The organism is Glycomyces endophyticus, from assembly GCF_039531525.1.
Classification (GTDB): domain Bacteria; phylum Actinomycetota; class Actinomycetes; order Mycobacteriales; family Micromonosporaceae; genus Glycomyces; species Glycomyces endophyticus.
On record NZ_BAAAQF010000008.1, the window covers coordinates 1 to 112,795 of the forward strand.

The 112,795-nt window shown below is 72.2% G+C and carries 91 protein-coding genes; 57 read left to right on the top strand and 34 right to left on the bottom strand.

The features are described 5' to 3' along the window. From ABD419_RS12320 to ABD419_RS12330, 3 genes are all read left to right on the top strand, one after another. On the top strand, nt 1-281 hold a 281-nt coding region (locus ABD419_RS12320; RefSeq protein WP_344486647.1), incomplete at its 5' end, for a hypothetical protein. 85 nt (nt 282-366) lie between these two features. After that, nucleotides 367-819, top strand: a complete 453-nt coding sequence (locus ABD419_RS12325) for a carboxymuconolactone decarboxylase family protein (RefSeq protein WP_344486649.1) — start codon at nt 367-369, stop codon at nt 817-819. 125 nt (nt 820-944) lie between these two features. Next, the gene (locus tag ABD419_RS12330; RefSeq protein ID WP_344486652.1) at nt 945-2,390 is read left to right on the top strand and encodes a sugar porter family MFS transporter; all 1,446 of its coding nucleotides are present in this window, start codon (nt 945-947) and stop codon (nt 2,388-2,390) included. A gap of 69 nt (nt 2,391-2,459) precedes the next feature. On the opposite strand, the gene ABD419_RS12335 is transcribed toward ABD419_RS12330, so the two are convergent. From ABD419_RS12335 to ABD419_RS12365, 7 genes are all read right to left on the bottom strand, one after another. Continuing rightward, entirely contained in the window at nt 2,460-5,006 is a 2,547-nt protein-coding gene (locus ABD419_RS12335; protein WP_344486655.1) for an ABC transporter permease, read from the bottom strand. Nucleotides 5,007-5,009: 3 nt separating this feature from the next. After that, entirely contained in the window at nt 5,010-5,801 is a 792-nt protein-coding gene (locus ABD419_RS12340) for an ABC transporter ATP-binding protein (protein ID WP_344486658.1), read from the bottom strand. A 224-nt stretch (nt 5,802-6,025) separates the two neighbouring features. Next, nucleotides 6,026-8,554 (bottom strand): ABC transporter permease, encoded by a 2,529-nt coding sequence (locus ABD419_RS12345; RefSeq protein ID WP_344486661.1) that lies wholly within the window; start codon nt 8,552-8,554, stop codon nt 6,026-6,028. Between the two features lie 2 nt (nt 8,555-8,556). Then, nucleotides 8,557-9,333: an ABC transporter ATP-binding protein gene (locus tag ABD419_RS12350; protein ID WP_344486664.1), complete on the bottom strand. Its 777-nt coding sequence runs from the start codon at nt 9,331-9,333 to the stop codon at nt 8,557-8,559. Nucleotides 9,334-9,611: 278 nt separating this feature from the next. Further along, nucleotides 9,612-10,289: a response regulator gene (locus tag ABD419_RS12355; protein WP_344486667.1), complete on the bottom strand. Its 678-nt coding sequence runs from the start codon at nt 10,287-10,289 to the stop codon at nt 9,612-9,614. Further along, nucleotides 10,286-11,524, bottom strand: coding sequence for a sensor histidine kinase (locus ABD419_RS12360; protein WP_344486670.1), 1,239 nt, complete (start codon nt 11,522-11,524; stop codon nt 10,286-10,288). The genes ABD419_RS12355 and ABD419_RS12360 overlap by 4 nt, the downstream gene beginning before the upstream one ends. Nucleotides 11,525-11,589: 65 nt before the next feature. Beyond that, on the bottom strand, nt 11,590-12,420 hold the full coding sequence (locus ABD419_RS12365; RefSeq protein WP_344486673.1) for a RecB family exonuclease: 831 nt from the start codon (nt 12,418-12,420) through the stop codon (nt 11,590-11,592). Between the two features lie 77 nt (nt 12,421-12,497). On the opposite strand from ABD419_RS12365, the gene ABD419_RS12370 reads away from it, so the two are divergent. From ABD419_RS12370 to ABD419_RS12380, 3 genes are read left to right on the top strand one after another with little or no spacing between them, the layout of a single operon-like run. Next, complete coding sequence (locus tag ABD419_RS12370; protein WP_344486676.1) at nt 12,498-13,265, top strand: class I SAM-dependent methyltransferase; 768 nt, start codon at nt 12,498-12,500, stop codon at nt 13,263-13,265. 51 nt (nt 13,266-13,316) lie between these two features. Continuing rightward, the gene (locus ABD419_RS12375; RefSeq protein ID WP_344486679.1) at nt 13,317-14,420 is read left to right on the top strand and encodes a M50 family metallopeptidase; all 1,104 of its coding nucleotides are present in this window, start codon (nt 13,317-13,319) and stop codon (nt 14,418-14,420) included. Between the two features lie 37 nt (nt 14,421-14,457). After that, nucleotides 14,458-15,363, top strand: coding sequence for a tRNA (adenine-N1)-methyltransferase (locus ABD419_RS12380; protein WP_344486682.1), 906 nt, complete (start codon nt 14,458-14,460; stop codon nt 15,361-15,363). 99 nt (nt 15,364-15,462) lie between these two features. On the opposite strand, the gene ABD419_RS12385 is transcribed toward ABD419_RS12380, so the two are convergent. Beyond that, nucleotides 15,463-15,750: a ferredoxin gene (locus tag ABD419_RS12385; protein WP_344486685.1), complete on the bottom strand. Its 288-nt coding sequence runs from the start codon at nt 15,748-15,750 to the stop codon at nt 15,463-15,465. Nucleotides 15,751-15,867: 117 nt separating this feature from the next. Between ABD419_RS12385 and arc the strand changes: the two genes are divergently transcribed. The 7 genes from arc to ABD419_RS12420 all read left to right on the top strand — a co-directional run bounded on the left by arc (nt 15,868) and on the right by ABD419_RS12420 (nt 23,248). Further along, nucleotides 15,868-17,649 (top strand): proteasome ATPase, encoded by a 1,782-nt coding sequence (gene arc, locus ABD419_RS12390; RefSeq protein ID WP_091044992.1) that lies wholly within the window; start codon nt 15,868-15,870, stop codon nt 17,647-17,649. Nucleotides 17,650-17,835: 186 nt separating this feature from the next. Further along, nucleotides 17,836-19,341 (top strand): depupylase/deamidase Dop, encoded by a 1,506-nt coding sequence (gene dop / locus ABD419_RS12395; protein WP_344486692.1) that lies wholly within the window; start codon nt 17,836-17,838, stop codon nt 19,339-19,341. A 111-nt stretch (nt 19,342-19,452) separates the two neighbouring features. Further along, nucleotides 19,453-19,668: a ubiquitin-like protein Pup gene (locus tag ABD419_RS12400; RefSeq protein WP_091028433.1), complete on the top strand. Its 216-nt coding sequence runs from the start codon at nt 19,453-19,455 to the stop codon at nt 19,666-19,668. A 196-nt stretch (nt 19,669-19,864) separates the two neighbouring features. After that, complete coding sequence (gene prcB, locus ABD419_RS12405; RefSeq protein ID WP_344486700.1) at nt 19,865-20,659, top strand: proteasome subunit beta; 795 nt, start codon at nt 19,865-19,867, stop codon at nt 20,657-20,659. 15 nt (nt 20,660-20,674) lie between these two features. Further along, nucleotides 20,675-21,472 carry a proteasome subunit alpha gene (gene prcA / locus ABD419_RS12410; RefSeq protein ID WP_344486703.1) on the top strand — a complete coding sequence of 266 codons (798 nt, stop codon included), beginning with the start codon at nt 20,675-20,677 and terminating at the stop codon, nt 21,470-21,472. 171 nt (nt 21,473-21,643) lie between these two features. Further along, nucleotides 21,644-23,002: a Pup--protein ligase gene (gene pafA, locus ABD419_RS12415; protein ID WP_091045005.1), complete on the top strand. Its 1,359-nt coding sequence runs from the start codon at nt 21,644-21,646 to the stop codon at nt 23,000-23,002. 9 nt (nt 23,003-23,011) lie between these two features. Beyond that, the gene (locus tag ABD419_RS12420; protein WP_344486914.1) at nt 23,012-23,248 is read left to right on the top strand and encodes a hypothetical protein; all 237 of its coding nucleotides are present in this window, start codon (nt 23,012-23,014) and stop codon (nt 23,246-23,248) included. Nucleotides 23,249-23,334: 86 nt separating this feature from the next. Here ABD419_RS12420 and ABD419_RS12425 read toward each other — a convergent pair whose 3' ends face one another. Then, on the bottom strand, nt 23,335-24,426 hold the full coding sequence (locus ABD419_RS12425) for a DUF3866 family protein (protein WP_344486708.1): 1,092 nt from the start codon (nt 24,424-24,426) through the stop codon (nt 23,335-23,337). Nucleotides 24,427-24,577: 151 nt separating this feature from the next. Between ABD419_RS12425 and ABD419_RS12430 the strand changes: the two genes are divergently transcribed. The 5 genes from ABD419_RS12430 (at nt 24,578) to tatC (ending at nt 28,238) form a co-directional block, all read left to right on the top strand. Next, a complete protein-coding gene (locus tag ABD419_RS12430; RefSeq protein ID WP_344486711.1) occupies nt 24,578-25,555 on the top strand; it encodes a helix-turn-helix transcriptional regulator in 978 nt (325 codons plus the stop codon). Nucleotide 25,556: 1 nt separating this feature from the next. Next, nucleotides 25,557-26,492, top strand: coding sequence for a helix-turn-helix transcriptional regulator (locus ABD419_RS12435; protein WP_344486714.1), 936 nt, complete (start codon nt 25,557-25,559; stop codon nt 26,490-26,492). A 30-nt stretch (nt 26,493-26,522) separates the two neighbouring features. Continuing rightward, complete coding sequence (locus ABD419_RS12440) at nt 26,523-26,732, top strand: hypothetical protein (RefSeq protein WP_344486717.1); 210 nt, start codon at nt 26,523-26,525, stop codon at nt 26,730-26,732. Between the two features lie 228 nt (nt 26,733-26,960). Beyond that, nucleotides 26,961-27,239: a Sec-independent protein translocase subunit TatA gene (tatA, locus tag ABD419_RS12445; RefSeq protein WP_344486720.1), complete on the top strand. Its 279-nt coding sequence runs from the start codon at nt 26,961-26,963 to the stop codon at nt 27,237-27,239. 21 nt (nt 27,240-27,260) lie between these two features. After that, entirely contained in the window at nt 27,261-28,238 is a 978-nt protein-coding gene (gene tatC / locus ABD419_RS12450; RefSeq protein ID WP_344486723.1) for a twin-arginine translocase subunit TatC, read from the top strand. Between the two features lie 77 nt (nt 28,239-28,315). Here tatC and ABD419_RS12455 read toward each other — a convergent pair whose 3' ends face one another. Beyond that, complete coding sequence (locus tag ABD419_RS12455; RefSeq protein WP_344486725.1) at nt 28,316-29,050, bottom strand: HAD family hydrolase; 735 nt, start codon at nt 29,048-29,050, stop codon at nt 28,316-28,318. Between the two features lie 132 nt (nt 29,051-29,182). Here ABD419_RS12455 and ABD419_RS12460 point away from each other — a divergent pair, with 132 nt between their 5' ends. Together ABD419_RS12460 and ABD419_RS12465 are read left to right on the top strand one after the other, a co-directional pair. After that, nucleotides 29,183-31,909 (top strand): DEAD/DEAH box helicase, encoded by a 2,727-nt coding sequence (locus ABD419_RS12460; protein ID WP_344486727.1) that lies wholly within the window; start codon nt 29,183-29,185, stop codon nt 31,907-31,909. A gap of 60 nt (nt 31,910-31,969) precedes the next feature. Continuing rightward, nucleotides 31,970-32,344: a VOC family protein gene (locus ABD419_RS12465; protein WP_344486730.1), complete on the top strand. Its 375-nt coding sequence runs from the start codon at nt 31,970-31,972 to the stop codon at nt 32,342-32,344. A 9-nt stretch (nt 32,345-32,353) separates the two neighbouring features. Here the strand turns inward: ABD419_RS12465 and ABD419_RS12470 are convergent, their stop codons facing one another. Continuing rightward, nucleotides 32,354-33,259, bottom strand: coding sequence for a 5'-3' exonuclease (locus ABD419_RS12470; protein WP_344486733.1), 906 nt, complete (start codon nt 33,257-33,259; stop codon nt 32,354-32,356). Between the two features lie 154 nt (nt 33,260-33,413). Between ABD419_RS12470 and ABD419_RS12475 the strand changes: the two genes are divergently transcribed. The 7 genes from ABD419_RS12475 (at nt 33,414) to ABD419_RS12505 (ending at nt 40,858) form a co-directional block, all read left to right on the top strand. Next, complete coding sequence (locus ABD419_RS12475; RefSeq protein ID WP_344486736.1) at nt 33,414-34,199, top strand: transporter substrate-binding domain-containing protein; 786 nt, start codon at nt 33,414-33,416, stop codon at nt 34,197-34,199. A 38-nt stretch (nt 34,200-34,237) separates the two neighbouring features. Then, on the top strand, nt 34,238-35,020 hold the full coding sequence (locus tag ABD419_RS12480; RefSeq protein WP_344486905.1) for an amino acid ABC transporter permease: 783 nt from the start codon (nt 34,238-34,240) through the stop codon (nt 35,018-35,020). Next, nucleotides 35,017-35,763, top strand: coding sequence for an amino acid ABC transporter ATP-binding protein (locus ABD419_RS12485; protein WP_344486739.1), 747 nt, complete (start codon nt 35,017-35,019; stop codon nt 35,761-35,763). Before ABD419_RS12480 ends, ABD419_RS12485 begins: the two co-directional genes overlap by 4 nt. 13 nt (nt 35,764-35,776) lie before the next feature. Beyond that, nucleotides 35,777-37,342, top strand: a complete 1,566-nt coding sequence (locus ABD419_RS12490; RefSeq protein WP_344486742.1) for an amidohydrolase — start codon at nt 35,777-35,779, stop codon at nt 37,340-37,342. A 541-nt stretch (nt 37,343-37,883) separates the two neighbouring features. Then, nucleotides 37,884-39,536, top strand: a complete 1,653-nt coding sequence (lnt, locus tag ABD419_RS12495; RefSeq protein ID WP_344486908.1) for an apolipoprotein N-acyltransferase — start codon at nt 37,884-37,886, stop codon at nt 39,534-39,536. A 12-nt stretch (nt 39,537-39,548) separates the two neighbouring features. After that, the gene (locus ABD419_RS12500; protein ID WP_344486745.1) at nt 39,549-40,340 is read left to right on the top strand and encodes a polyprenol monophosphomannose synthase; all 792 of its coding nucleotides are present in this window, start codon (nt 39,549-39,551) and stop codon (nt 40,338-40,340) included. After that, a complete protein-coding gene (locus tag ABD419_RS12505) occupies nt 40,337-40,858 on the top strand; it encodes an FxsA family protein (protein ID WP_344486748.1) in 522 nt (173 codons plus the stop codon). The genes ABD419_RS12500 and ABD419_RS12505 overlap by 4 nt, the downstream gene beginning before the upstream one ends. A 24-nt stretch (nt 40,859-40,882) precedes the next feature. On the opposite strand, the gene ABD419_RS12510 is transcribed toward ABD419_RS12505, so the two are convergent. Beyond that, nucleotides 40,883-41,224, bottom strand: coding sequence for an RNA polymerase-binding protein RbpA (locus ABD419_RS12510; RefSeq protein ID WP_091028371.1), 342 nt, complete (start codon nt 41,222-41,224; stop codon nt 40,883-40,885). Nucleotides 41,225-41,622: 398 nt separating this feature from the next. On the opposite strand from ABD419_RS12510, the gene ABD419_RS12515 reads away from it, so the two are divergent. Beyond that, nucleotides 41,623-42,975: an Hsp70 family protein gene (locus ABD419_RS12515; RefSeq protein WP_344486758.1), complete on the top strand. Its 1,353-nt coding sequence runs from the start codon at nt 41,623-41,625 to the stop codon at nt 42,973-42,975. Here the strand turns inward: ABD419_RS12515 and ABD419_RS12520 are convergent. From ABD419_RS12520 to ABD419_RS12530, 3 genes are read right to left on the bottom strand one after another with little or no spacing between them, the layout of a single operon-like run. Further along, on the bottom strand, nt 42,972-44,114 hold the full coding sequence (locus tag ABD419_RS12520) for an aminotransferase class I/II-fold pyridoxal phosphate-dependent enzyme (RefSeq protein WP_344486761.1): 1,143 nt from the start codon (nt 44,112-44,114) through the stop codon (nt 42,972-42,974). The genes ABD419_RS12515 and ABD419_RS12520 overlap by 4 nt on opposite strands. 43 nt (nt 44,115-44,157) lie before the next feature. Then, nucleotides 44,158-44,724, bottom strand: a complete 567-nt coding sequence (locus tag ABD419_RS12525) for a YdeI/OmpD-associated family protein (protein ID WP_344486764.1) — start codon at nt 44,722-44,724, stop codon at nt 44,158-44,160. After that, nucleotides 44,721-45,119 carry a VOC family protein gene (locus tag ABD419_RS12530; protein ID WP_344486767.1) on the bottom strand — a complete coding sequence of 133 codons (399 nt, stop codon included), beginning with the start codon at nt 45,117-45,119 and terminating at the stop codon, nt 44,721-44,723. Before ABD419_RS12530 ends, ABD419_RS12525 begins: the two co-directional genes overlap by 4 nt. A gap of 84 nt (nt 45,120-45,203) precedes the next feature. On the opposite strand from ABD419_RS12530, the gene ABD419_RS12535 reads away from it, so the two are divergent. Further along, nucleotides 45,204-46,148 carry a helix-turn-helix transcriptional regulator gene (locus ABD419_RS12535; protein WP_344486769.1) on the top strand — a complete coding sequence of 315 codons (945 nt, stop codon included), beginning with the start codon at nt 45,204-45,206 and terminating at the stop codon, nt 46,146-46,148. Nucleotides 46,149-46,226: 78 nt separating this feature from the next. Here the strand turns inward: ABD419_RS12535 and ABD419_RS12540 are convergent, their stop codons facing one another. Further along, entirely contained in the window at nt 46,227-46,757 is a 531-nt protein-coding gene (locus ABD419_RS12540) for a MarR family winged helix-turn-helix transcriptional regulator (RefSeq protein WP_344486772.1), read from the bottom strand. A 40-nt stretch (nt 46,758-46,797) separates the two neighbouring features. On the opposite strand from ABD419_RS12540, the gene ABD419_RS12545 reads away from it, so the two are divergent. The 3 genes from ABD419_RS12545 to ABD419_RS12555 are packed head-to-tail and all read left to right on the top strand — an operon-like array spanning nt 46,798 to nt 51,130. Beyond that, complete coding sequence (locus ABD419_RS12545; RefSeq protein ID WP_344486775.1) at nt 46,798-47,412, top strand: mycothiol-dependent nitroreductase Rv2466c family protein; 615 nt, start codon at nt 46,798-46,800, stop codon at nt 47,410-47,412. Then, a complete protein-coding gene (locus ABD419_RS12550) occupies nt 47,393-48,643 on the top strand; it encodes an MFS transporter (RefSeq protein ID WP_344486778.1) in 1,251 nt (416 codons plus the stop codon). The genes ABD419_RS12545 and ABD419_RS12550 overlap by 20 nt, the downstream gene beginning before the upstream one ends. A 51-nt stretch (nt 48,644-48,694) precedes the next feature. After that, entirely contained in the window at nt 48,695-51,130 is a 2,436-nt protein-coding gene (locus ABD419_RS12555) for a S8 family serine peptidase (RefSeq protein ID WP_344486781.1), read from the top strand. On the opposite strand, the gene ABD419_RS12560 is transcribed toward ABD419_RS12555, so the two are convergent. Beyond that, nucleotides 51,117-51,446 carry a hypothetical protein gene (locus tag ABD419_RS12560; RefSeq protein ID WP_344486784.1) on the bottom strand — a complete coding sequence of 110 codons (330 nt, stop codon included), beginning with the start codon at nt 51,444-51,446 and terminating at the stop codon, nt 51,117-51,119. The two genes, ABD419_RS12555 and ABD419_RS12560, sit on opposite strands and share 14 nt — an antisense overlap. A 179-nt stretch (nt 51,447-51,625) precedes the next feature. Here ABD419_RS12560 and ABD419_RS12565 point away from each other — a divergent pair, with 179 nt between their 5' ends. Then, nucleotides 51,626-52,489, top strand: coding sequence for a serine hydrolase (locus ABD419_RS12565; protein ID WP_344486787.1), 864 nt, complete (start codon nt 51,626-51,628; stop codon nt 52,487-52,489). Nucleotides 52,490-52,511: 22 nt separating this feature from the next. Here ABD419_RS12565 and ABD419_RS12570 read toward each other — a convergent pair whose 3' ends face one another. After that, entirely contained in the window at nt 52,512-52,811 is a 300-nt protein-coding gene (locus tag ABD419_RS12570; RefSeq protein WP_344486911.1) for a LysR family transcriptional regulator, read from the bottom strand. 91 nt (nt 52,812-52,902) lie between these two features. On the opposite strand from ABD419_RS12570, the gene ABD419_RS12575 reads away from it, so the two are divergent. Both ABD419_RS12575 and ABD419_RS12580 read left to right on the top strand, forming a co-directional pair. Further along, nucleotides 52,903-53,847, top strand: a complete 945-nt coding sequence (locus ABD419_RS12575; protein ID WP_344486790.1) for an MBL fold metallo-hydrolase — start codon at nt 52,903-52,905, stop codon at nt 53,845-53,847. Further along, nucleotides 53,837-54,670: an MBL fold metallo-hydrolase gene (locus ABD419_RS12580; RefSeq protein ID WP_344486793.1), complete on the top strand. Its 834-nt coding sequence runs from the start codon at nt 53,837-53,839 to the stop codon at nt 54,668-54,670. Before ABD419_RS12575 ends, ABD419_RS12580 begins: the two co-directional genes overlap by 11 nt. 9 nt (nt 54,671-54,679) lie before the next feature. Here ABD419_RS12580 and ABD419_RS12585 read toward each other — a convergent pair whose 3' ends face one another. Next, nucleotides 54,680-55,879 (bottom strand): sensor histidine kinase, encoded by a 1,200-nt coding sequence (locus tag ABD419_RS12585; protein ID WP_344486796.1) that lies wholly within the window; start codon nt 55,877-55,879, stop codon nt 54,680-54,682. Nucleotides 55,880-56,415: 536 nt separating this feature from the next. Between ABD419_RS12585 and ABD419_RS12590 the strand changes: the two genes are divergently transcribed. From ABD419_RS12590 to ABD419_RS12600, 3 genes are all read left to right on the top strand, one after another. Beyond that, complete coding sequence (locus tag ABD419_RS12590; protein ID WP_344486798.1) at nt 56,416-64,062, top strand: SpvB/TcaC N-terminal domain-containing protein; 7,647 nt, start codon at nt 56,416-56,418, stop codon at nt 64,060-64,062. Nucleotides 64,063-64,093: 31 nt separating this feature from the next. Next, complete coding sequence (locus tag ABD419_RS12595) at nt 64,094-73,681, top strand: Tc toxin subunit A-related protein (protein WP_344486801.1); 9,588 nt, start codon at nt 64,094-64,096, stop codon at nt 73,679-73,681. A gap of 374 nt (nt 73,682-74,055) precedes the next feature. Further along, nucleotides 74,056-74,595 carry a DinB family protein gene (locus ABD419_RS12600; protein WP_344486804.1) on the top strand — a complete coding sequence of 180 codons (540 nt, stop codon included), beginning with the start codon at nt 74,056-74,058 and terminating at the stop codon, nt 74,593-74,595. Here the strand turns inward: ABD419_RS12600 and ABD419_RS12605 are convergent, their stop codons facing one another. Beyond that, entirely contained in the window at nt 74,596-75,678 is a 1,083-nt protein-coding gene (locus ABD419_RS12605) for a winged helix DNA-binding domain-containing protein (RefSeq protein ID WP_344486807.1), read from the bottom strand. A 124-nt stretch (nt 75,679-75,802) separates the two neighbouring features. Here ABD419_RS12605 and ABD419_RS12610 point away from each other — a divergent pair, with 124 nt between their 5' ends. Then, nucleotides 75,803-76,237: a DoxX family protein gene (locus tag ABD419_RS12610; protein WP_344486810.1), complete on the top strand. Its 435-nt coding sequence runs from the start codon at nt 75,803-75,805 to the stop codon at nt 76,235-76,237. A gap of 132 nt (nt 76,238-76,369) precedes the next feature. On the opposite strand, the gene ABD419_RS12615 is transcribed toward ABD419_RS12610, so the two are convergent. Together ABD419_RS12615 and ABD419_RS12620 are read right to left on the bottom strand one after the other, a co-directional pair. Next, nucleotides 76,370-77,722, bottom strand: coding sequence for an HtaA domain-containing protein (locus tag ABD419_RS12615; RefSeq protein WP_344486813.1), 1,353 nt, complete (start codon nt 77,720-77,722; stop codon nt 76,370-76,372). Between the two features lie 3 nt (nt 77,723-77,725). Then, a complete protein-coding gene (locus ABD419_RS12620) occupies nt 77,726-79,129 on the bottom strand; it encodes an HtaA domain-containing protein (RefSeq protein WP_344486816.1) in 1,404 nt (467 codons plus the stop codon). Between the two features lie 139 nt (nt 79,130-79,268). Between ABD419_RS12620 and ABD419_RS12625 the strand changes: the two genes are divergently transcribed. The 6 genes from ABD419_RS12625 (at nt 79,269) to leuE (ending at nt 85,205) form a co-directional block, all read left to right on the top strand. Next, nucleotides 79,269-80,270 (top strand): heme/hemin ABC transporter substrate-binding protein, encoded by a 1,002-nt coding sequence (locus ABD419_RS12625; protein ID WP_344486819.1) that lies wholly within the window; start codon nt 79,269-79,271, stop codon nt 80,268-80,270. Nucleotides 80,271-80,619: 349 nt separating this feature from the next. After that, on the top strand, nt 80,620-81,714 hold the full coding sequence (locus tag ABD419_RS12630; protein WP_344486821.1) for a FecCD family ABC transporter permease: 1,095 nt from the start codon (nt 80,620-80,622) through the stop codon (nt 81,712-81,714). Then, entirely contained in the window at nt 81,714-82,541 is an 828-nt protein-coding gene (locus ABD419_RS12635) for a heme ABC transporter ATP-binding protein (protein ID WP_344486824.1), read from the top strand. Before ABD419_RS12630 ends, ABD419_RS12635 begins: the two co-directional genes overlap by 1 nt. Nucleotides 82,542-82,550: 9 nt before the next feature. Next, on the top strand, nt 82,551-83,609 hold the full coding sequence (locus tag ABD419_RS12640; protein WP_344486827.1) for an AI-2E family transporter: 1,059 nt from the start codon (nt 82,551-82,553) through the stop codon (nt 83,607-83,609). A gap of 182 nt (nt 83,610-83,791) precedes the next feature. Then, nucleotides 83,792-84,232 carry a group II truncated hemoglobin gene (locus ABD419_RS12645; protein ID WP_344486830.1) on the top strand — a complete coding sequence of 147 codons (441 nt, stop codon included), beginning with the start codon at nt 83,792-83,794 and terminating at the stop codon, nt 84,230-84,232. 322 nt (nt 84,233-84,554) lie between these two features. Further along, entirely contained in the window at nt 84,555-85,205 is a 651-nt protein-coding gene (gene leuE, locus ABD419_RS12650; RefSeq protein ID WP_344486833.1) for a leucine efflux protein LeuE, read from the top strand. A gap of 162 nt (nt 85,206-85,367) precedes the next feature. On the opposite strand, the gene ABD419_RS12655 is transcribed toward leuE, so the two are convergent. After that, complete coding sequence (locus ABD419_RS12655) at nt 85,368-86,042, bottom strand: TetR/AcrR family transcriptional regulator (RefSeq protein ID WP_344486836.1); 675 nt, start codon at nt 86,040-86,042, stop codon at nt 85,368-85,370. Between the two features lie 121 nt (nt 86,043-86,163). Between ABD419_RS12655 and ABD419_RS12660 the strand changes: the two genes are divergently transcribed. Further along, nucleotides 86,164-86,535, top strand: a complete 372-nt coding sequence (locus tag ABD419_RS12660) for a DoxX family protein (protein ID WP_344486839.1) — start codon at nt 86,164-86,166, stop codon at nt 86,533-86,535. 125 nt (nt 86,536-86,660) lie between these two features. Here the strand turns inward: ABD419_RS12660 and ABD419_RS12665 are convergent, their stop codons facing one another. The 3 genes from ABD419_RS12665 to ABD419_RS12675 all read right to left on the bottom strand — a co-directional run bounded on the left by ABD419_RS12665 (nt 86,661) and on the right by ABD419_RS12675 (nt 91,054). Next, complete coding sequence (locus tag ABD419_RS12665; protein ID WP_344486842.1) at nt 86,661-87,803, bottom strand: glycoside hydrolase family 53 protein; 1,143 nt, start codon at nt 87,801-87,803, stop codon at nt 86,661-86,663. 96 nt (nt 87,804-87,899) lie between these two features. Then, complete coding sequence (locus ABD419_RS12670; protein WP_344486845.1) at nt 87,900-89,009, bottom strand: glycoside hydrolase family 53 protein; 1,110 nt, start codon at nt 89,007-89,009, stop codon at nt 87,900-87,902. A 65-nt stretch (nt 89,010-89,074) separates the two neighbouring features. Continuing rightward, nucleotides 89,075-91,054, bottom strand: coding sequence for a beta-galactosidase (locus ABD419_RS12675; RefSeq protein WP_344486848.1), 1,980 nt, complete (start codon nt 91,052-91,054; stop codon nt 89,075-89,077). Between the two features lie 275 nt (nt 91,055-91,329). Between ABD419_RS12675 and ABD419_RS12680 the strand changes: the two genes are divergently transcribed. The 6 genes from ABD419_RS12680 to ABD419_RS12705 all read left to right on the top strand — a co-directional run bounded on the left by ABD419_RS12680 (nt 91,330) and on the right by ABD419_RS12705 (nt 98,939). After that, complete coding sequence (locus ABD419_RS12680; protein WP_344486851.1) at nt 91,330-92,685, top strand: extracellular solute-binding protein; 1,356 nt, start codon at nt 91,330-91,332, stop codon at nt 92,683-92,685. Between the two features lie 18 nt (nt 92,686-92,703). Then, a complete protein-coding gene (locus ABD419_RS12685) occupies nt 92,704-94,077 on the top strand; it encodes a carbohydrate ABC transporter permease (protein WP_344486854.1) in 1,374 nt (457 codons plus the stop codon). 4 nt (nt 94,078-94,081) lie between these two features. Continuing rightward, nucleotides 94,082-94,975, top strand: a complete 894-nt coding sequence (locus ABD419_RS12690; protein WP_344486857.1) for a sugar ABC transporter permease — start codon at nt 94,082-94,084, stop codon at nt 94,973-94,975. 5 nt (nt 94,976-94,980) lie between these two features. Continuing rightward, nucleotides 94,981-96,132, top strand: coding sequence for a glycoside hydrolase family 53 protein (locus ABD419_RS12695; protein ID WP_344486860.1), 1,152 nt, complete (start codon nt 94,981-94,983; stop codon nt 96,130-96,132). A gap of 30 nt (nt 96,133-96,162) precedes the next feature. Beyond that, nucleotides 96,163-97,815: a glycosyl hydrolase 53 family protein gene (locus ABD419_RS12700; RefSeq protein ID WP_344486863.1), complete on the top strand. Its 1,653-nt coding sequence runs from the start codon at nt 96,163-96,165 to the stop codon at nt 97,813-97,815. An 89-nt stretch (nt 97,816-97,904) separates the two neighbouring features. Next, nucleotides 97,905-98,939, top strand: a complete 1,035-nt coding sequence (locus ABD419_RS12705) for a LacI family DNA-binding transcriptional regulator (protein WP_425556033.1) — start codon at nt 97,905-97,907, stop codon at nt 98,937-98,939. Nucleotides 98,940-98,954: 15 nt separating this feature from the next. On the opposite strand, the gene ABD419_RS12710 is transcribed toward ABD419_RS12705, so the two are convergent. Then, on the bottom strand, nt 98,955-99,461 hold the full coding sequence (locus ABD419_RS12710) for a mycothiol transferase (RefSeq protein ID WP_344486869.1): 507 nt from the start codon (nt 99,459-99,461) through the stop codon (nt 98,955-98,957). Nucleotides 99,462-99,538: 77 nt separating this feature from the next. Further along, nucleotides 99,539-100,486, bottom strand: a complete 948-nt coding sequence (locus ABD419_RS12715) for an SDR family NAD(P)-dependent oxidoreductase (protein ID WP_344486872.1) — start codon at nt 100,484-100,486, stop codon at nt 99,539-99,541. Nucleotides 100,487-100,748: 262 nt separating this feature from the next. Here ABD419_RS12715 and ABD419_RS12720 point away from each other — a divergent pair, with 262 nt between their 5' ends. The 3 genes from ABD419_RS12720 (at nt 100,749) to ABD419_RS12730 (ending at nt 102,757) form a co-directional block, all read left to right on the top strand. Then, the gene (locus ABD419_RS12720) at nt 100,749-101,609 is read left to right on the top strand and encodes an SHOCT domain-containing protein (RefSeq protein ID WP_344486875.1); all 861 of its coding nucleotides are present in this window, start codon (nt 100,749-100,751) and stop codon (nt 101,607-101,609) included. Next, nucleotides 101,606-102,133 (top strand): HAD domain-containing protein, encoded by a 528-nt coding sequence (locus ABD419_RS12725; protein WP_344486878.1) that lies wholly within the window; start codon nt 101,606-101,608, stop codon nt 102,131-102,133. Before ABD419_RS12720 ends, ABD419_RS12725 begins: the two co-directional genes overlap by 4 nt. Before the next feature lie 171 nt (nt 102,134-102,304). Then, nucleotides 102,305-102,757 carry a hypothetical protein gene (locus ABD419_RS12730; protein WP_344486881.1) on the top strand — a complete coding sequence of 151 codons (453 nt, stop codon included), beginning with the start codon at nt 102,305-102,307 and terminating at the stop codon, nt 102,755-102,757. Nucleotides 102,758-102,854: 97 nt separating this feature from the next. Here the strand turns inward: ABD419_RS12730 and ABD419_RS12735 are convergent, their stop codons facing one another. From ABD419_RS12735 to macS, 5 genes are all read right to left on the bottom strand, one after another. Continuing rightward, entirely contained in the window at nt 102,855-103,271 is a 417-nt protein-coding gene (locus ABD419_RS12735) for a hypothetical protein (RefSeq protein WP_344486884.1), read from the bottom strand. A 217-nt stretch (nt 103,272-103,488) separates the two neighbouring features. Further along, a complete protein-coding gene (locus ABD419_RS12740) occupies nt 103,489-104,298 on the bottom strand; it encodes a DUF6999 family protein (protein WP_344486887.1) in 810 nt (269 codons plus the stop codon). Beyond that, entirely contained in the window at nt 104,291-106,126 is a 1,836-nt protein-coding gene (locus tag ABD419_RS12745) for a 3-oxoacyl-[acyl-carrier-protein] synthase III C-terminal domain-containing protein (protein ID WP_344486890.1), read from the bottom strand. Before ABD419_RS12745 ends, ABD419_RS12740 begins: the two co-directional genes overlap by 8 nt. Nucleotides 106,127-106,197: 71 nt before the next feature. Next, a complete protein-coding gene (locus ABD419_RS12750; RefSeq protein WP_425556034.1) occupies nt 106,198-106,851 on the bottom strand; it encodes a response regulator transcription factor in 654 nt (217 codons plus the stop codon). After that, nucleotides 106,811-107,953: a MacS family sensor histidine kinase gene (macS, locus tag ABD419_RS12755; RefSeq protein WP_344486896.1), complete on the bottom strand. Its 1,143-nt coding sequence runs from the start codon at nt 107,951-107,953 to the stop codon at nt 106,811-106,813. The genes ABD419_RS12750 and macS overlap by 41 nt, the downstream gene beginning before the upstream one ends. Before the next feature lie 89 nt (nt 107,954-108,042). Here macS and ABD419_RS12760 point away from each other — a divergent pair, with 89 nt between their 5' ends. Continuing rightward, complete coding sequence (locus ABD419_RS12760) at nt 108,043-110,586, top strand: Hsp70 family protein (protein ID WP_344486899.1); 2,544 nt, start codon at nt 108,043-108,045, stop codon at nt 110,584-110,586. 39 nt (nt 110,587-110,625) lie between these two features. Here ABD419_RS12760 and ABD419_RS12765 read toward each other — a convergent pair whose 3' ends face one another. Next, nucleotides 110,626-112,284 carry a glycoside hydrolase family 13 protein gene (locus ABD419_RS12765; RefSeq protein WP_344486902.1) on the bottom strand — a complete coding sequence of 553 codons (1,659 nt, stop codon included), beginning with the start codon at nt 112,282-112,284 and terminating at the stop codon, nt 110,626-110,628. Between the two features lie 126 nt (nt 112,285-112,410). On the opposite strand from ABD419_RS12765, the gene ABD419_RS12770 reads away from it, so the two are divergent. Next, a partial coding sequence (locus ABD419_RS12770; RefSeq protein ID WP_486327374.1) for a helix-turn-helix domain-containing protein occupies nt 112,411-112,795 on the top strand: 385 nt, incomplete at its 3' end.

Sequence of the window (112,795 nt, forward strand, 5' to 3'; positions counted from 1 at the left end):
CGAAGGCCCCCACCATCAGGTGGGGGCCTTCTTCGCATGTCTTCTACGAGGAAGTCGAGAGCGCGTCTCTCAGCCTGGCCACGCCGACTCCGATCCCGAAGATCGCGCCCGTCACCAGGAACGTCAATAGTGACACTGTCACCAGTGCGATCGCGATGCCGATGGCTCCGACGACGCTGAAAAATGTGCTCACGTGGCCTCCTCCGTTGCAGGCTCTGGGTGTTGCCCTACAGGTATTGTCCCACATCGATGAAATGATCATGGTGGGCGTCACAAGTTAGATAGGTCACAGTAATGGACTCTGGTTCCATCTCGCGTCTTCCTGTAGCTCCTCTACCGCCGTCGGCCTCGCGCCGGCTGGCCGCGGTGGGGCGGGACCCGATCAATCTGCACCGGGCGCTCGGGCACGCGCCGGCGCTGCTGGCGCCGGTCCTCGACCTCATTCACGCACTGCGGTTCGACGCGAAGGTCGCCCGGTCGCTGCGGGAGCTGATGATCTGCCGGATCGCGCAGTTGGAGGACTCCGACTACGAGCTCGCACATCACCTGCCGATGGCCGCCGAGTCGGGACTCGACGAGGACCAGGTCGCCTCGATCGCGGGCTGGCGCGAAGCGGCGTGCTTCGACGAGCGGCAGCGGGCGGTGCTCGGGTACGCCGAGCACCTCGGCGCCGGCGCGGACCGGGACGACGAGGCGCTCGACAAGTGCTTCGACCCGGTCGAGCAGACCGAGCTGACCGTCACCGGTGCGACGTACATCGCCCTGGCCCGGATGCTGCGGGCGCTCGACGTGCGGATCGACGCTTCGCCGCTCGACTGACAGGGTTCAACTCACTCCCGCCGGGGTAAAGCTGGTGATTCCGGCAATTCGTGATGTACAAGGCAATAGCGGCTTAGGATTCGTGCACGTGTGGTATCGGATCAAGTCGCGTACGGGAGTGAGTGATGACGACGGACAATGACGGTCTGCTGCGCGGTGAACCCGCGGCTCCTACCGGGTCGGCGCTGTTCGTATCGATCGCCGCCGCCCTCGGCGGGTTCCTCTTCGGATACGACACGGCCGTGATCAACGGGACCACCGGCGCACTCGAGACGCAGTGGGGGATCGGCTCGGTCGAGACGGGCATCGTCGTCTCCTCCGCCCTGCTCGGCTGCGCGGTCGGCGCCTGGTTCGCGGGCTCGTTGGCGAACAAGATCGGTCGGCCGAAGGTCATGATGATCGCGGCGATCGTCTTCTTCGTGACCTCCCTGGGCAGCGCCCTGGCGACCGGTCCGGTCGACCTCACCATCTGGCGTATCATCGGCGGCTTCGCGATCGGCGCGGCGAGCGTCATCGCCCCCGCTTACATCGCCGAGATCTCGCCCGCGCACCTGCGCGGTCGGCTCGGTTCGCTGCAGCAGTTCGCGATCGTGCTCGGCATCTTCGGCGCCCTGATCGTCAACTACGGCATCCAGGCCTCGGCGGGCGGCGCGAGCGGTGAGGTCCCGTGGGGCGGCACCGCGTGGCGGTGGATGTTCGCGGCCGCCGCGATCCCCGCGTTCGTGTACTTCATGTTCTCGCTGAACATCCCCGAGTCGCCTCGCTACCTCGTGGCGAAGCAGCAGCTCGACAAGGCGCGCGCCATCCTGGTGAAGTACGTCGGCGGCAATGTGGACACCAAGATCATCGAGATCCAGGGGACGCTCGACAGCGACCACCCGCCGCGCATCTCCGACGTCCGCGGCTCGAAGTTCGGCCTGATGCCGATCGTGTGGGTCGGCATCTTCCTGTCGATGTTCCAGCAGTTCGTGGGCATCAACGTCATCTTCTACTACTCGACGTCGCTGTGGCAGTCCGTCGGGTTCAGCGAGAGCGACGCGTTCCTGACCTCGGTCATCAACTCCATCGTGAACATCGCCGGCACGATCCTCGCGATCTACCTCGTGGACCGCATCGGCCGCAAGAAGCTGCTGCTCATGGGTTCGGCGCTCATGTTCGTCGCCCTGGGCACCATGGCCGTCATCTTCGCGTCGTCCCCTGTGGACGCCGAGAACAACCCGGTCCTGAGCGACGCGGCCGGCGTGGTCGCGCTGATCGCCGCGAACGTGTTCGTGTTCGGCTTCGCGTTCACCTGGGGCCCGGTCGTGTGGGTGCTGCTCGGGGAGATGTTCCCCAACCGCATCCGCGCCTCGGCACTCGGTGTCGCGGCGGCCGCGCAGTGGATCTCCAACTGGCTCATCACCGTCACGTTCCCGGAGCTGGCGCAGACCGGCCTGTTCCTGGCGTACGGCCTGTACTCGCTGTTCGCGCTGATCTCCTTCATCTTCGTGTGGAAGATGGTCAAGGAGACGAAGGGCATCGAGCTGGAGGACATGGAGGACCTGGAGCGCCACGGCCTCCCGTCGACCTGACACGCGTGCAAGCGAAGCGGGGCGTCCGAAAGGACGCCCCGCTTTCGTCTCCCCCGCTGCCGACGGAAGCTATTCGTAGGAGATCGCGCCGAGGATGTCGACCTTGGAGGCCCGCACCGCCGGGGCGATCGCCGCGAGGAGTCCGACCAGGACGGCCGCGCCGAGGTAGGCGGCGACGAGCGCGGTCGGGACCGCGAACTCCTCGATGCCGCTCGGGACGAGCGCCTGCTGCACGATCCAGCCGAGGAGCAGGCCCGTGCCGACGCCCAGGAGGGCGCCGAACAGGGCGATGGTGACGCTCTCGACGGTGACCATGCGGGTGGTCTGGCCGCGGGTCATGCCGATGGCGCGGAGCATCCCGAGTTCGCGGGTGCGCTCCAGGACCGACAGGACCAGCGTGTTGACCACCCCGATGACCGCGACGATCATCGCCAGCGCCAGGAGCAGCTGGATCGCGATGATGGCGTAGTCGAAGAACACCGTGACCTGCGCGAGGTACTCCTCGTGGTTCTGCACGCTGACCGCGGGCTCGCCGGCGAGGACGTCCTCGACCGCGGCGGTGACCGCGTCGACGTCGGCGCCGTCAGCCACGTCGACCAGGGCCGTCGTGGGCTTCGGCGTGTAGAACTCCGCGGTGTAGGCCGGGTCGACGTACCAGCCGTCGGTGTCCTCGTTGTCGGCGAGGATGCCCACGACGGTGAACTCGCGGGCCTCGGTGCCGCGGCTGAAGGTCATCGAGACGGTGTCGCCGACGCCGACGCCGAGCTGGTCGGCGGACCACTCGTTGACGACGGTCTGGCCCTCCGTCAGACCCGCGATCGAGCCTTCGAGCACCTCGCCGCCGAACAGGTCAAGGCCGCCCTCCAGGTCGGTGGTGGCGTTGACGTACTGCTCGGTGCCGTCGACCTGCGAGATGTCGTAGTACAGCTCGACCGCGGCCGCGACGCCGTCTGCAGCCCGGATGTCGTCCATCAGGGCCGGGTCGAAGGTCGCGGGCACCGACGAGGTGATGGGCCCGGTGATGAACAGCTCGGCCTTGATCGAGGACTCGAACTGCGAGGCCAGGCTCTCCTTGACGCTGGTGAGCAGCGTGGCGGTGGCGGTCACCAGGGTCACGCCGATCATGAGCGCGGCCGCGGTGACGGCGGTGCGCCGCGGGTTGCGGGAGGCGTTGAGGCGCCCGAGCCGCCCGGCGAACGACCACGACCAGACGGCGCCCAGGAGCGCGACGACCGGCTTCGACAGCCACGCGGTCAGCAGTGCGACGCCGACGAAGACGACGCCCGCGCCGACGGCGGCGGCCAGGAGGTTCGTATTGTCGGCCGCGAAGGTCTCGGTGAGCCCCAAGGCGATCCCGGTGCCGCCGAGGAGTGTGACCAGGAGGCCGGTGACGGTGGCCGCGAGGATCGGCTTGTCGGCCTTGACCGCTTCGCGCATGGCCTCGACGGGCGGGATCTTCGAGGCCCGCACGGCCGGGACGAGCGCGGAGAGGACGGTGACGCCGATGCCGACGGCGACGGCCGCGAGCGGCGCGGACCAGGGAACGGCGACGCTGGTGCTGGCGGTGTCGAGGAATCCGTTCGCCACGACCGAGGTGAGGCCCGCGCCGGCGGCGACGCCGATGCCGGCGCCGACGACGGAGGCGACCGCGCCGAGCAGGCCCGCTTCGGCCAGGACCGAGCGGATGATCTGGCCGCGGCCCGCGCCGATGGCGCGCATCATGGCGATCTCCTTGAGGCGGCCCGCGATCACGATCGAGAACGTGTTGGCGATGAGGAACACCGACACGAACACGGCGATGAGGCCGAACCCGAGCAGGAAGTAGCCGATGAGGTTGGTGACCTCGGCGCTCTCGGCGTTGATGTCGTCCATGTAGGCCTGGCGGGTGATGGCCTCGGCCTCCGCGCCGACGGCCGGTTCGAGGGTCGCGAGCAGCTCGGTCGCGCTCACGCCCTCCGCGGCGGTGACGGCGACGGCGGTGTACACGTTCTCGCCGCCGAAGACGAGTCGCTGCGCCTCCGCGGTGGTGTACGCGAGTTCCGTTGCGCCCGAGAGCGAGTCGCGGCCGCCGGAGTACCCGAAGACGCCCACGATCTCGTACGCGGTCTCGTCGGTGGCGAGGGAGTAGGCGGTGACGGTGTCGCCGAGGCCGAGCCCGGACTCGGTGACGAACTGGGCGGAGACGGCGACCTCGCCGTCGGTCTCGGGGGCCCGGCCGTCGCGCATCTCGCGCTCGACTGACTCGTCGCCCCAGTTCACCGCCATGGTGGGGGCGAAGCCGCCGACGATCTTGCCGTCCTCGCCGAGGGCGTTGACCATCCAGGTGACGGTGGTGCTGACGTCGGCGACGTCGCCGGACGCCTCGATCGCGGCGAGGGTCTCGGCGGTGACGCCCTCGCGGACGAGGCGGTCCCCGCGGTTCTCCGGTTCGACCGGCTGCACGAGCACGTCGGCGTCGCTGTAGGCGTCGCCGCTGAGGTCGTCGACGGTGGCGCGGATGGAGGCGGTGAGGACCAGCGCGGCGGCGATGAACGCCGATCCGAGGACGACGGCGAGGCTGGTGAGGATGAGGCGGGCCTTGCGGGCCGCCATGCCCTTGAGCGTGGCGCGGAGCATCTCTCAGCCGGCCTCTCCGGCGAGGGGGACGCGGTGCTCGAAGCCCCGCATGGTGTCGATGACCGCGTCAGCCGTGGGCCGGTGGAGGTCCTCGACGATCTGGCCGTCGGCCAGGAACACGACGCGGTCGGCGTGGGCCGCCGCGCCGGGGTCGTGGGTGACCATCACGATGGTCTGCCCGAACTCGTCCACGGACCGGCGCAGGAACCGCAGGACCTCGCCGCTGGAGCGGGTGTCGAGGTTGCCGGTGGGCTCGTCGGCGAAGACGACCTCCGGGCGGGTGGCGAGCGCGCGGGCGCAGGCCACGCGCTGCTGCTGGCCGCCGGAGAGCTCGGTCGGCTTGTGCGTGAGGCGGTCGGCGAGGTCGAGGGTCGCGATGACGCGGGCGATCCACTCCGGGTCGGGCTTCCTCCCGGCGATCGAGGCCGGCAGCAGGATGTTCTCCTCGGCCGTCAGCGTCGGGAGCAGGTTGAACTGCTGGAAGATGAAGCCGATCTCGTCGCGGCGGAGCTTCGTGAGCGCCTTGTCGCCCAGGCCCGTGATCTCGGTGTCGCCGATGCGGACCGAGCCGCGGTCGACGGTGTCGAGGCCGGCCAGGCAGTGCATGAGCGTCGACTTGCCCGAGCCCGAAGGGCCCATGATGGCGGTGAACGCGCCGGAGGCGAACTGGACCGACACGTTGCGCAGGGCCACGACCTGGGCCTCGCCGGAGCCGTACGCGCGCCACAGGTTGGTGGCGTCGACGGCCGCGCGGGTCCGGGTGAGCTGCGGGGCGGGGGGATTCGCGAGTGGCACGGGAGCGCCTTTCTGATCGGGTGCGTTTCCTGTGCCTTCAAGGCTATGGACGCGCCCGTCCGTCCGCTTCGGTCCGCGGGCCACACTCGGACTCCTCCGCAGGTTGGAGCGGGCCCCTCGGCCTCCGCAATTCGGCCGAGGGTCCCGGCGCCGAACGGCGGGCAGACGGGAGGGGCGGCGCCGGAAGGCGCCGCCCCTCTCCTGGTTTCCTTTGGGAATGAAGGCTATTCGTAGGCGATCGCGTTGAGCACGTTCAGCTTTGCGGCCCGAGCGGCCGGCGCGATCGCGGCGAGCAGGCCGACGGCAACGGCGGCCACGAGGTAGGTGACGATGAGCCCCCATGGCAGCGCGAAGCTCGTCAGGCCCTCCTCCTCGAGCGCCTGCTGGACGGTCCAGCCGAGGCCGATGCCGACTGCGATGCCGAGCACCGCGCCGAACAGGCAGATGATGACGGACTCGACCGTGATCATGCGCCTGGCCTGGCCGCGGGTCATGCCGATCGCGCGCAGGAGCCCCAGCTCCCTGGTGCGTTCGAGGACCGACAGGACCAGCGTGTTCACCACGCCGATGATGGCGATGATGATCGCCAGCGCGAGCAGGATCTGCACCGAGTTCAGGAGGACGTCGAGCTGCGAGGTCTGCTGCTCCACGAAGTCGGCGTTGTTGGCGACGCTGACCTCCGGCTCGTCGGCGAGGATGTCGTCCACCTCGTCCTGGACCGCGTCGACGTCGGCGCCGTCGCTGACCTGGATGTACGCCTGCATCGGCTTCGGGACGGTGAAGTGCTGGATCTGCGCGGGCGCGACCCACCAGCCGTCGCTGAGGATGGCGTCGTCGAGGATCGCGGTGACCGTCAGCGGCACGGTCTCGCCGTCGGCGAACACGGCCTCGACGGTGTCGCCGAGCGCCACGCCCTGATCCTCGGCCGCGGACTCGTTGACGACCAGGCCGTCGTCGGGGAGGTTCGCGATGGAGCCCTCGGCGACGGTGCCGCTGAAGATGTCCATGCTCGTCTCGATGTCCTCACTGGCGTACAGGACCGTGGGCGAGCCGTCGATCTCGGCGCCGAAGAACTCGCCGTACAGATCGCCGACCGCCTCGACGTCCGGCAGCGCCTTGATCTCCGCGAGCGTCTCGGGCGAGAACGTGGGGATGTTGGCCCCCTGCTGGCCCATGACGATCAGGTCGGAGTCGAGGTTCTGGTCCGTCAGCTCCGCGGTGGTCTCCTTGAAGCTGGAGACGATCGTGGCGATGCCGGTGACGAGCGCGACGGCGATCATGAGCGCCGAGGCGGTGATCGCGGTGCGCCGCGGGTTGCGCCCGGCGTTGAGCTTGCCGAGGCGGCCCGAGAACGACCAGGACATGACCGCGCCCAGGAGCGCCACCAGCGGCCGCGACAGGATCGGCGTCAGCAGGGTGATGCCGACGAACGCGATGCCGACGCCGCTGAGGAACCCGGGCAGGCCCAGGTCGCCGAGGTTGTCGGTGAGGCCGAGGCCGATCAGGACGCCGCCGGCGGCGGCGACCACGAGGCCCGCGATGGTGATGCCGCGCAGAGGCTTCGGCGGGTTGACCGCGTCGCGCATGGCGGCGACCGGCGGGACGCCGGAGGCCTTGACGGCGGGGACGATCGCGGAGAGCACGGTGACGCCGATGCCGACCGCGAGCGCCCACAGAGACGTGAGCGGCACCTGGAGCTGGACCGGCAGGCCGCCCATCGCGGAGGTGCTGACGAGCTGAGACAGGCCCCAGCCGAGCAGCACGCCGAGGCCGAGGCCGGCGATGGAGGCGATGACGCCGATGACGGCGGCTTCGGCGAGGACCGAGCCGACGACCTGGTTGCGGCCGGCGCCGATGGCCCGCAGGAGCGCGAGTTCGCGCTGGCGCTGGGCGACGATGATCGTGAAGGTGTTGATGATGAGGAAGACCGACACGAACACGGCGACGAGGCCGAAGCCGAGGAAGATGTAGCCCATGATGTCGGCGACGACCGCGAAGCCCTGGGCGGCCTCCTCGGACGCCTCCTCGCCGGTCTGGACCCGGTAGTCGGCGCCGACGGCGTCGGCGATGTCGTCGGTGGACGCGTCGCCTTCGATGTAGATCGTCATGAACGCGTTCTCGCCCTGGGCGAGGAGGCGCTGCGCCTCGGCGGTGGTGAAGCCGATCTGGGTCTCGCCGGCGAGCGAGTCGCGGTCGCCGGGGAGGCCGAAGACGCCGACGATCTCGTAGTCGGCGCGGTCGGCGGTGTAGGAGTAGGCGGTGACGGTGTCGCCGACGTCGAGTCCGGCGTCCTTCACGAACTGGGCCGAGACGATGACCTCGTCGTCGGCCTCGGGGCTGCGGCCGTCGCGGATCTCGTTGTAGCCGCCGGTCTCGTCGATCCAGTTGAACCCGATGGTGGGCGCGAAGGCGCCGACGAGCTTCCCGTTGTCGCCGATGGCGTTGACCTGTCCGGAGACGTCGCCGTCGGCGGACTCGACGCCGTCGACGCCGCGGACGGTGTCGAGGACGTCGGCGGGGATCAGGGTCGCGCTGGGGGTGTTCCCCTGGGCGGCGGCGGGGTCCTCCGCGGCGGTGACGACCGCGTCGACCCCGGTGAAGGCGTCGGAGATGACGCCGGTGACGGACTTCTCCATCGTGGCGGTGAGGATCATCGCCGCGGCGACGAACATGGTGCCGAGGACGACGGCGAGGCTGGTGAGGACAAGGCGGGCTTTGCGGCTCGCCATGCCCTTGAGGGTGGCGCGCAGCATGGCTAGGCGTTCTCTCCCTGGGCGGCGGCGACGAGCTCTTCGAAGTGCTTCATCTTGTCGATGACCTTGTCGGCGGTCGGGTCGGCCATGTCCTCGACGATCTGGCCGTCGGCGAGGAAGACCACGCGGTCGGCGTAGGCCGCCGCGCCGGGGTCGTGGGTGACCATGACGATGGTCTGCCCGAAGTCGTCGACGCTGGTGCGCAGGAAGCGCAGGACCTCGGCGCCGGAGCGGGTGTCGAGGTTGCCGGTGGGCTCGTCGGCGAACACCACCTCGGGCCGGGTGGCGAGCGCGCGGGCGCAGGCCACGCGCTGCTGCTGGCCGCCGGAGAGCTCGGTGGGCTTGTGCGACAGGCGGTCGGTGAGGTCGAGGGTGTGGATGATCTTCTTCAGCCAGTCGGGGTCGGCCTTGGCGCCCGCGATGGCGGAGGGGAGCGTGATGTTCTCCTCCGCGGTGAGCGTGGGCAGCAGGTTGAACTGCTGGAAGATGAAGCCGATCTTGTCGCGGCGGAGCTTCGTGAGGGCCTTGTCGCTCAGGCCGGTGACGGCGGTGTCGCCGATGTGCACGGCGCCGCGGTCGGTGGTGTCGAGGCCGGCGAGGCAGTGCATGAGCGTGGACTTGCCGGACCCGGAGGGGCCCATGATGGCGGTGAACGCGCCGGAGGCGAACTGGACGGAGACGTCGCGGAGGGCGACGACCTGGGCTTCGCCCGTGCCGTAGGCCTTCCAGACGCCTTCGGCCGACACGGCGGCTGACTTGACAGGGGATGCGGTGGACACGACGCTCTCGCTTTCGGGTGAAGGAGTCGGGTTCCGAGGGATTCGGTGTGCTGGTTTCCTCGCTCCGCGGGACGCCGCCCGTGAAGCCTTGGTGCTATTCAGGAAGCGAATCGATGACGTCGATGCGCCCGATTGTGACATCATACATGATGTCACTCGGCGTCGCAGTCCGCATGATCCACTTCGACCATATGGTGTTCCGGGCCCCGGCGCATCCGCTTCGAGAACGGTCTTCGACTCCCACCGGAGGCGGAGGGGCCGGTACTCCGGGAGGAGTCTCAGTCGGTCGCGCCGGGCTTGACCAGGCCGGTCTCGTAGGCGAGGACGACGGCCTGGACCCGGTCGCGGACGCCGAGCTTGGTGAGCAGGTGGCCGACGTGGGTCTTGACGGTGGTCTCGCCGACCGTCAGCGAGTCGGCGATCTCCGCGTTCGTCAGGCCCTTCGCCAGGAGCATGAGGACCTCCTTCTCGCGCGCGGTGAGCGCGCCGAGGATCGCGGGGGAGCGGTCGTCGTCGGCGCCGCGGTGCAGCGCGAAGCGGCCCAGCAGCGTCGAGAGGATGTGCGGGGCCACGACCGCGCCGCCGCGGTGGACGGTGCGGATGGCCTCGACCAGGTCGGCGGCGGGGGCGTCCTTGGTGAGGAACCCCGCGGCGCCGGCGCGGAGCGCGCCCACGACGTACTCGTCGAGGTCGAACGTGGTGAGCACCAGGACCCGGGTCGGCAGGTTCGCCTGCACGATGTCGGCGGTCGCGGCGACGCCGTCGCGGCGCGGCATGCGGATGTCCATGAGGACCACGTCGGGGACCAGGCGGCGGGTCAGCTCGAACGCCTCGACGCCGTCGCCGGCCTCTCCGACGATGTCGATGTCGGTCTCGGCGCCGAGGACCATCTTGAAGCCCGCGCGGAGCAGCTGCTGGTCGTCGGCGAGCAGGAGGCGGATCGGCCGGTCGCTCATATGGTCACTCCCTGAAGGTGGGCGTTCTTGGGGAAGCGGGCCTCGACGAGGTACCCGCCGCCGGGCCGGGGCCCGGCCTCGAGCGTGCCCCCGTAGAGGGTCGCCCGCTCGCGCATGCCGATCAGGCCGTGGCCGCCGGAGAACCCGGAGACGACCGGCGCCCCGGTCCCCGAGTCGCCCACGGAGATCCGGAACTCCTGGTCGCCGTAGTCGACGACGACGCCGGCCCTGGCGTGCGGCCCGGCGTGCTTGATCGTGTTCGTCAGCGCCTCCTGCGCGATCCGGAAGACCGCCAGGCTCACGCCCGTCGGCAGCGGGTACTCCTCGCCGCGGATGGTGTACCGCACCGGCAGGCCGGCGTCCTTGGTCTGCGCCACCAGCGCCCGCAACGAGTCCACTGTAGGCTGCGGCTCGAGGTCGGCGGGGTCGCTCTCGTCGTGTCCGTTGCGCAGGACGGTGAGGATGTCGCGCATCTCGCGCAGCGCGGTGCGCGCGGTCTGGTTCACCGTCGTCAGCGCCTCCTCGGCCGCGTCCGGGTCGGTGCGCAGGACCCGCTTGGCGCCCTCCGACATCACGCCGATGACGGAGATGTGGTGCGCGACGACGTCGTGCAGCTCGCGGGCGATGCGCCGCTGCTCGTCGGCCACGGCCTGGGCCGCGAGGGCCTCCTGCCGCTCCTCGGCGAACCGGGCCCGGTCCGAGAGCTCCTCGACCTTCTCGCGGCGGCTGCGCACGACCCATCCGATCCAGAACGCGGTGATGGCGAGGATGAGGTTGACCAGGACCAGCATGCTGCTCGTCAGGTGGTCGACCCCCTCGGTGAGCGGGAACGTGAAGATGACCAGCGAGACCGGCACCCACAGGGTCGCGGCGGCCGCGAGCGCCTGCTGGATCGGCCGGTGGGCCGCGGCGGTGTAGGTGAGCACGAACAGGCCGATCCCGCTGTCGGCGCCCATGCTCTGGATCGGTTCGATGTACACGGCCGCGCACAGGACCGCCAGCGCGAGCGCGATGCCGCCCCACAGCCACACCCGCCGCAGGCAGATGACCGTGAACGGGACGAAGATCATCGCCGCGTCGGCCCACCCGTAGTCGAGGTCGGGCACGAGCTGCGCGCTCGCGGAGTAGAACCCGACGTACCCGACGGCGAGGACGAGCGCCAGCACGCAGTCGGCGATGAAGGGCCGCCGGTGGAGCCAGAGGCGCGCCCGGCGGGACGAGAAGGCGGCTTGCACGCTCTATACCGTATCCGCCGGTCACGCCCGTTTCATCGAACGTGGGAATGATTCACGGCTCCGCCTCAGGTAGGAGGCATCTCAAGTCCTGGAAGGACGGTGGTGAGCGGATACGCCGGCGGTTCGCCGCCGAACTCCGGGCACAGCTTCTGATGGGCGCACCAGCCGCACAGCTTCGACTTCTGCGGGCGGAACTCGCCGGTGGCGATCGCCTCGCGCATCGAGGCCCACAGCGCCTTGAGAGTGCGCTCGAACTGCTCCAGCTCGCCCTTGGTCGGCGTGTAGTCCAGGACCTCGCCGTCGCCGAGGTACATCAGGCGCAGCAGGGTGGGCACCGTGCCGCGGGTGCGCCACCACACCAGGGCGTAGAACTTCATCTGGAACAGCGCCTTGTCCGCGAACCGCTCCGGCGGGCGCTTCCCGGTCTTGTAGTCCACCAGGCGCACCAGCCCGGCCGGGTTGACGTCGGCGCGGTCGATGAAGCCCTTGAGCTGCGTGCCGTCGTCGAGCGTGGTCGTCACCAGGCACTCGGTGCGGTGCGGCTGGAGGCGCTGCGGGTCCTCCATGGAGAAGTAGGTCTCGACCAGCCGGCGCACGCCCCGCAGCCAGCCCGACTCGTCGTCGAGGCCGTCGAACAGCTCCGAGTACTCCTGGGACGAGTTCAGCTTCGTCCACTCCGGCTCGATGAGCGCCAGCGCCTCCTGCGGGGTGCGCCTGCCCGCGTCGAGCTCGTAGAGGCGCTCGAGCACCGCGTGGACGAGTGTGCCCTGGACCTGCGCCCGCGAGGACGGCTCGGGGAGGCGGTCGACCGCCCGGAACCGGTACAGCAGCGGGCACTGCTTGAAATCCCCGGCGCGCGAAGGGGACAACTGGGTCGGTCGGGTGGCGTTCGACATCCTTCGAGCATAAAGCGGGGGACCGACAGGCCCGCACGGCGCTGGACTTTTTAACATAACGCACGTACTGTTTATGCATGAGCACTGACGACACCTTCGGCCCCGACCCGATCGCGCAGGCCCGCTCCTTCGGCCGCGCCGCCGACCTCTACGACGCCTCCAGGCCCACCTACCCCGCCGAGGCGCTCGCCTGGCTCGCCGGCGACACGCCCGCCGACGTCGTCGACCTCGGCGCCGGCACCGGCCTCCTCACCCGCGGCCTCATCGCCCGCGGCCACCGCGTCACCGCCGTCGACCCCGACGAGCAGATGCTCGCCAAGCTCACCGCCGCCACCACCGGCCTCGTCGCCGCCCGCGCCGGCAGCGCCGAAGCGCTCGGCCTCCCCGACGCCAGCGCCGACGTCGTCACCGCCGGCCAGGCCTTCCACTGGTTCGACCGGCCCAAGGCCCTCCCCGAGATCCGCCGCGTCCTGCGCCCCGGCGGCGTCCTCGCCCCCATCTGGAACCTCCGCGACGAGTCCGTCGACTGGGTCGAGCGCCTCACCGAGGTCATCGGCTCCTCCAAGGGCGAGATCACCGCCCTCGGCGCCACCGAGCCCGGCTACTTCGCCCCCGGCTTCGGCGAACCCGAGGTCCGCGTCTTCCGGCACGAGAAGCCCCTCGACCCCGCCGGCCTCGTCCGGCTCGTCCAGTCCCGCTCCTACTACCTCACCGCGACCCCCGAGCGCCAGCGCGCCCTGGTCGCCGGCGTCGAGGACCTCCTCGCCACCCACCCCGACCTCGCCGGACGAGAGACCTTCGCCATGCCCTACGCGACCTACGCCTTCCGCGTCAGGCCCGCGTAGCCGCACCGCCGCGCCCGGACCCCGCGGTCCGGGCGCGTACCATTGCCGCCGATGTCGACCAACGTGCTGGCCTTCCGCCGATCCGGTTTCACGCTCGCCCGCGTCAAGGGCATCCCCGTCACGCTCGGCTACACATGGCTCATCCTCGCCGCGATGGTCGTCGCCGTGTACGCGCCGGTCGTGCAGCGCTCGGTGCCCGGCATCGGCGCGGGCGCCTCGCTCGCGATCGCCGCGCTCTTCGCGCTCACCCTGCTCCTGTCGGTCTTCCTCCACGAGCTCGGCCACGCCCTGGTGAGCCTGCGCGCCGGCATCGGGGTCCGCCAGATCAACCTCGACGCCCTCGGCGGCTTCACCGAGATGGACCGCGAGGCCCCCAAACCCGGGACGGCCGCCGCGATCGCGCTGGCCGGGCCCGCCGTCTCGCTCCTCCTGGGCCTCGCCGGACTCGCCGGCGCCGTCGCGATCGAGACCGGCACGCTCGCCTGGCAGCTGTGCTTCCAGGTCTGCGTCGCGAACCTCCTCGTCGCCGTCTACAACCTGCTCCCGGGCCTGCCGCTGGACGGCGGCAAGGCCCTCCAGGCCGGCATCTGGGCCGCCACCGGCGACCGCTGGAGCGGCTACCTCGTCGCCGGGTGGGCCGGGCGCGTCGTCGCCGTCGGCACCGTCGGCGCCGGCCTGTGGCTGTTCTCCAACCGCTGGTTCTCCTGGATCGGCCTGATCCTGCTGCTCATGGTCGCGTTCGAGCTGTGGCGCGGCGCCACCGGCGCCATCCGCGCCGCCCGCATGGGCCCGCGCGTCAAGGCCCTCGACGCCGCCGCGCTGGCCCGGCCCGTGGTCGCCGTCAGCGTCGCCGCGACCCTCGGCGAGGCCCTCGCTGCGGCCGCGGGCCGCGAGATCGTGGCCGTCGACGGCGCCCCGGTGGGCGTGCTCGACCGCGCCAGCGCCGAGGCCGTCCCGGCCGACCAGGTCGACGCGATGCCGCTGAGCGGGCTGCTGCGTTCGGCCCGGAAGATCCCGGGCCTGCCGTCCGGTCTCCGGGGCCAGGCGCTGGTCGACGCGATCGGCAAGAGCGGCGCGGACCGGTTCTTCGTCGTCGATGAGGGGCGCCTGACAGGGCTCCTCTACACCGCCGACGTGGTCAAAGCCCTCCGTTAAGATGCTTCGGACCTGACCGAAGGAGACACGAGGCAAAGTGGCATCTGACCTGCTGGCGCCGGGCGACCGCGTCCAACTGACCGACGCGAAGAACCGGAAGGCCACGATCACCCTCGCCGAGGGCGGCGCCTTCCACACCCACCGCGGGCGGCTCTTCCACGACGACCTCATCGGCAAGCCCGACGGCGTCACGGTCACCACCGAGGGCGGGACCGCCTACCTGGCGCTGCGCCCGCTCCTGCCCGACTACGGGCTGTCGATGCGCCGCGGGGCCCAGGTCATCTACCCCAAGGACATCGCCCAGATCCTCACGTTCGGCGACATCTATCCGGGCGCGCGCGTAGTCGAGGCGGGCGCCGGCTCCGGCGCGCTCACCAACTGGCTGCTGCGGGCCGTGGGCCCGACCGGGCGGGTCTTCTCGTGGGAGCTGCGCGAGGACTTCGCGAAGATCGCCCAGGAGAACGTCGCCGGCTACTACGGCGAGCTCCCCGAGCAGTGGACCCTGACGGTGGGGGACGTGGCGGAGGCCGAGCTCGACGCGCCGGTCGACCGGGTCGTGCTCGACATGCTCTCGCCGTGGGAGGTGCTGGACACTGTGGAGCGCATCCTGCGCCCCGGCGGTGTCTTCATCGGATACGTCGCGACCACCACGCAGATGTCGGAGCTCGTCGAGGCGCTGCGCGAGCGGAAGACCTTCACCGAGCCCGAGGCGTGGGAGTCGATGATCCGCGGCTGGCACCTGGAGGGCCTGGCGGTCCGCCCGGACCACCGCATGATCGCGCACACCGCGTTCCTCATCACCGCCCGCAAGCTCGCCCCCGGGACGGTCGCCCCGGCGCGGAAGCTCAAGCCGTCGAAAGGCCAGCAGGCCCTCCGGGAGCGCAACGCGCGGATCGCCGCCGAGGCGGAGGCGAAGCCGGACGACGAGGTCACGGAAGCGTAACAATCCGCGGTTTTCGTGAGTCGGATTCACGACTTCCCAAGTGCTGAAACAAGATAGTGCGGCTCCCGTTTCGACGGGAGCCGCGCCGTCTCCGTCGTCCTAGTCGTCCGCGCCGGGGCCGGCGACGGCCTCCTTGGAGGCGCGGTCGCGGACGTAGATGCACTCGCCGGGGCAGTCGTGGGCGGCGTTCACAATGTCCAGACGCAGCCGTTCGGGCACGCTGACTTGGGAACCCGCCGTAGTCAACAGCTCGCCCTGAGTGTCCTTGACGTATGCGAGACCGTCGATATCGAACTCGAACACGTCGGGGGCGTACTGCACGCAGAGCCCGTCCCCGGTGCAGGCGTCCTGGTCGATCGAGACTTCGAGTTCACGTTCCACAGCCATGGCTCCCACATTAAATCGCATCGAGAATGTAGCGCAATGTCGGTGGCGAGCCTTACTATTGGCCTCCCCAGCCAGCTACGGTTGGATGTACGAACACTCTCCTGGGAGGTGTGACCCGTGGCACGAAGCAACGATGACCGTCGACAGAACCTGGGCCAGGGCTCAGAGCGCGACGAACTGTCAGGACAGGTCGAAGAGCTCCAGGAAGAACTGGCCGCGGCACGGCGCCGTCTCACCGAGACCCCCCGACACATGCACATCCTGGAGGAGCGGCTCGCCGCCGCCCAATCCCAGATCGACCGCCTGTCGGAGCAGAACGAGCGGCTCGTGTCGACCTTGAAAGAGGCCCGCGAGCAGATCGTCTCACTGAAGGAGGAGATCGACCGGCTCGCCCAGCCGCCGTCCGGGTACGGCGTGTTCCTGGGCGCGCGCGAAGACGGCACGGTCGACGTCTTCACCTCCGGCCGGAAGTTCCGCGTGTCGCTCGCCCCCTCGATCGACCCGGAGGAGCTGGAGCGCGGCCAGGAGGTCCTGCTCAACGACGCCATGAACGTGGTCGAGGTCCTCGACTACGAGCGCATCGGCGAAGTGGTCACTCTCAAGGAGCTCATCGAGGTCCCCGGAGGCGGCCCGCCCGACCGCGCCCTCGTCACCAGCCACGCCGACGAAGAGCGGGTCGTGCTGCTCTCCGACGCGCTCATCAACGGGCCGCTGCGCGCCGGCGACTCGGTCATGATCGAGCCGCGCGCGGGCTACGCGTACGAGCGCATCCAGAAGAGCGAGGTCGAGGAACTCGTCCTCGAAGAGGTCCCCGACGTCGACTACTACGACATCGGCGGCCTCGACGGGCAGATCGAGATGATCCGCGACGCCGTGGAGCTCCCGTTTCTGCACGCCGACCTCTTCCGCGAGCACGAGCTGCGCCCGCCGAAGGGCATCCTGCTCTACGGCCCGCCCGGCTGCGGCAAGACGCTCATCGCCAAGGCCGTCGCCAACTCGCTGGCCAAGAAGGTCGCCGAGATGCGCGGGGAGGAGGCCTCCGGGCGCTCCTACTTCCTCAACATCAAGGGCCCCGAGCTGCTGAACAAGTACGTCGGCGAGACCGAGCGGCACATCCGCCTGGTCTTCCAGCGGGCCCGTGAGAAGGCCAGCGAGGGCATGCCGGTCATCGTGTTCTTCGACGAGATGGACTCGATCTTCCGCACCCGCGGCTCGGGCGTGTCCTCCGACGTGGAGAACACGATCGTCCCGCAGCTGCTGTCGGAGATCGACGGCGTCGAGGGCCTCGAGAACGTCATCGTCATCGGCGCCTCCAACCGCGAGGACATGATCGACCCGGCGATCCTGCGGCCCGGCCGCCTGGACGTCAAGATCAAGATCGAGCGGCCCGACGCCGAGTCGGCGAAGGACATCTTCTCGAAGTACATCACCACGACCCTGCCGCTGCACGACGACGACCTGCGCGAGCACGACAAGGACCGCGACGCCACGGTGAACTCGATGATCCAGGCGGTCGTCGAGCGCATGTACTCCGAGGTCGACGAGAACCGCTTCCTCGAGGTCACGTACGCCGACGGCGACAAGGAGGTCCTGTACTTCAAGGACTTCAACTCCGGCGCCATGATCGAGAACATCGTGGCCCGCGCGAAGAAGATGGCGATCAAGGACTTCCTGACCAACCAGTCCAGGGGCATCCGGCTCACGCACCTCATCGACTCCACGGTGGACGAGTTCCGCGAGAACGAGGACCTGCCCAACACCACCAACCCGGACGACTGGGCCCGCATCTCCGGCAAGAAGGGCGAGCGGATCGTCTACATCCGCACGCTCGTCTCCGGCAAGGGCGCCGACTCCGGACGCAGCATCGACACCGTGTCCAACACGGGCCAGTACCTGTAAGAGCGAACGACGGCCTCGGCCGGCGGGCCCGCCCCGCCGGCCGATTCGCCGTGTCCGAAACGTGTCGGCGTCCCATTCACCGGGTAACCGATATCCATGAGGCAATTGCACATCGAGCTGGCGGAAATCCAGTCGGACGCCCTCCGAGGGGGCGCAAAGGGGCCCGGACGGACTAGGCTCGAAGGCATGACCGTTCGCCGCATCATGGGCACCGAGATCGAATACGGGATCTCCGTGCCCGGCCAGCCGGGGGCCAACCCGATGGTCACCTCCTCCCAGATCGTCAACGCCTACGCCGCGCGCCCCGAACTCTCCAAGGGCGGCCGCGCCAGGTGGGACTACGAGGAGGAGACCCCCCTGCGCGACGCCCGCGGCTTCACGTACACCGGGGCCCTCTACGACCCCGCCGAGAACCTCGCCGACGAGGACTCCGGCCTCGCCAACGTCATCCTCACCAACGGCGCCCGCCTTTACGTCGACCACGCGCACCCCGAGTACTCCACGCCCGAGGTCACCAACCCGCGCGAGATCGTGCTGTTCGACAAGGCCGGCGAGATGACCATGGCCGAGGCCGCCCTCCGGGCCGCCCACACGCCCGGCATCGGCCCCATCAACCTCTACAAGAACAACACCGACAACAAGGGCGCCTCCTACGGCGCGCACGAGAACTACCTCATGTCGCGCCAGACGCCCTTCGCCGACATCGTCGCCCACTTCACGCCGTTCCTGGTCACCCGCCAGGTCTTCGCCGGCGCCGGGCGCATCGGCATCGGCCAGGACGCCTCCGAGCACCGATTCCAGATCTCCCAGCGCGCCGACTTCTTCGAGGTCGAGGTCGGGCTCGAGACCACGCTCAAGCGCCCGATCATCAACACCCGCGACGAGCCGCACGCCGACGCCGAGCGCTACCGCCGCCTCCACGTCATCATCGGCGACGCCAACCTCGCCGAGTACGCCACCTTCCTCAAGGTCGGCACCGCCTCGATCGTCCTCGCGATGATCGAGTCCGGCGCCTTCGACGGCACCCTCGGCATCGCCGAGCCGGTCGCCGAGCTCCGCGCCGTCTCCCACGACCCGACGCTCGCGCACAAGATCGAACTGCGCAACGGCAAGCGGCTCACCGCGGTCGAACTCCAGATGTCCATCCTGGAGCAGGCCGAGGCCTACTGCGGCGCCGACGCCGACCCCGACACCCGCGAGGTCCTCGACCAGTGGGCGTACGTCCTCGACGCGCTGGCCCGCGACCCCATGGAGCTGGCCGACATGCTCGACTGGCCCGCCAAGCTCTCCCTGCTCGACCGCTACCGCGAGCGCGAAGGCCTCGACTGGGGCGCCGCCAAGCTCCAGGCCATCGACCTCCAGTACCACGACGTGCGCCCCGAGAAGGGCCTCTACCACCGGCTCGTCGCCCGCGGCAAGATGAAGCGGCTGCTCACCGACACCGAGATCATCAACGCGATGACCGAGCCGCCCGCCGACACCCGCGCGTTCTTCCGCGGCCGGTGCCTCTCGCGCTACCCCTCCGAGGTCGTCGCCGCCTCCTGGGACTCCGTCATCTTCGACGTCGGGGCCGACTCGCTCGTGCGAGTGCCCATGATGGAGCCCGAGAAGGGCACCAAAGCCCATGTGGGGGAGCTGTTCGAGCGCTGCGAGGCCGCGAAGGACCTCCTGGACGTCATCACCGCGGATTAGCCGACACCGAACCGCCGCGGGAATATTACAGAGCGGTACAGCGTCGTATCTGGCGTGCTGTCGTACTCTCGCGGTACGGTTTATGCACCGTCGAGGTAGAAGGGAACAGCTATGGCAGCGAAGGACTCCGGCGGGCAGTCGCAGTCGCAGCGGTCACGGCAGGAAGCAGACGCCGAGACCACCGAGGCCGCTGTAGACCCCGAGATCGCCGAACGACACGAAGCGATCACCGAAGAAGTCGACGACCTGCTCGACGAGATCGACGAGGTCCTGGAGACCAACTCTGAGGAGTTCGTGCGCTCGTTCGTGCAGAAGGGCGGCCAGTAGCCGCACCTGCGGTCGACAGGGCACCTGGTGTGACGGCTGAGCCCGCACAAGGCTCGCAGCATCGCCAAGACCGGCGCACCGGGACCCTGGCACCGTCAGTCGCAATCTCGGCCCGAGCGTCGACAAGAATATAGAGAAACAGGGAGGTCATGTCGTGACAGGTCAAGGATTCCCAGGCAAGCTGCCGAACGCGTATATGACGGCCGGAACCTCCTCGTTCTCGGAGTTCCTCATGCAGGCGGCACCGGAACTGCTGCCGGGGCGCAGGCCCCTGCCCCCCGGCGACTTCGCCCAGATGAGCGCCCACGCCACCACGATCGTGGCGCTCAAGACGGCCGAAGGCGTCGTCATGGCGGGCGACCGGCGGGCCACGTCCGGCAACTACATCGCCAGCCGCGACATCGAGAAGGTGTTCCCCGCGGACGCCTACTCGCTCGTGGGCATGGCCGGCACCGCCGGCCTCGGCATCGAGCTCATCAAGCTCTACCAGGTCGAACTCGAACACTACGAGAAGATCGAAGGCGCCCCGCTCACCTTGAACGGCAAGGCCAACCGCCTCGCCACCATGCTGCGCGGCAACCTCGGCATGGCGATGCAGGGCCTCGCCGTCGTCCCCCTGTTCGCAGGGTTCGACAACGACGCCCCCTCCGTCGCCGAAGCCGGCAAGATCTACAGCTTCGACGTCGTCGGCGGCGTCTACGCCGAACGCGACTACGACTCCATCGGCTCCGGCTCGATCTTCGCGAAGGGCTCGCTCAAGAAGCGGTACCGGCGCGGCATCAGCACCGAGGACGCCGTCAAGGCCGCCGTCGAGGCGCTCTACGACGCCGCCGACGACGACTCCGCCACCGGCGGACCCGACCCGATCCGCGACCTCTACCCCGTCGTCATGAGCGCCACCGCGGAAGGCTCCAAGCGCGTCGACGAGGCCACCGTGGCCGAACTCGCCCGCACGGTCATCGCGGCCCGCACCGAGAACCCCTACGGATAACGAGAGGAGCCTGACATGGCCATGCAGTTCTACACCAGTCCCGAGCAGATCATGCGGGACCGGGCCGAGTTCGCCCGCAAGAACATCTCCCGCGGCCGCAACGTCGTGGTGCTCTCGTGCGCAGACGGGGTCCTCCTGGTCGCCGAGAACGTCTCCTCGGCGCTCCACAAGGTCTACGAGCTGTACGACCGCATCGGCTTCGCCGCCGTCGGCAAGTACAACGAGTTCGAGAACCTCCGCACCGCCGGCGTCCGGATGGCCGACCTGCGCGGCTACTCCTACGACCGCCGCGACGTCAACGCCGCCAGCCTCGCCAAGGCCTACGCGCAGACGCTCGGCGCGATCTTCTCCGAGCAGACCAAGCCCTTCGAGGTCGAGATCTGCGTCGCCGGCGTCGGGACGTCCCCCGACGGCGACGAACTCTATCGGCTGACCTTCGACGGCTCTATCAACGACGAGCCCGGCTACCTCGCCATGGGCGGCGCCGCCGAGCAGCTCGTCGAGGTCCTCTCCGAAGGCCACGACTCCGAGGCCCCGCTCGCCGACGCGTTCGCGCTGGCCCTGCGGGCGCTCTCCTCGGACGGCGGCAACGGCGTCCGGCGCGAGCTGACGACCGACGTCCTCGAAGTCGCGGTCCTCGAGCGGGCCCGCCCCGGCCGGGCGTTCCGGCGCATCGAGGGCCTCGCCCTCGACGCGCTCATGCCCCGCGACGAGGCCGAGCCCGACCTCGACCCGGACGAGGTCCTCGGCGACGAGCCCGAGGACGAAGCCGACACGCCGGACAAGGGCGAGCGGCCCCAGCCGAGCGAATAGGCCACGGCCCGAACCGCATTCACGAATACGAAACTCCCGCACGCAAGTGGACGGTCGCGGGGGCCCGCAGCCCCCGCGACCCCGCGAACACCGTCAACACGCCCGTCGCGGAGCGAAACCGTTCGACCGCGAGGGGTGTTCTCCTCATAAGAATCGGGGTAGGGTTTCGACATGGACAGGCGCATTTTCGGACTGGAGACCGAATACGGGGTCACTTGCACCTTCAGGGGACAGCGACGCCTGTCTCCGGACGAAGTGGCCCGGTACCTCTTCAGGCGCGTGGTCTCCTGGGGCCGCTCCTCCAACGTGTTCCTCCGCAACGGCGCCCGCCTCTACCTGGACGTGGGCTCCCACCCCGAGTACGCCACCCCCGAATGCGACTCCGTCGAGGACCTGGTCAAGCACGACCGGGCCGGCGAGCGCATCCTCGAGGGACTGATGATCGACGCGGAGAAGCGCCTCCACGACGAGGGCATCGCCGGGGACATCTACCTCTTCAAGAACAACACCGACTCCGCCGGGAACTCCTACGGCTGCCACGAGAACTACCTCGTCAGCCGCCACGGCGAGTTCGGACGCCTCGCCGAGGTCCTCATCCCGTTCCTCGTCACCCGGCAGCTCATCTGCGGCGCCGGCAAGGTCCTCCAGACCCCCCGCGGCGCCCGCTTCTGCCTGTCGCAGCGCGCCGAGCACATCTGGGAGGGCGTCTCCTCCGCGACGACCCGCTCCCGCCCGATCATCAACACCCGCGACGAGCCGCACGCCGACGCCGAGCGGTACCGCCGCCTCCATGTCATCGTCGGCGACTCCAACATCAACGAGATCACCACACTGCTGAAGATCGGCTCGGCCGACCTGGTGCTGCGGATGATCGAGACCGGCGTGACGATGCGCGACCTCACCCTGGAGAACCCGATCCGGGCCATCCGCGAGATCAGCCACGACACCACCGGGAAGCGCCTGGTGCGCCTGGCGAGCGGCCGCGAGGCGTCCGCTCTGGACATCCAGCGCGAGTACCTCGAGAAGGCCATGGACTTCGTCGACCAGCGCGGCGCCGACGCGACCACCAAGCGCGTCATCGAGCTGTGGGGCCGGGTCCTCCAGGCCGTCGAGGACGGCAACCTCGACACGATCTCCCGCGAGATCGACTGGGTCGCCAAGTACAAGCTCATCGAGCGGTACCGCGAGAAGCGCGGCCTGCCGCTCTCGAGCCCGCGCGTCGCCCAGCTCGACCTCGCGTACCACGACATCCGCCGCGGCCGCGGCCTCCACCACCTGATGGAGAAGCGCGGCGAGGCCGAGCGGATCACGCACGACGTCGAGGTCTTCGAGGCGAAGGAAGTGCCGCCGCAGACCACGCGTGCGCGCCTGCGCGGCGAGTTCATCCGCAAGGCGCAGGAGAAGCGGCGCGACTTCACCGTGGACTGGGTCCACCTGAAGCTCAACGACCAGGCGCAGCGCACGGTCCTGTGCAAGGACCCGTTCCGCTCCCGCGACGAGCGAGTGGACAAGCTCATCGCCAGCATGTGAGCATGAGTCGTGCCCGAAACCCCTGAGACCGAGACGGCCGCCGAGCGGCCGGGACGCGAGCAGGCCGGCAGGTCCGGCCTGCTCGGTTCGTTCGACCCCGTGGCCGCCGCCGAGAAGCGCAAGGCCCGCATCCGCGAGGAGATCGCCCGCAACCGGCGCGGCGAGTACACCGTGCCGACCTGGGTCCTGGCCCTCGCGCTGGCGGGGGTCTTGGGGATCTGGGCACTGGTGCTGTTCGTGCTGTAGCCGGCGCACCCTGTCGACGCGAGTGCGCTCTGGGAAAGGGCCCCCGGTTTCGACGATAGTCCGGAGGAGCTGAAGGGGAGCTGAGGTCAGTCTCGGCGCTTGGCGATCTGGGCCGCGTGGCGGCCTGCGGCGGCTTCGGCGATGAAGTAGACGCGGTCCCTGTCGAGGCCGCGGCCCATCGTGGAGAGCTTCACCGGGAGGGCCTCCATGGCCTCGGCCAGGCCCGAGCAGTCGATCTCGATCTGGCGGTGGCGCTCGGGGAGCTCGGCGAGCTGGGCGCGGATCTTCGGCTCCAGGTCCGCGGGGAGCTCGTCGGGGACCGGGATGTCGGCCGCGGCCAGCGCGACCTTCCCGTACGCGGTCATCGAGTGGTGCGAGATCCCGCGGTGGCGCTCGCGGGCGTCGCCCTCGGAGATCCGCAGCGAGGCGACCGGGCGGCCGCCGAGCACCGAGGCCGCGTTCACCGCCTCGCCCGCGGCGGTCCCGGAGAAGCCCCACACCGTGCCGGTGCCGAGGTTGCCCGGGCCCTGGGCCACGATCGCGATGTCGGCGCCGCCGACCGTGCGCGCCGCGATGAGCGCGTTGTGGATGTTCGTCGCCTCCAGGTCGCCGCCGAAGCACTGGCCCGCGGTGACGACCGTGCAGATCCGGTCCGAGAGCTGGTCGAGCTGGCGCGAGAACCACGCCGGGAGCGAACCGCCGTCGGTCATGACGTAGGCGACCTTCGCGTCGGGAGCGGTCGCGTGCACGCCCGCGAGCACCGGCGCGAGCGCCGAGTGCAGGTCGGCGACGACGACCGGCATCCCGCCGAGGTCCTCGCACCCCTCCACGGCGGCGCGGTACGGCGAGTCGTCCTCGTCGACGGCCAGGCGCATGGCCTGCATCGGCGTGTACCGGGCCTTGACGATGTGCCCCGGGCCCTCGACGTCCGCGGGGAGCCGGTCGGGGACCGCGATGACCAGCGCGTAGCCGCCGGTGCCCAGGCCCTTGGCGATGGCGTTGCAGTTGAGCAGCACCCGGTCGCCGACCTCGGGGACCCCGACGAGCTCGTCGTAGGCGAGGCCCCGGGCGGCGTACGCGTCCTCGCCCTCGCGGGCCTCGACGTCGACCTCCAGCTCGGTGCAGCCGCGCCAGCCGCCGCGCACGCCGGTGACGGTCCCGTATCGCCATCTGATCACGCCCGGACCCTACCAAAGGGGCCCCGTCCGGAGAGCGGGTGCTTGGGGGCCATGGCGAGTCGCCGTCGGGTACCGGAGCGGCCGCGGCCGCGCGGCCCGGCGGACCCGGGCGTGATGGCGGGCCGCTCAGGCGCTGGCATAGGCTGGGCGGGTGTCCAACGATCGCACTGAACGACTGGTGAACCTGGTGCTCTGCCTGCTGTCCTCGCGGCGCTTCCAGACCGCCGGCAGGATCGCCCGGACCGTGCCCGGCTACGAGCACGACACCGAGGACAAGAAGGCGCACGAGGCGTTCCAGCGCAAGTTCGAGCGCGACAAGGCCGAGCTGCGCCGCATCGGCATCCCGCTCCAGTCCGGCGTCGACTTCCTCGCCGAGGGCGAGCCCGGGTACCGGATCGCGCGCTCGGACTTCGAGCTGCCGCAGATCGAGTTCACCGACGCCGAGGCCGCCGCCGTCGCGGCCGCCGCGCGCCTGTGGCAGCAGCCCGAGCTGCAGTCCGGGAGCGCCGAGGCCCTGCTCAAGCTGCGCGCGGCCGGGATCGACGTCGAGTCGCACGCCGCGACCGCTACCGTGAAGTCCCTCCCCGGCGCCGAGGCCGCGCTGTCGCCGTTCTTCGAGGCGATCGCCGCGCGCCGCGCCGTCGTCTTCGACTACCTGGGCTCGCGCGACGAGTCCGCGCAGCAGCGCCGCATCCAGCCCTGGGGCTGCGCGGCCTGGCGCGGGCGCTGGTACGTTGCCGGGCTCGACCTCGACCGGGACGCCCAGCGGTGCTTCCGGCTCTCGCGCATCTCCGGGAAGGTCCGGCTCACCGGGCCCGAGGGCGCGTACGCGATCCCCGAGGACGTCGACGTGCTCGCGTTCGCCTCCGAGTCCGAGGCCCGCCAGCAGCCCGTCCGCGCGACGCTCCTGGTCAGGCCCAAGCGGGCGTGGGGCGTCCGCCGCCGCGCCGACCAGATCGGGCCGCGCACCTCCGAGGGCGACCAGGTCTGCTTCTCCTACACCGAGACGGCCCCCACCGCCGCCTGGCTCGCCTCGTTCGGCGCCGACGTGCTCGTGGTCGACCCGCCCGAACTGGTCAAGGAGACCGTCGCCTGCCTGCAGGCGCTCGCCGACGAGGAGGAGTCCTGACATGACCACCAACCGCCTCGCACGCCTGCTCAACCTCGTCCCGTACCTGGTCGCGCGCCCCGGCGGGGTGCCGATCACCGAGATCGCCGCCGACTTCGGCGTCGACGTCGAGCAGGTCCAGGCCGACCTGACGATGCTGTGGATGTGCGGCCTGCCCGGGTACGGCCCCGGCGACCTCATCGACATCGCCTTCGACGCCGACGCCGTGCGCGTCCTGTTCGCCGCCGGCATGGACCGGCCGGTGCGCCTGGCCGCCCACGAGGCGCTCGCGCTCTCGGTGGCCCTCCGCGTCCTCGCCGACACGCCCGGCGTCGGCGACCGCGGCGCCATCGCCTCCGCGCTCGACAAGCTCGCCGCCGCCGCGGGCGAGGCCCCCGCCGACGTGACCGTCCGCGACACCGTGACCGACCCGCAGGCCGAGAAGTACGCCGCGCTCGTCGCCTCCGGGCACGCCGCGCGCATCACGTACTACTCCGCCCACCGCGACACCACCTCCGAGCGCGTCGTCGACCCGATCGAGATCGTCGTCGCCGAAGGCCACGCCTACCTGCGCGCCTGGTGCCGCACCGCGGGGGAGATCCGCCAGTTCCGCATCGACCGGATCGACGCCTGCACCGAGCTCGACGAGCCCTCCGAGCCGCTGCGCCTGACCAACCCGCCCGCGCCGACCGCGTTCCTCGCCTCCGAGCTGCCGCGCATAGAGCTGCTGCTCGGCGCCGGCGCGAAGGGCGTCGCCGACTCGTACCCGTGCGAGGAGGTCGCCGGCGAGCCCGACGGGCGCCGCCGCGTCGTCATGCGCGTGCGCGACCTCGACTGGGCCCGCCGCTTCGTGCTCGGGCTCGGCGGCGAGGCCGAGGTCGTCGCCCCCGCCGAACTGCGCGACGCCGTCCGCGACACCGCCCGGGCCGCGCTGGCCCGATACGCCCCGGCGGCCTGACCCGGGCCCGCCACCGCTTAGACTGTCCCGATGATCTGGGCGATATCGGTCGTGCTGGCACTCGCCGGACTGGTGCTCCTCGCCGTCGCGGCGTTGCGCCTCCTCGGCGGTCTGAAACAACTGGGATACGGGCTCGAACGCGTCCAAGAACGGGCGGAACAGGCACAGGAGCTGCAAGAACGCTTGAACCTGACGTTGGCGGAAGTGCAGCGGACGACCGCGGCCCTGCCCGAGAAGTGACACCGCACAGTCGCACTCGCCACATTCTGATAAAGATCAGCGATCCCGAAGGCTCCAGTGTTGACGGAAGTGTCAAACGTCGGTCATGCTTGTCCGGCTCGACGATGTCGTAGCCGCGCTTTCCAACGGTGACCACCGGGGTGTTCCCGGTCTCAGGCTCCGTGGCGGCAGCCTCCACCGAGGCATACGATGGTTACGTCACCGACTTATATCCGGAGGGACCGAACAATGGGTGCACTGAAGCCCTGGCACATCATCATTCTCGTCGTTGTCATCCTGCTGGTGTTCGGCTCCCGGAAGCTCCCGGACATGGCCCGCGGACTGGGTCGCTCCATGCGCATCCTCAAGTCCGAGACCGAGGCCATGAAGAAGGACGGGAACAACCCGGACGAGGACGGCGACACCCGCGCCGAGCCGAAGCACACGCGCGAGCCGCTCGAGCCGCCGCAGCCGGTCAACGAGACCGTCATCGACGGCGAGTCGGTCGACCGCAAGCAGACGCGCTAACCGGACACGACCGTTACCGACATGGCGGACGAACCACCGCGGCGCCGAGGCAGACGCCAGACCAAGTTCCAGCGCGCCGCCGACGGCTCCATGACGCTCATGGAGCACCTCATGGACCTGCGGTCGCGACTGATGATCGCGGTCCTGGTCATCCTGATCGGCACCGCGCTGGGCCTCATCTTCTCGAAGCAGGCCATCGAGTTCCTCGCGCAGCCCTACTGCAACACCTCGGGCGCGAACGTCGAGGACAGCGAGCAGGTGCTGTGCAACTTCACGCTGAACTCGCCGGCCTCGCACATCGCCCTGTACCTCAAGGTCTCGCTGTACATGGGCCTGGTGGCGACCTCCCCGATCTGGCTGTACCAGCTGTGGGCGTTCATCGCCCCCGGCCTGCACCGCAACGAGCGCAAGTACGCGTACATGTTCATCGGGATCGCCGCGCCGCTGTTCCTCGGCGGCGCGCTCCTCGCGTACTTCGTGGTCAGCCACGGCATCCAGTTCATCATGGTGCTCCAAGAGGGCACCGGGTTCACGATCGCGCTGAACCTCGAGGAGTACATCAACTTCTACCTCACGGTGATGGTGGTCTTCGGGATCGGCTTCGAGTTCCCGCTGATCATGCTGATGCTCAACGTCATGGGGATCGTGACCGCGAAGCGGATGCGCGGCTGGTGGCGGATCGTGGTCGTGGTGAGCTTCATCTTCACCGCGATCTTCACCCCCACCCCCGACCCGTTCGGCATGACCGCGCTGGCGATCTGCATGCTCATCCTCTACGGGATGGCCCTGGTCGTCGCCCATCTCAACGACAAGCGCAAGGGCATCACCGACGAGGACCAGTGGGACGACGAGGAGGCCAGCGACATCGGCGCCTCCGATGACGTCGCCGCCGCGTCCACCATCGCCGCGAGCGGGCTCGACGACGAGGACTACCCGGCCGAGAACGAGCGGCGCAACCGCCTCGGCCGACGCGTCGACGGCTACGACGACATCACCTGAGTCCGGTCGGGACGAAGGCAGAGCTGAAGGAAGGGCCCCGATGCACCGCATCGGGGCCCTTCCCGCGTCTTCAGGACCTAGCAGCCGCGGACCAGCCGCAGCACCGCGTCCAGCCCCACCGACCGGCCCGCCTCGGCGTGCGGCACCAGGTAGCAGCGCGCCCCGATCCGGGCCGCGCCCGCGTCGGCCATCGTGTCGCCGACCATGAGCACCCGGCCCGGCTCCACGTCGAGCGCATGGCACGCGGAGTAGAAGATCTTCTCGTCCGGCTTGCAGTAGCCGACCTCGTACGACAGCACCCACGCGTCGATGAACCGGTCGATGCCCAAGCGCCGCAGGATCGGGCGCGCGTCGAAGCCGATGTTGGACACCAGCGCGATCGGGAACCCCTGCGCCTTCAGCGACACCAGCGTCGAGAACGTGTCGGCGAACGCCACCCACCCCTCGGGGGAGGCGAGCCGGTCGTACAGCGCCTCCGCGAGGCCCTCGAACACGCCGTGCGCCTGCGCCGCGAGCTCGGTGAACGCCTCGCGGTGGGCGTCCTCGTCGAGGTCGCGGTCGGCCCACGCCTCCGCGAAGTGGGGACGCACCCGGGGCTCCATGCCCGAACCGAGCCACCCCTGCGCGCCGATGGCGTCGGCCAGGGCGGTCACCGAGAGCGGTGAGAGCTGCCTCCCGCAGGCCTCGGCCGCCAGTGCGACCGATCTGGTCAGCGGCTCGAGCTGCGCCAAGGTGCCGTGGAAGTCGAACAGGACCGCGTCGACCCCTCCGCGTCCCGCATCGTCGTCTCCTGGTGAGGAATCACGGTGCACATCCGGGACGATACCCGGCCGTGTAGGCGTCGTCACAGCCGGGTGCGCCAGCGTGTTGCCGGGATGCGCTTGTCGGGCCCGTGGGCATTTATGACTCGCAAGCGTCGTCGCGGCTGGACTAGTGTTGAGGCCATGGTTAACGCCGACGTGCACTACGCCGACGACCGCTCCCCGGCCGAACGCCACGCCGCCGCCCAGGCGCGCCGGCAGTGGCCCGAGCTGGCGGCTTTCGCGGGAGACTACCCGTTCGAACTCGACGACTTCCAGGTCGAGGCCTGCCGCGTCCTCGAATCGGGCCACGGCGTGCTCGTCTGCGCCCCGACCGGCGCCGGCAAGACCGTCGTCGGCGAGTTCGCCGTCCACCTGGCGCTGGCCGAGGGCCGGAAGTGCTTCTACACCACGCCCATCAAGGCGCTGTCGAACCAGAAGTACAACGACCTCGTCGACGCCCACGGCGCCGAGAACGTCGGACTGCTGACCGGCGACACCGTCATCAACGGCGAGGCCCCGATCGTCATCATGACGACCGAGGTCCTGCGCAACATGATCTACGCGGGCTCGCCCACCCTCAACGGACTGCGGTACGTGGTCATGGACGAGGTGCACTACCTCGCCGACCGCTTCCGCGGCGCCGTCTGGGAGGAGATCATCATCGAACTCCCGCAGGAGGTCCGCGTCGTCTCGCTGTCGGCGACGGTCTCCAACGCCGAGGAGTTCGGCGACTGGCTCAAGAGCGTCCGCGGCTCCACCGAGGTCGTCGTCTCCGAGACCCGCCCGGTCCCGCTGTGGCAGCACATGATGATCGGCGGCGCCCTGCTCGACCTGTTCGAGCCCGACGGCGACTTCGTCTCCAAGGAGCTGCTCAAGAAGGACGCCCGCATGCGCGAGCGCGGCGAGCGCTCCGGCGGCGGCCGCCGCCGCGGACGGCCCCATGTGGACCGCGGCCGCGTCGTCTCCCGCCTCGACCAGGCCGCCCTCCTCCCGGCGATCTACTTCATCTTCTCGCGCGCCGGCTGCGACGCCGCCGTCGACGAGTGCGTGCGCGCGGGCCTGCGGCTCACCGACGGGCGCGAGCGCGACGAGATCGTCGACTACGCCACGGCCTCCGTCGCCCACATCGACCCCGCCGACCTCGACGCCGTCGGCTTCGACCGGTGGCTCGCCGGGCTCGCCGCCGGCATCGCCGCCCACCACGCCGGACTCCTCCCGGTGTTCAAGGAGGTCGTCGAGAAGCTCTTCGAGCGCGGCATGCTCAAGGCCGTGTTCGCCACCGAGACGCTCGCGCTCGGCATCAACATGCCCGCGCGGTCGGTGGTCCTGGAGCGGCTCATCAAGTACGACGGCTCCGACCACGTCATGCTCACCCCCGGTCAGTACACGCAGCTGACCGGCCGCGCCGGGCGGCGCGGCATCGACGTCGAGGGCCACGCGGTCACCGTGTGGGCCGAGGACGTGCGGCCCAAGGAGCTCGCGGGCCTGGCGTCCAAGCGCACCTACCCGCTGAACTCCTCGTTCGCGCCCTCGTACAACATGGCCGTCAACCTCATCGGCGCCGCCGGAGTCGCACGCGCCCAAGAGGTCCTGGCCTCCTCCTTCGCACAGTTCCAATCGGACTCCGAGGCCGTCCACATCGCCGAGCAGGCCCGCTCCCTCGGCCGCCGCGCTGCCGACGCCGCCAAGGGCGCCGAGTGCCACAAGGGCGACTTCCTCGCCTACTTCGAACTGACGCACCAGCTCTCGCAGGCCGAGCGCACCAACCAGAAGCGCCGCAGGGGCGCCCTGCGCGACGAGGCCCGGACCAACCTGGAGGAGCTCCGCGGCGGCGACGTCGTCTGGATCTCCCGCGGCAAGCACACCGGCTGGGCCGTGTTCCTGCGGCCCACCGGCGGCTCGCGCCACCACGACCCCCGCTGGGCCGTGCTCACCGCCGACGGCTGGGCCGGCACCGTGGAGACCGCGGTGTTCGACGGCGGCCTCGAAGTCGTCGCCAAGCTCCGCATGCCCAAGCGCTTCGACCGCCGTGACCCCAAGTCCCGCAACGACCTCGCTTCCAGCCTGCGCGAGGCCACCCGGGACCGGTCCCGCCCGACCCGCCGCGGCGGCGCCGCCGAGACTCCCGAGATCGCGCGCCTGCGCGAGGAGGTCAAGCACCACCCGTGCCGCACCTGCCCCGACGCCGGGCAGCACACGGTCCACGCGTCCCGCTGGTCGCGCCTCAAGCGCGAGGAGGAGACGCTGCGGCACCGCTCCGAGCGCCGCGAGCACTCCCTCGCCCGCCAGTTCACGGCCGTGCGCGAGGTCCTCACCGAGTTCGGGTACCTCGAAGGCGAGACCGTCACCGAGTCCGGGCGGCTGCTGCGGAACCTGTTCGTGGAGACCGACCTGCTCGTCGCCCAGTGCCTGCGCGACGGCATCTGGGAGGGCCTGGAGCCGGCCGCGCTCGCCGCCGTCGCCTCCACCGTGATCTACGAGTCCCGCTTCGAGGAGGACGAGTTCTTCGTGGCCGTCCCCGGCCAGATCACCGAGCACGTCGCCAAGACCACGCGCCGCTGGGAGGCCATCCGCCGCTCCGAGAACCAGCGCGGCCTCTCCCTGATCTCGCGCCCGCAGATGGGCCTGGCCTGGCCGATCTACCGCTGGACCAAGGGCGAGGAGCTGTCGAAGGCCCTCGCCGCGGCCGACGGCCCCTGGCCGATGCCCGGCGGCGACTTCGTCCGCTGGGCCCGCCGCACCGCCGACCTGCTGCACCAGATGGGCACGGCCGCCCGCTTCCTCGGCACCGAGTCCTCGAACAAGCTCGCCGACGCCGCCTTCGAAGCGGTCGACGCGATCCGCCGCGGCGTCGTCGCCGACGTCTAGCCCGCCCCCGGCCCGGCCGCCCGTGCGGCCGGGCCGCACTGCGCCGGAAGGGACCCCGCCGTGCACCGCAGCCGCGTCTCCACGATCCTCATCGACACGCCCGACGCCGACGCGGCCGCCGCGTTCTGGTCGGGGGCCCTCGGCGTGCCGGCCGCGCCCGTCCCCGGCGAGCCGCAGTTCACGAGCCTGCCCGGCGGGATCGCCGGCCTGGTGACGGCCGTGCAGCGCATCGACGGCGAGCCGCGGCTCCACCTCGACATGGAGACCGACGACCTCGACGCCGAGACCGCGCGCCTCGTCGCGCTCGGTGCCGTGGAGCTCTCGCGCTGGCTCGACTGCCGGACCCTGCGCGCACCGGGCGGGCACCTCGTGTGCGTCATCCCGGTCCACTCCGACCCCGCGGAGTTCGCGGCCGCCGCGACCGTCTGGGAGTAGCGGCCCGCCTCAGCCCGCGACGGGCGCGATCGCCTCCTGGAAGCGCTTGATCGCCGAGCCGACGTTCCACTCCTCCGCGAGCGCCTCGACGGACGCGGGGTCCTTCCACGCGGTCGGGATCGCGGCGTCGACGACGGGGACGTCGACGTCGGCGGCGACCGTGGAGGTCTTCACGGCGCGGTCGAGGTAGTCCGCGGCATCGGTGATCGAGGCGCGCTGGCGGGCGGGGAGGTCCGAGGCGGGGTCGGCGGCGGCGGCCTTGAGGCCCGCGATGCCGCCGTAGGCGTTCACCAGGGACACGGCGGTCTTCGCGCCGATGCCCTTGACGCCGGGGAGGCCGTCGGAGGGGTCGCCGCGCAGGACCGCGAAGTCGACGTAGTGGCCGGGGCCGACGCCGAACTTCGTCGCCACCGCCTCGCCGTCGAACAGCTCCGCCTTCGAGATGCCCTTCGCGAGGTACACGACCTTGCGGTCGCGCTCGTCGTCGACGAGCTGGAACAGGTCGCGGTCGCCGGTGACGACCAGAGCCGGCTCGGCGGTGCGGGAGGCGAGCGTCGCGATCACGTCGTCGGCCTCGTAGTCGGGGTGCGCCGCCGTCGCCACCCCGAGCGCAGGCAGGAGCGCTTCGATGGCCGCCACCTGGTCGTCGAGGCCCTCGGGCGTGTCCTCGCCGCCGTCGGCGAGCGCCCGGTCGGCCTTGTAACCCGGCATGAGGTCCAGGCGCCACTGCGGGCGCCAGTTCCCCTCCAGGCAGCAGACCACGCCGGTGGGGGAGAAGCGCTTGGAGAGGACCGCGAGGCCGTCGAAGAAGCCGCGCACCGCGCCCGAGCGCCGCCCGTCGGGCGCCTTGATCGAGGAGGGGAGCCCGTAGTAGGCGCGGTACCACAGGGACGCGGCGTCGATGAGCATCAGCATCGGACCACTCTCTCACGCGGAGGCGACACCGCGCGTGATCGGCGATCGACCGGCCCGAACTGCGAAACCTGCCACATTACGGCCCAGGTGGCACAAGTATGGGAGGGTCCGGCCGGAAAGATCAGCGCGAACGCAAACTATGAGGAGCCTTCAGGTGAACATCTACACCCGCCGCGCCGCGGCCGCCCTGGCCCTGATCGGGACCGGGCTCGCCGCTGCCGCCTGCTCGTCCGGAGCCGAGGACGACTCCACGCTGACCGTGTGCACGAACGTGCCGTTCGAGCCCTTCGAGTTCTCCGAGGACGGCGAGTACGCCGGCTTCGACATCGACCTCATGAACCTGCTGGCCGAGCGCCTCGACCAGTCCGTCGAGGTCGTCGAGATCAGCTTCGACTCGATCTCCTCGGGCGAGGCCCTGAACGCCGGCACCTGCGACATCGCCGCCGCCGGGCTCTCCATCACCGAGGAGCGCCAGGCCGCCATGGGCATGTCCCAGGCCTACTACCGCGCCGACCAGGCGCTCGTGGTGCCGGCCGGCTCGGACGTCGCGACCCTGGACGACCTCGACGGCCTCCAGGTCGCCGTCCAGTCCGGCTCCACCGGCGAGGCCTACGCCAACGACAACGCCGAGCAGTACGGCTACGAGGTCGTCGCCTTCGAGTCCATGGGCGACATCGCCTCCGCGCTCACCGCCGGGAGCGTCCAGGCGTCCATCGCCGACCTCGCCACCTGGAACGAGATGATCGAGACCGCGACCGACCTCGCGCTCGTGCAGACCATCGAGACCGCCGAGCACTACGGCTTCGCCGTCCAGAAGGACGACACCGAGCTCCTTGACGAGGTCAACGCCATGCTCGACGAGATCTTCGCCGACGGCACCTACGCCGAGCTGTACGAGCAGTGGATCGGCGAGCCCTACACCGGGAACCTCGACCAGTAGTGGACACCGCCTCCGAAGCCGCGCCCGCCCGCGGCCGCATGACGGCGCGGCGGCGGCGGCGACTGGTGCGCGGCGTCCAGTACGCCGTCATCGCCGTCGTCGTCGCCCTGCTCGCCGCCGTCGCCGACTGGGACCGGATCGCCCAGTCCTTCCTCCAGTTCGACATCGCGGCCGACATGTTCCCGGCCGTGTGGATCCCGTTCTGGAACACGATCGTCTACACGGTCCTCGCGTTCGTCTTCGGCATGGTCGTCGGCGTCCCGATCGCGCTCATGCGCGTCTCGACCTTCGCCCCCTACCGCTGGTTCGCGACCGCGTACGTCGAGGTCTTCCGCGGCCTGCCCGCGCTCCTCGTGCTGTTCCTCGTCGGCTTCGGCGTCCCCCAGGCGTTCCCGGGCATCCAGTACCCCGGCGGCGTCTACGGCCAGGTCGCCATCGGCCTCGGCCTCACCTCCTCGGCGTACATCGCCGAGAGCGTGCGCGCCGGCATCCAGGCCGTCCCCAAGGGCCAGGTCGAGGCCTCCCGCTCCCTCGGCATGAGCCACACCCGCACCATGGTCACCGTGGTCCTCCCGCAGGCGCTGCGGATCGTCGTGCCCCCGCTGACGAACGAGCTCGTCATGCTCACCAAGGACTCCTCGCTCGTCTTCGTCCTCGGCGTCACGGCATCCACGATGGAGCTGTCGAAGTTCGCCCGCAACGAGCTCACCGACACCGCCAACGCCACCCCGCTGCTCGTCGGCGGCCTGCTCTACCTGCTCCTGACGATCCCCCTGGGCCTGCTCGCCCGCCGCCTCGAGAACCGGGAGGACCAGCGATGACCGACCCGATCGTCCGGATCAGCGGACTCCGCAAGCGCTTCGGCGACAACGAGGTCCTGCGCGGCATCGACCTGGAGATCGCCGAAGGCGAGGTCGTGTGCCTCATCGGGCCCTCCGGGTCCGGCAAGTCCACGCTCCTGCGCTGCGTCAACCTCCTGGAGGAGCCCACCGAGGGCGCCATCACCGCCGCCGGCCACGACATGACCGGCCCCGACGCCGACCTCGACCTCGCCCGCCGCGACATCGGCATGGTGTTCCAGCACTTCAACCTGTTCAGCCACATGACGATCCTCGACAACCTCGTCGTCCCGCAGCAGCGCGTGTGCAAGCTCCCCAAGGCCGAGGCGGTCGCCGAGGCCCGGCGCCTCCTCGCCCAGGTCGGCATCGAAGGCAAGGAGCGGGCCAAGCCCGCGCAGCTGTCCGGCGGGCAGCAGCAGCGCGTCGCCATCGCCCGCGCCCTCGCCGTCAAGCCCCGGCTCATGCTCTTCGACGAGCCCACCAGCGCCCTCGACCCCGAGATCGTCGGCGAGGTCCTGGCGGTCATGAAGGGCCTCGCCGCCGAAGGTATGACGATGCTCGTGGTCACCCACGAGATGGCCTTCGCCCGCGAGGTCGCCGACCGGGTCCTGTTCCTCGACGGCGGCGTCATCGTCGAGCAGGGACCGCCCGCCGAAGTCCTCACGGACCCCAAGACCGAGCGGGCGCGCACCTTCCTCCACCGCGTCCTGCACCCGGCCGACTGACATCATTGGAGGCATGAGCCTCCTCGAGAACACCGAGCGGACCGCCCGTCGCGAACGCACACTCTGGCGCGGCGGGCGGGTCGTGAGCCCGACCCATCCGGCCGCGACCGCCCTGCTCACCGACGGCGACAGGATCGCCTGGATCGGCGACGACACCGACGCGCCCGCCGCCGACGCCACCGTCGACCTCGAAGGGGCCCTGGTGACCCCGGCGTTCGTGGACTCCCACGTCCACCTCACCGGCACCGGGGCCTCGCTCACCGGCCTCCACCTCGCCGGGCTGCCCTCCGCGGCCGCCGTGCTCGACCGCGTCGCCGCGTACGCGGCCGCGCTCCCGGCCGACGCGATCGTCCTCGCCCACGGCTGGGACGAGACCGCCTGGGACGACGCCGCGCCCCCGGACGCCGAGTCCCTCGGCAACGCCGCCGGAGGCCGCCTCGCGTACCTCTCGCGCACCTGCGGCCACATCGGTGTCGCCGGCCCCCGCCTCCTCGCCGAGCACCCCGAGCTCGCCGCCCTCGACGGCCACGACCCGTCCGGGCTCCTCACCCGCGCCGCCCACCGGGCCGCGCGCGCCACCGTCAACGCCGCCGTCCCCGTCTCCCAGCGCCTCGACGCCGCCCGGGCCGGCCTCGCCCACGCCGCGGGCCTCGGCATCGCCGCGCTCGCCGAGATGGCGATCCCCAACGACGCCGACCCGCTCACCGAGGCCGAGTTCTCCGGCCTCGTCGCCCTCGGCCGCGAACCCGGCAACCCCGCCGTCTACGGCTGGTGGGGCGAGCTCGGCGCCGCCGAGAAGGCCCGCGACCTCGGCGCCCACGGCGCCGGCGGCGACCTCTCCGCCGACGGCTCCCTCGGCGCCCGCACCGCGTACCTGCGCACCCCCTACGCCGACGAGGACACCCTCGGCGCCGAATACCTGACCGCCGACGACGTCGCCGCGCACCTGCGATCCGCCCACCGCGCCGGCCTGCCCGCCGCCTTCCACGCCATCGGCGACGGGGCCGTCGCCAACGTCCTCGCCGGCCTCGACGCCGTCGAGCGCGAACTCGGCCTCGACGCGATCCGGCACGCCCGGCACCGCATCGAGCACGCCGAACTCCTCGACGCGCCGCTCATCGCCCGCATGGTCCACCACGGCGTGCACGCCTCCGTCCAGCCCGCGTTCGACGCCGCCTGGGGCGGGCCCGCCGGGATGTACGCGGCCCGGCTCGGCCGCGAGCGCGCGCTGGCGGCCAACCCGTTCTCCCGGCTCGCGGGCGTCGGCGTGCCGCTCGCCTTCGGATCGGACTCACCGGTGACCGCACTGGACCCGTGGGGCGGCGTGAGGGCCGCCGTGCGCCACCGGAACCCCGTGTCCCGCCTCCCGATGGCCGCGGCCTTCACGGCGGCCACCAGGGGCGGCTGGAGGGCCCTGGGGATCGACGACGCCGGGTCGCTCGTGCCGAACACCCGCGCCAATTTCACAGTGTGGGACCTCACCGCGGGCCGCCTCCCCGACTTGAGTGATCCCTCAGTCCCCGACCCGACGTGCAATCTCACAGTGGCCGCCGGGACGCGCGTGCACACGCGTGCCTGACCTGGCCCTGCGCGCGCGGCGGCACTGACGCGAGAAAAATTGCTGGGCCAAAATTCCGACCCGGTCGACGCCCTCGGCGCTGTTTGGCTTACGGTGGTCTGGTCCTCGGCGGAAGACCTGAAACGGTGGCCCGCCGAACGTCGGGGGCGACTCGACTTGCTTTGCTCCCACGCAGACTGGACAAGGTGGCAGCGCGGCCGCACTGTCACCGGCGGCCAGGTCCAGATCGCGGGGGTCGGCGGAGGAAGGCGGGCCGGTCGCCGGTGGTGGACCCGCGGCGGATGCAGGTGATCCCTAGACAACAGCTCGTAGACGCTCAGCCAGACGGGTGCGAGTTGGTCCGAAGATCACCAGTGAACGCGGCAGGGGACACCGGCCGTACAGGGACTGGGAGAAACCCGTGCGAGGGGCGCAGCCGGACACAGCTGCGCCCCTTTGCCGTCCCCGCAGTACGCTTAGAGCCCCCACCGGTCCGCGAGGAGTCCTCGCGGCGCGTGGGTCCCGGCCAGCGCACGAGCGAGGAGCGCCCTACTTGAGCACCGTGATCGACGACGACCGCGACGCGCCCCCGGCCGGGGACGACCCCGCGCCGAAGCCGCACCGCCGCCTCGCGCTCCTCGTCGCCTCGCCGCTGGGCCGCCGCCTCAGCCTCCCCGCCGCGCTCGTCCTCGCCGTCGCCTCCGGCCTGCTCGCCGTCCTCGCGTTCCCGCCCTACGGCGCCTGGCCCCTCGCGGCCGTCTCCGTCGCCGGGTTCGGCGCGGCCGTCCACCGCCGCCGCATGCGCGGCGGCCTCGGCATCGGCTTCGTCTACGGCATGGCGTTCTTCCTGCCGCTCCTGGCCTGGTCCTCGACGCAGGTCGGCCAGTGGCCCTGGCTGTTCCTCTCCGCGCTCGAAGCGCTCGGCACCGGCGTCCTCGGCGCCGGCCTCGCCGTCTGCTCGCGCCTGATCGACCTCCACCGCTGGACCTGGGCCCCGCTCACCGGCGTCGCCTGGGTCGCCCAGGAGGCCCTGCGCGACCGCCAGCCCTTCGGCGGCTTCCCCTGGGCCCGCCTCGCCTTCTCGCAGGCCGACGCGCCCACCGCGGCCGCCGCCTGGCTCGGCGGCGCGCCCCTGCTCAGCTTCGTCGTCGCGCTCTCCGGCGGGTTCCTCCTCGCTGCGGGCTACGCGGTCGCCACCCGGCGGCTCGCCGGGCTCCGCAAGGCCGCCGCCTTCACCGCGGCCGCCGCCGTTGCCACGATCGCCCCGCTCGCGCTCCCGACCGGCTCGACCGCGCCCGCCGGCGACACCGTCAACGTCGCCGTCGTCCAGGGCAACGTCCCCCGCCTGGGCCTGGGCTTCAACGAGCAGCGCCGCGCCGTGCTCGACAACCACGTGCAGGCCACGCTCGACCTCGCCGACGCCGTGAACGAGGGCCGCGCCGAGCGCCCCGACCTCGTCGTCTGGCCCGAGAACGCCTCCGACATCGACCCGATCGAGAACCAGGACGCGTACGACGAGATCAGCCTCGCCGCGGCCGCCATCGGCGCGCCGATCGTCCTCGGCGGCATCGTCCACAACGACGACGGCACCGTCTCCAACATGAGCATCGTGTGGGACCCCGAGGACGGCCCGGTGTACATGTACGCCAAGCGCCACCCGGTGCCCTTCGCCGAGTACGTGCCCTACAAGGACTTCTTCTCCACCCTCGCCGGGTGGATCGACCCGCGCATGGCCGAGGGCCTCGACAGCGTCGCCGGCTTCGCCGCCGGCACCGGAGAGGGCGTCATCCCCGTGGGTGACACCGACATCTCCGGGCTCATCTGCTTCGAGATCGCCTTCGACGCCGAGACCCGCGACTCCGTCCTGGCCGGCGCCCAGCTCATGGTCGTCCAGACCAACAACGCCACCTTCGACACGAAGGAGGCGCAGCAGCAGCTCGCGATGGTGCAGATCCGCTCGATCGAGCACGGCCGCGACGGCCTCATGGCCTCCACCGTCGGCGTCTCGGCCTTCACCGACCACACCGGAGCGGTGTCCCAGGCGACCGAGTTCAACACCGCCGCCGTCATCCAATCGGATCTGACGCTCTCCGACGCCTCGACTCCCGCCACCGCAATGGGTATCCTGCCTGAAGCGGTCCTCACCGGAGCGGCACTGGTGGCCCTGGCCTGCGCAATCGCCATCAACATCCGGCACCGCCGCAGCCAGACCTAGAAAGCCGACGACATGAGTCGAACTCCGGACCGGAACGTCCCCGGCAGCGATGTCGGTCCGGCCATTGTGGCCATACCCACCTACAACGAGCGCGACAACATCGAGACCGCCGTCGCCGCGGCCCTGGAGGGCTGCCCCGGCATCGACGTGCTCATCGTGGACGACAACTCGCCCGACGGCACCGGCGACCTCGCCGACGCCCTCGCCGACGCCCACGACCGCGTCAGCGTCCTCCACCGGCCCGAGAAACAGGGCCTCGGCGCGGCCTACCTCGCCGCCTTCGCCTGGGCCGCCGAGCGCGGCTACCGCATCGTCGTCGAGATGGACGCCGACGGCTCCCACGACCCGGCCGACCTGCCCCGCCTCCTCGCCGCCATCGACGAGGGCGCCGACCTGTCGCTCGGGTCGCGCTACATCCCCGGCGGATCGGTCCGCAACTGGGCCTTCCACCGGCTCGCGCTCTCGCGCTGCGCCGGGATCTACACCCGCGCCATGCTCGGCCTGAAGGTCCAGGACGTCACGGCCGGATACCGCGCCTACCGCCTCGACTCGCTCCAGAAGCTCCAGCTCGACACCGTCAACTCCGTCGGCTACTGCTTCCAGATCGACCTCACCTGGCGCGCGGTCAAGGCGGGCTTCACCATCCGCGAGGTCCCGATCGTCTTCACCGAGCGCCGCGCCGGCGCCTCGAAGATGAGCGGCGCCATCACAGTCGAGGCCCTCTGGAACGTGACCCGGTGGGGCTTCGCCCACCGCGCACGGCAACTGCGGCAGCGCTTCTCGCGTGGCAGAATCGAAGAGTGACGCACCAGCAGCCGACACCGGCACCCAAGCGCGCCCCGTTCGCACTCAGGGCCGCGCTGGCGGTGTGGGTCGTCTCGGAGGCCGCCGCCTTCTTCGGGCTCGTGTACCTCATCGGGATCGGCTACACGCTGATGATCTTCATCGGCACGACGTTCCTCGGCATCGCGCTCGTCCAGTACGTAGGCGCGAAGTCGTTCCGGGCCGCCCGCGACTACCTCAACTCCGGCGGCGACCCCTCGCGAGAGCTGCCGAACGGGTACGCGCTCGCGGGCGCGTTCTGCCTGATCATCCCGGGTTTCGTCACCGACCTCGCCGGGCTGCTCCTGCTGTTCCCGCCGACCCGGTTCGTCTTCCGGGGCCTGGGCCGGTGGATCGCCGCCCGGACCCCGGTGATGCGCTTCGGCGGCGACGTCATCGACGGGGAGGTCGTCGACGAGCGCGTCTACGACGCGGACTTCCCCGACGACGAGCCCCGGAAGTACGACAACGGACCCCGGTCGATCGACCAGGGTCCGTGAGTCTCGCGATCTGACGCGGCGGCGTCAGCGCTCGCCGCGGCGGGCGCGCATCTCCTGAAGCCGCTCGTCGAGGATCTCCTCGAGCTCCTCCATCGACCGGCGCTCCAGCAGCATGTCCCAGTGGGTGCGCGGCGGCTTCACCTTCTTCGTCTCCGGCTCCTCGCCGTCGACGAGCTTCGCGGTGGTCCCGTCGAGACGGCACTCCCACGTGAGCGGGATCTCTGCCTCCACGGCGAACGGCACCTCGAAGCGGTGGCCCTGCGGGCACACGTAATCACGGGTCTGGCGGGGAGCCAGCTCCGTGTTGCGGTCCGATTCGTAGCTGACGGCCCCGAGACGGGAGCCCCTCAGCATTCTGTCGCCCATGTTCCCCTGCACTTCCTTTGAGCACTTGCCCTGACCCACGCAGCCAGGCCGGTCAGCCAGCCGTGCTGCGCGTTCCCGCGGATCACGCCGAATCCGGGGTTCATCGCTTCGTACAACGCCGTGACCCGGCCGGATCCTTCCCGGCACCGCAGTCCGCAGACGCAGCCGGTCCGACGCGGACCCCCAAGTGTGGCCCGGTACGGTCGCCGCCGCCACGGACGTCCCCTTGAAGTGTGACACAACACGGGCCCCGATCCGCGCGGGCGAGCACGTGAGATGCCGCTCGCGACTGGTGCGAAGCGGGTGCGAACGGTGCGTGAGCGACGCGTGAACACCGAACGGGTCGCATCGGGGGTGGACGCGCCCAGTAAGGTGTGCACCAGACAAGGAGTTCTCACATGCACGTGCTTGGAATCGACTTCGGAACCTCGAACACCGTCGCCGTGCTGCGTTCGGCCGACGGACGCGTACGCCCCCTGCTGTTCGACGGTGCTCCGATCCTGCCCTCGGCGGTCTACTACAACTCCGACGGCCGCATGCTCGTCGGCCGCGACGCCGAGCGCAACGCCCGCATGGACCCCTCGCGGTTCGAGCCGAACCCGAAGCGCCGCATCGACGACGGCTCGCTGTTCCTCGGCACCTCCGAGATCCCCGTGCCCCAGGTCTTCGCATACGTGCTCCAGCAGGTGGCCCTCGAGGCGCAGCGCCAGGCCGGCCAGATGCCCGGCCAGGTCCGCCTCACCCACCCCGCCCGCTGGGGCGAGCGCCGCCGCTCGATCCTGATCGACTCCGCGCGCCTCGCCGGGCTCCCCACCCCGCAGCTCATCCCCGAGCCGGTCGCCGCGGCCTCCTACTTCACGTCGGTGCTCGGCACCGCCGTCCCGCCCGGGCGCTCCCTCGCGATCTACGACCTCGGCGGCGGCACCTTCGACGCGACGGTCGTGCGCCGCACCCAGACCGGCTTCGAGGTCCTCGCCGAAGAGGGCATCGGCGACATCGGCGGCCTCGACTTCGACCACGGCATCGTCGAGCACCTCGGCAAGACCTACGGCGCGTCCCACCCGGCCGACTGGCAGCGGCTCCTCACGCCCGCCGACGACCGCGACCGCCGCTACCGCCGCATGCTCTACGAGGACGTCCGCGGCGCCAAGGAGACGCTCTCGCGCACCGCGAGCGCCGACATCCACCTGCCCGCGCTCGAGGTCGACGCGCACCTGACGCGCGCCGAGTTCGAGGACATCGCCCGCCCGCCGCTGGAGCGGACCGTGGACTGCCTCCAGCGGGCCATCAGCTCCGCGCGCATGAACCCGGCCGACCTCGTCGGCATCTTCCTCGTCGGCGGCTCCTCGCGCATCCCGATGATCTCCCAGCTCATCCACTCCAAGCTGGGCGTGCCGCCGCAGACGTTCGAGCAGCCCGAGACCGTCGTGGTCGAGGGCGCGGTCCGCGCCGCCTCCGGCCCGGCCCCGACCGACCAGCAGCCGATGACCCGGCCGACCTCCGGCGGGCCCGTCTCGCCCGCCGGGCACATGTCGGCCCCGCGCCCGCCCGTGCAGGCGCCGCCGCCGGTCCAGGCCCCGCAGATGCTGCCGCCGCAGACGAACTACCAGCCCGCGCCGCAGCCGCAGCAGGCCTACCAGCAGCAGGCGGCGAAGCGGCCCCTGACGCAGGAGCCGGCGGTCCTGGTGACCGGCGCGGCCGTCATCATCCTGTTCGTGGTGTTCTTCGTGATCCTCTCGACCCTGATCTAGAGACCCTTGCGCAGCCGCTCCAAGCCCTCCTCCAGGACGGCGAGGGGCTTGCAGAAGGTGAAGCGGACCTCCGGCCTCGGCTCGGGGTCCGCGTAGAACACCTGGGTGGGGACCGCGACGACGCCGCAGCGCTCGGGCAGCTCCAGGCAGAACGCCATCCCGTCCTCGTATCCGAGCGGGGCGGCGCTGGTGGTGATGAAGTACGTGCCCTGCGGCTCGTAGACGGTGAACCCGAGCCCGGCCAGACCCGCCGCCAGCAGCTCGCGCCGCTCGGCGTACCCGGCGAGGTACGACTCGAAGTACTCCCGGCCGGAGGCGAGCGCGGCGGCGATCCCGTACTGGAACGGCGTGCCCGAGGCGAACGTCAGGTACTGCTTGACGCCCTTGACCCGGTCGACCAGCGCCGCCGGGCCGGTAGCCCAGCCGATCTTCCAGCCGGTCACCGAGAACGTCTTCCCGGCCGACCCGATCGACACCGTCCGGTCCCACATCCCCGGGAGCCCGGCGATCGGCTCGTGGCGGCCTTCGAACACCAGGTGCTCGTACACCTCGTCGGTGACCACCAGCAGGTCCCGCTCGATCGCGACGCGCGCGACCGCCTCCAGCTCGGCCCGGTCCAGGACCGTGCCGGTCGGGTTGTGCGGGGTGTTCAGCAGCAGCATCCGGGTGCGGCCGGTGACGAGCGAGGCGAGCCGGTCGAGGTCGGGGCGGAACGCCGGGGCCTCCAGCCGCCACGGCACGATCGTCCCGCCCGCCAGCTCCACGGCCGCCTTGTAGGAGTCGTAGAACGGCTCCATCGCGATCACCTCGTCGCCCGGGCGCACGAACGCGAGCATCGAGGCCGCGATCGCCTCCGTCGCGCCCGCGGTCACCACGACCCCCTCCTCGACGCTCGGGTCGAGCCCGTACCAGTCGCGCTGGTGGGCCGCGATCGCCTGACGCAGTTCGAGGACGCCCGGCATCGGCGGGTACTGGTTGCGGCCCTCGCGCATCGCCGCCACCGCCGCCTCGATGACGTGCTCGGGCCCCGACTCGTCGGGGAACCCCTGCCCGAGGTTCACCGCGCCGTGCCGCTGCGCGAGCGCGGACATGACGGTGAAGATGGTGGTCTGCGGCTTGGCCGGGCCCGATCGGTCCATGGGGTTCCTCCTCTGCGAACCCGGCCATCATCGCGGCTCGCGCTCAGGCCGCGGGACGCGCCCCCTCGCCCGGCCGGAGGGACGCGGCGATCCGGGCCGCGACGCGCTCGCGCGAGGCCGGCGTGCGGGCCTGGAGCAGCGGCAGCATGAGCGTGTACCGCTCGCTCCGGGCGAGGGCCGCGAACACTGCCTCCGCGTCCGTCCCGGCGATCGCCGCGGTGAGCTCCGCCGGGACCGCCGCGGTCGACTGCGGCTCGTACGCCGCGTCCCAGCGCCCGTCGGCCCGCGCCTCCGCGATCCGCGCCGCCCCGGCCGGGCGCATCCGCCCCGCCGCGACGAGCGCCTCCGCCTTGGCGCGGTTCACCTGCGACCACGGGCTCGCGGCCCGGCGCGGCGAGTACCGCTGGAGGAACGAGTCGCCGTCCAGCGCCTTGCGCTGACCGTCGATCCATCCGAAGCACAGCGCCGCGTCGAGGGCGTCCTCGATCCGGATCAGCGCGAGTGCGCTGCGGCGCTTGCCGATCCGCAGCCACGCCTCCGTCTCGGACCCGTGCCGGCGCGCCAGCCAGTCCTCCCAGGCCGCGGCGTCCGCGAACTCCAGCGGGGTCACCGCTGCGCCCCGAGCACGTCGAGGTAGTGCTGGTTGAACATGACGCCGAGGACGTTCCCGAACGGGTCGGCGAACGAGGCGGTGATGAACCCGTCCCCGCGCACGGTCTTCGGCTCGTGCTCCTTCGCGCCCATCGCGGTCAGGCGCGCGATCGCGGCGTCGAGGTCGTCGACGTGCCAGTAGGCGATCGCGCCGCCCGGCGCGGCCGCCATGTCGTGCGGCGCCCATGAGCCCTTGATCAGGCCCAGCTCGTGCCCGTAGTCGCCGACGCGGAACTCCGCGTACCCGCCCGGGACCTCGAAGTACGCCTCGATGCCGAGCAGCTCGGCGTACCAGGCCTTGGCGGCGTCCAGGTCCTCGGCGAAATAGGTGACGGTGGCGAACCCTCGCAGCATGTCGTGCTCCTTCGTTGTCGTTGCAGCCCACGTTACGGACCATTGCGGAAGACTATCTTCCGCAATGTGTGAGAGGATTCGAAGATGCTCGAGACCTCCGCGCGACTGCTGCGCCTCCTCGCCCTCCTTCAGGCCCACCGCGACTGGTCAGGCGCGGCGCTGGCCGAGCGGCTCGACGTGAGCACCCGGACCGTGCGCACCGACGTCGACAAGCTCCGGCGGCTCGGGTACCGGGTCGCCTCGACCACCGGCGCGGCCGGCGGGTACCGCCTCGAGGCGGGGAGCGCGGTGCCGCCGCTGCTCCTGGACGACGAGGAGGCCGTGGCGGTCGCGGTCGGGCTGCGCGCGGCCGCCTCGGGCTCGGTCTCGGGGATCGAGGAGACCTCGCTGCGGGCCCTGGCGAAGCTGGAGCAGACGATGCCTTCGCGGCTGCGCCGCCGCATCGACGTGCTGCGGTCGGCGACCGTGTCCGCGGCGGCGTCGGGGCCGTCGGTGGACGCCGGGGTCCTCACCGCGATCGCCGAGGCCGCGCACCGCTGCGAGCAGCTGCGCTTCGACTACCTCGACCGGGCGGGGGAGGAGTCGCGGCGGCGCGCCGAGCCGCACCGCCTGGTCTACACCGGACGCCGCTGGTACCTGCTGGCCTGGGACGTGGACCGCGGGGACTGGCGCACGTTCCGGGCCGACCGGGTGCGGCCGCGCACTCCGAACGGCCCGCGGTTCACCCCGAAGGACCCGCCGGAGGCGGCCGTCGCGCACGTCCTGCGCGGGCTCGGCCGGACCGCGTGGCGGCACCCGGCCCGCCTCCGCCTGCACGTCCCCGCCGAGACCGCGGCCGACCGGCTGCCGCCCGGCAGCGGCCTCATCGAGCCCGCCGGGCCGCGGGAGTGCCTGTGGGAGACCGGGAGCGATTCGCTGCGCGACCTCGCGCTGTTCGCCGCCTCGCTCGACCTGCCGTTCACCGTGGAGGAACCGGAGGCGCTCCGCGAGGAGCTGCGAACCCTGGCCGAGCGGCTGCTCGCGGCTTGAACGGCGCGGGCGCGATTGGAAGCCGTGCCGTGTGACATGTGATGTACTACCGCATCGTCGGATCGGCGCAGCGCCCCTTCACTCGGTGTCGGCGGCGATCCTGGCGAGGAGCTCGGCGAGCGTGTCCCGCTCCTCGGCGGTGAGGGCCTCCAGGAGCCGCGCCTGGTTCGCGAGGTGCTCGCCCATGAGCCGGTCGGTGAGCGCGACCCCTTCGGGTGTGAGCGTGATCCGGCGCCCGCGCGCGTCCTCGTCGGCGACCTCCCTGGCGACGAGGCCCTTCGCTTCGAGCCGGTCGACGCGCTTGGTGATCGCCCCGGTCGTCACCAGCACGGTGCGGCTCAGCTCGCCCGCCGAGAGCGAGTACGGATCGCCCGCGCGGCGCAGCGCCGCCAGCACGTCGAAGTCGCCGTTGCCGAGACCGGCCGCGGCGAAGGGCGGGCGCAGCCGCCGGTCGAACCCGTCGGCGAGCCGGAACAGCCGGCCCACCACGAGCATCGGGGAGGCGTCCAGGTCCGGGCGCTCGCGCCGCCACTGGCCGACCATGCCGGCGACGTCGTCGTCCACGCCCACGCCCACGTTCTCGTTCTCGTTCTCGTTCTCGTTCCGCATGGCTTGCATTCTAGCTTCCATGGAAGATATTATGTCTTCCATGGAAGATAATTCACCGAGGCCGGTCGTCGACTGCTACTTCGACCCCGCCTGTCCCTTCGCCTGGATCACCTCGCGCTGGCTCCTGGAAGTGGAGAAGGAGACCCCGATCGACCTCCGCTTCAAGCTCATGAGCCTGTCCGTCCTCAACGAGGGCCGCGACCTCGAGCCCTGGTACCGCGAGTTCAACGACCGCGCCTGGGGCCCCGCCCGCGTCTGCGCCGCCGCCGCGCACGAGCACGGCCCCGGCGTCCTCCGCGGCCTCTACACCGCCCTCGGCACCCGCATCCACCCCGGCGGCGACAAGGACTACCCGGCCGTCATCGCCGCCGCCCTCGCCGAGACCGGCCTGCCCGCGGGCCTGGCCGCCGCCGCGTCCACCGACGCCTACGACGACCTCCTCCGCGCCGCCCACGCCGAGAGCCAGGCCGCCGTCGGCGAGGAGGCCGGCACCCCCGTCATCGCGATCGACGGCGCCGCGTTCTTCGGCCCCGTCCTCTCCGCGATCCCCGCGGGCCCCGACGCCGCCCCCCTCTTCGAAGCGCTCCGCACCCTCGCCGGGCAGCGCGCCTTCGCCGAACTCAAGCGGGGCCGCGGTGCGCTCGACCTCTCCTGACGCCGCCCGCCGCCGCTTCATCGCCGCGAGCTTCGCCGACGCGCTCGGCCAGGGCGTCTACGTGCCCCTCACCATGCTCTTCGTGCACGCCCTCACCGGCCAGTCCCTCACCGCGATCGGCGCCGGCCTCACCCTCGCCGGACTCGGCGCGCTCGCCTCCATGCCCGTCGTCGGCTCCCTCATCGACCGCTGGGGCGGCAAGCGCGTCTACGCCGGCGCGCTCGCTCTGCGCGCCGTCGGCTTCGCGCTCTACCCGCTCGCCCACGCCTATCCCGCGTTCCTGGCCGTGGCCCTCCTCGTCGCCGTCGCCATGTGGGCCGCCCCGCCGAGCCAGCAGTCCCTCATCGGCGACATGGCCGAAGGCCCCGAACGCGACCGCCTCCTCGCCTGGGACCGCAGCCTCCGCAACGGCGGCATGGGGTTCGGCAGCGTCGCCGCCGCCGGGATGCTCGCCCTCGGCGGCACCGCCGGAGGCGCCGGGTTCCTCGCGGCCGCGGCCCTCCTCGCCGCCGCCTGCGCCGCCGCGGCCCTCATCGTCGCGACCCTCCCCGTCACGCGCCGAGCCGCGCCCGCCGCCGAGGCCGCGGGAGGCTACCGCGACGTGCTCGCCGACCGGCCCTACCTCGCCCTCACCGCCGCGAACTTCCTCATCGCCTTCGGCTACACCGCGCAGGCCATCGCCCTGCCGGTGTTCCTCACCCGGGACGCCGGCCTCCCCGACGCGCTCGCGGGCGCCGTGTTCGCCGCCAACACCGCCCTCGTGGCCGTCCTCGGCGTGCCCGTGGCCCGCGCCATGGCCCGCGCCCGCCGCGCCCGCGGCGCGGCCCTCGGCACCGTCGTCTTCGCGGTCTCCTTCGCGGCCTTCGCATTCCTGCCCGCGCTCGGCGGGGGCGTCGTCGCCGTCCTCGCCGTCGCCGTCGTCTACACCGCGGGGGAGCTCATCCACTCCGCCCCCGCGCAGAGCCTCTCGGTCCAGGCCGCCCGCGACCACCTCCGCGGCCGCTACCTCTCCGTCTACCAGCTGTCGTGGTCGCTGTGCCGGACCCTCGCGCCGATGCTCCTCGGCCTCCTCCTCGACGCCGGGACCTGGCAGCTGTGGGCCGCGCTCGCCGCCGCCGCCCTCGCGGGCGGGCTGATCCTGCTGTGCACCGAGCGGTTCCTCCCCGCGAGCGCGGCTTTCAGCCGTTCGGCGGATACGTTGCGCACCGAAGCCGTCACGCAACCCGCGTAGCCTGAGAAGACGGCCCACCGGCGCACACCCCCCTCCCGGAAGAAGACACCCATGCCGAAGCTCCTCGTCACCCTGCGCACCCCCGACGACCGCGACGCCGTGCGCGACACCGGCGCCGAAGTGCTCGCCGAGTACCCCGACTCCCTGCTCGTCTCCACCACCGCCCGGCAGGCCCGCGACCTCGCCGACCGCGGCGTCGAGACCGCGCCGCTCCCCGAGCAGCCCGTGCAGACCGCGGGCGCGAGCTTCGAGTTCGCCGCCGCGCTCACCGCGCAGGAGAGCGTCGCCCTCGAACCCGAGCCCGGCCGCACCGCCTACTGGCTCGTCAAGCTCATCGGCCCGCCCACCGCGGACTGGCTCGACGAGCTCTCGGCCGCGGGGGCCGAGATCCACGGCAGCCTCTCCGGATTCACGCTCCTCGTCGGGGCGCTCCCCGAACGCGTGCAGGCGATCCGGGACCTCCCGCGCGTCGAGGAGGTCACCCCCTACCGGCCCGCCATGAAGGTCTCCCCGAAGCTCCACCACCGGCCCCGCCGCCACCTCGACGCCGAGTACCTCGCCGCCGTCGACCCCGGCGTGTTCGCCGACGACGCCCTCCAGATGGTCGAGGTCTCCGTCTTCCCCGGCGAGGACACCGCCGCGCTCGCGGCCCGCATCCGCCGCTCCGGCGGCACCGTCCTCACCGCGCTGCCCGCCTCGGTCGTCGCCTCCCTGCCGCGCAGCGTCATCGCCGACCTCGCCGACCTCCAAGGCGTGCAGGCGATCGTCCCCTACGCGTTCTCCCAGACCAGCAACGACCGCGCCGCCGCCGTCATGGGCGTCCCCGAGGACCGGCGCTTCGCCGGGCTCGCCCTCACCGGCGAGGGCCAGATCGTCGCCGTCTGCGACTCCGGCCTCGACAACGGCGACCCCGAGACCGTCCACCCCGACGTGCGCGGCCGCATCGCCGGGATCACCTCCTGGCCCACCCGGCACGTGCTGGCGCCCTTCACGAACGACCCGCCCGCCCACGACGACGGCCCCGCCGACATCGAGTCCGGGCACGGCACCCACGTCACCGGCTCCGTCCTCGGCAACGGCGAGGCCGCCCGCCTCGCCGGAGCCGGGCCCGTGCCCACCGGCATCGCGCCCGGCGCGCAGGTGTTCTTCCAGGCCATCGCCCAGCGCATCCGCTGGAAGACCCGCGGCGAGCTCGCCGCGGCCGGGCTCCAGCCCTTCACGTTCCCCTGGCCCCCTCCGGAGTCCGGGCTGTACGGCATCCCCGGCGACATCGCCGCGCTCTTCGACGAGGCCTACGAGGCCGGCGCGCGCGTCCACACCAACTCCTGGGGCGCGCCCCTCGCGGGCGAGTACAGCCAGAACGCCCGCTCCGTGGACGACTTCACCTGGAACCACCCCGACATGCTCGTCCTCTTCGCCGCCGGCAACGACGGCGAGGACGCCGACGCCGACGGCCAGATCGACCGCGACTCCATGGGCTCGCCCGGCACCGCCAAGAACTGCCTCACCGTGGGCGCCAGCGAGAACGACCGCCCCGCGGGCTCCGACCCCGCGCCCGGCCTCGACCGGCACTGGAGCGACTGGTCGAGCTACCCCAAGCTCGGCGCCGCCGGGCACGTCTCCGACAACATCGACGGCATGGCCGCCTTCTCCTCCCGCGGGCCCACCGACGACCTCCGCATCAAGCCCGACGTCGTCGCCCCCGGCACCAACGTCCTCTCCATGCTCACCTCCGTCTACGACGGCGACGGCGAACCCCTCTGGGGCCGCCTGCCCGAGGACCACCCGCTGCGCGACCGGTACTGCTGGAGCGGCGGCACCAGCATGGCCACGCCGCTCGTCGCGGGCGCCGCCGCGCTCGTGCGCCAGCGCCTCGCCGCGGCCGGCCACCTGGAGGACGGCCGTCGCCCCTCCGGCGCACTCCTCAAGGCGCTCCTGGTCAACGGCGCCGTCCCGCTCCCCGGCCAGTACGCCGGCGAGGTCCCCGCCGGACCCAACCACGTCGCCGGCTTCGGCCGCGTCGACGTCGCCCGGGCCGTCGGCCCCGAGGAGCGCATCGGCTTCGCCGACGCCCCCGCACACGCCGTCGCCACCGGCGAGATCCGCGCCTTCCGCCTCCGCGCCGCCGACCCCGGCGGCCCGCTCAAGGCCACCCTCGTGTGGACCGACGCGCCCTCCCTCGAAGGCCTCGGCGGGCTCGTCAACGAGCTGTACCTCCAGCTGGAGACGCCCTTCGGGGAGGTCCTCAACTGGGACGGCAACCCCGTCACCCGCGTCACCAACAACGTCCAGCAGATCACCGTCGCCGCGCCCGAGGCCGGCGTCTACACGCTCCGCGTCCGCGGTGTCTCGGTCACCCAGCACGCGCCCGGCGCGGCCCCCACCGGCGGCCTGCGCCAGGACTTCGCGCTCGCGGTCGCCAACGCCGCGCCCGAGAGCGGGGACGCTGAGCCGCTGTGGGCGATCGAGCCCGCTACGGCCGGCTGACGTCCCGGCGGGCCATCGGGGGCCGGAACAGGATCTCGACGTAGACGATCCGCTCGTCCAGCACGTCCAGGACGAGCATCCCCTCGTCGGGGTCGAGCAGCACGTTCCGGTGCCCCGGCCCGTACGGCTGCCCCGCCGGGTGCGGCGCCGTGCGCACGCTCTGGCAGTAGTCGTCGCGGCACCCGCACTCGGCCACGATCCGCAGGTCCCGCACGGTGATAGACAGGTACCGCTCGCCCTCGCCCTCCAGGAGCCGCACCAGCTCCTCGACGAGGTCCGGGTACACCTCCCGCAGCAGCGGGCCCTCGTCCTCCATGAGGCCGATTCTAGAACCGGGCGCCGCCCGGCGCCGGACCCGCGGTCCGCACCCGCTGGCGGCCCGCGCCCGCGGCCGGTACCGTGTCAGCCGACGGAAGGACGCCTGTTGACACGAACCGACACCCCCGACGACCTGACCGCGGTCGAGGTCGCCGACGCCGTCGTGCGCCTCACCGGGTGGGCCGAGCGGTGATCGAGGAGTTCTTCGCGCCGCTCGGGGCCCGGGCCCACGTGCACATCAGGGACCTCGCCGACGGCCGCGGGCTCGGGGCGGGGGAGGAGGAGCCGGTGATCCTCGTGTCCGTCGTGAAGCTCTTCATCGCGTGGGAGTTCCGCCGCCAGGTCGCCGACGGCCTGATCGACCCGGCCGCGACCGTGCGGGTCACCGCCGCCGACCGGCTCGGCGGGACCGGGACCGCAGGGTTCCTGTACGACGCGCAGATCAGCGTCTGGGACCTCGCCGCGCTCATGATGGAGGTCTCCGACAACTCCGCGGCCGACCTCGTCGCCCGGCACATCGGGCTCGGGTCGCTCCGGTCGCTCCCGGACCGGCTGGGGCTCAAGGGCACCCGCCTCATCGGGTCGCCGCGGACCATTCTGGAGGACGTCGCCAAGGACCTCGGGATCGCCGACATCGAGGCGCTCGCGCACGTCCTCGACAGCGGCTCGGTCACCACCGACGAGCTGCGCGCCACCAGCGCCTGGGACCCCCGGCGCACCAACGTGTCCACCCCCGCCGACCTCACCGCGTTCCTGCGTCACGTCTGGAACGGCCCCGCGGCCGTCGCCGACGATCTGCGCACCTGGATGCGCCGCCAGCTCACCGGCGGCCGCCTCTCGCGGCTCGCCCCCAGCGAGGTCGAGGTCCACGGCCGGTCCGGCTCGCTGCCGGGCTGGCTCAACGAGGTCGCCGTCTGGGAGTGGCCGGACGGGCGCCGGCACGCGCTCGCGGTGTTCGCCCAGCCCACGCGCGGCAACCACCGCGAAGTCGAGCTCGCGATGAGCCGCGCCGCGCTCGCGCTGACCGACGCGCTCGGCTAGAGCCCGTCCTCCGGATCAGGCGCTAGTAGATCGAGGTCCAGGGGCGCGGCGGCCGCTCCGGGTCGGCCTCGGCGGCGCGTCTCACCAGGCTGCGCATCCGCTGGTGCCGCCGCAGGAGCTCCGGGGCCTCGCGCATGAGCACGTGGCCCGCGGGGGTGAGCGCGACCTGCCCGCCGCCGCGGTCGAACAGCTCCGCGTCGAGCTCCTTCTCCAGCCGCCGGATGCGCTGGCTCAGCGGCGGCTGCTCCATGCCGAGCCGCTCGGCGGCCCGCCCGAAGTGACGTTCTTCACCGACCGCGAGGAAGCACTCCAGATGCCGCATGATGTCCACCGAGCCACGATATCAATCCGCGTATGACCCCATAAGCGCGTTGATATTGGACGGAACGGACGACGGCGGCTTGAATGTCGCCATGACGAACAACGACCGCACCCCGTCCCTGCGCCGCCGCAACGTCCTCAAGGGCACCGGCGTCGCCGCCGTCGCCGCGGCGGCCGCCGGAGGCGGCGTCGCCGCCGCCCAGACCGCCGGCGCCGGCGTCACCCTGCGCTGGCTGGGCACCAACGCCTGGGAGTTCACCACCGAGACCGCGACCGTGCTCATCGACCCGTGGGTGAGCCGCTTCCCGACCGGCGCGTACTCGCCCGGCGGCGCCGACCCGGAGACCCGCATCGAGGTCCACGAGGACGTCATCGACGAGCACCTGCCGAAGGCCGACACGATCCTCGTCACGCACGGCCACTGGGACCACATCGCCGACGTCCCCTACCTCGCCCGCAAGACCGGGGCGACCGTGCTCGGCACCGAGACGCACCTCAACCTGCTGCGCGCCATGGACGCCCCGGACGCGCAGCTTTCGCAGGTCGAGGGCGGGGAGTTGTTCCAGTTCGAGGGCGGCTACACCGTCGAGGTGTTCCGGTCCACGCACTCCACCACCGGCGAGCACAAGCGGATCCAGTTCGGCGGCACCCGCCCGGCCGAGGTCCCCAAGAAGCCCAAGAAGATCAAGGACCTCATCGAGGGCGGCAGCCTCACCTACCTGATCGACTTCGGCGACGTCTCCTTCTTCAACATGGGCTCGGCGAACTTCCTGGAGCACGAGATCGAGGGCATCCGCCCCACCGTGCTGTTCCTCCAGCCCGGCGGCGGCCACACGCCCCGGTTCGTCGAGCGCGCGCTGGAGGCCACCGGCTTCCCGCCGTACGTGGTCGCCTCCCACTGGGACGACTTCGACCTGCCGCTGACCGAGCCGGGCGAGCGCGGCGGCGACTGGGAGGCCCTGCGCGACCGCGTGGCCGCCGCAAGCCCCGACACCGAGTTCCTGCTCATCGACCACCTGGAGCGCCATGACTTCTGAGGTCACCGTCCGCTGGCTGGGCACCAACGCCTGGGAGATCACCGGCGCCGGGGCCACCGTCCTGGTCGACCCGTACGTCTCCCGCACCTACACCGGCGCCACCGACCCGGGGAGGTTCGACCCCGACACGCCGATCACCGTCGACCAGGACGCCGTCGACGCCCACATCGGGACCGCCGACTCGATCCTGGTCACCCACGCGCACTTCGACCACATCGCCGACGTCCCGGCCGTGGCGGCGAAGACCGGCGCCACGGTGCTCGGCACCGAGACCCACCTGAACCTGCTGCGCGCCATGGGGACTCCCGATGAGCAGCTCGCGCAGGTGAGCGGCGGCGAGGTGTACCGGTTCGAGGGGTACACCGTGGAGGTCTTCCGCTCCTCGCACGGGGTCACCGGCAGGCACAAGACGCTGCTGTTCCCGGGCACCCGCCCGGGCCCGGTCCCGGCGAGGCCGACGGCCATCAAGCACCTGGTGGAAGGGGGCAGCCTCGCCTACCTCGTGACGTTCGGGGAGACCTCGCTGTTCTTCAACGGCCTGCCGTCCTTCCACGAGCACGAGGTCGCGGGGGTGCGGCCGACGGTCCTGTTCATGCAGGGCCCCAACCCGAACTACCCCGACTACGTCGAGCGGATGCTCGCGGCCACCGGGTTCCCGCCGTACATCGTGCCGACGCACTGGGACGACTACGAAGCGCCCCTTGACGAACCGGCCGTCGACCTGTTCGGCGCGGCGGCCCTGGGGGAGCTGGTGGCCGCGGCCAGCCCGGAGTCGGCGTGGGTGCTCCTGGACCACCTGGAGTCCCACACGTTCGGCGGCTGACCCGGCCGGTCAGCGGCGCGAGCGCCCGCCGCGGACCCGCCCGCGCCCCTGGCGCGGGCGGGGGCGCGGGACCGGCTTCGGAAGGGTCCCCCTGATGGTCCAGCGGTCCCCGTCGAGGGCGTGCTCGACGCTGCCGCCGGCCTCGCCGAAGCGGGCCGCGAGCATCGACAGGCCGTTGCCGCCCTCGGCGGGCTCGGCCGCGCCGTCGTTCACCACCGTGACCGTGACCTCCGCGTCGACCTCCACAATGGAGACGTTCGCGGCCGTCGGCTCGGCGTGGCGGATCAGGTTCGTGGTCGCCTCGCGCACGAGCAGGCCCAGGAGCCGCTCGGTGTCGTCGTCGAGGCTCGGCGCCGCGTCGGGGACGCTCGCCTCGACCCCCGCGGACTTGAGGATCCGCGCCGCCGAGTCGATCTCGTCGGCCAGCGCGGTCTTGCGGTAGCCGCCGACGACGGCGCGCATGTCCCGCAGCGCCTCCCGCGCGAGCTCTTCGACCGCGCGGACCTCGCTCGCGGCCAGCTCGGGGTCGGCGTCGGCGAAGCGCCGCGCCACCTGCGCCTTGAGCATGATCGCCTGGAGGTGCCCGCCCTGGACGTCGTGCAGCTCGCCCGCGAACCGCAGCCGCTCCTCCGCGACGGCGAGGTCGGCGGCGAGGCCGCGGGCCTTCTCCAGCTCCTGCGCGACTCGGTAGTGCCACAGCTGGCACACGATGCCCGCCGCGACCGAGGGCACGAGGACCGCGGTCATGAGGACCACCGACGGGTGCATGTACCCCGCCTGCGCGGCGAGGCCCGCGAGGGCGGTGGCGATCGCGGTGCCCGCGAGGAGGGCGAGCGAGCGCCGCCCGGGGCGCGACCACAGCAGCGCGCCCTCGGCGGCGAGCAGCCCGGCCGGTGCCGCCCACGCCGCGCCGATCTCCCCGGTGCTCGCCTCGGCCGCGACGCCCGCGAGGAGCAGCGCGGACGACGCGAACCAGAGGAGGCGGCGGCGCCAGGGCCCCTGCCCGTGCCAGTGCAGCGCCAGGCCCGCGGTGCACAGCACCACCGAGCCGGTCGCCGCGCCCGCGGCGAGCGGCAGGACCTCCGCGTCGCCGCCGACCAGGAACATCGCGGCCATGAACAGGGCCAGCGGTCCAGAGCCGATCACGGTGAAGAACGTGTAGGTGCGCAGGCGGCGCAGATCGCGCGCGGGGGTCGGTTCGGGGGTCACATCGAGATTCAACCACCCGGGCGCGCCTTCGCGCGTGCCGCACCGTGGCGCGCGCTCCGCGCCGGTCCGCGCGGTGCCGCGCGCCCCGTGCCGCAGTGACGCCCGAACACCACTGCCGCGAATGCGGCATTCGCGATTCCCGACCTGTCCCGTGTCAATGCGAATCACGCCGAATTGCGCGGGCCGCGGCCCGCGCGGAACAATTCTTCTCGATCGCGATCGGCCACCGTTTGCCCGGTGCAAAACGGGACCCTGCCGCACACATCGGCACTGTAGAGTCGAATGATCAGCCCGCATCGCTCTGGGCACTCCCTGAACCACTGACGACAATAGTCCACAATAGTCGAGTTGTGCACTCTACTCGGACTCTATCAACACCAATTGAAAAGCCGCGGATTCTACCAGCGGCGCGAGTCGCGCGGGGAACTCGAATTGGTCCGTACGGTCAATTGTGCGGCCGCCCGCATCGCATTACGCTCCGTTATCAGGCACCCGCCGAGTGCCTTTCACCCGCCTTTCGCAAAGGGGCCGCGATCGTGGACGCATACCGCGGTGGAGCCGAGAACCCGATGCAGCGGCCGGGCCCGCCCACCGACCGCGACGCGGCCCCGCCCCCGGACACCGCCGCGCTCCCCACCGTCGGCAACCCGCCCGCCCGCCTCGGCGAGACCTTCCGCACCAACCCCGTCACCGGCTCGGCCTCCCTCACCGTCCCGCTCCCCGCCAGCCCCGGCCGCGGCGCCCCCGCGCTCGCCGCCGCCTACGACTCCGCGGGCGGCCCCGGACTCTTCGGCTACGGCTGGGACCTGCCCCTCGCCCGCATCGCCCGCCGCACCGACCGCGGCCTGCCCCGTTACCGCGACACGCCCGACGGGACCGGCGAGTCCGACGTGTTCCTCGCCGCCGACGCCGACGACCTCGTGCCCGACGCCGCCGGGCCCGTCCTGCGCACCGTCGCCGGCACCGAGTACCGCGTCCAGCGCTACCGCCCCCGCCTCGACGCCGGCACCGGCCGCATCGAACGCTGGAGCAGCACCGCCGACCGCGCCGACGTCAAGTGGCGCACCCTCTCCGGCGACAACACCACGACCTGGTTCGGCGAGGACGCGCAGAGCCGCGTCTGCGACCCCGAGGACCCGGCCCGCATCTTCGCCTGGCTCGTCTGCTTCACCCACGACGACAAGGGCAACGCCACCGCCTACGAGTACGCCGCCGAGGACGGCGCCGGCGTCGACCCCGCCGCCGCCGGCGAGCGCACCCGCACCGACCTCACCCGCGCCGCCGCCCGCCACCTCAAGCGCGTCCGCTACGGCAACACGACCCCGTACCTCCCCGTCCTCGACCCCGACGCGCCGACCACGCCGCGCCCAGGCTCCTGGCTGTTCAGCCTCGTCCTCGACTACGGCGACCACGACCCCGAGGCCCCCGGCGCCGAACCCGACCGGCCCTGGCCCGTCCGCCCCGACCCCTACTCCGACCGCCGCCCCGCCTTCGAGGTCCGCACCTACCGGCGCTGCCACCGCGCGCTCATGTTCCACGACCTCCCCGAACTCGGCGACGGACCCACCCTCGTGCGCTCCCTCGAACTCGACTACACCGCCGACCCCCGCAGCGGCGACTCGCAGCTCCAGTCCGCCCGCACCCGCGGCCATGTGCGCCAGGGCGACACGTACACCAGCGCCGACACCCCGCCCCTCGCGTTCCACTACGCGCCCGCCGAGATCGACCCCACCGTGCGCGACGTGCGCGCCGAGCACCTCCCCGCCGGACTCGACCTCGTCGACTACACCTGGGTCGACCTCGACGGCGACGGCGTCGCCGGAGTCCTCGCCTCCCGCGACGGCGCCTGGTACTACCTGCGCAACACCACCCCCCTCGACGACGACGGCGTCGACCTCGGTCCCGCCCGCCCCGTCCCGGCCCGCCCCTCCGACGGCCCCGCCGCACCCGCCACCGACCTCCTCCTCGACGTCGACGGCACCGGCGTCCCCGACCTCGTGCGCCTCGGCACCGCCGCCCCCGGCCGCGCCCGCCGCGGCGACGACGGCGCCTGGCAGGCCCTCGCCCCCTTCGACGCCCTCCCCGGCGTCGACGTCAACCGCGCCGACGTGCGCCTCGCCGACCTCACCGGCGACGGCATCCCCGACCTCCTCCTCGCCGACGCCGCCGGCACCCGCTGGTGCGAGAGCCTCGGCCCCGACGGATTCGGCGCCCCCCGCCCCCTCGACGGCCCCGGCCCCCACCGCCCCGGCCTCGTCGGCGTCTCCGCCACCACCGCCGTCCAGCTCGCCGACATGACCGGCGACGGCCTCCCCGACCTCGTGCGCATCGCCAACGGGTCCGTCGCCTACCGGCCCAGCCTCGGGCACGGCCGCTTCGGCGCCGAGATCGCCATGGACGACGCCCCCTGGTTCGACTCGCCCGACCGCTTCGACCCCCGCCGCGTCCTCCTCGCCGACCTCGACGGCAACCACCGCACCGACCTCGTCTACCTCGCCGCCGACGGCGTGCGCCTCTACGCCAACCGCGGCGGCGACCGCTGGGGCCCCGCCCGCGACCTCCCCGGCCTGCCCGCCGCCGACAACCGCCGCTTCGCCGCCGTCGTCGACCTGCGCGGCACCGGCACCGCCTGCCTCGTCTGGTCCACCGGCCTGCCCCACGGCACCGCCGCCCCCATGCGCTACATCGACCTCCTCTCCGCCGGGCGCCCCCACCTCCTCACCCGCTACGACAACGGCGTCGGCGCCGAGACCACCGTCGAGTACCGCTCCTCCACCCACTTCGCGCTGGCCGACGAGCGCGCGGGCCGGCCCTGGCCCGGACGGCTCCCCTTCCCGGTGGCCTGCGCGCACCGCGTCACCCGCACCGACCACGTGCGCGAGACCGCGTTCACCTCGGTCACCAGCTACCACGACGGCTATTTCGACGCCGCCGAGCGCGAGTTCCGCGGCTTCGGCCTGGTCGAGTCCCTCGACACCGAGGCGTTCGCGCTCCTGCCCGAGGCCGCGAACACCGCCGACGCCTCGCTGCACCAGCCGCCCGTGCTCACCCGCACCTGGTTCCACACCGGCGCGGCCGCCGCGGCGGGGGAGCGGATGCTGCACGCCCGGCGCGACCAGTACTGGGACAACCCGGTCCAGGCCGAGGCCGCGATGCCCGAACCGGACCTGCCGCCCGGCCTCGACGACGACGAGTACCGCCAGGCGTGCCGCGCCCTCAAGGGGACCGCGCTGCGCACCGAGGTGTACGGCCTCGACGACGCCCCCGAGTCCGTCCACCCGTACACCGTGCACGAGGCCGCCTACGCGGTCGCGGTGCGCCAGCCCAAGGGCCCGCGCCGCCACGCCGTGTTCCAGCTCCTGCCGACCGAGGCCGTCAGCCGCACCTACGACCGCCGCCCCGAGGACCCCCGCGTCGCCCGCACCCTCGTCCTGGAGACCGACGACCTCGGCCTGCCCGTGCGCGCGGCCACCGTCTCGCAGGAGCGGTCGGTCGTCGATCCCGAACTGCCGCAGGAGGTCCGCGACGCCCAGGCCCGCACCGGCGGCGGCTACCTGGAGACCGACTACACGCCCGACATCGACGGGCCCGACGTCCGCCGCGTCCGCCAGGTGTGCGAGACCCGCGCGTACGAGCTCGCCGGCCTGCCCGGCGGGCACCTCGCCGCCGCCGAGATCGACGCCTTCGCGACCGCCGCCGAGCGCGTCCCCTACGAGGCCGTCGCCGACGACGGCACCGTGCCCGCCCCCGACGGGCCGGTCCTGCGCCTCACCGGCCGCGCCCAGGTCCTGTTCCGCGCCGACGACCTCACCGGCCCGCTCCCGCTCGGCGTCCACGACACCCTCGGACTGACCTACCGGACCCGCCGCCTCGTCCTCACCGACGGCCTCGTCGCCGACCACTACGACGGGTCCGTCGACGCCGCCGAACTCGCGGCCGCCGGATACGAGCCCCTCGACGGCGGCTGGTGGGCCCCGTCCGGGACCGCGCTGTTCGCGCCCGACGCCGCCGACCACTTCTACCTCCCCTCCGGTGCCGCCGACCCCCTCGGCGTCGTCACCGAGGTCGAGCGCGACCCCTACGACCTGGCGATCAGCGTCGTCCGCGACGCCCTCGGCCGCGAGGTCCGCACCGAGCACGACTACCGCGTCCTCGCCCCCCGCGCGGCCGTCGACCCCGCCGGGAACCGCGCCGAGGTCGCCTACGACGCGCTCGGCGCGCCCGTCGCCAGCGCCCTCCTCGGCCGCCCCGGCGACACCGGTATGGACACCCTCGACGCGCCCACCGCCACCATGGAATACGACCTGTTCGCCTGGGCCGACCGGGGCGAGCCGGTCAGCGTGCGCCGCCGCCACCGCGAGCGCCACGGCGCGGCCGACTCGCCCTGGCGCGAGACGTACGCGTACTTCGATGGCGCCGGGACGGCCGTGCTCGTCAAGGCCCGCGCGGCCGCCGGGCCCGCCCGCACCTGGGACCCCGAGACCGGGACGGTGACCGAGGCGCACGCCGATCCGCGCTGGGTCGGCAGCGGCCGCGCCGTCTTCAACAACAAGGGCCTGGCCGTCAAGCAGTACGAGCCGTACTTCTCGGCCACCCACGAGTTCGAGTCCGCGACCGCGCTCGTCCAGACCGGCGTCACCGCCGTCACCCGCTACGACCCGGTCGGCCGGGCCGTCCGGGTCGACTACCCCGACGGCACGTTCGCGCGCACCGAGACCGGGCCCTGGGGCACCGTCGCGCACGGCCCGGGCGACACCGTCCTCGACAGCGCCTGGTACGCCGAGCGCGGCAGCCCCGACCCGCTCGGGCCCGAGCCCGCCGACGCCGAGGAGCGGGCCGCGTGGATCGCCGCCCGCAACGCCGGCACGCCCGGGCGCACCTACGCCGACGCGTTCGGCCGCACCGTGCTCACCGTCTCCGACAACGGCGGCGGCGACCTGCGCACCCTGCGCGGCGAGGCCGACGCGACCGGCGGCTTCAGCCGCCAGTTCGACGCGCGCGGCCGCGAGTTCACCTCAGGGGTCGCCGACCTCGCCGGCGGCTCGGTCCGCGGCGAGTCCGCCGAACGGGGCCGGCGCTGGCACCTCTCCGACGTCGCCGGGCGGCTCGTGCGCGCCTGGGACGAGCACGGCCGCTCCAGCCGCGTCGAGTACGACGCCGTGCACCGGCCGGTCGCCTCGTTCGCGACCGAGCCCGGCGAGGGCGAGACCGCCGTCGGCCGCGTCGTCTACGGCGAGGCGCATCCCGAAGCGGCGCAGCGGAACCTGACCGGCAAGATCCACATGGTCTTCGACGCCGCCGGGGCCGTGGTCTTCGACCGCTTCGACCAGAAGGGCGCCCCGACGGCGGTCGTGCGCCGCCTGTGCGCCGACCCCGAGACCGAGCCCGACTGGCAGGACCTGGTGGGCCTCGACGACCCCGCGCTGGTGCTCGCCGCCGCCGCGCCCCTGCTGGAGCCCGCGGGGGAGGCGATCGCCACCGGCGCGGCCTACGACGCGCTCGGGCGCCCGGAGTCGGTCACGATGGCCGACGGCACCGTCCTCCAGCCGACCTACGACCCGTCGGGGCTCATCGCCGAGCTGCGCGCGCAGATCGGCGGGACCGGGCCCTTCCGGACCTACCTCGCCGGGCAGGAGCACGACGCGCTCGGGCGCCGCTCGCTCGCCCGCTACGGCAACGGACTCGCCACCGCGTTCGCCTACGACCCCTTGCACCACAGGGTCACCGGCATCCGCACCGCCCCCGAGGGCGGCGGCCCCGCCGTCCAGGACCTCCGCTACGTGTACGACGCCGCCGGGCACCTCGTCGAGGCCGACGACGCCGCCCAGCAGTCCCTGTTCTTCGACGGCGCGTTCGTGCCCGCGCGCATGCGGTTCCGCCACGACGCCATCGGCCAGCTCGTCGAGGCGACCGGCCGCGAGCACGCCGCGAACGGCCAGACCGGCCCCGCCGACCCCGTCGGCGCGCCCCTGCCGCACCCGAACGACACCGCCGCCGTCCGCACCTACCGCCAGCAGTACGAGTACGACGACCTCGGCAACCTGACCCTTATGCGCCACACCGCGAACGGCGGCGGCGGATGGGCCAGGCACTACCGCTACCTGCACGACGCCGACCCCGCGAACCGGCAGAACCGCCTCGCCGCCACCAGCGCCCCCGGCGACGACCCCGACGGCCCCTACACGCACGCGTACACCCACGACGCCTACGGGAACCTCACCGCCGCACCGCACCTCGCCGCCCTCGACTGGGACCGGCAGGACCGGCTCCGCCGCGCCGACCTCGGCGGCGGCGGCACCGCCTGGTACGCCTACGACGGCAGCGGCGCCCGCCTGCGCAAGGTGGTCCAGCGCCAGGGGGGCCTGCGCACCGAGCGGCGCTACCTCGGCTCCGTCGAGGTCTACCGCGAGTGGATGAACGGCGTGCTCCGCCTGGAGCGTCGCACCGTCCACATCGCCGACGAGGCCGGCTCCTTCGCGCAGGTCGACGTCCTCGTCCACGACCCCGGCGGCATCGGCGGCGCCCCCGTCGGCGAGCCCGTCACCAGGTACCGGTTCGGCAACCACATCGGATCAGCCACAGTGGAGGCCGATGACGACGGGGCCGTCATCTCCTACGAGGAGTTCCACCCCTTCGGCTCCACCGCCTACCGCGCCTCCCGCCCCGGCACCGACCTCGGCCTCAAGCGCTACCGCTTCCACGGCAAGGAACGCGACGACGAGACCGGCCTCGACCACTTCGGCGCCCGCTACTACGCGCCCTGGCTCGGCCGCTGGACCAGCGCCGACCCCGCCGGGACCGTCGCCGGACCCAACCTCTACCGCTACTGCGGCAACGACCCCTCCGGCCGCGTCGACCTCGACGGCGCCCAGGACACGCCCGCCGGGGCCCCCAACCGGCCCCCGGTCTCCTTCCCCAGCGCCGATCCCGAGGTCTTCGCCAACACCGACCCCTCGAACGCCGGGAACGTCCTGCGCGAAGCCCAGAAGGACTACCCGCACCTGCGCGCGACCCCCCGCTTCGAGTACGGCGTCTGGCACTTCCCCGACCTCATCGTCGACGAGAACGGCGACGTGGAGATCCCCGGGACCGGCGCCGGCGACACCCCGTCCGAGGACCCCGCCCCCGCCACCGACGCCGGAGCGGGCGCCGAGACCGGCGCCGGGGACGGCGACGCCGGGGCCGACTCCGGCGGCGACGCGGGAACCGGCGACGGCGGAACGGGCGACGGCGACACCGGGACCGGCGACACCGACGCCGGCTCGGGCACCGACGACGGCAACTCGCCCGGCGACGACGAAGGCGTCCCCGGCACCCTCGGCACCTCCACCAGCCTCGTGCCCTCCGCCGTCGAACGGTTCATCTGGCACTTCGACTTCCCGCGCCAGGGCGTCGCCGGCTCCCGGCGCGGCCAGATCCTCGAATGGCTCGCCGGCGTCCCCTGGCGCGACAACACCGCCGGGCACGACGTCGTCACCGCCACCGAAGTGCGCCAGATCAAGTCCACCGCCCAGCTCGACGACGTCGGCGGCATCGCCCGCGCCGCCACCCGCGACGCCGCCGGCTCCATCGCCGGCGACCCCGCCCTCGCCGGCCGCAACCCGCGCGCCGTCATCATCACCGAGACCGACGTCCCCGCCAGCGTCACCACCGACATCACCTCCGCCACCAACCCCGGCCGGGGCCGCCGCATCCCGACCGGCGCCCAGACCCCCGAGCACATCCGGGGCTTCCCCGGACGCGCCGGCACCGCCGCCCGGGTCCTCACCGGCGTCGGCACCGCGCTCTCCGCGGCCGCCCTCGCCTATGACATCTACCAGGGCGACTACGCCATGGCCGTCGGCGACGCCCTCGGGACCGTCGGCGGCGGGCTCGAACTGTACGCACTGGCCGCGCCGGGGGCCACGGTCGCCGGCGTCAGCGCCATGACCGCCGGGCTCGTCATCGGCGGCCTCGGCATCGCCGTCACCTCCGGCATCAGCGGCTACCGCGCCTACCAGCGCGGCGACACCGCCGGAGTCGTCGCCGGAGCCGTCGGCGTCGGCGCCGGACTCGCCATCGCGGCCGGAGCCATCGGCATCGCCGCCGGCATCGCGGGCGCGCCCGTCCTCCTCGCCGTCGGCGTCGTCGCCGCCATCGGCGTCGGCATCTACCACCTCGGGGACGCATTCGACTGGTGGTAGAGAGCCACCCACACCCAGAAAGGCGCAGGACATGAACCAGCCGAAGCGGCACTTCAGCCCCGAGGCGATCCGCAAGCTCACGCTGCCGGTCGAGACCGCCGCGGCCCCGCCCGGCGCGGATCCCGACCGCACCATGGCGATCCAGCTCCCCGGCTTCGTCGAGGAGCCCACGGGCAGGGACGTCGCCGCCCTCCAGGCGTCCCTCACCCGGCTGCGCCACGCGATCGACGCCGACGAACTCGCCGAGTCCCGCCTCGGCCCGTCCACGAGAGAGGCCGTGCGCCGGCTCCAGGCCTCCGCCGGGCTCATGCGCACCGGCGTCGTCACCCCCGAGACCGCCGGGCAGATCAAACGCGAACTCGAACACCGCTACTTCACCGACGCCCCCCACCGCGCCGCCAAGATCCAGGCCCTCCTCACCTCGCTCGGCCACCGCATCGACCCCGACGAGACCGCCACCCGCAAAGTGGGCACCACGACCGCCGCCGCCATCCAGCAGTTCCGCCAGCGCACCAAGTCCCGCGGCGTCTCCTGGTGGCTGGACGAGGCCCTCGTCGAACGCCTCCGCGCCGAGGCCCTCCAGCACCGCCTCGCCTCCCGCACCCAGTTCGGCAAGGCCCAGCGGACCCTCGTCCGCGCCCTCGCCGTCGCCGGACTCGACCTCGCCGTCAGCGCCGACGAGCTCAACGCCCGCCAGGCCGGCCCCGGCACCCAGGCCGCCCTCCGCGCCTTCCAGGCCAAGTACCGCCTCCCCGCCTCCGGCCGCTTCGACCTCGCCACCATGGACAAGCTCGACGCCGTCGCCGCCTCCCGCCCGGTCCCCGTCAAGACCCTCAAGGTCAAGTCCGCCATCGGACTCGGCGCCCTCAAGCGCCAGGCCCGGCTCAACATGCGCGGCGGCCACGTCGCCACCGCCCAGAAGGCCCTCGCCCACTTCGGCTACCCGATCCCCATGTCCGAGCACGGCGAGGCCCGCTACGGCAAGGCCACCCGCAAGGCCGTCCTCGCCTTCCAGGCCGACAAGCACCTCCCCGCCACCGGCCAGCTCGACGGCCCCACCGTCAAGGCCCTCAACGCCGACCTCCTCGCCGCCCTCCCCGAGAGCGAGCAGCCCACCGCCCGCTACCGCCTCCGCGGCTCCGTGCGCGACGAGCGCTGGCGGCCCGTCAAGGGCGCCAAGGTCCGCCTCGCGTTCCGGTCCCTCGCCGGCGAGGGGGAGACCCTCGCCCAGCGCGTCACCGGCGAGTCCGGCTTCTACGACCTCCCGTACGACCCGCCGCGCGACCCCGACACCAAGGCCGTCCTCAAGCCCCTCCACCTCGCCGTCACCTTCACCGGCCCCGACGGCGCCGCCCTCGGATCGCGCGTCCTGTTCAACCCCACGCCGATCCAGTGGACGAACCAGACCCTCGGCGACCGCCCCTACCGCGGCCCCTCCCTGTACGAGACTCAGCGGGCCGCCCTCGACGCCGTCCTCGGCGGCCTCGGCGTCACCGACCTCGTCGAGGACGGCGACCGCAACGACGTCACCGTCGCCGCCCTCGAATCGGGCCTCACCCAGTACGAGGTCATGCGCCTCGTCCTCGCCGTGCGCGCCGCCAAGCACGTCGGCCACCCCTCGCTCGGCGCCGCCCTCTACTTCGGGTTCATCGCCCAGGGCCTCCCCGGGACGCTCCCCGAGGAGCTCCTCGCCGCCACCGACGAGTGGACCCGCATCGGCGAGCTCACCGCCGAGACCGCCGCGGGCATCCTCCTCCTCGGCCCCGAGCGCCAGGCCGAGGCCTTCGCGCGCGCCGCCGACGACAACCTCGTCCCCATCGGACTCGTCCGCGACGAGGAGTCCCTCCTCACCGCCCTCACCGCGCGCTCGGTCACCGCCGCCCTCGACGCCCCGCCCGTCGGCGGCGACGCCTCCCTCCGCCAGCTCCTCGACTCCTCGACACTCCAAGCGGCCCACTACGACAACGTCGCCTCGATGCTCCTGCACCACGGCGAGCCCAGCGAGGCGTTCTGGACCGACCTCACCGGCGCCGCCGCCGACCTCGGCGGCGGCGGCGTGGTCGCCGACGTGGCCGCCGCCGTCGAGTCCGCCGCCATCGCGAACGGCCACGCCCCCACCGCGGCCCTCCTCAAGGCCAAGATCGACGACCCGGGCCTGGCCGGCATCACCACCACCCGCCACCTCGCCCGCCTCTCCACCGCCGAGTGGGACGCCGTCGTCGCCGACGCCGGCCACCCCGACGGCGCCGACCCCGAGGCCTTCGCCCGCCGACTCGAGTCCACCGCCGCCGCCCACTACCCGACCACCGCCCTCATCGCCGAGCTCGGCCGCACCGACGGCCACGGCCTCACCCGCGTCGACCAGGCCGCCGACTTCATCGACGCCCACCCCGAACTCGAACTCAAGGCCGCCGGCCTCGACGCGTACGTCCGCTCCGCCGACCTCGACATCGACGCCGGCCTCCGCACCGAGATGCGCGTCCAGCAGCGCATCGTCCGCCTCGCCCCCGACCACAAGGCCGGCGCCGCCCTCCTCCTCGAACACCTCCACTCCGCCGCCCAGATCGCCGCCCTCGACCGCACCGAGCTCGCCGCCAAGCTCACGACCCACCCCGGCGTCGACGACGCGGCCGTCGCGGCCATCCACACCAGCGCCCAGATCGCCTACGCCCACGTCCTCTCCCAGGTCGCCTCCTTCCGCTCCGACCACGCCCCCGGCCAGTTCCAGGTCTTCGGCCCCCAGCAGATCACCCTCGCCGACGCCACCGGCGTCCTCGGCGACGTCCCCGACCTCGCCCTCCTCTTCGGCGGCCTCGACTACTGCGACTGCGGGCACTGCGAGTCCGTGTACGGCCCCGCCGCCTACCTCGCCGACCTCCTCCGCTTCCTCTCCACCCGCCCCGCCAAGAGCACCGGCCCCGCCACCGTCCTCTCCGTCCTCCAGGCCCGCCGCCCCGACATCGACGACCTCCTCCTCAACTGCCCCAACACCGACACCGCCCTGCCCTACATCGACCTCGTCAACGAACTCCTCGAACGCGCCGTCCCCGGCGGCGCCCCCGCCGCCCAGCCCCAGACCACCCGCACCGCCGCCGAACTGCGCGCCGTCCCCGAACACCTCCACGCCGCCGCCTACGAGACCGTCAAGACCGCCCACTTCCCCGTCCGCGGCGCGTTCAACGCCTGGCAGGAGGAGGCCCGCGTCCTCCTCGCGCACCTCGGCGTCCCCCGCCACGAACTCATGCGCCTCCTCGGCCCCGACACCGCCGACGCCCACGCCTCCGCCGCCGGCGAGTACTTCGGACTGTCCACCCTCGACACCGAACTCGTCACCGCCCCCGCGGCGAACGCCGCCGCCCAGGACGAGATCTGGGGCCTCGACACCACCGACCCCGAGACCGGCGTCCTCCCCTTCCTCCACCACGCCGGCATCGACTACGGCGAACTCCTCGCTCTCCTCGACACCACCTGGATCCACGGCGCCGGCGCGATCGAACTCCTCCGCCCCGACGGCACCTGCCTCCTCGAGGAGCAGTCCCTCACCGGCCTCGCCCCCGCCCCCTACGACCGCGTCCACCGCTTCATCCGCCTCTGGCGCCACACCGAGTGGACCCCCGCCCAGCTCGACCGCCTCCTCCGCGCCCCCGGCCTCGGCGACGGCACCCTCGACGCCGCCGCCCTCCGCCGCCTCGCCGCCTTCGCCGAACTCACCGCCCGCCTCCGCCTCCCCTTCGAACCCGCTCTCACCCTCTACGCCCCCCTCGGCACCGAACCCGGACCCGACGGCACCCGCTCCCCGTACGCCGACCTCTTCGCCAACCCCAACCTCCTCGACCCCGTCGACCCCGCGTTCACCCTGCCGCTCAGCGGCACCGAACCCATGGCCGACCACCGCGCCGCGCTCGCCGCCGCCTGGCAGGTCGGCGAGGCCGACCTCGACCTCCTCCTCGCCCGCACCGGCACCGACCTCACCGTCGCCGACCTCACCGCGCCCCTCCGCCTCGTCGCCCTCGCCGGCGCCCTCCGCCTCCCCGTCGCCGAACTCCTCGCCCTCGTCGACCTCACCGCCGCCGAGATCCCCGACCCCTTCGCCGAACCCGGCGCCACCGCCGCGCTCGCCGACCGCCACGCCGAGACCAAGGCCGCCGGCCTCGCCGTCGCCGAACTCGACTGGCTCCTCGAACACCGCCCCGACGCCCCCTTCGGCCAGCGCGCCGAAGCCATCGCCGAACAGCTCGACGCCCTCCGCGAGAGCCTCCGCACCACCCCCGCCGACGAGGTCGATGGCCAGATCGCCGCCACCGTCGCCGCCACCTTCTCCCTCCCCGACGGCCAGGCCGTCACCCTCCTCGACCTCCTCCGCCCCGCCCAGGCCCTCTGGGACGTCTTCGACAACCCCGACCTCACCGCCCAGGACGCCGACGGGAACTACACCCACGCCCTCACCGAGACCGAGTTCCCCGACCTCTTCCACACCTGGCGCCTCCTCCACAAGGCCGCATACCTCGTGCGCCGCATGCGCATCGGCGCCGACGACCTCCCCTGGCTCATGGAGCGCGCCGCGACCTTCGGCTGGCTCCACCCCGGCGACCTCCCCGCCGGACCCGCCGACCCCGCCGCCTCCCTCGCCCAGTGGCGCGCGCTGGCCTCCTGGCTCGTGCTCCGCCACCGCTACCCCGAGCCCGAGGCCTCCGGCTGGCCCGAGGTCTTCGACGCGGCCGCCGCCGGCGACCCCGTCGAGGGCCTGCGCGACGCCGTCGCCGCCCTCACCGGCTGGCACGCCGCCGACCTCGCCGAACTCGACGGCGACGACCCCGCCTTCTACGCCGACGTCGACGCCCTCGCGCGCGCCCGCGCCGCCGCCGAGGCCCTGCGCCGCCTCGGCGTCCCCGCCGCCGACGCCCTCGCCTGGGTCGACCGCGACGACGACACCGGCGGCGCCCAGCGCCTCGCCGCCGAGCACCTGCGCCAGACCATGAAGTCCAAGTACGACACCGGCGCCTGGCTCGCCCTCATGCCCGAACTCCAGGACCCCCTCCGCGAGGCCCGCCGCGACGCCCTCACCGCCTACCTCGTCGAGCACTCCCTCCGCACCACCTCGCCCACCGTCACCGCCGAAGGCCGCGAGTGGGCCAACCCGCGCCACTGGAAGGACACCGCCGACCTCCAGCGCTGGTTCCTCCTCGACACCGAGATGACCTCCGTCCAGCTCACCTCCCGCCTCAAGCAGGCCATCAGCGCCGTCCAGCTGTTCGCGCAGCGGTGCCTGCTCAACCTGGAGCTCCCGCTGGTGCGCATCACCGCCGCCCAGACCGCCGACACCACCTCGCTGGACTCCTGGAGCCAGTGGGAGTGGATGAGCGGCTACCGCCTCTGGGAGGCCAACCGGAAGGTCTTCCTCTACCCCGAGAACTGGCTCGAGGCCGAACTCCGCGACGACAAGACCCCGTTCTTCAAGGAGCTCGAGGACCAGCTCGCCCAAGGCGAGCTGACCGACGCCAACGCCGAGGCCGCCTACCGCGAGTACCTCCGCAAACTCGTCGAGGTCGCCCACATGCAGACCCTCGGCATCTACCACCAGCAGACCGCCTCGGGCAACCGCCTCCACGTCGTCGCCCGCGCCGCCTCCCAGCCCAGCCACTGCTACTACCGCTCCCTCGACCTCGCCTACAACGAGTGGACCGGCTGGGAGCGGATCGACGCCGACATCGCCTCCGACCAGGTCGTCCCCGTCGTCTACCGCGACCGCCTCCACCTGTTCTGGCTCCAGTTCGAGGAGAAGACCCAGCAGCCCAAGCGCCAGCCCCCGGCCGAGCCCAGCTCCTCGCCCGGCCAGACCGCCGACCCGGCGCGGACCCTGGAGATCGAGCTGTGCTGGACCGAGCGCACCCGCGACGGCTGGACCGCCCGCCGCACCAGCGGCGAGCGGCTCATCCACCCGTGGCCGCGCCCCCGCTCCTCCTACACCCTCAAGCCCCGCCACCGCAGCGCCCAGCTGTGGCTCGACGTCTACATCTCCTCCTCCGTCGAGTTCAACAACGCCCGCTTCTACGACGAGTTCACCGACTCCCACGAGCGCCTCACCAAGCGCCAGTACTCGGTCCTGCACTGGCCCTGGCACTCCTCCTCGTACGTGTTCACCGGCGAGGTCGTCGACCTGAAGATGAAGCCGATGTACGGCAACTACACCCGCCGCTCCGACGGCACCGTCTTCACCGCCGACTCCCTCTGGCACGTCCAGACCAACTTCGGCGAGAAGGGCCGCGGCATCAAGGCCCTCGAGTCCGCCGAGCGCGCCCCCAAGCTCCGCAAGCCCTCCACGATGCGATTCGCCAACGGCCGCCTCGCCGCCACCGGCGCCGTCGTCGACGTCATGGTCGGCTGGGACGACACCAGGAAGCTCCTCAACGCCGCCCGCACCCCCGCCGAACTCGTCCTCGCCCCCCACCACCGCCAGTACAACGACGACCCCGCCTCTCCCGCGGTCTTCCAGGACCGCCAGCGCGCCTACTGGCTCAAGCGCACCCAGGTCACCACCACGACCGCGTTCCACTACACCGGGAGCGGCGGCCTCCAGTGGATCCACGTGCCGATCACCACCATGGGCCACCGCTGGTACCCGTTCTGGCACCCGCACGCCGCGGACTTCCTCGCCGCCCTCGACACCAAGGGCGTCGAAGGACTGGTGACGCGTTCGCAGCAGAGCATCGCGCCGAACGCCGAGACCCAGTTCTCGTACGGCCCGCAGCCGGGGAACGCCATCGACCCGACCGCGCAGGGCGGCGTCGACTTCACCCGCGGCGGCGCCTACTCGGCGTACAACTGGGAGCTGTTCTTCCACGCGCCCATGCTCATCGCCGCGAAGCTCACCGCCGAGCAGCGGTTCGAGGAGGCGATGCGCTGGTACCACCGCATCTTCGACCCCACCAGCACCGACGGACCCGAAGCGCCCCAGCGGTACTGGGTCACCAAGCCGTTCTTCGACCACACCAGTGAGGACTACCGGCAGCAGCGCATCGAGTCGATCCTCGGCGACATCGGGGACCACCTCGACGAGCTGCGCGCCTGGAAGAACCACCCGTTCTCCCCGCACACCGTCGCCCGCCACCGCCCGGTCGCCTACCAGAAGGCGATCGTCATGCGGTACCTCGACAACCTCATCGGCTGGGCCGACCAGCAGTTCCGCCGCGACACCCTCGAGTCGATCAACCAGGCGGTGCTCCTGTACACGCTCGCGTCCGAGATCCTGGGCCGGCGGCCCGAGCAGGTCCCGCCGCCCGAGCGCGAGGACAAGAGCTACGCGCAGCTGACCGCCGAGAGCGCCCTCGACCCGTTCGGGAACCAGGACGTCGCCGCGGTCCTGGAGGGCTTCGCGCCCCCGCTCGACCTCGGCGCCGAGCCCGAGGGCGGCGGCGAGCCGCTCCCGCAGCTGGAGGTCAAGTACTTCGGCATCCCGGTGAACGACAAGCTCCTCGGGTACTGGGACACCGTCGCCGACCGCCTCTTCAAGGTCCGGCACGGCCTCAACATCGAGGGCGTCTTCCGCCAGCTGCCCCTGTTCGAGCCGCCCCTGGACCCGGGGATGCTCGTCAAGGCCGCCGCCGCGGGCGCCGACCTCTCCAGCGTCCTGGGCCTGTTCGCCGCCACCGACACCCGCTACCGGTTCCGGGTGCTCGCCGCCCGCGCGGCCGAGCTGCTGTCCGAGCTGCGGGCGCTGGGGGACAAGCTGCTGCGCATCCTGGAGACGCGGGACGCCGAGGAGCTGGTGCTCCTGCGGGCGACCCAGGAGGCCGCCCTGAACCGGGCGATCCAGGCGGTGCGCGAGCTCCAGGAGGACGAGGCGGTCGCGAACCGCGCCGCGCTGGAGGCCGGGCGGGCCGCGATCGACACCCGGATCGCGTACCACGGCTCGGTGCCGCGCATGAACGGCGAGGAGATCGCCGCGGTCGTCCTCCAGAGCCTGGGCCTGGTCGGGAACGCCGTCTCCGCCGTCATGTCCGGCATGGCCGGCGCCGCGAACCTGATCCCCGACTTCAGCATCGGCATCGCCGGGTTCGGCGGCTCGCCGACGGTGAGCATGTCGATCGGCGGCTCCAACGTCTCCGGGTTCCTGTCGAACACGGGCGCGATGATCGGCGGCTTCGCCGGGATGCTCATGACGGGCGCGGCGATGGCGGAGACGCAGGGCCGCTACTCGCGCCAGCTCGACGACCACCGGTTCAACCGGGACGTCGCCGTCGACGACCTCGCCCAGCTGGAGGCCCAGCTCGCCGCCGCGGCCGTCCGGGAGCAGATCGCGACCGCCGAGGTCGCCAACCACCTCCAGGCGACCGCCGACTCCGAGGCCGTCGAGGAGTACCTGCGCTCCAAGTACACCGACAAGGAGCTGTACGACTGGATGCTCGCGCGGGTGTCCACGGTGTACTTCCAGGCGTACCAGATCGCCTTCGACACCGCGATGCTCGCCCAGCAGTCCTACCAGTTCGAGCTCGCCGAGCCGGACGCCTCGTTCATCCAGTTCGGCTACTGGGACTCGCTGCGCAAGGGCCTGCTCGCGCCCGAGCGGCTGACGAACGACCTGCGGCGCATGGAGGCGTCGTACCTGGAGAAGCACAAGCGGGACCTGGAGCTCACCAAGCACGTGTCGCTCGCGCAGGTCGACCCGCTGGCGCTGCTGGCGCTCAAGCTCACCGGCCAGGCCGCGGTGCAGCTGCCGGAGTGGCTGTTCGACCTCGACTACCCGGGCCACTACCGCCGCCGCCTCAAGTCCGTGGCGCTGTCGGTGCCGTGCGTGGTCGGCCCGTACACGTCGGTGAACTGCACGCTCGCGGTCACCAACAACGGCGTCCGGCTCACCGACTCGGTGACCGGCGGCTACGGCGACCCGCTGGTCGGCGGCGACCCGCGGTTCTGGAAGAGCCCCGTGCCGACCGAGGCGATCGCGACGAGCCACGCGGTGAACGACCGCGGCATGTTCGAGCTGCGCTTCGAGGACGAGCGGTTCCTGCCGTTCGAGGGCGCCGGCGCGGTCAGCCAGTGGACGCTCTCGCTCCCCAAGGCCCACAACCAGTTCGACCTCGCGTCGATCACGGACGTGGTGCTCCACCTCGACTACACCGCGCGGGCCGGCGGCCCGGGCCTGGCCGACCTCGCCGTCGCCAACCTCGACGACGTGCTGCCGACCTCCGGCGCGGCCCTGTTCGCGCTGGAGGAGCAGTTCGGCACGGCCTGGCACCGGATGCTGTTCCCCGAGGGCGAGGAGGAGCAGGAGCTCGTCTTCACGCTCGCGCCCGAGCACCTCCCGTTCTGGGCCCGGGTGCGCGCCGCGTCCGAGCCGGTCAAGGTCACCGCGGCCGACCTGGTGCTCGACACCGTCCACACCGACGCGTTCACCGTCAACTGGCGCCTCCCCGGCCAGCCCGGAGCCGCGGAGGTCCCGGCGGCGAACGACCCGGCGTTCGGCGGCGCCCCGCACTCGGCGGTCGCGCCGGTGCCGGCCCCGGCGATGCTGGGGGAGTGGCGGCTCCAGGTGAAGCGGGCCGCCTCGGCCGACTACACCGGCCTCCTCCCGGAGGACGTGCGCCGCGCCTACCTGTTGGTGCGATTCGACATCGGCTGAACAGCTGATAATCGCATTCGAGGGCCCGGACGCCTTGACCGGAAAGGCGTCCGGGCCTTACAATATAGAGGTCTCGGTGATACTTAAAGTTAGTGTATGTAGTGGACAAATAGTCTGTGGAAAGAAAAAGCGGTAGCAAAAGAAGGTCCTCGAGTCATTTTTAAGGCTTTCGTCGTTTCGGTTCGTTGCGGTGGGGCCTTTTTTCTTGCCCTGACATCGTCACCGCCGCACCGCGATCGAACTCCGCACCGCCCCGCGCGCACTCCGGTGCCCGCTCCCCGGATCCGGGGGAGCGGGCACCGGCTCGTCTCAGAGGCCGTGCCGGCGGCGGGCACCGCGGGCGGCGCCCCGGTACGGCCCGCTACAGTCCGGGCATGACGATCATCGACGAACAGGGCCGCCCCGAACCCCCGGCCGACGGCGACGAGACGGCGATGCTGCTCGGATTCCTCGAGTTCCACCGCGCCACGCTCGCCTGGAAGGTGCGCGGACTGGACGCCGCGGGCCTGCGGGCGACCGTGGGCGCCTCCACGATGACGCTGGGCGGCATGCTCAAGCACCTCGCCCTGGTGGAGGCGAGCTGGTTCGCCGAAGACCTGTTCGGCCGCCCGATGGGCGAGCCGTGGGACTCGGTGGACTGGAAGGCCGACCGCGACTGGGACTGGCACTCGGCGGCCGACGACAGCCCCGAGATGCTCCTGGCCCTCTGGGAGCGCACGGTCGACCGCTCCCGCGCCCTCGTCGCCGAGGCCCTGGAGGACGGCGGCCTCGACCGCCCCGCGGCGCGCAGCTGGAAGGACGGCCGCACCCCGACCCTCCGCTGGATCCTCGTCCACATGGTCGAGGAGTACGCGCGCCACAACGGCCACGCCGACCTCATCCGCGAGTCCGTCGACGGCGAGACCGGCGAGTAGTCAGTCCTCGGTCTCGACCCCCGCGAGATCGACCCCGCGGAACGCGGCCAGCCGCTCGGCCTGCTCCTCCACCCCCCGCCGCTCCGCGGCGGTGAGCTTCCCCCACGGCTCCAGGCGCACCGCGAACCGCTTCCCGGACTTGCGGGGCCGCCACAGGCCGGCGACGCGCCCGCCCGCGAGGACCGCGCCGGGACGCCCGAGGACCGGCCACAGCGCCTTCGCCTTCGCGGCGTCGTCGACCAGCAGCTTCCGGTCCCGCGACTGGAGCAGCAGGTCGTAGGGGCCGACGAGCCGGACGGGCTCGGCGTCGGCCCCGCGCAGCTCGGCCTCGTCCGCCGCCAGGATCCACCGCCGCTCGCCCGCGACCTCGATCTCGACGGCGTCCTCGGGCCAGTGCGCCTTGACCTCCTTGACGGGGGAGTCGAGGTACTCCGCCACCTCCTTGACCGTCGCCGGCCCGCACAGGTGCAGGTAGGCCCGGACCGGGTCGAGCCGGTCGGGGAACTCCGACGCCGCCTCGAAGCCCGCGACAGGCGCGAGCACCGGCGGCGAGGTGTGCGCCTGCAGCTCCAGGCCGGCGCGGACCGCGGCGAGCCGGAACGGCATCTCGTACAGGTGCACCGCGTCGCAGGAGCGGCAGAACCGCTGGTACGCCTCCGGCAGCGTCTCGTGCAGGCGGGCCGAGACCTCACCCTTCACCATGGGGGCCTTCACCGTCGCCCGCATCTCGGCGGCGACCGAGTCGAGCGCCTCCAGGATCGGTATGCCCGCGGCCTTCAGCGGCTTGGAGGCGTCGAAGATCCGCTTGGCCGCGTCGGCGTCCGACCAGGGGGCCACCGCCGCGGCGACCGCCGCCATGTCGGAGCGCCGGTATGCGTGCGGCGCGCCGCGCAGCGTCCACAGCCACACCAGGTCCGCCTCGTCCGGTTCGAGGCCGCGCACCGCCAGCGCCCACATCGCCCCGTCGGGCCCGGTCTCCTGCACGCCGAGGTCGAGGACCGCGGTGTCGGCGAGCGAGCCGCGCTCGCGGTCGAGCTGCTGGACGCGCGTGCGGTAGCGGAGCACCTGTCGGCTGTCGATCATGCCTCCACCGTAGCCGCGGGGACCGACGGCCCCGGAGGATCCACGGCCCCGCGGCGATGAATCCGCGCCGCGCCACTCGTCTACACCCATGAGAGCCCGATACCCCTGGAAGGAACGAGACACCATGAGCACCAACGACATCGCCACCGAGGAGACCGTCGACACCGAGCGTCCCGGCCGCGGCCTCCACCTCACCCTGTGGGTCCTCCAGGCCCTCCTCGCCGCCTTCATGATCATCGCCTCGGGCGCGCCGAAGCTGTTCGGCGCCGAGTCCGCGGCCGAGGGCTTCGACATCATCGGCTGGGGCGACTGGTTCATGTACGCCATCGGCGCCGCGGAGGTCGCCGGCGGCGTCGGCCTGCTCGTCCCGCGCCTGTCGGGCCTGGCCGCGACCTGCCTGGGCCTGCTCATGATCGGCGCCGCGATCTTCAACGCCACGATCCTCGACTTCCCCGTCTTCACCCCGCTGATCCTGCTGGTGCTGTTCGCGCTCATCGCGTGGGGCCGCCGGTACCAGACCCGCCGCCTCTTCTCCGGCGGCTCCGGGTCGGCCTCCTGAACGCGCCGCTCGACCGCACGGGACGCGACGAGGGCCGGTGGCGATGCCACCGGCCCTCCGCCGTGCTCGTGAAGAGGAGGGGCCGCCCAGGTTGCAGGCTGGGGCGGCCCCTCCGGGTGGAGTGAGGTCGTGTTACGCCTGGAGCGCGCGGCGGCGGGCCAGGACCATGACCGCGACGCCGCCCGCGAGGAGCGCGCCGGCCGCGGCCAGGACGATCACCAGCGGGGAGCCGGTGACGGGCAGCTTCGGCGAGCCGGCGCCGGAGGCGCTCGTGGTGGTCTCCTCGCCGCCGTCACCGCCGCCGCCGGGGTTCCCGGTCGGCTCGCAGGTGGTGTCGGGGGCGCCGTCGATCTCGACGCTGAAGCTCACGGCGTCGACCTCGGTGCCCGCGGTGTAGAAGCCGCCGAAGAAGTCCACGCCGTCGGCCGCGACCACGGCCGCCGCGCCGTCGACGGCGACGACGCCGTCCGCGATGGCGAGCTCCTCGACCGCGACGTCGGCGATCCGGGTGCCGCCGGAGAAGACCGCGAGGCCGCCTTCGACGCTCTTGACGCTGACGTCGGCCAGGTCGAGGTCGAGCTCGCCGTCATGGCCGTAGAAGTTGACCCCGCCCGCGAAGGCGGCGTCGAGGCTGCACGTCTCGGCGGCGAAGGTGCCCGACGCGTCCGGGAAGTGGTAGGTCCCGTCCTCGTTCTCGGTGGCCGGCTCGGCGACGGTGATCTCGCCGTTCGCGATCGGGCCGACGACGTACTCGCGGAAGGACTGCTTGACGCCCCAGTCTGCGTCGCCGCCGGTGACGTCGTAGACGGTCCCGCCGGGCTCCTCGGTCTCCTCCTCCGAGGTGGTCTCCTCGTCGGTGGGCTCCTCGATCGGGTCGGTCATGTCGGTCTTGACGGCGATCGTGATCGGGTCGAGGGCGTCGCCGGCCTTGTAGAACCCGGCGAACGCCTCCGCACCGTCCGCCGTGAGGGTCACGGGCGCGTCGGTCAGGGTGGTGAAGCCGTCGACCCAGGTCCACGAGCCGACCTCGAAGTCGGCGAAGTGGACGTCCTCGAACACCTCCTCGCCGGAGGTGACGTCGGCGTAGATTGCGCCGGTGTAGGAGACGGTGTCGCTGACGGTCTCGATGTTCTCGATGAGGAGGTCGAGCTCGCCGTGGTGGCCGGTGAAGTGCACGCCGCCGCCGGCGGTGGTCTCGGTGGTCTGGTTCGGCAGGTCGGAGACGCCGGTGACCGGTTCGAAGGTGAAGGTGCCGTCGTCGTTGACGGACGCGCCGTCGACCGCTTCGATCGCGCCGCCGGCGATGGGGCCGGTGACGTAGTTGCGGAAGGTCTCCTTCACGCCCCAGGTGATCGAACCGTCCACGATGGGGTACTTGGCGAGCTCCTGGGCCTGGGCCGGGAGGGCGGCGAGTCCGACGACCGCGCCGGCGCCCAGGGCGAGCGCGGACAGGACCGCGATCCGCTTGCGGGTGGGGGCTCTCATGGGTTATTTCTCCTTGTCGTCCTCCGGGCCCGCGGCGATGTCGTCGCCGGTCCCGGTCTGATCGGGGGTGTCTTCCTCAGGGGTGGCCTCGGAGGGGGCGGTCTCCGGGACGGTCTCGGCGTCGGCGCGCCGGTTGTTCTTGCGGCGCTGGGCGATCGCGATGGCCGCGGCGCCGGCGCCGAGGACCAGCACGACGGCGGCGGGGATGATCCACACCAGCGGGTCCAGGCCGGTTTCGGCGGACGCCTCGTCGGCGTCGACGCGCTCGGCGGGCTCGCTCCCGGTCGTCTCGACCGGGTCGGAGCCGAGGTCGGGCAGGGCGGGCACGGCCGCGTCGGCGGTGAGCGGCACGGCGATGAGCAGCGGGTCCATGGGGTCGCCGGCCTGGTAGAACCCGCCGAAGACGGGCACGGCGGCCTCGGTGAGGACGGTGGGCACGTCCTCGGCGAGGAGCACGCCGCCGGTCTCGGCGAGCGTCGCCTCGAAGGTCACGAGGTCGACGCGGGCGCCGGCGACCTCGGCGGACAGCACGCCGTTGCCGCCGGTCGCGGTGATCGCGGGGTCGGTGATCGCGAGGTCCACGTTCGTCCCGGTGAACGCGACGGTGCCCTGGAACGCGAGCTGGTAGTCCGTGGCGGTGGCGGTGCCCGCGCCCTCGGCGAAGCGGAAGACCGCGCCGCCGTCGGCCGCGCCGTCGGCGACGGTCCACGCCCCGGCGGCGAGGTCGCCGGACACGTAGTCGCGCCACGTGGCGCGCACGCCCCAGTCGACGACCGCGCCGGTCACGGCGTCGCCGGGGGCGGCGGTGGTCGCGGCCTCGGTCGGCTCCCCGGTCGCCTCGGGCTCCTCCTCGACTGCGACGTCGGCGCTGAAGGACACGGCGTCGAGCTCCTGGCCGGGCTCGTAGTAGCCGGCGAACGCGGCGGCGCCGTTCGTCGTCAGCGTCGCGGCGGCGCCGCTGACCGAGACGGTGCCGCCCGAGGCCTCCAGGGACGCGCCGCTGAGGGACGCCATGTCGGTGCGGGACCCGTTGACGTACACGTAGAGCGTCCCGGACGAGCCGGAGTACTCCACGGACGGGTTCGCGAAGGTGAGGTCGAGTTCGCCGTCGTGGCCCCAGAAGTAGACCCAGCCCTGGTAGTCGACGACGGCGGTGCCGTCCTCGTAGGTGCCGGAGGCCGAGTGGAAGCGGTAGTCCCCGTCGACGGTGGACGCGCCGTCGCCGGTCTGCACCTCGCCCTGGGCGATGGGCCCGGTGATGTAGGACCGGAACGACTCCTTGACGCCCCAGTCGAGCCGGCCGCCGGAGAGCTCGTCGGCGCTCGCGGGGGCGGCCCACAACAGGAGCGACGCGACCAGGGCCGCGGCCGCGGTCAGCACTCCCGTCATGCGGGTGGCGTGGGGCATGGGGGACCTCCGTATTCACATTCGATGGAGGCAAGGCTAACCTAAGTTCGACCCTCCGAGCAAAGGGGGTGCTAACAATAGTTAGCGAAGCCTAACCTATTCTCGGTCGGCCGATCGCGAACAGAACTGGAGAACGCCCGTGCGCAGAACCCGTCCCATCCGGAGCGCCCGCACGGCGGCGACCGCCCTCGGCGCCGTCCTGCTGATCGCCCTGACCGGTTGCGGCGCAGAGGAATCAGACGCCGGGCCCGTCGTCGAGGCGGCCGTCGACCGCGTCGACCCGATCGCCGAGGGCGTCGAGCCGACCCTGCCGACCACCGTCACCGACGCCACCGGCGCCGCGATCACCGTCGACTCCGCCGACGCGATCGTCCCGCTCTCCGGCTCCCTGTCCGAGATCGTCTTCACCCTCGGCCTCGGCGACCGCGTCGTCGCCCGCGACATCACCGCGACCTTCGAGCAGGCCGCCGAACTGCCCGTCGTCAGCCACGGCCACGACATCTCCGCCGAGGGCGTCCTCTCGCTCCAGCCCGACCTCGTCCTCGCCGAGACCAGCTCCGGGCCGCAGACCGCGCTCGACCAGATCGCCGCCGCCGGCGTGCCCATCGTCGTGTTCGACCCCGCCGACGGCATCGACGCCGCGGGAGAGCGCATCAACGCCGTCGCCGCCGTCCTCGGCGTCACCGACCTCGGCGCGCAGCTCGTCGAGCGCACCGAGGCCGACATCGCCGCCGCGACCGAGGGCCTGGACCTCTCGGACCCGCCGCGCGTGGCGTTCCTCTACCTCCGCGGCTCCGCGTCGGTCTACATGATCGGCGCCCGCGACTCCGGCGCCACCTCGCTCATCGAGGCCGCCGGCGGCATCGACGCCGGCGCCGAGGCCCTCGAAGGCGACTTCCTGGAACTCACCCCCGAGGCCCTCGCGGCCGCCGCGCCCGACGTCATCCTCGTGATGGACAAGGGACTCGACTCCGTCGGCGGCATCCCCGGCCTCCTGGAGATCCCCGGCGTCGCCCAGACCCCCGCCGGCGAGCACGAGCGCATCGCCCACCTGCCCGACGGCATCATGCTCAACTACGGCCCCCGCACCGGCGACGTCGTCGCCGACCTCGCCGAGCAGCTCCACGGCAACACCGAATGACCGCCGCCGCACTCCCGCACCAGGTGCCGTGTCACATGGCATACCCGCTCAGGGCGCCACGCCGGACGCTCGCCGTCGCACTCCCGCACCAGGTGCCGTGTCACATGGCATACCCGCTCACGGCGCCACGCCGGACGCTCGCCGCCGCACTCCCGCACCAGGCGCCATGTCACATGCCACTCCCGCAGCCCGTGCGACCCCGACCGACCGCCGCCCGACCCTCGCGAGCAGTGCCATGTCACATGGCACACCCGCTCACGGCGCCACGCCGGACACCCTCCGCCGCACCTCCGCGCACAGTGCCATGTCACATGCCACCCGCGGCCCGCCGATCCCGAGGAGCCGCCGCATGACCGCGACCGCCGCCCCGCCCGCCGCCGCGCGCACCGAGGACCCCGCCCCGCCGCGGGGCCGCCGCTGGCCCGTCGCCACCCTCCTCGGCGTCGTCCTCACCGGACTCCTCGCCCTCGGCGTCCTCGTCTCCGCCTCCAACGGCGCCTTCGCCATCCCCGTCGGCGACATCGTCTCCTCCATCAGCCACCGGCTCGGCCTCGGCGGATCGCCCGTCGCGGGCACCGGCGAGAGCGTCCTGTGGAACATCCGCTTCCCGCGCGTCGTCCTCGGCGTCCTCGTCGGCGCCGGCCTCGCCTGCGCGGGCGCCCTCATGCAGGGCATGTTCGGCAACCCCCTCGCCGAACCCGGGATCATCGGCGTCAGCTCCGGTGCCGCCGTCGGCGCCGTGTGCGCCATCGCCTTCGGGTTCACCTTCGCCGGGAACTGGACGATCTCCCTGTGCGCCTTCGTCGCCGGGCTCGCCACCGTCACCCTCGTCTACGTCCTGTCCCGCTCCGGCGGACGCACCGAGGTCGTCACCCTCGTCCTCACCGGCGTCGCCGTCAACGGCCTCGCCGGCGCCCTCATCGGCATCTTCATCTTCTACGCCGACAACGACGAGATCACCGCGATCACCTTCTGGCAGATGGGCAGCCTCTCCCAGGCCACCTGGCCGAAGATCCTCGCCGTCCTCCCGCTCGCCGCGATCGGCCTCCTCCTCGCCCCCGCCTACGCCCGCCGCCTCGACCTCCTCGCCCTCGGCGAACGGCCCGCCCGCCACCTCGGCGTCGACGTCGAACGGCTCCGCCTCCACCTCATCGTCATCGTCGCCCTCCTCACCGGCGCCGCCGTCGCCGTCTCCGGCGTCATCGGCTTCATTGGCCTCGTCGTCCCGCACCTCGTCCGCATGGCCACCGGCCCCGGACACCGCGCCCTCCTGCCCCTCTCCACGATCGGCGGCGCCGCCGTCATCGTCTGGGCCGACCTCGCCGCCCGCACCGTCGCCGCCCCCGCCGAGATCCCCCTCGGCATCCTCACCGCCCTCGTCGGCAGCCCCTTCTTCTTCTGGCTCCTCCGACGCACCCGACGCCGCCAAGGAGGCTGGGCCTGATGCGCCTTCGACCGCGCCCCCGCGCCGACACCGCGACCGGACCCGTCCCCGACCGCCCCGCGGCCGCCGCCGGACTCCATATCCGCCTGGGCGGCAAGGAGATCCTCCGCGGCGTCGACCTCGACGTCCGCGCCGGCGAAGTCCTCGGCCTCGTCGGCCCCAACGGCGCCGGCAAGTCCACCCTCCTCGCCGCGCTCTCCGGCGACCTCGAACCCGACGACGGCGACGCCCTCCTCTGGGACCGCCCCATCGGCGAGTGGACCCCCCTCGACGTCGCCCGCCGCCGCGCCGTCCTCCCGCAGGCCCACCACGTCTCGTTCCCCTTCACCGTCCGCGAGGTCGTCGAGATGGGCCGCGCCCCCTGGGCCGGCACCGACCGCGCCGACCACGACGAGGACCGCATCGCCGACGCCCTGGCCCGCACCGAGTCCGAGCCCTTCACCGCCCGCCCCTTCACCTCCCTCTCCGGCGGCGAGCAGGCCCGCGTCATGCTCGCCCGCGTCATCGCCCAGGACGCCGGCCTCGTCCTCCTCGACGAGCCCACCGCCGCCCTCGACCTGCGCCACCAGGAACTCGTCGGCCGCCTCTGCCGCGACCTCGCCGCCGAAGGACGCGCCGTCGTCATCGTCGTCCACGACCTCGACCTCGCCGCCGCCTACGCCGACCGCACCGCCCTCCTCGCCGAAGGCCGCATCGCCGCCTGCGGCGAGCCCGCCGACGTCTTCACCGCCGACCGCCTCGGCGAGATCTACCGCCAGCCCGTCAGAGTCGAACCCGACCCCGACACCGGCGCACCGAGAGTGACGCCCCTCCGACGAATCTGCTAGACATTGCCCATGGCTGACAAACCCGGACTGCCGCTGCGCAGAAGTCTCTCCCAGAGCCCGCCCATCGCCGCCGGAATCCTCTTCGGCCTCGGCCTCGCCGTCGCGTACGCGCTGGTCTGGTCGCTCCAAGAACTCAGCACGGTGATCACGGCCCTGGTCGTCGCGGTGTTCCTCGCCGTCGGCCTGGAGCGGATCATCAGCCCCATGGTCCGCCGCGGCATGCCCCGCTGGCTCGCCATGACGATCCTCCTCTTCGGGATCTTCCTCGTCCTCTGCGGCGGCATCGCCGCGATCATCCCCGCGCTCGTCCGCGAGACCGCGCAGTTCGTCGAGAACGTCCCCAGGTACTACGACACCCTCATGAACAGCAAGCTCGCCGAACAGTTCGGCGGCGAGTCAGGCCTGCTCGAACGCGCCCAGGACGTCCTCACCGCCGGCAACCTCACCAAGGCCCTCGGCGGCGTCGCCGGCGGCGCCGCCTCGGCGGCCAGCGGCCTCGTCTGGACCGTCACGACGATCCTGCTCACCGTGTTCATCCTCGCGTCCTACGCCCAACTGCGCCAAGGCACCCTGCGCCTCGTCGCCGCCTCCAAGCGCGACCAGACCGGCCGCATCCTCGACGGCATCCTCAAGCAGGTCGGCGCCTACCTCATCGGCGCGCTCGCCATCGGCCTCGTCGCCGGCATCTCGTCGTGGATCTTCATGGCGATCGTCGGCATCCCCTACGGCGCGCTCCTCGCGCTCCTCGTGGCCCTGCTCGACCTCATCCCGCAGATCGGCGCCACCATCGGCGCCGTCGTCGTCACCCTGGTCGCCCTCGCCGTCTCCCCGATGACCGCCGTCGCCTCCGCGATCTTCTTCATCGCCTACCAGCAGCTGGAGAACTGGGTCATCTACCCGACGGTCATGCGCAGCGCCGTCAAGGTCTCCAACCTCGCCGCGATCGTCGCCGTCCTCGTCGGCGGCACCCTCTTCGGCGTCGTCGGCGTCGTCCTGTCCGTCCCGATCTACGCCGCGATCCGCCTCATCGGCAAGGAACTCGTCCTCCCGCGCCTCGACAACTCCTGATCGCCGACGGGGTCGGCGGCGCAACACGCATGCGCCGTCGACCCCGCTCCGGCAAGCGTCCCGCGCGCGGTGCCCGAGCCGGCCCGGCGACGGCCGCGCCCCGGCCGCCCGACAGCGGGCTAGAGTCGGACCGAGGCGATCCGGCTGCGGCGCGCCCCACCCCGACGAAGGGCGCACACCCTATGGGCCACAACAAGACCATCTACGAGCGGATCGGCGGCGACACCCCGCTGCGGTCCACCGTCGACGACTTCTACTCCTCGGTCCTCGAGGACCCGCTCCTCCAACCGCTCTTCGGCGAGGGCGCCGCGCACCACGTCGACCACCTCACGGCCTTCCTCGCCGAGGTGTTCGGCGGACCGACCCGGTACACCGACGACCTCGGCGGCTTCGCCACCATCCTCGAATCCCACCGCGGCCTCGCCATCACCGACGAGCAGCGCACCCGCTTCATCGAACGCTTCGACGCCGCGGCCGCCCGCGGCGACCTCGCCGACGACCCTGACCTGCGCGGCACCCTCCACGAGTACCTCGTCTTCGGCACCGAGGTCGCCCAGGTCAACTCCCACGCCGAGGCCGAGGCCGACCTCCACCCGTGCCAAGAGGTCCCGCGCTGGCCCTGACGCGGCACGCTCCGCCCATCGGCCGGGAAGCCGGCGCCGCCGAGCCTGTCTGACACGGCGCACCGCGCCTTCGGCCCCGAAACCAGCGGAGCCGGGCCGGACCCAGGCGACGCACCGCGCCCTCGGCCGGGAAACCAGCGGCGGCGAGCCGGCCCTGGGCCGCGCACCGAAGTGCCGTCGCGCCTCCCGCCTGCCGCTCCCGTCCTGCGCCCATCGGCCGGGAAGCCGATTGCGGGCTCGTCGAGGCGGTCGTACGCTGGGACCGTTTGCCGCGCGAGCGCGGCTCGCGAATGCCCGCTCCCCGGCTTGAGAGGACCCGCCCGTGTTCGGCACCGTCGACCTGTGGACCTACGTCGTCGCCTCGGTCCTCATCATCCTGCTCCCGGGACCGAACTCCCTGTACGTGCTCTCCGTGGCCTCGCGGCGCGGGCGGCGCGACGGCTTCAAGGCCGCGGCGGCCGTCTTCTGCGGCGACTCGGTCATCATGGTCGCCACCGCCGCCGGGCTCGCCTCGGTCTTCGCCACCTCGCCCGTGGTCTACAACGTGGTCCGCTGGGCCGGCGTCGTCTACCTCGCCTACCTCGCGTTCGGCCTCATCCGCGGGGGCGTGAAGTCCTGGCGCGCGGCCCGCCGCGGCGACGCCGTCGAGGAGGCCCCCGCGCCCGCCGCCGCCGCGAACGAGCGGCCCTTCATGCGCGCCCTCATCGCGAGCCTGCTCAACCCCAAGGCCATCCTGTTCTTCGTCTCGTTCTTCGTGCAGTTCGTCGACCCCGGCTACGCCTACCCGGTGCTCAGCTACGGCGTCCTGTACGTGATCATCCAGGCCCTCTCCATGGCCTACCTCACCACGCTCATCCTCGCCGGAGACGGCCTCGCCCAGACTTTCCGCCGACGCCGCCGCCTCGCCGCCGCAGGCAACGGCCTCGTCGGCGCGGTCATGATCGGCTTCGCCGCCAAGCTCGCCACCGGATAGCCGGATGGCCCGGATAGCCGGGTCCGAGCCCAGTCCGGGAAGTAACAGGCCAGTAATACGTCACACGCGACACGGCACCCCCAGGGGTCGTGCACACTCATCCGCGATCCGCGATCCGCACCAAACCCTCGCGGTACCACATCACATGTCACACAGCACCGCTCAGTTCGCGGGCGCGCCCGCCCGGCGTTGGCGGACCATGCCCCGCAGCAGCCGCTTCGGGGCGGGCGCCGGGGGGAGCGGTTCGGCCGGGTCGGCCGCGAAGGCCCGGAGCATCTGCCCGACCAGGCGGCGCGAGGCCTCCCCGGCCGCGTCGCCCGCCGCGCCGAGGACCCCTGCGTTCGCCATCAGGAGGATCGGCAGGTCCTCGGGGGTGAAGTCCTTTCGGAGCCGCCCTTCGGCCTTGGCCCGCTCGATGAGCCCGGTGAACGCCGCGAACCCCTCCTGCCGCTTCCGCTCCAGGTCCTTCGCCGACCCGAAGTTCATCGTCAGCACCTCGGCGAACCCGCGGTTGTCTGCCTGGAGCCCGCACACCGTCTCGATGTACCCGCGGAACCCGTCCCACGCCGACTCGTTCGCGCCGGCCGCGACGGCCGCCGCCCGGTTCCGCTCCATCGCGTCCTCGAACACCGCCGCGATGAGCTCGGTCCGGGTCGGGAACCGCCGGAACAGCGTCGCGATCCCGACCCCCGCGGCGCGGGCGATCGAGGCCATCGACGCGCTGAGCCCCTCGCGTCGGTAGACCTTCCGCGCGGCGTCGATGATGCGGTCGCGGTTGAGCTCCGCGTCGCAGCGGAGTCGTCGGGGGCGCTTGCGGGCGTCCGGGCTCGGTTCCATCCCGCCATCCTAACCAAGTGGAATGCCCTATCCGCTTATGTTGTTACACTCACCGCCTACAACCGGAAAGGCCGCTCCGCTTCGCAGCGGCCTCCATCGATCTGTTACGGAGAGTGCCCCGATGAACGTGCTGCTGTGGATCCTGCAAGGCCTGCTCGCCCTGGCCTTCCTCGCCGCCGGCGTGATGAAGTCGACCCAGCCCAAGGAGAAGCTCGCCCCGAACATGCCGTGGGTGAACGACTTCTCCGCGGGGACCGTGAAGTTCATCGGCGTGGCCGAGTTCCTCGGCGCCGTCGGTCTGATCCTGCCCGCCCTCACCGGCATCGCCGTGATCCTCACCCCGATCGCCGCCGCCGCGCTCGCCCTCACCATGGCCCTCGCCGCGGCCTACCACGTGCGCAAGGGCGAGTACTCCGCGCTCGGCATCAACGGCGCGATCTTCCTCGTCGCCGCCTTCATCGCCTGGGGCCGCTTCGGCCCGTGGCCCCTCTAGCACCACGTTCGGCCGAGACGCGAGAAGCCGCGCCGCCCGGTCGGCCGCCTTCGGTGCTTGACCCTACACCGGGGCGGTCGATCGGACGGCGCGGCCGTCCTCGAGGGTGTCCGAGAGGGACGTCCCTACAGCTTGCCCAGCGTCCGCAACCCCGGCAGCGCCCTGCCGTCGAAGTCGAAGAGCGCCTGGTTCTCCCAGCCGTTCCCGCTGGCGGGGTCGGCCGGGTCCCAGCCCGCGCCCGCGACGCCCGTCCAGGTCGCCTCCCACCAGATCACGCCCCGGCCGAGCCCGTCCGGCACGTTCTTGACGACGTCGGCGACCGTCTCCAGCCAGTACGTCTGGTTCTCCGGGCTCGACGGGTACCCGGCGACCGGTTCGGCGTCGGTGATGATGTTCGGGAACCCGTCGGAGTCCTCGGTGGTGAACGGGTACGCGGTCTCGACCACGTAGAGCGGCTTCCCGTACCGGGTCGCGAGGTCGTTCAGGTTCGCCTCCAGCCCGGCGAGCGGCCCGTGCCAGTACGGGTAGTACGAGGCGCCGATCGCGTCGAACTCCACGCCGTTGGCGATCGCGTTGTCGAAGAACCAGGTGAACGCGCCGTTGTTCCCGCCCTCGGCGAGGTGCAGCATCGCCTTCGCGCCGGGCGCCGTGTCGTGCACGGCGTCGCACCCGGCGGCCAGGAGCCGGCCCATCTGCTCCAGCTGGTCCCAGCGGCCGTCCGGCCACAGGAGACCGCCGTTGGTCTCGTTGCCCACCTGCACGATCGCGGGCCTGACCCCGGCCCGCTCGAGCGCGCCGAGGACGTCCGCGGTGTGGTCGTACACGGCCGCGGTCAGGTCCTCGAAGGGCAGTTCGGCCCAGGCCGCGGGCTTGAACTGCTTGCCCGGGTCGGCCCACGCGTCGGAGTAGTGGAAGTCGACCATGAGGTCCATCCCGGCGCGCTTGGCGCGCTTGCCGAGCTCGACCACCCGGTCCTTGGTGTTGTAGCCGTCGGCGGGGTCGACCCAGACCTTCGCCCGGACCAGGTTCACGCCGTTCTCGGCGAGGATCTTGACGGCGTCACCGTTGCGGCCGTTGGCCTTCCGGTAGACCGCGCCGAAGTCCTCGTTCTTGATCAGGCCGGAGATGTCCGCGCCGCGCATGAACTTCCCGGGCTTCGGTCGTCCCCGGTCGTCGCCGACGGCCTCGGCGAGAGCCGGGGTGGCCGCGGCCGCCGCGACGCCGAGGGCGCCGATGCCGGCGGCCGTGATGGCGGTTCTGCGTTTCATGTGTTCGCTTTCTCGTGAGGGGGATCGGTGGGGGTTCGGGGGCCGGCCCCTCGGAGTGCGCCGAGGGACCGGCCCCACCAGGGGGCGGGGGAGGGTCTACAGCGTTCCGAGCGTCTTCAGGGCGGGGGTCGCCTTCCACGCGTAGTCGAACAGCGCCTGGTTCTCCCAGCCGTTGCCGCTGCTCGGGTTCGTCGGGTCCCAGCCGTTGCCCTTGACGGCGGTCCAGGTGGCCTCCCACCAGAACACGCCGGCACCGCGGCCGTTCGGGACCGCCTTGACGACGTTCGCGATGGCCTTGAGCATGTTGGACTGCCCGGTCGTGCTGGCCGGGTAGCCCGACACCGGCGTGGACGAGGAGATGATGTTCGCGAAGCCGTCGCTGTCGGCGGCGGTGAAGGGGTACGCGGTCTCGACCACGTACACGGGCTTGGCGTACCGGGACGCCACGTCGTTCAGGTTCGACTGCAGTCCGGCGAGCGAGCCGTGCCAGTACGGGTAGTACGAGGCGCCGATCGCGTCCCACACCACGCCGCGGCTCCTCATCGCGTCGAAGAACCACCGGAACAGCGAGTTGTTGCCGCCCTCGGCGAGGTGCAGCATGACCTTCGCGGCCGGAACGGTCGCCCGGACGGCGTCGGCGCCGGAGATCAGGAACTGCGCGAGGTTGTCGAGCTGGTCGTAGCGGCCGGTGGGCCACAGCATCCCGCCGTTGAGCTCGTTGCCGACCTGCACCATCTGCGGGGCCGCGCCCGCGGCGACCATCGCGCCGAGGACGTCGGCGGTGTGGTTGTAGACCGCGGTCTTCAGCTGCGCGACGCTGTAGTTCGCCCAGGCCGCGGGCTTGGTCTGCTGGCCGGGGTCGGCCCAGGAGTCGGAGTAGTGGAAGTCGACGAGCACGTTGAGGCCCGCGGCCCGGGCGCGCCGGGCGACGTTCACGACGCGGGTCTTGTTGTTGTAGCCGTCGGCGGGGTTCACCCACACCTTCAGCCGGATCCAGTTGACGCCGCTCTTCTGGAGGATCCAGATCGCGTCCTCGCGCCAGCCGTCGGGCCACATGTAGCTGCCGCCGAGGGCCTCGGACTTCGCGATGCTGGAGATGTCGGCGCCGCGCGCGAACGCGGTCTGGGCCGAGGCCGCGGTGCCGCTGCCGAGGACAGCGAGTGCCGGGGCGGCCACGGCGGCGGTGAGGGCGGTTCTTCTCTTCATTGAGATCTCCCTGTTGAGGATTCGAGGGGGCGGCGGCTCCGCAGGGGCGCGGGGCCGCCGGGGTCCTAGGCGTCGGCGAGGATCACGACCTCTCCGGCGGCGACCGTGACGCGGCCGTCGAACACGGTGCCGTCGAGGGCGTCCACGCCGCTCCCGGGCACCTGGACGTCCTGTCCGGTGTGGTTGATGACGAACCGGTGGGCGCCGCGGCGCACCACCTCGACGTTGTCGGGGATGCCCTGCGGCCGTTCGACTCCCGCCTTGTCGAGCGCGGTCGCGAGCAGGTCGTTCAGCCCGTTCGGCCCGTCGAGTGCGGTGGCGGCGTACCAGGCGGTGCCGCGGCCCAGGTCGTGCCGAGTGAGCGCCGGACGGCCCTCGTCCGGGCCGGCCGCGAAGCGCGCCACGGCCTGGGCGCCGTCGAGACGCACGTGCTCGGACCAGATCCGGCCCGCCCACACCCCGCCGAGCCCCGAGCCGGAGGCCGCTTCGAGGCCGAGCGCCTCGCCCTCGTGGAGCGGGTGGAACTCCTCGATCCACAGGCCGAGCGTCTCGCGCAGCGCGCCGGGGTGGGCCCCGGGGTGCACGGTGTCGTGCTCGTCGACGATCCCCGAGAAGTACGAGACCACCAGGTGGCCGCCGTTCTCCACGTACCCGCGCAGGTTCTTCGACGCCGCGTCGGTGAGCACGTAGGACGACGGCGCGACCACCAGCCGGTACCCCGACAGGTCCGACTCGGGGTGGGCGAAGTCGACGGTGACGTGCTGGCGCCACAGCGCCGCGTAGTACGCCTCGACGCGCTCGCGGTATCTCAGGTCCACGGAGGGGCGCCATTCCAGTTCGAGCGCCCACCAGGACTCCCAGTCCCACAGGATCGCCACGTCGGCCTCGACCTCGGAACCGACCACACTGGACAGTGCCTTGAGGTCGTTCCCGAGGGCGGCGACGTCGCGCCACACCGCGGTGTCGGTGCCGCCGTGGGGGACCATGGCGGAGTGGAACTTCTCGGCGCCGGCCCGGGAGGCCCGCCACTGGAAGAACATGAGCCCGTCGGCGCCGCGGGCGACGTGCGCGAGGGAGTTGCGGCGCAGCTCGCCGGGGGTCTTGGCGATGTTGCGCGGCTGCCAGTTCACCGCGGAGGTGGAGTGCTCCATGACCATCCACGGCCCGCCCGCGACGGCCCGCGTCAGGTCGGCGCTCATCGACAGCTCGATCTGGTGGTCCTCGCGCTCGGCGATGAGGTAGTGGTTGTTGGCGACCACGTCCACGGTGCCGGCCCAGCGCCAGTAGTCCATGCCCTCGCAGTTGGGGATCATGAAGTTCGTGGTCGCCGGGGCGGGGGAGTGCCGGGCGATGACGTCGCGCTGGAGCCGGTAGTTCGCGATGTGCTCGTCGTTGGAGAACCGCTTCCAGTCCAGCTGGAGCGCGGGGTTGACGCCGGGGGGCGCGACCGCGGGCGCCTCGATCTGGTCGAAGGACCGGTACACCAGGCCCCAGAACGCGGTGCCCCACGCGTCGTTCAGGCGGTCGACGTCGCCGTACCTGGCGGCCAGCCACGTCTGGAACGCCGCGGTGGACGCCTCGCAGTAGCACTCCACATTGGCCCAGCCGTACTCGTTGTGCACGTGCCACAGCTCGACCGCCGGGTGCGTCCCGTACCGCCGCGCCAGCTGCTCCACGATGGACTCGCAAGCGTCGCGGTAGGCGGGGGAGGAGGGGCACACGCCGTGGCGCGAGCCGCCGGCCAGGGTCCGGCCCTCGGCGTCGACGAGGCGGATCTCGGGGTGCGCCTTGCGCAGCCACGCGGGGGGCGAGGAGGTCGGGGTCCCGAGGTTCACCCCGATCCCGTTGCCGTGCAGCAGCTCGACGACCTCGTCGAGGCCGCTCCAGTCGTACTCGCCCGGGGCGGGCTCGATGATCCCCCAGTTGAAGACGCCGAGGCTGACGAGGTTGACGCCCGCCTCGCGCATGAGGCGCACGTCCTCCCGCCAGATCTCCTCCGGCCACTGTTCGGGGTTGTAGTCGCCTCCGTAGCGAATGGTCTGCACCGCGGTCTCCTGTGAGGTTCCTTGCACAAATGCCTGTGAACGTGCACAGTACTCCACGCCTAGCTTGCGTGCAACCTGTGATCTGCTCGGTCCTCGTTTCGAAATTGTGATCGTTTCATGAAGTACGTTTCACGTGAAACGGAATTGAACGGACATAAGTATGTTGCTAAGTGAGGCGTGAGTCGCTAGATTCGTGTAAACGTTCACAGTCCGGCGGCACGCGTCACTTGGCCCCGCGCGCACCGGACCCCCTCTCACCGAGACAAGGACTTGACATGCGCAGCAACGGTGCTAACGCGGGACCCTCGATGAACCGGCGCCACCTCCTCGCCGCCGGCGGCGGCGTCGCCGCGGCCGGGGCCCTCGCCGCCTGCGGCGGCCCCGAGGAAGAGGAGGCCGCGTCCGGCGGCCTCGAGTGGGACGCCGACGCCCAGCAGTACGTCATCGAAGCGGAGATCGCCTCCGGCGAGGTCCCGCTCAAGCTCTGGTTCGAGAACGAAGACCTCGCCAACGCGCAGATCACCGCGTTCAAGGAGGCGTTCAAGGACGTCTACCCCGACATCCAGTTCGAGTACGAGCTGGTCGCCCAGAACGACGCCGTCAACGAGATGTCCCTCGCCGGCGAGGCCGGCAACGGCGGCGACGTCTTCATGAGCTTCTACGACCAGGTCGCCCGCGCGATCGAGGAAGGTACCGCCGCGCCCCTCGGCGAGTACGAGTCCGTCCTCAAGGGCCGCATGGCCGAGAACTTCGTCGGCGCCGTCACCGGCGAGGACGGCCAGATGTACGCCGTCCCGGTGACCACCGAGTCGATCGCCCTCATGTACAACAAGACCCTCCTCCAGACGATCACCGGCTCCGAGGAGCCCGCGACCACCTGGGAGGACGTCCAGGCCGTCGCCGCCGAGTACAACGACCCCGCCCAGAACAAGTGGACGATCCGCTGGGTCCCCGGCGAGATCTACTACTCCTACTCCGTGCTCTCCTCCATGGGCTGGCAGGCCTACCCCGGCGGCGACGTCGCCGAGCCCGGCTTCGACGACCCGGCCCTCGCCGAGGCCCTCGACTACTACAAGGGACTGCGCGCGATCTGGGACGTCCCCAGCGCCGACGCCACCCCCGAGACCGTCGAGGCCGAGTTCGCGGCCGGCAACACGCCGTACATCATCACCGGCCCGTGGGCCTTCAGCGCCTTCGACACCGGCGCCGCCGAGAACGGCTTCGAGTACGGCGTCACCCCGATCCCGTCCGCGGCCTCCGGCGACCCGGCCTCCTCCTTCGCGGGCATGCACGTCATCGCCGTCTCCGCCTACACCAAGTACCCGGCCGCCGCCCGCGTCTTCGCCAACTTCCTGGCCTCCGACGCCGGCGCCGCCGCCCTCTACGCCACCACCGGCCAGATCCCGGCCCTCAACCCCGACCTGCTCACCGGCATCGCCGGCCTCGCCGAGGACCCGCACGTCGCCGGCATCGTCGCCCAGGGCGCCCAGGCCGACCTGTTCCCGCAGCTGCCCGAGTACTTCTGGTCGACCGCCAACGAGATGACCGTCGCGGTCTGGGACGACCTCTCGTCCTCCGCCGACGCCGCCGCGGCCGCGGTCGCCGGCTACGACGAGCTCGCCGGCCTGTAAACGAGGACTTCGACGCTGATGAGCACCGCTCAGAAGACCAGCGGGCCACCCGCACCGGTGCCGGGCATCGCCTCGGCACTGGTGTGGGGCGCCGGCCAGCTGGTCAACCGCCAGGCGGGCAAGGCCGCCTTCTTCTTCGCCTTCTTCGCCGCCCTGATCGGCTGGGAGACGGGAACCGGCAACTACTACGCCGGCATGGACTACGACCCGCGCGGCAACGGCGGGTTCTTCGTCAAGGGCCTGTGGGGGCTGTTCACGCTCGGCACCCAGCCGCGCCAGATGACCGTCACCGGCCTCACCGACGGCGACAACTCCATCGTCCTCATGGCCAACGGCCTCATCGCGCTCCTCACCCTCGCGCTCCTCGCGATCGTGTGGATCTGGAGCATCCGCGACGCCCACGCCTACCGCCGCGCCTTGAACGCCGGCGCCGCCCCCGAGACCTCCCGCGCCTACTTCAAGCGCGTCTGGGAAGGCGCCTTCGCGTACATCGTCCTCGCCCCCGGCCTGATCCTCATGGTCTTCATGTCGGTCCTGCCGGTGCTCTTCGGCATCCTCGTCGCCTTCACCGACTACAACCGCGACAACCTCCCGCCGAAGAACCTCGTCAACTGGGTCGGCTTCGAGAACTTCGCGACCATCTTCGCCGTCCCCTCCTGGACCGCCACCTTCATCGGCGTCCTCGGCTGGACCTTCGTGTGGGCCGTCGTCGCCACCGCCACCACCTACGCCGCCGGGTTCCTCCAAGCGGTCCTCCTGGCCAACAAGAAGGTCAAGTACCCCCGCGTGTGGCGCTCGGTCTTCCTGCTCCCGTGGGCCGTCCCCGGCATCGTCTCGGCCCTGGTGTTCCGCTCCATGTTCAACGGCCAGTTCGGCCCGATCAGCCAGTGGCTCATGGACGTCGGCCTCACCGACGAACGCGTCTACTGGTTCACCGACCCGTCCCACCCCAACCTCGCGCGCGCCGTCGCGCTCCTGGTCAACCTGTGGCTCGGGTTCCCGTTCTTCATGGCCCTCGTCGGCGGCGTCCTCACCAACATCCCCGACAGCTACTACGAGGCCGCCCGCATGGACGGCGCCGGCCCCCTCCAGCAGCTGCGGCACATCACCTTCCCGGTCGTGCACCGCACGGTCTCGCCCCTGCTGATCCTGGCGTTCGTCTCCAACTTCAACAACTTCGGCGTCATCTACTTCCTCACCCAGGGCGGCCCCGACAACGCCGACTACCGGTTCGCCGGGAGCACCGACCTGCTCATCACCTGGCTGTTCAACCTCACCCTGGACAACCGCCTCTACAACATCGGCGCGGTGATGAGCATGCTCATCTTCGTCATCGTCGGCACCATCTCGGTGTGGAACCTCAACCGCTCCAAGGCGATTCGGGAGCTCTGATCCAATGACCACCACATCCGAGGCCCCCGCCGACCGCGCCCGCGCGGCCCGCCGGCGCCGCCGCACCTCCCCCCGCTCGGAGCGCGTCGCCAGCGCCTTCCTCCACCTGGAGCTCCTGGTCGTCGCGGCCATCGTGATCTTCCCGCTCCTGTGGATCGTCGGCGCCTCCTTCAGCCCCGGCACCGGCCTGGCCAACGCCAGCCCCATCCCCGAGGACGCCACCCTCGACCACTACGTCAGCCTCTTCACCGAGACCGACTACGGCCGCTGGTACCTCAACTCCCTGTACGTCGCCACGCTCAACATGATCGGCTCGGTCGTCCTGTCCGCGCTGTGCGGCTACGTGTTCTCCCGCATCCGGTTCAAGGGCCGCAAGGCCGGGCTCCTGGGCATCCTCATCCTCCAGATGTTCCCGACCTTCCTCACCGCCATCGCGGTGTACATGCTGTTCCTGAACTTCGGGCTGCTCGACTCCCTCACCGGCCTCGCGCTCGTGAGCATCGCCGCCGCCCTGCCGTACAACACGTGGCTCATGAAGGGCTACACCGACAACCTGCCCGCGAGCCTCGACGAGGCCGCCGCGATCGACGGCGCGACCCGCTGGACCATCTTCGTGAAGATCGTCCTCCCGCTCATGCGCCCGATGCTCACCTTCGTGGCCATCACGCAGTTCACGATGCCGTGGATGGACTTCATCCTCCCGGCGCTGCTGCTCCAGAGCCCCGAGAAGCAGACCGTCGCGCTCGGCCTGTTCGCCATGATCGAGGACGTCTACCAGAACGCGTTCACGACCTTCGCCGCCGGCGCGGTCATCCTTGCGGTCCCGATCACCGTCCTCTACATCGTCCTCCAGCGCTACCTGGTGACCGGCGCGTCCGCCGGCGCCGAGAAAGGCTGACGCCCGTGCCAACCGACGGCTTGCAAGCGGCGCCGAAGGTGCTGCCCATCCGGGGTGCCGACGTCTCCATGACCGCCGAGATCGAGGAGCGCGGCGCGGTCTTCCGCGCCGACGGGACCGAGCACGAGCTGTTCGGCCTGCTCGCCGGCAGCGGCGTCAACTGGATCCGCCTGCGCCTGTGGGTCGACCCGCGCGACGAGTCCGGCGAGCCCTACATGGGCGGCACGAACGACCTGGCGACGACGATCGCGCTGGCCCGCCGTGCGAAGGCCGCGGGCCAGCGCCTCCTGCTCGACCTGCACTACTCGGACTTCTGGACCGACCCGAAGAAGCAGTCGATGCCGAAGGCCTGGCGCGGCCTCAAGGGCGCCGAACTCGAAGCGCGCGTGCACGACTGGACCGCGGAGGTCCTGGCCGCGATGGCGGCGGCGGACGTCGCGCCCGACATGGTGCAGGTCGGCAACGAGATCACCAACGGGATGCTCTGGCCCGAGGGCCGGACCCCCACGTTCGACTGGGAGTCGCGGCAGTGGACCGGCGACGACGACGCGGCCTACGACCGGCTCGCCGGGCTCCTGGCGGCCGGGACCGCCGCGGTCCGCGAGGCCGGGTCGGCGCGGGTCTGCATCCACCTCGACTTCGGCGGCTCGAACACCCTGTACCGCCGCTGGTTCGACAAGCTCACCGCGCGCGGCCTGGACTTCGACGTCATCGGCCTGTCGTACTACCCGTACTGGCACTCGACCCTGGCGGACCTGCGCGGCAACCTGAACGACATCGCCGCGCGCTACGGCCGGGACGTGCTCGTCGTCGAGACCGCCTACGCCTGGACCGGCGACCACCCCGAGGGGCACGACCAGGTCTTCAGCCTCCCGCTCGCCGAGGGCTGCGGCTACGAGGTGTCCCCGGCGGGCCAGGCCGCGTTCCTGCGCGACCTCTACGCCGCCGTGGGCGCCGTCCCCGACGGCCGCGGCCTGGGGATCGTCTACTGGGAGCCGGCGTGGCTCCCAGTAGCGGGCACCACCTGGGCGTCGCGAGCCGGGATGGAGTACGGCGACGACGTCGTGGACGACGCCGGGAACTCCTGGGCCAATCAGGCCCTCTTCGACTTCGACGGCAATGCACTGCCGTCGTTGCGGGCGCTTGGCGGCGCCTGAACCCCCTTGTCAATCGCAAAGGAGCGAAGCTTGAAGCGTAACAGCTTGAAGCGTCTGACCACCGGCCTCATGGCCGGTGCCCTGACGGCGGCCGTCCTGGCCGTCGGCGAACCCGCCGCTGCGGTCCGCAGCGACTTCATCATGGGCGTCGACGTCGGCATGCTCGGCGAGGTCGAGGACCTCGGCGGGCGGTTCTACGACGACGGCGTCGAGGGCGACGCGCTCGGCATCATGGCGGACCACGGCGCGAACATGGTCCGCCTGCGCCTGTGGAACGACCCCTACAACGCCTCCGGCGACCCGTACGGCGGCGGCACCAACGACCTCGCCTCGACCATCGCGATGGCGCAGCGCGCCAAGGCCCAGGGCATGGACGTGCTCCTGGACTTCCACCTCTCCGACTGGTGGGCCGACCCGGGCACGCAGACCAAGCCCAAGGCCTGGCAGAACCTCACGTACGCCCAGCTCAAGACCGCGGTGCACGACTACACCGAGTCGGTCATCAACGCGATGGAGGCCGCCGGCGCGAAGCCGGACATGGTCCAGATGGGCAACGAGATCTCCTCGGGCGTGCTGTGGGAGGACGGGCGCATCGGCGGCGCCGTCTCCGACTTCACCCAGCTCGGCGAGCTCCTGTCGGCGGGCATCGACGGCGTGAACGACGCTGCGAGCGGCATCGAGATCGCGCTCCACCTCGACATGGGCGGCGACAACTCGCTGTACCAGTGGTGGTTCGACGGGATCACCGCCGAGGGTGTCGACTTCGACGTCATCGCGCTGTCGTACTACCCGTTCTGGCACGGCACCATGGGCGAGCTCAAGCAGAACCTGAACGACATCTCGGAGCGGTACTCCAAGGACGTCCTCATCGTCGAGACCGCCTACGGCTGGACCCTCGGCGACGGCGACGGCCTCGGGAACTCCTTCTACACCGCCGAAGAGGCGACCGGCGGGTACGCCGCGTCCGTCCAGGGCCAGGTCGACTTCCTGCGCGACCTGCGCGAGATCGTCGCCGACGTCCCCGACGACCGCGGCCGCGGCATCATCTGGTGGGAACCGACCTGGCTCCCCGTCGAGGGCGCCAACTGGGGCACCGAGGCCGGCAAGGAGGACAACGACGACACCGGGACCCTGAGCAACCCGTGGGACAACCAGACCCTGTTCGACTGGGACGGGAACGCCCTCGCCACGCTCGACGTCTTCGGCGAGAACGCCGCCACTCAGCGGGTCAACCTGCTGACCAACGGCTCGTTCGAGGCCAACGGGACGTACACCAACACCCCCTCCGGGTGGACCGTGGTCTCGGCGAACTCCGGCTACGCGAACGCCACCTTCACCTCGGACGCCTGGCCGGCGCACGGCGACTGGACCGCGAACCACTACTGGGCCAGCGCGTACACGGTCTCGCTCTACCAGAACAAGACGGGGCTCGCGAACGGCACGTACACGCTCTCGGGCTGGGTGCTGTCGGGCGGCGGCCAGAACTCGGTGTACATGTACGCCAAGAACTACGGCGGCGCCGAGCGGCAGGCGGCCATCCCCGCCAGCGCCTCGGCCTGGACGTACGTCTCCATCGAGGGCATCCAGGTCGTCAACGGCCAGATCCAGGTCGGCTTCTGGGACAACGCGAACGCGGGCAACTGGCTGAACATCGACGACGTGAAGCTGTACCGCACCGCTTAGCGGCCCGGGAGGCCGTCTTCCCCTTGGGCGGCCTCCCCGGTCCCGCGGCTGCGAGCCGCGGCCCCGCCCGGTCGCCGGGCGGGGACATAATGACACTGAGGCACAAGGGAGAGTTGAGCAACTTGGCACGGAAACGACCGACGATCCACGACGTCGCCGACGCCGCGGGAGTGTCGCGCGGCACGGTCTCGCGCGTCCTCAACGGCAAGTCGAACGTCTCGCTGTCGGCGGAGACCGCGGTGCGCCGCGCCGTCGCCGAGACCGGGTACGTCGTCAACCGCGCGGCGCGCAGCCTGGTGACCAGCCGGACCGGCTCGATCGTCATGGTGCTCTCCGAACCGCAGGAGCGCCTGTTCGAGGACCCGAACTTCTCGGTCCTCATGCGGGTCGCCACCAACCAGCTCGCCGAGCGCGACATGTCGCTGGTCCTCATGATCGCCGGCGACGACCGCGGCCGCGACCGCGTCGCCCGGTACCTCCGCGGCGGCCACGCCGACGGCGCGCTCCTGGTGTCGACGCACGCCGGGGACCCGCTGCTCGACGAGATCGAGCGCTCCGGCATCCCGGCCGTCGCCTGCGGCGCCGTCCTGGGCCGCGAGTCGGTGATCCCGTACGCCGCCGCCGACGACCGCGGCGGCGCCCGCGCCATGACCGAGTACCTCGTCAACCAGGGCCGCCGCAAGATCGGCATGATCACCGGCCCGCTCGACACCCCCGGCGGCGCGCTGCGCCTCGAAGGGTTCACCGGCGTGCTCGGCCGCAAGGCCGCCAAGCAGCTCGTCGTCCACGGCGACTACACGCAGGCCGCGGGCGAGGCCGCGATGCGGCGGCTCCTGGAGGCCGTCCCCGACATCGACGCGGTGTTCGTCGCCTCCGACCTCATGGCCGCCGGGGCGCTCCAGGCCCTGCACGCGGCCGGCCGGCGCGTCCCCGACGACGTGGCCGTGGGCGGCTTCGACGACTCGGTGATCGCCTCCGCGACCCGCCCGGCCCTGACCACCGTCCGCCACCCGCTCGACAAGGTCGCCGAGGAGACCGTGCGCCTCCTCATCGACCTCCTCGACGAGCGCGAGGTCGAGCCGGTGATCCTCCCGACCGAGCTGGTCGTGCGCGACAGCGCCTGACCGCCGCAGGCGCGTTCAGGCCCCGAGGAGCCCGCGCACGTACGCGGCCTGCCCGCCGTGCTGCTGGTTGTCGTCGATGACGCTGACCAGCCGCACCCCGAGCGTCACGTGCGGCGTCCAGTTCACGTCCACGACCCGGTCGAGGTCGGCGGCGGTGAGCCCGGCGACGTACGCGAGGGTCTGCGCGTGCACCGCCTCGTAGTACGCCAGTAGGTCCGCGCCGGAGACGCCCGCGACGCGGCCCGCCTGCTCGGCGGTGTGCCCGTACCCGGTGTCGCCCGCGGGCAGCCCCAGGTCGAACCGGTCCTCCCAGCCGCCCGCGGTCCAGGCCTGCTCGTGCCCGGCGGCCTCGGACACGTGGTCGTCCTGGACGCGCGCGATGTGCCACACCAGCCACGCGATCGAGTTCGCCCCCGGGCCCGGCCGGGCCTCCAGGTCGTCCTGCGAGAGCCCGTCGAGGACCCCCGCGACCTCGCCGTGCACTCTCCCGAACGCGTCTGCCAGCAGCTCGTTGATCTCCATGCGGTCCCTCTCCTCGGACGCGGACGACGGCCGCCCGAGTCCGGGCGGCCGTACGAAACTATCGCGCCCGGCCGACGTCAGGCCCGGAAGCCGTCGACACCGGTGAGTGCCGCGGAGAGGTCCCACAGGCGCGCGGCCTGCTCGGGGTCGACCGCGTGCGCCGCGACGCCGGGGCCGTCCCCGGTCACCGCTGCGACCTCGCAGTCCTCGAGGTACACCCCGCCCATGCCCTCGAGCCGCGGCGAGAACGCCGCCCACGTCTGGGTGGCCGCGCCCTGCTCCGTGGTCTTGAACCAGTCCGCGACGGCGTTCCCGTCCGCGTCGACCCAGCCCATGACCACCTGCTCCTCGCGGGGGATGTGCCGCTGGAGCGGGGTGAGGATGCCGCCGGGGTGCAGCGCGAACGCCCGCACGCCCCGGTCCCGCCCGAGCGCGTCCAGGTGCACGGCGAACAGCACGTTCGCGGTCTTGGACTGCCCGTACGCCTCCCACCGGTCGTAGCCCCGCTCGAAGTGCGGGTCGTCCCAGCGGATCGGCGAGATCCGGTGGCCGCCCGAGGACACCGCGACCACGCGCGCGCCCTCGTTCAGCAAGGGCGCCAAGCGGTTCACCAGCGCGAAGTGCCCGAGGTGGTTGACGGCGAACTGGAGCTCCCAACCCGGGCCGACACGGGTCTCGGGACTGGCCATGACCCCGGCGGAGTCGATGACGGCGTCGAAGCGCGCCCCCTCGTCCAGGCGGCGGCCGGCGAACGCCTCGACGCTGCCGAGGTCGGCCAGGTCGAGCTCGTCGGTCGCCACCCCCGCGATCCCCGCCAGGGCCTCCGCGGCGACCTTCGGCCGCCGCGCCGGGACCACGACGTGCGCGCCCGCGGCCGCGACCGCACGGGTCGTCTCCAGGCCGATCCCGGAGTACCCGCCGGTGACGAGGACGCGCTTGCCGGTCAGGTCGATGCCGTCGAGGACTTCGGCCGCGGTGGTGGTCGCGCCGAATCCGGAGCCGATTGCTTGCTGCGGTGTGCTCATCGACCGAGCGTAGGACCTAGAGTGCACTCGAAGTCAAATCCCGGTTCCGGCGGTCCGCACACCGGGCGGGCTCCCGGCGCGGCGGCCGAGGCCCACACCCCGGACGCCACACGGCCAGATCGCAGTGCCCCGACCTCGGCAAGGCCCGGCCGTCGAGCGGACACCGAGCACGCGACGAGAACGCGTCCCGAGGACGGCCCGCCGCTCCACCGCTCACGCGATGAGGTGGCCGCGGCGGGCGTGCGGGCTCCATACTGGTCCCGTGCCCTCGACCCCGCATCCAGACGCGAAGCGCCGGAACCCGGCCGCCGCGCTCCTCCGCCTCCTGCTCATCGCCGCCCTCGCGGCCGCCGCCTGGTGGCTCATCGCGACCGGCGTGCGCGTCGGCCACACCGTCGTATGGGAGTGCTGGGGCGGCGAGTGCTCCACGAACGACTGGCGGGCGCTGCTCCCGGTCGCCGGGATCATCTGCAACGTCGTCCTCCTGATCATGCTCGCCGCGCTGGCCCGCGCCTTCGGCTTCGGACTCGCCGCCCTGGTCGGCCTGCTGGCGGCGCTCAGCGGCTGGAGCGCGGCGGTCACCGAGGACGGCCTCGACCCGGCCGCCGTCGCCACCGAGTCCCGGATCGTCGGCGCCCTCGCCGGCGTGGCCGCCGTGATCGCCCTGCTCGGCCTCCTCGCCGAGCTGAAGACCACCGGCTACGGCGCGCGCCTCCTGGGCGCGAAGCGCGTACCCGCCGAGCTTGCCGACTACCGGTCGGCCGACGCCCCGATCGGAGGATTCTCCGCCGAGACCGCCGCCGCGAGCGGCTTCGGCACCGCCGAACTCCGCTTCACCGACAACGGCCGCCGCCACGCCGTCCGGATCCGCGTCAACAGGAAGTGGGTCGGCAACCCGGTCTACGCCGTCTTCCGCGAGACCCGCCCCGAACGCGCCCGCATCGCCCTCCCCTGGATCAGGTCCTTCACCGCCCCCGACGACGCCGACACCCCCTCACCCCCGACCCCCGCCCCCGCCGACTCCTTCGTCGCCGAACTCGAACGCCTCGCCGCCCTCCGCGCCGCCGGCCACCTCACCCAAGAAGAACTCGAAGCGGCGAAACGCCGCCTCCTCGACCAATGACCCCGCCCCGCCGCACGAGTGCCCGCAGGCGACACCGCGGCACAGGACCGCTGCTGTTCCTCGACGTGGACGGGACCTTGATCCCGTTCGGACAATCCGAGCACCAAGTACCCCTCGACTCCACTTCAGACTCCTATCTGTCGAGGCTCGACCCGCAGATCGGGACTCGGCTCACAGCGCTGCCCTTTCAACTGGTCTGGGCTACCACCTGGGAGGACGACGCGAACACGGTGGTCGCGCCTCGGCTCGGACTCCCGCTGCTGCCAGTGGTGCGGTGGCCTGAGCCCACGCCGGCAGACGAACTCGAAGACCAGTGGTTCAACCTGCACTGGAAGACCCGCACGCTGGTCGCATGGGCGGCCGGGCGCCCGTTCGTCTGGGTCGACGACGAGATCACTGAAGCCGACGAGGACTGGGTCGAAAAACATCACCCCGGCCGCGCCCTCCTCCATCGCGTCGAGCCCGCTCAAGGAATCACCTACGCCGACCTGAACACCATCGACACATGGATAAGGGCAACGTAACCGGCACCGGCCAGTCCCCATGACAGGGTCGGCCTGCGGGTTCCCCGGGCCGCCAGTCCAGCGGTTCGCGGCGTGGTCAAGCGCCGACCTAACGCCGATCGACATGCCACGTTTCCCGTTCTCGCTGCCTTATGTTGTAGCTTCTGCCGTGGCTGGCGGTAGCTTCGGGTGATGGAATCTGAGCAGGCGAGCGTGTGTGCCCTGCACGGGCGCGGGATCGCGCCGCAGCGATTGATCGGTCGTCGCCTGGTGAAGATCACCGCCTCATGGTTTTGGTATGAAGGCGTGCAGACCACAGCGCCCCTGGAGGTGTGGCTGACTGATGAGTGCCAGCAGTCGATACGGATCACCACCGGTTCGGACTGGTGCCTGATCTTCGAGGCTTCCGAGCCCCATGAAGGCTGCGACACGGGTGAATTTGGTCGTGTCGAGGTGCGTGAGGGTGGCGATGCGACGCCGTTCGCCGGCCACATCGGGGAGCGCATCCTCGCTACCCGGGAGGGCTTTGAACCGTTTACCGGGCGCATATCGCTCGACTTGACCTTTCCGACCGGTGGAGTGCGCTGTGACAGCTGGGCGGGTGACCTGCGTCTGCAGCATGCTCCACAAGTTCCTTCAGCTTGAGATCGTTGTTCAGCAGGTGCGCTTCGGGTGACAACGCAGCAGGCGGCGGTGCGTCACGTGTCATGTGTGACATACCACCGCCTGCGGGCTGGGTCGGTCAGAGGGAGCCCTTCCAGTCCCGGCGGGCGGGGGCGGGTTCGGGGACGTTGGCGGCGAGGGCGGTGACGCAGCCTGAGATGAGGAGGAGCAGGCCGACGGCGGCGACGAGGTCGCCGCCGTAGAGCATCATGGCCCCGGTGAAGCCGCCGAAGGCCCAGGCCATACGGGTCTCGTGGGTGCGCCAGGCGAAGAACAGCGCGCACCAGAGGACCAGGAGGGGGATCAGGGCCAGGGAGAGGCCGTAGGTGCCGGCGTCCGCGTCGACGGCGTCGAGGTCCGAGAGCCCCCAGTAGTTCACCGTCCCGTCGCCGGCACGGGCCCACGGGAGGAACATCGATCCGGCGACGAGCATGGAACCGCCGAGGGCGGCCAGGCCGCCGGCGCGGGAGTACGGGGTCGAGGGAGTGCGCTCCATCATCCACCTCCGGTTGCGATGCGCTGCTTCCCTCAAGCGGACCACCGCGACTGACCTGCGTCAACACCCTTGACGGGTTCTTGACGCGGACGGCGCGCCGGCGTCTAGGCGGCCGCCGTCCTCGGTATCGACCCAGTTCGATGCGCCCGGGCGGAGTCGCATCCACCGCCGTGAATGCGGCCCGCCCGAGCGCCTCACCCGTCCGGTGACGCGGGCGTCAGGCGCGCGCCGCCAGCCGCCGCAGGTGCTCGTGGGCGTACTCGCAGATCACGGCATGGCGGTACACCGCGTGCGGCACGTCCGCGTTGGAGTCGACCCGCACCGACAGGTCCCCGTTGCACCACCGCAGGAACGTCGGATCGCCGGTGATCTCGGCGAGGATCGCGAGGATCGAGTCGTCGAAGCGCATGGAGTGGACGGCACGGCGGTACTCCTCGGGCGTCAGGCACGCGGCGAACGGCAGGTTCATGAGGCACAGGGCGGTCTGGATGTCGAGCCGCATGAGCCGGCGCCGCCCCGGCTCGGCGTCGAGGGCGGGGACGTCGAGGCCGGAGTAGTCCGGGTCGGTCCGGCGCGAGACGGGCCCGAGGCCGGCGAGTACGACGTAGACGTTGATGTCGTGCTCGATGACGGCCGCGTTCCCCAGCCCGGCGAGGTCGGTGGGGCGCAGCGCGACCGGTGCGATCGCGGTGTCGGTGTTGCGGACGATGAAGTTGAGCAGGTTCGTCTCGATCACGAAGTGCCGGATGAGGAGCTCGACCGCGAGCGGGGACACGAAGCGGCGCAGGAACCAGATGCAGAGCCGGTCCATGAGCCGGTGCGCGGTCCAGCGCACCGGCGTGATCCGCTTGAGCACCAGAATGACCAGCGCCAGGACCCGCGAGACCGGCCGCGCGAGCGGGTACAGCCAGGTGCGGGTCCAGCGGCGCTGGTCGGCGGCGATCTTGCGGGCCGTCTCGGGGTCGAGGGCCAGGGACGGGTCCCCGACCACGGCGTCCCACAGGGGCGGCCCCGCGAGGTCAGACATTGTCGAGCTCTTCGAGCTGGAGCGCGTACAGGCGCGCGACCACCTTCGCGGTGGAGACGATCGCGTCGGCCGCGGCGGCGTCGATCCGCGGGGACGCGAGGATCGCCTGGAGCTTCGCGAAGTGGTCGTCGTCCGCGTCGCCGTGGTACGCCAGGAAGCTCACCTGGTCGTCGCGCAGGCCCAGCTGCTCCTTGAACTGCGCGGCCCACTCGGAGGCCTTCCCGGTGCCCAGGCCCTCGATGACGAACATCGCGCCCAGCAGTCCGATCGGGTCCGGCTGGCTCGCGGTGTGGAACATGTACGCCGACAGCGCCTCGGACCCGATGTTCTTGCGGCCCGCGCGGATCGCCTCGATCGAGCCGCCGCACGCGGCGTAGTCGCGCTCGATCATCATGAAGTCGCGGTGCTCCTCGCCGGCGTGGCCGATGGCGGCGCTGCGCAGGTCGAAGAGGTCGACGGAGAAGTTCGAGGCGGCCCGGGAGATCCACCGCGCGCCGTCGGCGACCTGCTGGCGCAGGTTGAACAGCAGCCGCAGGTAGTCGTCCAGTGTGGACTCGCCGTCGGCGAGGCGGCGCATGACCGGGACGTGTCCGAGCCGCCGCTCGAAGTCCTCCCACACCGCGTCGAGCCGCGCGAACACGTTCCCGTCGGAGGTCGGAACCGGCTCGTGTGCCGGGACGGCCGCCCGTTCCGGCACCTGCACCGAGACCGATTGCGCCGCTTCGGGTGCGACGCACGTCAGGTGCGCGAACCCGAACGTGAACCGGCCCGACTCGGGCACCGCGAGGAGCACGGTCTGGCCCGGCTCGAACCGGCCGGTGCGCCAGCACTCCTCCAGCGCGATGAAGATCGACGCCGCACCGGTGTTCCCGCGCGTCTCCAGGTTCGAGAACCACCGGCCGGTGTCGATCTGCGCGCCGGTGGACGCGAGCTGGTCGAAGACGAGGTCGCGGAACGCGTTCGTCGAGTAGTGGCACAGCACGTGGTCGAGCCGCTTGAGGTCGATGAGGCCGCGCTGCGCGAGCGACGCGAACTCCTTCAGCCCCGCCTCGGCGAGCGCCCCGAGCGCGGAGGTGTCCTGGCGCAGCAGCATCATCCCGGCCTGCTCGGCCGCGGCCGCGCTGCCCATGTCCTGCCAGGTCCGCCCGGCGGCGGGGGAGGAGCCGTCGGTCCCGGCCCGCATGCACACCCCGTGCTCGTGCGCGAGCGAGACGGTGCGGACCCAGTCGACCCGCAGCGACGGCCGGTCCGGGCGCGGCCGCGCCTCCACCAGCACCGACCCGGCCCCGTCGGAGAGCATCCACCGCAGGAAGTGCGCGTCGGTGTCGTTGGCGCCGTTGAACCTCGACGCCCGCAGCCACCGGGACGCCAGCTCGCTGCCGACCACCGCCGCCCGCTCCCGGTCGCCCAGGCGGACCTTCGCGACGGCCGCGTCCAGGGCCGCGAGGCTCGACGCGCACACCCCGGCCGCGGACAGCAGCTGCATCGGTCCGCCGCCGATGCGCCCGTGGACCATCGACGCGAACCCGGGCACCAGCAGGTCCCCCTGGGTGGTCGCGGTCGCGAGCATGTCGAGGTCGGCCGGGTCCAGGCCCCGGTCGTCGAGCATCGACCGGAGCGCGGCCGCGGCGAGCTCCTCGTTCAGCTCCGTGGTGCGCCCGCGCTCGTCGAGTGCGTAGTGGCGCTTGGCGATCCCGTTGGCGGCGAGGATGCGCCGGCGCAGCCGGTCCCCGCGCTCGTCGACGCCGCCGAGGCGCGCGGCGATCTCGTCGTTCCCGACCGGGTCCCCGGGGAGGTACGCTCCGGCGGCGGTGATGAAGGCGTTCATGCCACCATTGAGCCGCATCCGGGCCGGTCCGCGCATCGGCCGGATCGCTCAATTCCAGGGGGCGAAAGTACTCAGTCCCCGTCGATGCCCTGCTCGATCGCGTACCGCACCAGCTGCGTCCGGTTGTGCAGCTGGAGCTTCGCGAGGATGTGCTGCACGTGGTTCTGCACCGTCCGCGGCGACAGCGTCAACCGCGCCGCGATCTCCTTGTACCCCAGCCCCTTCGCCACCAGCCTGAGCACCTCGGTCTCCCGGTCCGACAGCGCCGGGCGCTCCTCGGGCTCGGGCGCGTTCGCCAGCCGCCGGTACTCGCCGAGGACCAGGCCCGCCAGGCCCGGCGTGAACACCGCGTCCCCGGCCGCCACCCGCTCGACCGCGTCCGCGAGCTCCGCGGGCGACGCCGACTTCACCAGGTACCCGCGCGCGCCGGCCTTGATGGCCTCCAGCACGTCCGAGGACTCGCCGCTCGCCGAGAGCACCAGCACCGCCGTCGGGCAGTCCTCGCCCAGGCCCTGCAGCACCTGCACCCCCGACAGGCCCGGCAGCTGGAGGTCGAGGATCGCCACGTCCGGCCGCAGCGACCGGACGCCCTCCAGCGCCGCCCGGCCGTCCCCGAACACGGCCAGCACCTCGTGCCCGGCCCCCGTCAGGTCCCGGGCGATGGCCTCCCTCCAGATCGGATGGTCATCGACCACGACGAGCGTCGCCACCGGCACCTCCCGAATCCGCCTCGACACGCGGCACCCGCATCTCCACCTCCGTGCCCTCCCCGGGCGCCGAGACGATCTCGGCACTCCCGCCCAGCTCCCTGATCCGGCCCCGGATCGACTGCGCCACACCCAGGCGCCCGTCCGCGGCCGCCGCCGCGAGCCGCTCGGGCGCGAACCCCGGCCCGTCGTCGCGCACGCTCACCTGGACCGCGTCCCCCTCGTCCTCCACGAGCAGCCACACCCGCGTCGACGCCGGGCAGTGCTCCCGCACATTGTCGACCGCGCTCGCCACCGCCGCCGCGAACTGCCGCGCGGTCTCGGCCGGCAGCAGCACCGGCGTCGCCGGGGCGGCCACCGTGCAGTCGGGGCCCTCGTGCCGCCCGACGAGCTCGCGCAGGTCCCGCTGCCCGTCCAGCGGCCGCCGGTACGACGCGGACCGGATGAGCGCCCGCAGCGCCTCCTCCTGGCGCCCCGCGAGCCGCCCCAGTTCGGCCGCCTCGCCGCCGATCTCGGCGCCGCGCCGCTGCACCAGCGCCAGCACCTGGAGCACCGAGTCGTGGATGTCGCGGGCCAGCCGCTCGCGCTCGCGCGCGGCCGCGTTCCGCTCGGCGGCCTCGCGCATCCGCTGCTCGGCCACCACCCCCAGCCGCACCAGGTGCCCGGCCGCGAACCCGGTGAGCACCACCAGCACCGCCTCGTTCACCGTGCTGGAGTGGACGCCGCCGCGGAACACCATCCCCGCGGCCGCCACCACCGCGCCCGCGACGGCCCCCGACCGTCGGCCCCAGGCCGCTGCCCACGCCAGCACCGCCCCGGCCATCCACGGCCCCACCGAGACCGGCACCTCGCCGCCCGCCCGCTCCAGCACCCACGAGGACGCCGCCACCGCCCCCACGGTCACCGCCAGGTCCGCGTACAGCGCCTTCGGCTCGTACCCGCGCCGCCGGTACCACTCCGTCGCGAGCCACGTCCAGCCCAGCAGCACCACGACCAGCACCGCCGCCCACGCCGGGCGCAGCAGCGAGTCGAACGCGAACGCGCCCAGCAGCAGCGGGTAGCCCAGCGCGACGAACCGGAACACCGTGTTCGCCCGCCGCAGCTGCACCTGAATACCCACCGAGGAATTCTCGCAGCCGTCGCGCGCCACCCGTGTCCACAGGGTTCCCTAGCGGCCTCGTACTGGCTTTCGGTCATTACAGTGGCCGTATGTCCTTTTCCAGCCCCCGGCCCGCGACCATCAGCATCGACTTCGGCACCTCGCACACGGTCGCGACCATCCGGCGCGCCGACGGACGCGTGCACCAGCAGCTGTTCGACGGCTCCCCGCAGCTGCCCAGCGCGGTGTTCATGAACGACGAGGGCGGCCCGGTCGTCGGCGCCGACGCCGTCCACTCCGGACGCCGCCGGCCCGACCGCTTCGAACCGAACCCGAAGCGCCGCATCGACGACGAGTCGGTCCTGCTGGGCGAGACCGAGATCCCGGTGACCAGCGTCATCGCCGCCGTCCTGTCCCGCGTCGCCCGCGAGTGCGAGCACACCCTCGGCGCGCTCGGCCCGGTCACCGTCACCGTGCCCGCCGCCTGGGGCCCGACCCGCCGCCACGTCGTCGCCGACGCCGCGACCGCCGCCGGCCTCGGCGCGGTCGACCTCGTCGCCGAACCCGTCGCCGCCGCCTCCTACTTCGTGGAGACCCTCGGCGCCGACGTCGCGCCCGGCTCCGGCGTCGTCGTCTACGACCTCGGCGGCGGCACCTTCGACGCGACCGTGCTGCGCCGCAGCACGAACGGGTTCGACGTGCTCGCCGTCGACGGCGCCGGCGACCTCGGCGGCCTCGACTTCGACCAGGCCATCGCCCAGCACGTCGCCGCCAGCGTGCAGCCCGACGACGAGCGCTGGGCCCGCCTCACCGGCCCCGCCGAGCCCGCCGACCTGCGCCACCGCAACGCGTTCATGGAAGAGATCCGCCAGGCCAAGGAGCGCCTGTCCCGCTCGGCGACCACCGACCTCACCATCCCGCTCCTCGACGTCGACGCCCACCTCACCCGCGACGAGGTCGAGCAGGTCTGCGCGCCGCTCGTGGCCCGCACCATCCGCGTCACCCAGGGCGTCGTCCGCGAGTCCGGCCTCGCCGCCGAGCAGATCGCCGGCCTCTTCCTCGTCGGCGCCGCCTCCCGCATGCCGCTGGTCGCCACCCAGCTCCACCGCGAGCTCGGCATCGCCCCCGCCGCCATCGAGCAGCCCGAACTCGCCGTCTCCGAAGGCGGCCTCCTCGCCCAGCACACCGTCAGCACCCCGATCGCGGTCCCCAGCCCGGCCCTGCCCCCGCAGACCGCCCCATCCCCGCCGCCGCACCAGTCGGCCCCGCCCCACCAGTCCGCGCCTCCGGCCGCCGTGCCCGCGCCCGACTCGAACCAGACGATGCAGCTCCCGCCGCCCGCACCGCACCCGGCCCCGCACCAGACGCCGCAGCCCCACCCCGGTTACCCGGTCCCGGTCACCCAGCCCGCCATGGCCGCTCCGCAGGGCCCGCCGCCCGGCTACCCGCAGCAGCCCGGATACGGCGCGCCCCAACCGAACCGCACGCCCTGGATCAAGTCCAAGCAGGGCCTGACCACGGTCGGAGCGGCCGCCGCGGCCGTCGTCCTCGCGCTGGCGGTCGTCATCGGCCTCCAGTTCCTGCGCCCCGACGACGACACGGACGACACCGCGGGCGGCTCGGAGCCCCAGTCGGAGAACTCCACCGGTGAGGACAACGGCTCCTCCACGAACGGCGGCGACGACGAGGGCAACGCCGAGGCCGGCGGCTCCAGCGGCGTCGTCCCGATCGCCGACGCGGTCCAGGGCGACCTCGTCGCCGACATCGCACAGGCCCACACCGGCGCGGTCACCGCCGTGCGCAACGGGTTCATCGGCGACAAGCCCGTCGCCGTCTCCGCGGGCGAGGACGCCATCGTCCGCATCTGGGACCTCGCCACCGGCGAGAAGATCGACGAGTACCGCGGGCACCAGGGCTCGGTCGACCACCTCTCGGTGTTCGAGTACGACGGGCAGTGGATCGCGTTCAGCCGCGACGGCATGACCGAGGCCGTCTGGCCCCTCGCCGACCCCGGGACGCCGATCAACACGCGCGAGGCGAGCTACGACACGGTCTACTGGGTCGGCCTGTGGGACGGCGTGCCCGCCTACCTCACCGACTACGAAGTGCGCCAGCTCTACACGGGTGCCGAGATCGGCAGTGTCTCGACCGCGTACGCGGACTACTCCGGCATGGCCACCGTCGGCGGCGTGCTGCGCCACGTCGGCACCTACGAGAACCGGGTGTTCGTGGCCGACCTCGCCACCGGCGAGTCGGTCGGCGCCACGTTCGACCAGTTGAACTACGAGGTCGTCGCCTTCGGCGCGGGCACCGCCGCGGGCAGGGACCTCGGCGTCACGGTCACCGCCGAGGGCTCGGTCCAGGCCTGGGACCTCGCCGCGGGCGAGCCGTACGGCCCCGCCGGTCAGGAGCTGTACCAGCAGGTCACCGCGGTCGGCGTGTCCGAGATCGACGGCGCGGCCGTCGCTGTCATGCACGGCAGCCAGGGGCTCAGCATGTTCGATCTGGCCACCGGCCAGCAGATCGGCGAGCCCTTCGCCCCGCACGGGAGCGAGGACCTCATCCAGACGGCCACGTTCGCCGAGGTCGAGGGCACCAAGGTCGCCGTCACCGGCTCCGCCACCGGCGCCGTCCAGGTCTGGGCCCTGCAGTAGCGCGAAGGCGCGGCGGGGGAGACCCCGCCGCGCCCGCCGCTACGCGCTGCGCAGCCAGACCGTCGTCTCGCCCGGCAGCTCGCCCTCGCCGAGCGGACCGCTCGCCAGGAGCACCTCGCCCTCCGGCAGCGGCACCGCCGCGGCGCCGAAGTTCGCCACCGCCTCCCAGCCGCCGGCCCGCCGCACGTGGAGCACCTCGCCCGAGGCGTTCGGCACCCACTCGAGCGACTCGTCGGCCTGGAGCTCGCGCCGCAGCGCCAGGGCGTCCCGGTACAGCGACAGCGTCGAGGCCGCGTCCCCGGACTCGGCCTCCGCGGAGACCTTCCCGAACCAGTCGGGCTGCGGCAGGTGCGCCGGCCCGGCGCCGAACCCGAACGACGGGCCCTCCACCGTCCACGGCAGCGGCACGCGGCAGCCGTCGCGGCCCACGTCCACGCCAGGGCTGCGGAAGAACGTCGGGTCCTGCCGGGCCTCGTCGGGGATGGTCGCGACCTCGCCGAGCCCCAGCTCCTCGCCCTGGTACAGGTACGCGCACCCGGGCAGCGCGAGCATGAGCAGCGTCGCCGCCCGCGCCCGGCGCAGGCCCTGCGCGGCGTCCAGCACCGGGTCCGTGCCGCGCGAGAGCAGCCACGCCCGGTTGTGCTTGCGCGGCTCGTCCCCGTTCGGCGGCAGGCCGTACCGGGTCGCGTGGCGCACCACGTCGTGGTTGGAGAACACCCATGTCGTCGACGAACCGGACGCGGCCGCCTGCGCGAGGTTCTCGGTGATGATGCGCCGGAACGCCCCCGCGTCGAAGTCGGCCTCGAGCAGGTCGAAGTTGAACGCCTGCCCCAGGCCCGCGGCGCTGGCGTACCGGGCCCGGCGCGCGGGCGGGTTCACCCACGCCTCGGCGACGGCGATGCGCGGCGGGTCGTACTCGTCGAACACCCCGCGCCAGGCGGCGTAGATCTCGTGAACCTCGTCGCGGTCCCACAGCAGGTGCGTGCCGGTCGCGGTGTCCATCGCGGCCAGCTCGGCCTGCGAGGGCAGGTCGGCGGGGAGGTCCTTGGCGAGGGCGTGGGCGACGTCGACGCGGAAGCCGTCGACGCCCCGGTCCGACCAGAAGCGCAGCGTCCGCAGGAAGTCGGCGCGCACCTCCTCGCTGCGCCAGTTGAAGTCAGGCTGCTCGGGCGCGAACAGGTGCAGGTACCACTGGCCGTCGCCGACGGCCGTCCAGGCCGGGCCGCCGAACATCGAGACCCAGTCGGCGGGCGGCAGCTCGCCGTGCTCGCCGAGGCCGTCGCGGAAGACGTACCGGTCGCGCTCGGGCGAGCCCTTCGGCGCGGCGAGCGCGGCCTGGAACCACTCGTGGCGGTTCGAGGAGTGGTTGGGGACGATGTCGACGATGAGCTTGATGCCGGCCGCGTGCAGGGCGGCGATCATCGCGTCGAAGTCGTCGAGGGTGCCCAGGCGCGGGTCGACGTTCCGGTAGTCGTCCACGTCGTAGCCGCCGTCGGCGAGCGCCGACGGGTAGAACGGGCTCAGCCACACCGCGTCGACGCCGAGGCGCGCGAGGTAGTCGACCCGGGAGGTGATACCGGGGAGGTCGCCGACGCCGTCGCCGTTCGCGTCGGCGAAGCTGCGCGGGTAGATCTGGTAGACGGTGGCCTGGCGCCACCAGTCGGCCGCGGTGGTCGATGCCGAGATCGGAGCAGCCATCTTGGGTGCCTTTCACGGTGGTGGGCCGCGCCGGGGCGCGGCCGGAATGATTCTATGATTAAATCTAATTCCAAAATCAAATCACTCCAGTCATACTGAACCAGTGAAGGCGAGGTGTCAAGAGGCGTGACGGAACCCGAAGACCGGACCCACCCCCAGCGGCGGGCCAACGCGGCGGCGGTCCTGGACCGCGCGTGGGAGGCCGAGGCGTTCACCGCCAGCGACGTGATCGCCGCCACCGGCCTCACCCGCTCCACCGTGATCGCCCTCTGCGACGAGCTCGTCGAGCGCGGCTGGTTCGCCGAGCTCCCCAACGCCCGCGCCGCGGGCGAGGAGTACCGCAAAGGCCGCCCCGCCCGCCGCTACGAGCTGCGCGCCGACGCGGGCGTCGTCCTCGGCGTCGACGCCGGCCAGCACGGCGTCACCGCCACCGTCGCCGACCTCCGCGGCCGCGAGCTCGCCCGCGCCCGCACCGCCACCGACGCCGACGGCCGCGACCCCGCGGCCCGCC

Coding starts and splice junctions, on each gene's coding strand:
- ABD419_RS12330 (WP_344486652.1), top strand. CDS start 945: ATGACGACGGACAATGACGGTCTGCTGCGCGGTGAACCCGCGGCTCCT.
- ABD419_RS12335 (WP_344486655.1), bottom strand. CDS start 5,006: ATGCTCCGCGCCACGCTCAAGGGCATGGCGGCCCGCAAGGCCCGCCTC.
- ABD419_RS12345 (WP_344486661.1), bottom strand. CDS start 8,554: ATGCTGCGCGCCACCCTCAAGGGCATGGCGAGCCGCAAAGCCCGCCTT.
- ABD419_RS12355 (WP_344486667.1), bottom strand. CDS start 10,289: ATGAGCGACCGGCCGATCCGCCTCCTGCTCGCCGACGACCAGCAGCTG.
- ABD419_RS12365 (WP_344486673.1), bottom strand. CDS start 12,420: ATGTCGAACGCCACCCGACCGACCCAGTTGTCCCCTTCGCGCGCCGGG.
- ABD419_RS12370 (WP_344486676.1), top strand. CDS start 12,498: ATGAGCACTGACGACACCTTCGGCCCCGACCCGATCGCGCAGGCCCGC.
- ABD419_RS12375 (WP_344486679.1), top strand. CDS start 13,317: ATGTCGACCAACGTGCTGGCCTTCCGCCGATCCGGTTTCACGCTCGCC.
- ABD419_RS12385 (WP_344486685.1), bottom strand. CDS start 15,750: ATGGCTGTGGAACGTGAACTCGAAGTCTCGATCGACCAGGACGCCTGC.
- dop (WP_344486692.1), top strand. CDS start 17,836: ATGACCGTTCGCCGCATCATGGGCACCGAGATCGAATACGGGATCTCC.
- ABD419_RS12400 (WP_091028433.1), top strand. CDS start 19,453: ATGGCAGCGAAGGACTCCGGCGGGCAGTCGCAGTCGCAGCGGTCACGG.
- prcB (WP_344486700.1), top strand. CDS start 19,865: ATGACGGCCGGAACCTCCTCGTTCTCGGAGTTCCTCATGCAGGCGGCA.
- prcA (WP_344486703.1), top strand. CDS start 20,675: ATGGCCATGCAGTTCTACACCAGTCCCGAGCAGATCATGCGGGACCGG.
- pafA (WP_091045005.1), top strand. CDS start 21,644: ATGGACAGGCGCATTTTCGGACTGGAGACCGAATACGGGGTCACTTGC.
- ABD419_RS12435 (WP_344486714.1), top strand. CDS start 25,557: ATGACCACCAACCGCCTCGCACGCCTGCTCAACCTCGTCCCGTACCTG.
- ABD419_RS12440 (WP_344486717.1), top strand. CDS start 26,523: ATGATCTGGGCGATATCGGTCGTGCTGGCACTCGCCGGACTGGTGCTC.
- tatA (WP_344486720.1), top strand. CDS start 26,961: ATGGGTGCACTGAAGCCCTGGCACATCATCATTCTCGTCGTTGTCATC.
- tatC (WP_344486723.1), top strand. CDS start 27,261: ATGGCGGACGAACCACCGCGGCGCCGAGGCAGACGCCAGACCAAGTTC.
- ABD419_RS12460 (WP_344486727.1), top strand. CDS start 29,183: ATGGTTAACGCCGACGTGCACTACGCCGACGACCGCTCCCCGGCCGAA.
- ABD419_RS12470 (WP_344486733.1), bottom strand. CDS start 33,259: ATGCTGATGCTCATCGACGCCGCGTCCCTGTGGTACCGCGCCTACTAC.
- ABD419_RS12480 (WP_344486905.1), top strand. CDS start 34,238: ATGACGGCGCGGCGGCGGCGGCGACTGGTGCGCGGCGTCCAGTACGCC.
- ABD419_RS12485 (WP_344486739.1), top strand. CDS start 35,017: ATGACCGACCCGATCGTCCGGATCAGCGGACTCCGCAAGCGCTTCGGC.
- ABD419_RS12490 (WP_344486742.1), top strand. CDS start 35,777: ATGAGCCTCCTCGAGAACACCGAGCGGACCGCCCGTCGCGAACGCACA.
- ABD419_RS12500 (WP_344486745.1), top strand. CDS start 39,549: ATGAGTCGAACTCCGGACCGGAACGTCCCCGGCAGCGATGTCGGTCCG.
- ABD419_RS12510 (WP_091028371.1), bottom strand. CDS start 41,224: ATGGGCGACAGAATGCTGAGGGGCTCCCGTCTCGGGGCCGTCAGCTAC.
- ABD419_RS12515 (WP_344486758.1), top strand. CDS start 41,623: ATGCACGTGCTTGGAATCGACTTCGGAACCTCGAACACCGTCGCCGTG.
- ABD419_RS12520 (WP_344486761.1), bottom strand. CDS start 44,114: ATGGACCGATCGGGCCCGGCCAAGCCGCAGACCACCATCTTCACCGTC.
- ABD419_RS12530 (WP_344486767.1), bottom strand. CDS start 45,119: ATGCTGCGAGGGTTCGCCACCGTCACCTATTTCGCCGAGGACCTGGAC.
- ABD419_RS12535 (WP_344486769.1), top strand. CDS start 45,204: ATGCTCGAGACCTCCGCGCGACTGCTGCGCCTCCTCGCCCTCCTTCAG.
- ABD419_RS12540 (WP_344486772.1), bottom strand. CDS start 46,757: ATGCGGAACGAGAACGAGAACGAGAACGAGAACGTGGGCGTGGGCGTG.
- ABD419_RS12545 (WP_344486775.1), top strand. CDS start 46,798: ATGGAAGATAATTCACCGAGGCCGGTCGTCGACTGCTACTTCGACCCC.
- ABD419_RS12555 (WP_344486781.1), top strand. CDS start 48,695: ATGCCGAAGCTCCTCGTCACCCTGCGCACCCCCGACGACCGCGACGCC.
- ABD419_RS12560 (WP_344486784.1), bottom strand. CDS start 51,446: ATGGAGGACGAGGGCCCGCTGCTGCGGGAGGTGTACCCGGACCTCGTC.
- ABD419_RS12570 (WP_344486911.1), bottom strand. CDS start 52,811: ATGCGGCATCTGGAGTGCTTCCTCGCGGTCGGTGAAGAACGTCACTTC.
- ABD419_RS12575 (WP_344486790.1), top strand. CDS start 52,903: ATGACGAACAACGACCGCACCCCGTCCCTGCGCCGCCGCAACGTCCTC.
- ABD419_RS12580 (WP_344486793.1), top strand. CDS start 53,837: ATGACTTCTGAGGTCACCGTCCGCTGGCTGGGCACCAACGCCTGGGAG.
- ABD419_RS12595 (WP_344486801.1), top strand. CDS start 64,094: ATGAACCAGCCGAAGCGGCACTTCAGCCCCGAGGCGATCCGCAAGCTC.
- ABD419_RS12600 (WP_344486804.1), top strand. CDS start 74,056: ATGACGATCATCGACGAACAGGGCCGCCCCGAACCCCCGGCCGACGGC.
- ABD419_RS12605 (WP_344486807.1), bottom strand. CDS start 75,678: ATGATCGACAGCCGACAGGTGCTCCGCTACCGCACGCGCGTCCAGCAG.
- ABD419_RS12610 (WP_344486810.1), top strand. CDS start 75,803: ATGAGCACCAACGACATCGCCACCGAGGAGACCGTCGACACCGAGCGT.
- ABD419_RS12615 (WP_344486813.1), bottom strand. CDS start 77,722: ATGAGAGCCCCCACCCGCAAGCGGATCGCGGTCCTGTCCGCGCTCGCC.
- ABD419_RS12620 (WP_344486816.1), bottom strand. CDS start 79,129: ATGCCCCACGCCACCCGCATGACGGGAGTGCTGACCGCGGCCGCGGCC.
- ABD419_RS12630 (WP_344486821.1), top strand. CDS start 80,620: ATGACCGCGACCGCCGCCCCGCCCGCCGCCGCGCGCACCGAGGACCCC.
- ABD419_RS12635 (WP_344486824.1), top strand. CDS start 81,714: ATGCGCCTTCGACCGCGCCCCCGCGCCGACACCGCGACCGGACCCGTC.
- ABD419_RS12640 (WP_344486827.1), top strand. CDS start 82,551: ATGGCTGACAAACCCGGACTGCCGCTGCGCAGAAGTCTCTCCCAGAGC.
- ABD419_RS12645 (WP_344486830.1), top strand. CDS start 83,792: ATGGGCCACAACAAGACCATCTACGAGCGGATCGGCGGCGACACCCCG.
- ABD419_RS12655 (WP_344486836.1), bottom strand. CDS start 86,042: ATGGAACCGAGCCCGGACGCCCGCAAGCGCCCCCGACGACTCCGCTGC.
- ABD419_RS12660 (WP_344486839.1), top strand. CDS start 86,164: ATGAACGTGCTGCTGTGGATCCTGCAAGGCCTGCTCGCCCTGGCCTTC.
- ABD419_RS12665 (WP_344486842.1), bottom strand. CDS start 87,803: ATGAAACGCAGAACCGCCATCACGGCCGCCGGCATCGGCGCCCTCGGC.
- ABD419_RS12670 (WP_344486845.1), bottom strand. CDS start 89,009: ATGAAGAGAAGAACCGCCCTCACCGCCGCCGTGGCCGCCCCGGCACTC.
- ABD419_RS12680 (WP_344486851.1), top strand. CDS start 91,330: ATGCGCAGCAACGGTGCTAACGCGGGACCCTCGATGAACCGGCGCCAC.
- ABD419_RS12685 (WP_344486854.1), top strand. CDS start 92,704: ATGAGCACCGCTCAGAAGACCAGCGGGCCACCCGCACCGGTGCCGGGC.
- ABD419_RS12690 (WP_344486857.1), top strand. CDS start 94,082: ATGACCACCACATCCGAGGCCCCCGCCGACCGCGCCCGCGCGGCCCGC.
- ABD419_RS12705 (WP_425556033.1), top strand. CDS start 97,905: ATGACACTGAGGCACAAGGGAGAGTTGAGCAACTTGGCACGGAAACGA.
- ABD419_RS12710 (WP_344486869.1), bottom strand. CDS start 99,461: ATGGAGATCAACGAGCTGCTGGCAGACGCGTTCGGGAGAGTGCACGGC.
- ABD419_RS12715 (WP_344486872.1), bottom strand. CDS start 100,486: ATGAGCACACCGCAGCAAGCAATCGGCTCCGGATTCGGCGCGACCACC.
- ABD419_RS12725 (WP_344486878.1), top strand. CDS start 101,606: ATGACCCCGCCCCGCCGCACGAGTGCCCGCAGGCGACACCGCGGCACA.
- ABD419_RS12730 (WP_344486881.1), top strand. CDS start 102,305: ATGGAATCTGAGCAGGCGAGCGTGTGTGCCCTGCACGGGCGCGGGATC.
- ABD419_RS12735 (WP_344486884.1), bottom strand. CDS start 103,271: ATGGAGCGCACTCCCTCGACCCCGTACTCCCGCGCCGGCGGCCTGGCC.
- ABD419_RS12740 (WP_344486887.1), bottom strand. CDS start 104,298: ATGTCTGACCTCGCGGGGCCGCCCCTGTGGGACGCCGTGGTCGGGGAC.
- ABD419_RS12745 (WP_344486890.1), bottom strand. CDS start 106,126: ATGAACGCCTTCATCACCGCCGCCGGAGCGTACCTCCCCGGGGACCCG.
- ABD419_RS12760 (WP_344486899.1), top strand. CDS start 108,043: ATGTCCTTTTCCAGCCCCCGGCCCGCGACCATCAGCATCGACTTCGGC.
- ABD419_RS12765 (WP_344486902.1), bottom strand. CDS start 112,284: ATGGCTGCTCCGATCTCGGCATCGACCACCGCGGCCGACTGGTGGCGC.